At 42.8% G+C, this 115,343-nt stretch carries 103 protein-coding genes, 1 tRNA gene and 1 other RNA gene (2 of these 105 only partly in view); 65 read left to right on the forward strand and 40 right to left on the reverse strand.

Annotation, left to right across the window (positions count from 1 at the left end; all coding sequences use genetic code 11):
- The 11 genes from ACO6S0_RS09335 to ACO6S0_RS09385 all read right to left on the reverse strand — a co-directional run.
- Positions 1 to 872 carry the 5' portion of a DUF4249 domain-containing protein gene (locus tag ACO6S0_RS09335; protein ID WP_422351721.1) on the reverse strand. 313 nt of this gene lie to the left of the window's left edge, so only the first 872 of its 1,185 coding nucleotides appear in the window; the start codon lies at positions 870 to 872; the stop codon falls past the left edge of the window.
- Positions 869 to 2,050, reverse strand: a complete 1,182-nt coding sequence (locus ACO6S0_RS09340; RefSeq protein ID WP_422351722.1) for a DUF4249 domain-containing protein — start codon at positions 2,048 to 2,050, stop codon at positions 869 to 871. The genes ACO6S0_RS09335 and ACO6S0_RS09340 overlap by 4 nt, the downstream gene beginning before the upstream one ends.
- Before the next feature lie 36 nt (positions 2,051 to 2,086).
- Positions 2,087 to 3,304, reverse strand: coding sequence for a DUF4249 domain-containing protein (locus ACO6S0_RS09345; RefSeq protein WP_422351723.1), 1,218 nt, complete (start codon positions 3,302 to 3,304; stop codon positions 2,087 to 2,089).
- A gap of 5 nt (positions 3,305 to 3,309) precedes the next feature.
- Positions 3,310 to 4,506: a DUF4249 domain-containing protein gene (locus tag ACO6S0_RS09350; RefSeq protein WP_422351724.1), complete on the reverse strand. Its 1,197-nt coding sequence runs from the start codon at positions 4,504 to 4,506 to the stop codon at positions 3,310 to 3,312.
- Positions 4,507 to 4,509: 3 nt separating this feature from the next.
- Entirely contained in the window at positions 4,510 to 7,284 is a 2,775-nt protein-coding gene (locus ACO6S0_RS09355; RefSeq protein WP_422351725.1) for a TonB-dependent receptor, read from the reverse strand.
- Positions 7,284 to 8,033: a hypothetical protein gene (locus ACO6S0_RS09360; RefSeq protein ID WP_422351726.1), complete on the reverse strand. Its 750-nt coding sequence runs from the start codon at positions 8,031 to 8,033 to the stop codon at positions 7,284 to 7,286. Before ACO6S0_RS09360 ends, ACO6S0_RS09355 begins: the two co-directional genes overlap by 1 nt.
- Positions 8,034 to 8,219: 186 nt before the next feature.
- Positions 8,220 to 10,613 carry a penicillin acylase family protein gene (locus tag ACO6S0_RS09365; RefSeq protein ID WP_422351727.1) on the reverse strand — a complete coding sequence of 798 codons (2,394 nt, stop codon included), beginning with the start codon at positions 10,611 to 10,613 and terminating at the stop codon, positions 8,220 to 8,222.
- A 78-nt stretch (positions 10,614 to 10,691) separates the two neighbouring features.
- Positions 10,692 to 12,671: a protein-disulfide reductase DsbD family protein gene (locus ACO6S0_RS09370; protein WP_422351728.1), complete on the reverse strand. Its 1,980-nt coding sequence runs from the start codon at positions 12,669 to 12,671 to the stop codon at positions 10,692 to 10,694.
- Positions 12,668 to 13,975 carry a tRNA lysidine(34) synthetase TilS gene (gene tilS, locus ACO6S0_RS09375; RefSeq protein ID WP_422351729.1) on the reverse strand — a complete coding sequence of 436 codons (1,308 nt, stop codon included), beginning with the start codon at positions 13,973 to 13,975 and terminating at the stop codon, positions 12,668 to 12,670. The genes ACO6S0_RS09370 and tilS overlap by 4 nt, the downstream gene beginning before the upstream one ends.
- A 22-nt stretch (positions 13,976 to 13,997) precedes the next feature.
- Positions 13,998 to 15,296, reverse strand: a complete 1,299-nt coding sequence (locus ACO6S0_RS09380; protein ID WP_422351730.1) for an anthranilate synthase component I family protein — start codon at positions 15,294 to 15,296, stop codon at positions 13,998 to 14,000.
- A gap of 6 nt (positions 15,297 to 15,302) precedes the next feature.
- On the reverse strand, positions 15,303 to 15,836 hold the full coding sequence (locus tag ACO6S0_RS09385; RefSeq protein ID WP_422351731.1) for an NADPH-dependent FMN reductase: 534 nt from the start codon (positions 15,834 to 15,836) through the stop codon (positions 15,303 to 15,305).
- 127 nt (positions 15,837 to 15,963) lie between these two features.
- Between ACO6S0_RS09385 and ACO6S0_RS09390 the strand changes: the two genes are divergently transcribed.
- Positions 15,964 to 17,157 (forward strand): heparan-alpha-glucosaminide N-acetyltransferase domain-containing protein, encoded by a 1,194-nt coding sequence (locus ACO6S0_RS09390; RefSeq protein WP_422351732.1) that lies wholly within the window; start codon positions 15,964 to 15,966, stop codon positions 17,155 to 17,157.
- Between the two features lie 16 nt (positions 17,158 to 17,173).
- Here the strand turns inward: ACO6S0_RS09390 and lpdA are convergent, their stop codons facing one another.
- Positions 17,174 to 18,580: a dihydrolipoyl dehydrogenase gene (gene lpdA / locus ACO6S0_RS09395; RefSeq protein WP_422351733.1), complete on the reverse strand. Its 1,407-nt coding sequence runs from the start codon at positions 18,578 to 18,580 to the stop codon at positions 17,174 to 17,176.
- 149 nt (positions 18,581 to 18,729) lie between these two features.
- Here lpdA and ACO6S0_RS09400 point away from each other — a divergent pair, with 149 nt between their 5' ends.
- The 3 genes from ACO6S0_RS09400 to ACO6S0_RS09410 all read left to right on the forward strand — a co-directional run bounded on the left by ACO6S0_RS09400 (position 18,730) and on the right by ACO6S0_RS09410 (position 22,121).
- Positions 18,730 to 19,806: a helix-turn-helix domain-containing protein gene (locus ACO6S0_RS09400; protein ID WP_422351734.1), complete on the forward strand. Its 1,077-nt coding sequence runs from the start codon at positions 18,730 to 18,732 to the stop codon at positions 19,804 to 19,806.
- A gap of 88 nt (positions 19,807 to 19,894) precedes the next feature.
- A complete protein-coding gene (locus ACO6S0_RS09405) occupies positions 19,895 to 21,208 on the forward strand; it encodes an NTP/NDP exchange transporter (RefSeq protein WP_422351735.1) in 1,314 nt (437 codons plus the stop codon).
- Positions 21,192 to 22,121: an aldo/keto reductase gene (locus ACO6S0_RS09410; RefSeq protein ID WP_422351736.1), complete on the forward strand. Its 930-nt coding sequence runs from the start codon at positions 21,192 to 21,194 to the stop codon at positions 22,119 to 22,121. The genes ACO6S0_RS09405 and ACO6S0_RS09410 overlap by 17 nt, the downstream gene beginning before the upstream one ends.
- Positions 22,122 to 22,128: 7 nt before the next feature.
- Here the strand turns inward: ACO6S0_RS09410 and ACO6S0_RS09415 are convergent, their stop codons facing one another.
- Both ACO6S0_RS09415 and ACO6S0_RS09420 read right to left on the reverse strand, forming a co-directional pair.
- Complete coding sequence (locus ACO6S0_RS09415; protein ID WP_422351737.1) at positions 22,129 to 22,518, reverse strand: hypothetical protein; 390 nt, start codon at positions 22,516 to 22,518, stop codon at positions 22,129 to 22,131.
- Between the two features lie 109 nt (positions 22,519 to 22,627).
- The gene (locus tag ACO6S0_RS09420) at positions 22,628 to 23,086 is read right to left on the reverse strand and encodes an Lrp/AsnC family transcriptional regulator (RefSeq protein ID WP_422351738.1); all 459 of its coding nucleotides are present in this window, start codon (positions 23,084 to 23,086) and stop codon (positions 22,628 to 22,630) included.
- A gap of 150 nt (positions 23,087 to 23,236) precedes the next feature.
- Here ACO6S0_RS09420 and ACO6S0_RS09425 point away from each other — a divergent pair, with 150 nt between their 5' ends.
- Positions 23,237 to 24,457: an aminotransferase class I/II-fold pyridoxal phosphate-dependent enzyme gene (locus ACO6S0_RS09425; RefSeq protein ID WP_422351739.1), complete on the forward strand. Its 1,221-nt coding sequence runs from the start codon at positions 23,237 to 23,239 to the stop codon at positions 24,455 to 24,457.
- Positions 24,458 to 24,519: 62 nt separating this feature from the next.
- Positions 24,520 to 26,001 carry a Na+/H+ antiporter NhaC gene (gene nhaC, locus ACO6S0_RS09430; protein WP_422351740.1) on the forward strand — a complete coding sequence of 494 codons (1,482 nt, stop codon included), beginning with the start codon at positions 24,520 to 24,522 and terminating at the stop codon, positions 25,999 to 26,001.
- A gap of 48 nt (positions 26,002 to 26,049) precedes the next feature.
- On the opposite strand, the gene ACO6S0_RS09435 is transcribed toward nhaC, so the two are convergent.
- Positions 26,050 to 28,707, reverse strand: coding sequence for a hypothetical protein (locus tag ACO6S0_RS09435; protein ID WP_422351741.1), 2,658 nt, complete (start codon positions 28,705 to 28,707; stop codon positions 26,050 to 26,052).
- Between the two features lie 416 nt (positions 28,708 to 29,123).
- Between ACO6S0_RS09435 and ACO6S0_RS09440 the strand changes: the two genes are divergently transcribed.
- From ACO6S0_RS09440 to ribB, 7 genes are all read left to right on the forward strand, one after another.
- Positions 29,124 to 29,768, forward strand: a complete 645-nt coding sequence (locus tag ACO6S0_RS09440; RefSeq protein WP_422351742.1) for a peroxiredoxin — start codon at positions 29,124 to 29,126, stop codon at positions 29,766 to 29,768.
- 166 nt (positions 29,769 to 29,934) lie between these two features.
- Positions 29,935 to 30,441, forward strand: coding sequence for a thiol peroxidase (gene tpx, locus ACO6S0_RS09445; RefSeq protein WP_422351743.1), 507 nt, complete (start codon positions 29,935 to 29,937; stop codon positions 30,439 to 30,441).
- A complete protein-coding gene (locus ACO6S0_RS09450) occupies positions 30,434 to 30,799 on the forward strand; it encodes a diacylglycerol kinase (RefSeq protein ID WP_422351744.1) in 366 nt (121 codons plus the stop codon). Before tpx ends, ACO6S0_RS09450 begins: the two co-directional genes overlap by 8 nt.
- 63 nt (positions 30,800 to 30,862) lie before the next feature.
- Entirely contained in the window at positions 30,863 to 33,229 is a 2,367-nt protein-coding gene (locus ACO6S0_RS09455; RefSeq protein ID WP_422351745.1) for a DNA translocase FtsK, read from the forward strand.
- Between the two features lie 4 nt (positions 33,230 to 33,233).
- Positions 33,234 to 33,881, forward strand: coding sequence for a LolA family protein (locus tag ACO6S0_RS09460; protein ID WP_422351746.1), 648 nt, complete (start codon positions 33,234 to 33,236; stop codon positions 33,879 to 33,881).
- A gap of 3 nt (positions 33,882 to 33,884) precedes the next feature.
- Complete coding sequence (locus ACO6S0_RS09465) at positions 33,885 to 35,393, forward strand: LptF/LptG family permease (RefSeq protein WP_422351747.1); 1,509 nt, start codon at positions 33,885 to 33,887, stop codon at positions 35,391 to 35,393.
- Entirely contained in the window at positions 35,390 to 36,526 is a 1,137-nt protein-coding gene (gene ribB, locus ACO6S0_RS09470; protein ID WP_422351748.1) for a 3,4-dihydroxy-2-butanone-4-phosphate synthase, read from the forward strand. Before ACO6S0_RS09465 ends, ribB begins: the two co-directional genes overlap by 4 nt.
- Positions 36,527 to 36,648: 122 nt before the next feature.
- Here the strand turns inward: ribB and ACO6S0_RS09475 are convergent, their stop codons facing one another.
- Together ACO6S0_RS09475 and ACO6S0_RS09480 are read right to left on the reverse strand one after the other, a co-directional pair.
- Positions 36,649 to 37,842 carry a DegT/DnrJ/EryC1/StrS family aminotransferase gene (locus ACO6S0_RS09475; protein ID WP_422351749.1) on the reverse strand — a complete coding sequence of 398 codons (1,194 nt, stop codon included), beginning with the start codon at positions 37,840 to 37,842 and terminating at the stop codon, positions 36,649 to 36,651.
- 182 nt (positions 37,843 to 38,024) lie between these two features.
- Positions 38,025 to 38,780: a sulfite exporter TauE/SafE family protein gene (locus ACO6S0_RS09480; RefSeq protein ID WP_422351750.1), complete on the reverse strand. Its 756-nt coding sequence runs from the start codon at positions 38,778 to 38,780 to the stop codon at positions 38,025 to 38,027.
- Between the two features lie 148 nt (positions 38,781 to 38,928).
- Here ACO6S0_RS09480 and ACO6S0_RS09485 point away from each other — a divergent pair.
- The 3 genes from ACO6S0_RS09485 (at position 38,929) to ACO6S0_RS09495 (ending at position 42,186) form a co-directional block, all read left to right on the forward strand.
- A tRNA-Ser gene (locus tag ACO6S0_RS09485) sits at positions 38,929 to 39,013 on the forward strand.
- A 422-nt stretch (positions 39,014 to 39,435) separates the two neighbouring features.
- The gene (locus tag ACO6S0_RS09490) at positions 39,436 to 39,894 is read left to right on the forward strand and encodes a (2Fe-2S)-binding protein (RefSeq protein WP_422351751.1); all 459 of its coding nucleotides are present in this window, start codon (positions 39,436 to 39,438) and stop codon (positions 39,892 to 39,894) included.
- A 21-nt stretch (positions 39,895 to 39,915) separates the two neighbouring features.
- On the forward strand, positions 39,916 to 42,186 hold the full coding sequence (locus ACO6S0_RS09495; protein WP_422351752.1) for a molybdopterin cofactor-binding domain-containing protein: 2,271 nt from the start codon (positions 39,916 to 39,918) through the stop codon (positions 42,184 to 42,186).
- Positions 42,187 to 42,249: 63 nt separating this feature from the next.
- Here ACO6S0_RS09495 and ggt read toward each other — a convergent pair whose 3' ends face one another.
- Complete coding sequence (gene ggt / locus ACO6S0_RS09500) at positions 42,250 to 43,947, reverse strand: gamma-glutamyltransferase (protein ID WP_422351753.1); 1,698 nt, start codon at positions 43,945 to 43,947, stop codon at positions 42,250 to 42,252.
- 200 nt (positions 43,948 to 44,147) lie between these two features.
- Between ggt and ACO6S0_RS09505 the strand changes: the two genes are divergently transcribed.
- From ACO6S0_RS09505 to ACO6S0_RS09545, 9 genes are all read left to right on the forward strand, one after another.
- Positions 44,148 to 45,866, forward strand: a complete 1,719-nt coding sequence (locus ACO6S0_RS09505) for a cellulase family glycosylhydrolase (protein ID WP_422351754.1) — start codon at positions 44,148 to 44,150, stop codon at positions 45,864 to 45,866.
- Positions 45,867 to 45,872: 6 nt separating this feature from the next.
- The gene (locus ACO6S0_RS09510) at positions 45,873 to 46,451 is read left to right on the forward strand and encodes a DUF1287 domain-containing protein (RefSeq protein ID WP_422351755.1); all 579 of its coding nucleotides are present in this window, start codon (positions 45,873 to 45,875) and stop codon (positions 46,449 to 46,451) included.
- Between the two features lie 71 nt (positions 46,452 to 46,522).
- On the forward strand, positions 46,523 to 47,290 hold the full coding sequence (modA, locus tag ACO6S0_RS09515) for a molybdate ABC transporter substrate-binding protein (protein ID WP_422351756.1): 768 nt from the start codon (positions 46,523 to 46,525) through the stop codon (positions 47,288 to 47,290).
- The gene (locus tag ACO6S0_RS09520; protein ID WP_422351757.1) at positions 47,283 to 47,687 is read left to right on the forward strand and encodes a TOBE domain-containing protein; all 405 of its coding nucleotides are present in this window, start codon (positions 47,283 to 47,285) and stop codon (positions 47,685 to 47,687) included. Before modA ends, ACO6S0_RS09520 begins: the two co-directional genes overlap by 8 nt.
- Complete coding sequence (gene modB, locus ACO6S0_RS09525; protein ID WP_422351758.1) at positions 47,684 to 48,355, forward strand: molybdate ABC transporter permease subunit; 672 nt, start codon at positions 47,684 to 47,686, stop codon at positions 48,353 to 48,355. Before ACO6S0_RS09520 ends, modB begins: the two co-directional genes overlap by 4 nt.
- Positions 48,352 to 49,227, forward strand: coding sequence for an ATP-binding cassette domain-containing protein (locus ACO6S0_RS09530; protein ID WP_422351759.1), 876 nt, complete (start codon positions 48,352 to 48,354; stop codon positions 49,225 to 49,227). The genes modB and ACO6S0_RS09530 overlap by 4 nt, the downstream gene beginning before the upstream one ends.
- 17 nt (positions 49,228 to 49,244) lie before the next feature.
- A complete protein-coding gene (rluF, locus tag ACO6S0_RS09535; protein ID WP_422351760.1) occupies positions 49,245 to 49,967 on the forward strand; it encodes a 23S rRNA pseudouridine(2604) synthase RluF in 723 nt (240 codons plus the stop codon).
- A 201-nt stretch (positions 49,968 to 50,168) separates the two neighbouring features.
- Entirely contained in the window at positions 50,169 to 51,035 is an 867-nt protein-coding gene (locus ACO6S0_RS09540) for a hypothetical protein (protein ID WP_422351761.1), read from the forward strand.
- Between the two features lie 622 nt (positions 51,036 to 51,657).
- Positions 51,658 to 52,302, forward strand: coding sequence for a response regulator (locus ACO6S0_RS09545; protein ID WP_422351762.1), 645 nt, complete (start codon positions 51,658 to 51,660; stop codon positions 52,300 to 52,302).
- A 68-nt stretch (positions 52,303 to 52,370) separates the two neighbouring features.
- On the opposite strand, the gene dnaK is transcribed toward ACO6S0_RS09545, so the two are convergent.
- A complete protein-coding gene (gene dnaK / locus ACO6S0_RS09550; protein WP_422351763.1) occupies positions 52,371 to 54,284 on the reverse strand; it encodes a molecular chaperone DnaK in 1,914 nt (637 codons plus the stop codon).
- Between the two features lie 281 nt (positions 54,285 to 54,565).
- On the opposite strand from dnaK, the gene ACO6S0_RS09555 reads away from it, so the two are divergent.
- The 7 genes from ACO6S0_RS09555 to ACO6S0_RS09585 all read left to right on the forward strand — a co-directional run bounded on the left by ACO6S0_RS09555 (position 54,566) and on the right by ACO6S0_RS09585 (position 61,484).
- Positions 54,566 to 55,990, forward strand: a complete 1,425-nt coding sequence (locus ACO6S0_RS09555) for an L-serine ammonia-lyase (RefSeq protein WP_422351764.1) — start codon at positions 54,566 to 54,568, stop codon at positions 55,988 to 55,990.
- A gap of 35 nt (positions 55,991 to 56,025) precedes the next feature.
- Complete coding sequence (locus tag ACO6S0_RS09560) at positions 56,026 to 56,439, forward strand: hypothetical protein (RefSeq protein WP_422351765.1); 414 nt, start codon at positions 56,026 to 56,028, stop codon at positions 56,437 to 56,439.
- Between the two features lie 2 nt (positions 56,440 to 56,441).
- Complete coding sequence (locus ACO6S0_RS09565) at positions 56,442 to 57,374, forward strand: FAD:protein FMN transferase (protein WP_422351766.1); 933 nt, start codon at positions 56,442 to 56,444, stop codon at positions 57,372 to 57,374.
- Entirely contained in the window at positions 57,355 to 57,579 is a 225-nt protein-coding gene (locus tag ACO6S0_RS09570; protein ID WP_422351767.1) for a DUF4266 domain-containing protein, read from the forward strand. The genes ACO6S0_RS09565 and ACO6S0_RS09570 overlap by 20 nt, the downstream gene beginning before the upstream one ends.
- Before the next feature lie 57 nt (positions 57,580 to 57,636).
- Positions 57,637 to 58,812 carry a DUF3570 domain-containing protein gene (locus ACO6S0_RS09575; RefSeq protein ID WP_422351768.1) on the forward strand — a complete coding sequence of 392 codons (1,176 nt, stop codon included), beginning with the start codon at positions 57,637 to 57,639 and terminating at the stop codon, positions 58,810 to 58,812.
- A gap of 262 nt (positions 58,813 to 59,074) precedes the next feature.
- Positions 59,075 to 60,805 (forward strand): hypothetical protein, encoded by a 1,731-nt coding sequence (locus ACO6S0_RS09580; protein ID WP_422351769.1) that lies wholly within the window; start codon positions 59,075 to 59,077, stop codon positions 60,803 to 60,805.
- 10 nt (positions 60,806 to 60,815) lie between these two features.
- Positions 60,816 to 61,484: an SCO family protein gene (locus ACO6S0_RS09585; RefSeq protein ID WP_422351770.1), complete on the forward strand. Its 669-nt coding sequence runs from the start codon at positions 60,816 to 60,818 to the stop codon at positions 61,482 to 61,484.
- A gap of 24 nt (positions 61,485 to 61,508) precedes the next feature.
- Here the strand turns inward: ACO6S0_RS09585 and ACO6S0_RS09590 are convergent, their stop codons facing one another.
- The gene (locus ACO6S0_RS09590) at positions 61,509 to 61,991 is read right to left on the reverse strand and encodes a nuclear transport factor 2 family protein (RefSeq protein ID WP_422351771.1); all 483 of its coding nucleotides are present in this window, start codon (positions 61,989 to 61,991) and stop codon (positions 61,509 to 61,511) included.
- 71 nt (positions 61,992 to 62,062) lie between these two features.
- Between ACO6S0_RS09590 and panB the strand changes: the two genes are divergently transcribed.
- Both panB and ACO6S0_RS09600 read left to right on the forward strand, forming a co-directional pair.
- Entirely contained in the window at positions 62,063 to 62,881 is an 819-nt protein-coding gene (gene panB / locus ACO6S0_RS09595) for a 3-methyl-2-oxobutanoate hydroxymethyltransferase (RefSeq protein ID WP_422351772.1), read from the forward strand.
- 90 nt (positions 62,882 to 62,971) lie between these two features.
- On the forward strand, positions 62,972 to 63,613 hold the full coding sequence (locus ACO6S0_RS09600; RefSeq protein WP_422351814.1) for an RluA family pseudouridine synthase: 642 nt from the start codon (positions 62,972 to 62,974) through the stop codon (positions 63,611 to 63,613).
- Here ACO6S0_RS09600 and ACO6S0_RS09605 read toward each other — a convergent pair.
- On the reverse strand, positions 63,603 to 65,147 hold the full coding sequence (locus tag ACO6S0_RS09605; protein ID WP_422351773.1) for a hypothetical protein: 1,545 nt from the start codon (positions 65,145 to 65,147) through the stop codon (positions 63,603 to 63,605). The two genes, ACO6S0_RS09600 and ACO6S0_RS09605, sit on opposite strands and share 11 nt — an antisense overlap.
- 146 nt (positions 65,148 to 65,293) lie before the next feature.
- On the opposite strand from ACO6S0_RS09605, the gene ACO6S0_RS09610 reads away from it, so the two are divergent.
- Together ACO6S0_RS09610 and leuB are read left to right on the forward strand one after the other, a co-directional pair.
- Positions 65,294 to 66,466, forward strand: a complete 1,173-nt coding sequence (locus ACO6S0_RS09610; protein WP_422351774.1) for a 2-isopropylmalate synthase — start codon at positions 65,294 to 65,296, stop codon at positions 66,464 to 66,466.
- 26 nt (positions 66,467 to 66,492) lie between these two features.
- The gene (leuB, locus tag ACO6S0_RS09615; RefSeq protein WP_422351775.1) at positions 66,493 to 67,611 is read left to right on the forward strand and encodes a 3-isopropylmalate dehydrogenase; all 1,119 of its coding nucleotides are present in this window, start codon (positions 66,493 to 66,495) and stop codon (positions 67,609 to 67,611) included.
- Here the strand turns inward: leuB and ACO6S0_RS09620 are convergent.
- Positions 67,604 to 68,845 (reverse strand): peroxiredoxin family protein, encoded by a 1,242-nt coding sequence (locus ACO6S0_RS09620; protein ID WP_422351776.1) that lies wholly within the window; start codon positions 68,843 to 68,845, stop codon positions 67,604 to 67,606. The genes leuB and ACO6S0_RS09620 overlap by 8 nt on opposite strands.
- Positions 68,846 to 68,974: 129 nt before the next feature.
- Here ACO6S0_RS09620 and pheT point away from each other — a divergent pair, with 129 nt between their 5' ends.
- Complete coding sequence (pheT, locus tag ACO6S0_RS09625) at positions 68,975 to 71,395, forward strand: phenylalanine--tRNA ligase subunit beta (protein WP_422351777.1); 2,421 nt, start codon at positions 68,975 to 68,977, stop codon at positions 71,393 to 71,395.
- Here the strand turns inward: pheT and ACO6S0_RS09630 are convergent.
- Positions 71,387 to 71,938: a fasciclin domain-containing protein gene (locus ACO6S0_RS09630; RefSeq protein WP_422351778.1), complete on the reverse strand. Its 552-nt coding sequence runs from the start codon at positions 71,936 to 71,938 to the stop codon at positions 71,387 to 71,389. The genes pheT and ACO6S0_RS09630 overlap by 9 nt on opposite strands.
- Positions 71,939 to 72,162: 224 nt before the next feature.
- On the opposite strand from ACO6S0_RS09630, the gene ACO6S0_RS09635 reads away from it, so the two are divergent.
- Positions 72,163 to 72,882: a hypothetical protein gene (locus tag ACO6S0_RS09635; RefSeq protein WP_422351779.1), complete on the forward strand. Its 720-nt coding sequence runs from the start codon at positions 72,163 to 72,165 to the stop codon at positions 72,880 to 72,882.
- Here ACO6S0_RS09635 and ACO6S0_RS09640 read toward each other — a convergent pair whose 3' ends face one another.
- Positions 72,883 to 74,514, reverse strand: a complete 1,632-nt coding sequence (locus ACO6S0_RS09640) for an ABC-F family ATP-binding cassette domain-containing protein (RefSeq protein ID WP_422351780.1) — start codon at positions 74,512 to 74,514, stop codon at positions 72,883 to 72,885.
- 171 nt (positions 74,515 to 74,685) lie between these two features.
- Here ACO6S0_RS09640 and ACO6S0_RS09645 point away from each other — a divergent pair, with 171 nt between their 5' ends.
- Entirely contained in the window at positions 74,686 to 76,071 is a 1,386-nt protein-coding gene (locus ACO6S0_RS09645; RefSeq protein ID WP_422351781.1) for a TlpA family protein disulfide reductase, read from the forward strand.
- 202 nt (positions 76,072 to 76,273) lie between these two features.
- Here the strand turns inward: ACO6S0_RS09645 and fsa are convergent, their stop codons facing one another.
- From fsa to ffs, 4 genes are all read right to left on the reverse strand, one after another.
- Entirely contained in the window at positions 76,274 to 76,930 is a 657-nt protein-coding gene (gene fsa, locus ACO6S0_RS09650; protein ID WP_420399939.1) for a fructose-6-phosphate aldolase, read from the reverse strand.
- Between the two features lie 102 nt (positions 76,931 to 77,032).
- On the reverse strand, positions 77,033 to 77,449 hold the full coding sequence (locus ACO6S0_RS09655; protein WP_422351782.1) for a hypothetical protein: 417 nt from the start codon (positions 77,447 to 77,449) through the stop codon (positions 77,033 to 77,035).
- Between the two features lie 36 nt (positions 77,450 to 77,485).
- Entirely contained in the window at positions 77,486 to 78,295 is an 810-nt protein-coding gene (locus tag ACO6S0_RS09660; RefSeq protein WP_422351783.1) for an SDR family oxidoreductase, read from the reverse strand.
- A 58-nt stretch (positions 78,296 to 78,353) separates the two neighbouring features.
- An RNA gene (ffs, locus tag ACO6S0_RS09665) (signal recognition particle sRNA small type) lies at positions 78,354 to 78,452 on the reverse strand.
- 75 nt (positions 78,453 to 78,527) lie between these two features.
- Here ffs and ACO6S0_RS09670 point away from each other — a divergent pair.
- From ACO6S0_RS09670 to ACO6S0_RS09710, 9 genes are all read left to right on the forward strand, one after another.
- Positions 78,528 to 79,595 (forward strand): glutaminyl-peptide cyclotransferase, encoded by a 1,068-nt coding sequence (locus ACO6S0_RS09670; protein WP_422351784.1) that lies wholly within the window; start codon positions 78,528 to 78,530, stop codon positions 79,593 to 79,595.
- Positions 79,595 to 79,990, forward strand: coding sequence for an acyl-CoA thioesterase (locus ACO6S0_RS09675; RefSeq protein ID WP_422351785.1), 396 nt, complete (start codon positions 79,595 to 79,597; stop codon positions 79,988 to 79,990). The genes ACO6S0_RS09670 and ACO6S0_RS09675 overlap by 1 nt, the downstream gene beginning before the upstream one ends.
- Complete coding sequence (locus ACO6S0_RS09680; protein ID WP_422351786.1) at positions 79,987 to 81,528, forward strand: choice-of-anchor Q domain-containing protein; 1,542 nt, start codon at positions 79,987 to 79,989, stop codon at positions 81,526 to 81,528. Before ACO6S0_RS09675 ends, ACO6S0_RS09680 begins: the two co-directional genes overlap by 4 nt.
- A gap of 93 nt (positions 81,529 to 81,621) precedes the next feature.
- Positions 81,622 to 82,392, forward strand: a complete 771-nt coding sequence (locus ACO6S0_RS09685) for a LytR/AlgR family response regulator transcription factor (RefSeq protein WP_422348186.1) — start codon at positions 81,622 to 81,624, stop codon at positions 82,390 to 82,392.
- 138 nt (positions 82,393 to 82,530) lie between these two features.
- Complete coding sequence (locus ACO6S0_RS09690; protein ID WP_422348187.1) at positions 82,531 to 82,692, forward strand: hypothetical protein; 162 nt, start codon at positions 82,531 to 82,533, stop codon at positions 82,690 to 82,692.
- Between the two features lie 108 nt (positions 82,693 to 82,800).
- Entirely contained in the window at positions 82,801 to 82,929 is a 129-nt protein-coding gene (locus ACO6S0_RS09695) for a hypothetical protein (protein WP_422348188.1), read from the forward strand.
- Positions 82,930 to 83,035: 106 nt separating this feature from the next.
- Positions 83,036 to 85,126, forward strand: coding sequence for an ATP-binding protein (locus tag ACO6S0_RS09700; RefSeq protein WP_422348189.1), 2,091 nt, complete (start codon positions 83,036 to 83,038; stop codon positions 85,124 to 85,126).
- A gap of 18 nt (positions 85,127 to 85,144) precedes the next feature.
- Positions 85,145 to 85,813, forward strand: a complete 669-nt coding sequence (locus tag ACO6S0_RS09705) for a histidine kinase (protein ID WP_422348190.1) — start codon at positions 85,145 to 85,147, stop codon at positions 85,811 to 85,813.
- Positions 85,814 to 85,987: 174 nt separating this feature from the next.
- A complete protein-coding gene (locus ACO6S0_RS09710) occupies positions 85,988 to 86,635 on the forward strand; it encodes a hypothetical protein (RefSeq protein ID WP_422348191.1) in 648 nt (215 codons plus the stop codon).
- A 46-nt stretch (positions 86,636 to 86,681) separates the two neighbouring features.
- Here ACO6S0_RS09710 and glyA read toward each other — a convergent pair whose 3' ends face one another.
- Positions 86,682 to 87,956 (reverse strand): serine hydroxymethyltransferase, encoded by a 1,275-nt coding sequence (gene glyA / locus ACO6S0_RS09715; RefSeq protein ID WP_422348192.1) that lies wholly within the window; start codon positions 87,954 to 87,956, stop codon positions 86,682 to 86,684.
- Positions 87,957 to 88,207: 251 nt separating this feature from the next.
- Here glyA and ACO6S0_RS09720 point away from each other — a divergent pair, with 251 nt between their 5' ends.
- Positions 88,208 to 89,413, forward strand: coding sequence for a hypothetical protein (locus tag ACO6S0_RS09720; RefSeq protein WP_422348193.1), 1,206 nt, complete (start codon positions 88,208 to 88,210; stop codon positions 89,411 to 89,413).
- 243 nt (positions 89,414 to 89,656) lie between these two features.
- On the opposite strand, the gene ytxJ is transcribed toward ACO6S0_RS09720, so the two are convergent.
- Positions 89,657 to 90,046, reverse strand: a complete 390-nt coding sequence (ytxJ, locus tag ACO6S0_RS09725; RefSeq protein ID WP_422348194.1) for a bacillithiol system redox-active protein YtxJ — start codon at positions 90,044 to 90,046, stop codon at positions 89,657 to 89,659.
- 144 nt (positions 90,047 to 90,190) lie between these two features.
- On the opposite strand from ytxJ, the gene clpB reads away from it, so the two are divergent.
- From clpB to ACO6S0_RS09750, 5 genes are all read left to right on the forward strand, one after another.
- Entirely contained in the window at positions 90,191 to 92,791 is a 2,601-nt protein-coding gene (gene clpB / locus ACO6S0_RS09730; protein WP_422348195.1) for an ATP-dependent chaperone ClpB, read from the forward strand.
- Positions 92,792 to 92,944: 153 nt separating this feature from the next.
- The gene (locus ACO6S0_RS09735; protein ID WP_422348196.1) at positions 92,945 to 94,258 is read left to right on the forward strand and encodes a gluconate:H+ symporter; all 1,314 of its coding nucleotides are present in this window, start codon (positions 92,945 to 92,947) and stop codon (positions 94,256 to 94,258) included.
- A 5-nt stretch (positions 94,259 to 94,263) separates the two neighbouring features.
- Positions 94,264 to 94,731 (forward strand): RidA family protein, encoded by a 468-nt coding sequence (locus ACO6S0_RS09740; protein ID WP_422348197.1) that lies wholly within the window; start codon positions 94,264 to 94,266, stop codon positions 94,729 to 94,731.
- Between the two features lie 51 nt (positions 94,732 to 94,782).
- On the forward strand, positions 94,783 to 95,847 hold the full coding sequence (locus tag ACO6S0_RS09745) for a dipeptidase (protein ID WP_422348198.1): 1,065 nt from the start codon (positions 94,783 to 94,785) through the stop codon (positions 95,845 to 95,847).
- Positions 95,848 to 95,919: 72 nt separating this feature from the next.
- On the forward strand, positions 95,920 to 96,516 hold the full coding sequence (locus ACO6S0_RS09750; protein WP_422348199.1) for a TetR/AcrR family transcriptional regulator: 597 nt from the start codon (positions 95,920 to 95,922) through the stop codon (positions 96,514 to 96,516).
- A gap of 12 nt (positions 96,517 to 96,528) precedes the next feature.
- Here the strand turns inward: ACO6S0_RS09750 and ACO6S0_RS09755 are convergent, their stop codons facing one another.
- Positions 96,529 to 98,073, reverse strand: a complete 1,545-nt coding sequence (locus ACO6S0_RS09755) for a PorP/SprF family type IX secretion system membrane protein (RefSeq protein WP_422348200.1) — start codon at positions 98,071 to 98,073, stop codon at positions 96,529 to 96,531.
- A 152-nt stretch (positions 98,074 to 98,225) separates the two neighbouring features.
- On the opposite strand from ACO6S0_RS09755, the gene ACO6S0_RS09760 reads away from it, so the two are divergent.
- Complete coding sequence (locus ACO6S0_RS09760) at positions 98,226 to 98,681, forward strand: SixA phosphatase family protein (protein ID WP_422348201.1); 456 nt, start codon at positions 98,226 to 98,228, stop codon at positions 98,679 to 98,681.
- Here the strand turns inward: ACO6S0_RS09760 and ACO6S0_RS09765 are convergent, their stop codons facing one another.
- Complete coding sequence (locus ACO6S0_RS09765) at positions 98,682 to 99,422, reverse strand: DUF6503 family protein (protein WP_422348202.1); 741 nt, start codon at positions 99,420 to 99,422, stop codon at positions 98,682 to 98,684. It lies immediately after the preceding gene.
- Positions 99,423 to 99,490: 68 nt separating this feature from the next.
- Between ACO6S0_RS09765 and smpB the strand changes: the two genes are divergently transcribed.
- Entirely contained in the window at positions 99,491 to 99,952 is a 462-nt protein-coding gene (smpB, locus tag ACO6S0_RS09770) for an SsrA-binding protein SmpB (protein ID WP_422348203.1), read from the forward strand.
- 6 nt (positions 99,953 to 99,958) lie between these two features.
- On the opposite strand, the gene ACO6S0_RS09775 is transcribed toward smpB, so the two are convergent.
- Positions 99,959 to 100,600 (reverse strand): protein-L-isoaspartate(D-aspartate) O-methyltransferase, encoded by a 642-nt coding sequence (locus tag ACO6S0_RS09775; RefSeq protein WP_422348204.1) that lies wholly within the window; start codon positions 100,598 to 100,600, stop codon positions 99,959 to 99,961.
- Positions 100,601 to 100,715: 115 nt separating this feature from the next.
- On the opposite strand from ACO6S0_RS09775, the gene ACO6S0_RS09780 reads away from it, so the two are divergent.
- The 9 genes from ACO6S0_RS09780 to ACO6S0_RS09820 all read left to right on the forward strand — a co-directional run bounded on the left by ACO6S0_RS09780 (position 100,716) and on the right by ACO6S0_RS09820 (position 108,697).
- The gene (locus ACO6S0_RS09780; protein WP_422348205.1) at positions 100,716 to 101,681 is read left to right on the forward strand and encodes a Gfo/Idh/MocA family protein; all 966 of its coding nucleotides are present in this window, start codon (positions 100,716 to 100,718) and stop codon (positions 101,679 to 101,681) included.
- Between the two features lie 27 nt (positions 101,682 to 101,708).
- Complete coding sequence (locus ACO6S0_RS09785) at positions 101,709 to 102,596, forward strand: 3-hydroxyacyl-CoA dehydrogenase family protein (protein ID WP_422348206.1); 888 nt, start codon at positions 101,709 to 101,711, stop codon at positions 102,594 to 102,596.
- Positions 102,597 to 102,598: 2 nt separating this feature from the next.
- On the forward strand, positions 102,599 to 103,834 hold the full coding sequence (locus tag ACO6S0_RS09790; protein WP_422348207.1) for a DUF1015 domain-containing protein: 1,236 nt from the start codon (positions 102,599 to 102,601) through the stop codon (positions 103,832 to 103,834).
- 109 nt (positions 103,835 to 103,943) lie between these two features.
- The gene (locus tag ACO6S0_RS09795; protein ID WP_422348208.1) at positions 103,944 to 104,309 is read left to right on the forward strand and encodes a hypothetical protein; all 366 of its coding nucleotides are present in this window, start codon (positions 103,944 to 103,946) and stop codon (positions 104,307 to 104,309) included.
- Between the two features lie 104 nt (positions 104,310 to 104,413).
- Positions 104,414 to 105,073: a YggS family pyridoxal phosphate-dependent enzyme gene (locus tag ACO6S0_RS09800; RefSeq protein WP_422348209.1), complete on the forward strand. Its 660-nt coding sequence runs from the start codon at positions 104,414 to 104,416 to the stop codon at positions 105,071 to 105,073.
- Between the two features lie 22 nt (positions 105,074 to 105,095).
- Positions 105,096 to 106,457: an exonuclease domain-containing protein gene (locus ACO6S0_RS09805; protein WP_422348210.1), complete on the forward strand. Its 1,362-nt coding sequence runs from the start codon at positions 105,096 to 105,098 to the stop codon at positions 106,455 to 106,457.
- A complete protein-coding gene (locus ACO6S0_RS09810) occupies positions 106,454 to 107,293 on the forward strand; it encodes an ion transporter (protein ID WP_422348211.1) in 840 nt (279 codons plus the stop codon). Before ACO6S0_RS09805 ends, ACO6S0_RS09810 begins: the two co-directional genes overlap by 4 nt.
- Positions 107,290 to 108,213: a tRNA (adenosine(37)-N6)-dimethylallyltransferase MiaA gene (miaA, locus tag ACO6S0_RS09815; protein ID WP_422348212.1), complete on the forward strand. Its 924-nt coding sequence runs from the start codon at positions 107,290 to 107,292 to the stop codon at positions 108,211 to 108,213. The genes ACO6S0_RS09810 and miaA overlap by 4 nt, the downstream gene beginning before the upstream one ends.
- Positions 108,206 to 108,697, forward strand: coding sequence for a gluconokinase (locus tag ACO6S0_RS09820; protein ID WP_422348213.1), 492 nt, complete (start codon positions 108,206 to 108,208; stop codon positions 108,695 to 108,697). Before miaA ends, ACO6S0_RS09820 begins: the two co-directional genes overlap by 8 nt.
- A 262-nt stretch (positions 108,698 to 108,959) precedes the next feature.
- On the opposite strand, the gene ACO6S0_RS09825 is transcribed toward ACO6S0_RS09820, so the two are convergent.
- The 7 genes from ACO6S0_RS09825 to recN all read right to left on the reverse strand — a co-directional run.
- On the reverse strand, positions 108,960 to 109,673 hold the full coding sequence (locus tag ACO6S0_RS09825) for a response regulator transcription factor (protein ID WP_420399972.1): 714 nt from the start codon (positions 109,671 to 109,673) through the stop codon (positions 108,960 to 108,962).
- Positions 109,674 to 109,678: 5 nt separating this feature from the next.
- Entirely contained in the window at positions 109,679 to 111,265 is a 1,587-nt protein-coding gene (locus ACO6S0_RS09830; protein WP_422348214.1) for a sensor histidine kinase, read from the reverse strand.
- Between the two features lie 77 nt (positions 111,266 to 111,342).
- A complete protein-coding gene (gene coaE / locus ACO6S0_RS09835) occupies positions 111,343 to 111,930 on the reverse strand; it encodes a dephospho-CoA kinase (protein ID WP_422348215.1) in 588 nt (195 codons plus the stop codon).
- The gene (locus ACO6S0_RS09840) at positions 111,927 to 112,883 is read right to left on the reverse strand and encodes a YbbR-like domain-containing protein (RefSeq protein WP_422348216.1); all 957 of its coding nucleotides are present in this window, start codon (positions 112,881 to 112,883) and stop codon (positions 111,927 to 111,929) included. Before ACO6S0_RS09840 ends, coaE begins: the two co-directional genes overlap by 4 nt.
- A complete protein-coding gene (locus ACO6S0_RS09845; protein WP_422348217.1) occupies positions 112,883 to 113,893 on the reverse strand; it encodes a glycosyltransferase in 1,011 nt (336 codons plus the stop codon). Before ACO6S0_RS09845 ends, ACO6S0_RS09840 begins: the two co-directional genes overlap by 1 nt.
- A 56-nt stretch (positions 113,894 to 113,949) precedes the next feature.
- Positions 113,950 to 114,762, reverse strand: a complete 813-nt coding sequence (locus tag ACO6S0_RS09850) for an enoyl-ACP reductase FabI (RefSeq protein ID WP_138833641.1) — start codon at positions 114,760 to 114,762, stop codon at positions 113,950 to 113,952.
- A gap of 91 nt (positions 114,763 to 114,853) precedes the next feature.
- A protein-coding gene (gene recN, locus ACO6S0_RS09855) for a DNA repair protein RecN (RefSeq protein ID WP_422348218.1) crosses the window boundary here: on the reverse strand, positions 114,854 to 115,343 show its 3' portion. The gene runs 1,163 nt beyond the window's last position; 490 of the gene's 1,653 nt are visible here — the last part of the coding sequence; its start codon lies off the right edge, out of view; the stop codon is at positions 114,854 to 114,856.

A 115,343-nucleotide genomic window follows, 5' to 3' on the forward strand; every position in this document is an offset into this window, starting at 1 on the left:
TTGCCTTGCAAAAATCCGGGCTGCGTTTCAGAAAATAGACTCTCGCTAGAGGAAAATTCGTTTAAGGTCTCAAAGAACGCATGCGCTTGTGCAGATAAGGAGTATTGCCTAACCAAAATACTGTATCTGTGGCTAATGATATAGTCATTACTTGGAATAAACCGAACCAATATGTTTTCGGCATTGTCCCCATCAAGATCTTCCGTGTCCGCAAGAATTATTCTGTTGGAATCAAAGGAGGCATAACATACCCTTTCATCCAGCGACCTAGGCACTTTGACAATATGTGGAGAAGGAGTTTCCACGACCTCCAACTCCACAGGGTCCCAGAAGGGCGCTACTATCTTGTAGGTTTCCTCATATTCATATCTATAAAAACCAGATGTGGTACCAGAAGGAACCAAGGCATCAACAAAAATTCCCATTCCGTTTTCCCCAAGGTCGTTGGTGAAACGCTTGGCATAAACACTGTCCAACCTCGCCACTTGGGGTAAACCCATGGCTGTGGAACTATATGATTCCCCATCCTGGGTTTCAACTGCCAATTGATAGGTAAGCTGAGGTAAGGCCGCAAAGGACACATTTGAAACGTACTTTCCATTGTCCTGCTCTTGAAAAGAGAACTCTTGTCCATCACTGGAAATAACGGAAACAATCGCACCAGCTTCCATTTGGATGTCCTCATCCTGAATCCTGTAGGCCCTGGACAAAAGTACCTCTTGGGGCTTGAACTCATCCGTAATGGTAGCCTCTATGACCAAGGTGCTCTCAAAATCCGCAAACTCTGCCTTAAACTCTTCAATACACCCATAATTTGGGAGCATCAATAAGATGAGAGAAGGGGTTATATATACGGGTTTGCCAATCATCATTCTATCCAAAAATCAGGTATTTCCGAGGTTCCCAATTCCCTACAATCACCACAGACCCTGGGAGCAATTTTAAAAGGCCCTTCACCCAAAGCTGGTGGACTGTTGTCCGCTACATAGACCCCTAAACCACTTTCAATGATGGGTCGTAAAACGCAGGTGCCTCCTTGCGAGACCAGCGGCGGAGCACTTGGTCTACAATTTTCTACATAAGGAGGCAGTGGTTCTCCTGGGTAAAAATCATTGTAATTGAAAAACAATCTTTTTTCATCTACCGAGACCACGTCAAAAAACCCAATGACGGTTTCCTCCTCCGTTTCTTTTGAAAACACGTTGCCCTCCAAAAAGCCGGGTTGTGTTTGGCTAAACAAACTTTCAGATCCGGAAAGTTCATTCAGTGTCTCAAAAAAGGTATAAGCGGCATTGGATTGTACATATTGTCTTACCAAGATACTGTACCTATGCGAAATAATATAATTGTCCCTACTGATGAACCGAACCATAAAATTACTTACCCTATCCTCTTCCAAATCCTCAGTGGAAGTAAGAATTATTTCGTTGGAAAAATCCGTAGGATAGCAGATTTCCTCATCTGTGTTATTGGGAACCTTGATAACATTACATCCTCCTGCAGGGTCTCCAATCAGTGAAATGGGCGTCCATGTGGGAGCAATAACCCTATAGGTCTCTATAAACTCATAGCGGTAATTTTTGGAACTTCCTGTAGGATCAAAACTGTCAACAAAAATACCCATCCCATCTTCCCCCAAGTCACTGGTTATTCGTTCTGCCCTTACCTCATCCAACGATGTGGTTGCAGTCAGCTGCGTCATTGCTGAACCATAGGTTCTACCATCCTGGGTGGTGATATCCAGTTGGTACTCTACCCCGGATTGTGCGGCAAACGGTTCTTCGGAAATATAGACCCCATCTCCAGAGTCCTGAAATGCGATGGCGTTTCCATTGGCCATCAGCCTTACCGTAGCGTTGGACTCCGCTATTGGCCCATCAGCCTCAAATTCATAGGTTCTTGAGAGTATTACCTGCTGGTTCTTTAACTCATTGGTAATGGTAGCCTCTATGACCAAAGCACTTTGAAAATCCACAAATTCTCCATCAAAAGGTTCTATACAACCATTTAGGATCAGTGCCAAACAGCTTATGGCAAAATAATATTTCATATGAGACAAAACGTTTTTCATTTCTTGCTTGTCTTGTTAATCTTCAATCCAAAATTCCGGTACGGCAACCTTTCCTATTTCCGTACAATCCCCACATACTGTTGGCACAATGGTAAAAGGCCCTTCTGTTTGTTCGGGGCTATCGTTATTACCAACATACCGCACCAGATTTTCTTCCACCTGCGTGCTTAAAACACATCTTGGGGGTACACCTACAGCCAATGGAGGTGATGACCGTGCACATGGGTCAATGTAAGGGGGCAAGTCTTCACCGGGGAATAAATCAGCATAATTGAAAAATAATCGCTGTTCCTGTACCGTAGCCACATCAAAATAACCCAATACTTTTTCTTCCGTATTCGTGGTAGAGCTAATATTTCCTTCCAGGAAACCTGGTTGCGTCTGGGAAAAGAAGCTATCGCTTCCTGAAAACTCATTAAGTGTCTCGTAAAATTTAAAGGCTGAATTAGACTGCACAAATTGCCTAACCAAGATGCTATACCTGTGTGAAATGATGTAGTTGTTCCTATTAATGAACCTTACCATATAATTGCTAACCCTATCTTCGTCCAAATCACTGGTATTGGTCTGAATAATGGCATTGGAAAAATCGGTGGTAAAACAGGTCTCTTTGGAAACGGTATCGGGTATCAATCGAACCTCGCAAAAAACCTCTGCTTCATTTGCCGGAACTTTCTCCAAGTCGTTTGGTGTCCAAAAAGGGGCTATTATTTTATAGGTTTCCTCATATTGATACCGATAGTTTACCGAATTCCCTGTGGGGTCAAAACTATCCACAAAAATCCCTACACCTTCCTCCCCAAAATCGTTGGTAATCCGTTCCGCCCTTACTTCATCAATCTGGGTGGCCTGGGTCAGGGTCATCTCAGTAGAATTATATGACCTTCCGTCTTGGGTCTGGATGGATAATTGGTACGGCGTATTGGGTTGGGCGGCAAAGGCCTGCTGGGATAAATAAACCCCGGGAGAACTCTCTACAAACAGAAATGTATTGCCACCGCCGCTGATACTCACTGTTGCGTTAGGTTCTATAGATGGTCCGTCATCCTCAAACTCAAAGGTCCGTGTAAGAAAGACCCGTTGAACCTCCATTTTATCCGTTATTGTAGCCTCCACAACGATGGCACTTTCAAAATTCTCAAAGGTCACATCAATGGGCTCAATACAGCTGGATATGGGTATGAAAGTCATTGCCAGTACATACAAGCCTATCTTGTTAATTGCCTTTTTCATATCAATCATTCCGTCCAAAATTTGGGGGTTTGGTTGCTTCCTAAAACGGTACAGTCCCCACATTCCCGCGGAACTACCAGATAGGGGCCTTCTTCAAACGGAGGGTCATCATTTACATTTAGGTAACTGACCTGATTGGCCTCTACCATGGCACTCAAAACACAACGTGCTCCCCCCTGACTTATTAATTTAGGTGCAATGTCCATACATGGATTGACATAATCCGGAAGATCTTCCCCAGGATAAAAATCCTCATAGTTGAAGAAAATCCTCTTTTTGGAAACTGCACTAACCTCAAAATACCCCAATACTTTTTCATCTTGATTCTCCTCCGAAAAAACATTTCCAACCAAAAATCCAGGTTGACTTTCCGAAAAAATGCTTTCGGTACTGGAGAATTGGTCCAATGAACTAAAATAGGAAGCGGCATCATTGGATTGGGTGTATTGGGTGACCTCTATGCTATAACGATGGGATATGATATAGTTGTTTCGCTCCATAAAACGCACCATGAATCTTTGTACCCTATTTTCGTTCAAGTTTGCCGTACTCGTCGTAATAATGTCCGTAGAACTATCGCTGGCAAAGCATATCCGATTTTGCACTGTCTTGGGAATCACATCAACCCCACATTCAATACCCGTACTTAAAAGGTCAAAATCGTTCCATTCCGGGGCGATGATTTTATAAGTCTCTTGGTATTCGTAACGGAAATTTTGGGAATTGCCCGTGGCATCAAAACTGTCCACAAAAATGGCAATGCCGTCTTCTCCCAAGTCACTGGTGATCCGGTCAGCATAAACGCTATCCAATGCCACTGCCTGCGGCAAGGAAGCATTTTGTGAACTATAGGACGACCCGTCTCCGGTTGTGATTTTCAATGTATAGGTACTTCCCGGCTGCGCGGCAAATTCTTGCTGTGACCGATACTCACCAGGGTTTGTTTCAACAAAGAGAATTTCATTGGTTTCATTCTCAATGATTTTGACAGATGCCCCTGATACCATTTCTGGTTCTTCCTCAAAACCATAGGTTTTGGAAAGGTAGATAGCCTGGCGTCCCATTTCATCCGTTATAGTGGCATCTATTACCAAAGCGCTCAAAAACTCACCGGAATCCACTTCAAAAGGCTCAACGCACGATGAAGCCAATGCCGTCGTGAAGACCAAAACCAATACTATGTCTTTTTGAGCCAGTTGCACCTTTTAAAACTTGAAATTGTATGTAATTGTCGGTACAGGAATTGCAAATATCGAGCTTTGGTATGCCTTGATATCTCCGTCCTCCGTTACAAAAAATACCGAATAGGGATTATTTCTTCCCAGCACGTTATAAATGGAGAAACTCCAGAAGCTATGCGCAAACTTCTTGATCTTATGGTTGCCCTCCATATTGAAGCTCAAGTCCAGTCTGTAATAGTCCGGAATCCTAAATTTGTTTCTATCGCTGTAAAAGACAAACTCGGAATTATTGAAGGAAAAGCTCCCAATAGGGAAAGTAACCGGTCTACCAGTCTGATATACGAAATTGGCCGAAGCACTAAATCTACGCGTAAACTTATAGTTGGCCACCAAGCTAATGTCATGGGGCTTGTCAAAATTGGAAGGGAAAAACTCACCATTGTTTACCCTTTCCTCTGCGAATGGGCTATCCAGTTTCACAAAGGATCGAGAATAGGTATACCCAAGCCATCCGTTGAGTTTCCCTTCATTTTTCTTAATCAAAAACTCCACTCCATAGGCCTTCCCATCACCCTGTATTACCTCGGTTTCTATGGCTTCGTTCAATAACAACTGTGCCCCAACCTTATAATCCAATAGATTGGTCTGTTTCTTATAATAACCTTCCAAGCTCAACTCAAAGGTGTTGCCCCCAAAATTCTTGTACAATCCGAGAGAGCCTTGGTAGGCCTCCTGGGGTTTGATGTTCAAATCGGAAAGCTTCCAAGTATCCGTAGGGGAAACCGTGGTGTTGCTGGAAAGGGTGTGAATGTATTGGTAAGCATTGTTGATGCTGGCCTTTATCGAAAAATCCGGGGTTAGAAAATACCTTGCGGAAACCCTGGCCTCAGGACCTCCATAAGTTTCAATGACCTCATTCTTATCAAAATCCTGGGTTTCTACCAGCGTACCACTATTCTTTGGTCCGTTTTCCTGATAAATGCGTTGCGATGAAGCACCCAAAGCGGCATAAAAGGAATAGCGAAGCCCAATATCTATCAGCAACTTATCATTCACCTCATAACTATCCGAGGCAAATACGGCCGACTCCAATCCTTTTTCCTGGGGGATGGTCAGGGAAGTAACCTCGGAATCCCCACCCAAGGGCACAATATCCCCTGGGTCCACCACATAAAGTTTGCTCGACAAACCAAAATCAAATTTGTGCTTGTCACTATGCACGTATTTCATCTTCAATTTTATCTCCGTTTCATTGTTCTTGTATCCCAGGTCAAAATCGTCGTTGGATTCCCCGTCAAACTCAATTCCAAACTTGTATTCACTATTGGAGGCAATAAGACTTCCTGTAGTCTTCTCACTAAACTTATGGTCCCATTTCAAAGACACCAGTCGGTTGCTATAATCAAAGATGGAGTCTGAGGTAATACTAAACTCATCCCGACTAAAGTATCCTGTTGCCTTGACCTCGTTTTTATCGTCTATGGTATGGTTGTACTTGGCCACCACATCAAAAAACGAAGCGGTGCTGTTGTTCAATTGCTCATCATCCAAGGCCCTCAAAATCCAATCCGAATAGGTAGCTCTACCACCAACCAACAAGGCCGATTTATCTTTTACTATAGGTGTTTCCAAAACAATGTTGCTGGTGACCGGTCCAATGGAAGCCTCCCCGGAGAATTTCTCCGTGTTTCCATCCTTGGTAGTGATATCGAATACGGAGGAGAGTCTACCCCCAAATTCAGCTGGGATATTTCCCTTGTAAATCTCCGCTGACCCTGTGGAAAAAGGGTTTATGGCAGAAAAAATCCCAAAGAAGTGTGAAGGATTGTAAATAACCCCATTATCCAAAAGTATAAGGTTTTGGTCTGTTCTACCGCCTCTAACATTATAGCCAGCAGCCCCCTCTCCTGCAGTTGTTATTCCAGGAAGTGTAATGGCAGCCTTAAGGATGTCTCGTTCACCCAAGACTAAGGGGATATTTTTGATTTTTTCTACCTCAATAAGTGTAACGCCGGTAATTGCAGTTTCCACATTTCTATCCAAATTACCTTGAACCACTACCTCATCCAAAGCTTCCACACTCTCATTGAGGTCAAAATTGTAAACCCCATTGTTGTACAGGATTACTTTGGTTCTGGAATCTTGGATTCCCAGGCCTTGCGTACGAATGATGTTTTCCCCTACAGGAAGTTCCAAACTATAGTTACCATTTGCATTGGTTGATGTTCCCAAATCCTTGCCCTCCACAATGATGGCCAAATCAGGGATGGGCTGTCCTGTTCTCGCATTGGTCACTTTCCCATTTAAGGTAAACGTCCTTTTTCTGTTGTTTCGATTCTCCTTTCCTATTTTGACCACCTGCATCCCCCTGGATACCCCAGAGTCCTCCGCGTTGACAAACAAAGGGCCCAAATCTTGGATGTCGTCATAACTGGGGCCATCATCTGCAACCGCATCCTTTTTACCAAAAAAATCTTCAGGAAGCGATTCATAAATCTGATTGTTCTGAAGAAGGAAAATTTTGTTGTCTTCGGCGATGTAAAAATTAAGCACCGTGTTTTTGAACAGGTCATCCAAAATCAAACTCACCTGGGTATCTTGATAACTACCGCTTACCTTAATATTCTCCAACCAGGCGTCCAGATAATAGAATCTGTAATCCGTTTTGCTCTCAATGGATTGCAATGCATCCAAAACATCCACATTGGTAAAGGAAATTGAAATCTTTGGTATTTCTTCTTGGGCCAATGCATGCTGCATGCCTACAAGAAGCATGAACGAAATCAAAATTTTCTTCATTACTTGGAAGTGTTTTTAGGTTGGGACATTAGGATTTCCAAACGTTTTAAAAGACTTACCTGAAAACCGTTGGGGTCCGATTTCCTGAGTCCCCTAGCTAGATTATAAAATCTATCTATATCCTTTTTCAATTGTGGGAACACCAAAAGATTATCCTTTTTGGTATTTACGATATGGTATTTGCCTTGATAGAGAAGGACTTGTTCACTTTGTCCGTCCAAGAACTCATAGTAAATAGCGCTGCGGTCCTTTCGGTCAAAACTTTTCTTGGTGTATTTGGTATAAAGCGTATATAAAGGTCCTTCATAGGCCACGGCATAAAACCCGTACAGGTTAAGCCCAGGGGCTTGGTTCCTTTCGAGCTTGACAAAATCCACCCCAGCAATGGTAAAACTTTCCACCTTATCCTTGAAAAGTCGTAAGGTTCCCCCACCAGCCTTGCTAATCAATTTAAGCAAAACCTGGTCTTCAAAAACATCATATTTAAGATCTAAACCATAGTAACATTGCCCTTCATAACACACATCCCCTTTCAAAAAATCCCTGTTTTTAAAGTATTGGGTATTCTCATTTATGGTCCTGTATTTTACAGCATAGATTTCACCTTGGTACAGCCCTGTATTCTCTATACCAACCTCTTTGTCAAATTGATTATAATATGAAACTTCCTGAGACTCTTGGCCATGTGCAGACGCAACTAAACCAAGGACAAGCATTGCCCTAAAAGGCTTCCGAAAAAAAATAAGCATCCTACTGTTTGATTGATGTATGAGGTTCGTTTGTTTAATTGAATTAGCTTGACCTAAAGTACCACATAATGTGATAATTTTTAAATTTTTGTTAAAAATTCATGGAATTTTACCAATCTGGTTAAATCACAAAAAATTTGCTTGTGATTTAACAATTTTTAACATGAAATTTTTAATGGTCCGAAGCTAGTTTGGATGAAAAACCAATAGAGAAGGAGAATTGTTTTGGATTTCTTCTTTGTTCATCATCATTTTTCTGAACTTCCCGTCCACAAACATTTCCGCCTGATCTTCATAGTGCCTACTGAAAGGGTTGCCTGATTGTCCTGTAGGAAGTATGCTCATACTATTGTCAATATCTGAAAAATCGACTATACGACGTGTAGACGGCCCCACATTAACCTTATGGAATCCTGTACCGTCATAGGTGAAGTTCATATTGTTGATTACTTCCCTGGTACCGTTAACTGGGAATGGTCCTACGTTGAAAAAACTCCGTAATGATTCCACTTGACCTATAGGGTGAGGATGTTCTACGGTATGTACTTTATCCCAAGTCCATTGGGATGCATCCGGCCCAAAATCATCTACCAAGGATTGCCATGCTTCGGCAAAGGACTGGAGTACAATTTCATCCCGGCTTTCCACTTTATCCTTGGTATGGACATTGTCCCACCAAATTCCTGTTTGCATCTGCGCCCCATACGCAATCTGCCTTTTGAAGATATGGGTGCCCAAAAACTGTTTGAACTTTTCCTCTCCCAACTCGTCCAAAAAGGTATTCTTTACCATATAATATTCGCACCTATGGTACAAGGTTGGGTTTGTTCCGTCCAAAGTATAGGTTCCGTCCCAGTTCCGAAGTGCATCTACCTGAACCAGTTGCTCATCGCTCAAATGGGAGACATCAAGTAGTTTGATCAATTCTGAAACCAATGCAGGATTCACCAACGAAGTGGCATCCAAAATCATCCGGGAAGTGGATTCGCGGTCCCAATCGCTTTTGCTTTCCAACAATTGAACAATGCGCATGGCCCTATTCTCCGGAAGGTAGTATCCAGGATAAAGCATGCCTGCAATAGAATCCGGTTGATTGTTGGCCGAATACACATAATCCCATGGCGGGTTTATGGCCGATGGGTTCTCGGAAAAATCCAAATAACGGATGGGTTCGTCTTTGCCCGAAGCACCGTCCATGACCATCTTGGTAGAGACACTATCCGGCATTTGATAGAGTTGTGCGGTGGCCCACCAGGCCACGTTTCCTTCCGCATCACCATACATCACGTTCAATCCAGGTGCATGGATTTTGGGCAATGCACCTTCAAATTCCTCTAGATTGCTGGCATGGCTCATTTCATATACCGCCTCCAGTACCCTGTTTTCTTTCTGGGTATAAATCCAAGACATGGCAATTGGAGTATCTCCTTTAATTTGTTTGGCCACATTATTTACCAATGGTCCATGTCTGGTTTTTCTAATGGTAAAATTAATTGGTTCGGCATCCTTTACCTTGATTTCCTTGGTGATATATTCGTAGTTCTCCCAGCCATTTTCAGTTTTGTATTGCGTAGTGTCCGCAGGATTGGTTTGCTCCAAATAAAAATCGATGTCATCATTTTCAAACATGGTAAGGCCGTATGCCACATTTCTATCATGGGCAAGCATGGGAAACGGCCCTCCAGCCATGTGGTACCCATACTTCTCATAGGTTGGAGTACTTATATGGGCTTCATACCAGACCGAAGGTTGGGCGTAGGAAATATGTGGATCGTTGGCCAAAATCACCTTTCCTGACTTGGTTTTATTGGGGGCAATCACCCAACTGTTACTTCCCTCAAATTGAGGAACGGGTAGTTTGTTCAAGGCTTGGAACACTCCAGCGGTAATGTCCAAATCCAAGCTGTCCACTTTAGTATTTCTGTAATTTTTTATCCATGTTGTAGTGGTATCCGAATACACCGCCAAATCTTGGATGTACTTCTCGCCCAGCTCATTTTTGATATCAGTAAGTAGCGGGTCTGTCTTATGCGCCATGGCAAAACTGAAGGCCATATACCCCATGGCATCCATAATATCATTGAGTTGAAAGGGTTCTTTTTTTAGCCCGGTAAGGTAAAATTCAATGGGGGTTGGCCCTTCTTCAATAAACTGATTTACCCCTTCAAGATAGGCCTGTGCCAAAATTACGGCCTCACTGTCCATGTCCATTTCCGAAACTGCCTGTACGGAATTGTCGTCAATCCCCAAGGAAAGAAAGAACTTGTCCGTTTCTACCAAATCGGCTCCAAACACTTCGGAAAGTTTACCTTTAGCAACACGACGCAACAGCTCCATTTGCCAAAGTCTGTCCTGGGCATGGACATAACCCAATGCCTTGGTGGCATCCTTTTCATTAGTGGCATAAATATGGGGAATTCCGTAGTCGTCAAAATAGACATTCACCTCATTGGAAATACCGGCTAGTGAAATTTTTCCATCATAGTCCGGTTTTAGACTTTGTACAAACACGAAGACGCCTATGGCAACAATAAGCACAAGGCCAGCAAGTACTAAAAGTACCTTTTTAAGTTTCTTCACTGGGGCTTTGGTTAATTGAAATAGTTACTCTAAGGTACACTATTTTCCAAAAAGCCTAAAAAATGGAAGGAAGAATAACTATTTATTCATGGACAATTGGTATGTGGCAAGACCGGATTTGAGCCATTGCCCATATTCCTCCACATCCACGTATTGAACCGCATCGTTTAGGATTTCCAAATTAGGGGACAGCAGTACATAATAGGGTTGGGAAGCAGCATTAAAATTGATAGTCTGGAAAGTCCCCCATTTTTGACCCACAGTAGTAATCTCTTTAATACGCCCTGATTCATATTGGAAATCGAACTTCTGGTTTTCCGGCAGTTCCTTGCGATCATCCACATAAAGTGAGATCAAGACATATTCATCCTTAAGCAGGGGATAAATGCTTGGATCACTCCAAACATTTTCTTCCATCTTTCTACAATTTACGCAGGCCCACCCAGTAAAATCCAACAAAATAGGTTTGTTCACTGCTTGCGCATGGGCCACACCTTCATCAAAATCCTTATAGCAATCCAAGCCCAGTGGGCAATCGCTTTCCGATGTGCTCAAGGTATAAAAGTCAGGTGGTGGGAAACCACTCAACAACTTTAGACTGGTCATATTTAGCAATCCCAATATCAGATAGGTAGCAAAGGCGGTACTAAGAACACCCACCAATTTTCTTCCCATGGACAGTTTTTGTTTGGGTCCGTCATGCGGGAACCGGAAAATACCAAACAGATAGAGCGCCATCAGAACGAAAATCAAGATCCATATACCAAGGAATATCTCGCGTTTGAAGATACCCCAGTTCCCCACTAAATCAGCATTGGATAAAAATTTAAATGCCAAGGCCAATTCCAAAAAGCCCAACACCACTTTTACGGTGGTCATCCAACCCCCGGATTTTGGCAACGAATTCAACCAAGCGGGAAACAAGGCGAACAAGCCAAAAGGTAAGGCCAAGGCCAAGCCAAAACCTACCATTCCCGCGGACAAGTTTACGGCCACATCACCTTCTGCCAAAGTGGTACTGCCCAATAATCCACCCAAAATGGGTCCCGTACAGGAGAAGGAAACAATGGCCAAGGTTAGCGCCATAAAGAAAATTCCCAGTCCACCACCCACTTTGGATGAGGCAGCATCCATTTTGTTGGCCCAAGAACTCGGTAAGGTCAATTCGTAATAGCCGAAAAATGAGAAGGCGAAAAAGACGAATATGGCAAAAAAGAACACATTCAGCCAGATGTTGGTGGCTATAGTGTTCAGAATTTGGGAGTCAATGGAATCAAACAAATGAAATGGGAGACTCAACAGAAAGTAAATCAACACAATGAAAAAACCATAGAGCATGGCATTGGTTATGCCTTTGGCCTTTTGTTGCGATTGTTTGGTAAAAAACGAAACTGTCAATGGAATCATTGGGAAAACGCAAGGCGTCAGCAAGGCAATCAGACCTCCAAGGAATCCTAGTCCGAAAACCATCCACAGTCCTGACTTTTTCTTGGCCTGGGTCAACCCGCCCTGATTCAATAGCTCCTTGTTCTTTAAATCCAATTTCAAGTTGGCACTCATAGCCAAACTTTCCTGATCAATTTGTTGTTCCGAAGCCACAAAACCCTGTCCATCCAAGGAAACTTGGAACAGTTCGTCCATAGGTATGCATACCTCTTTACAAATTTGATAGAACAGATTCACCGAAATTTGGCGAACCTCTGGGTTCAACAGTTTAATACGTTGGGTAAAAATGGCCTCTTTTTTAAAGAAGGTCTCCTCTACTTCGAAGATGTCACTGTATTCTTTTATCGTTTCACTTTCTTGGGTCTTGCCTACCAACTCATAGTCTACTCCTGCCTTCTCAAAAGTGAATTCACTGGGTAGGGAACCTCCTTCGGCCGTGTACTGGGAATACACATGCCAACCTTCCATGATTATCCCCTCAAAAACAAGCTCGTACTCGGAGTCGGATATTTTGTTAACCGTGTGCGACCAAAGTGCTGGTTCTTTATCTGTCTGCCCGTAAAGCCAAGAGCTCAATGCAAAAAAGCCTAAGAGTAGTACTAACTTTCTCATACAAGAAGCGAAATTTTAAGTATCTGTTGGGTCGTGGCTTCCACCTTAAACCTTTCATCAAGCCTTCTGCCCACAACCCACACAATGGTATCACCTGAACAGAGCAACCACTGTCTTTCCTTGGAAAAAACGTCCATTTTCTCATCCTTGAAGAATTTGGACAGCTTTTTTTTGCCCTGCATTCCAAAAGGATAAAAATAGTCGCCTTTTTCCCATTTCCTTAATAATAACGGATAGTTTAACTTTTCCTTATCAACAAAAACCACCTGGGAAGAAGAATTTTCAATGGAATCTGCATATTCAAATTTCAAGGGAACAGGAAATTTGACCAAACTTTCCTCTTCTGCAATCCAATATTTTTGCTTGACGGTGATCTCATTTTGGGAAAGAATCAAGTGTGAACGATCCTTTAATAATCGATGGGTTTTGGAATGCAATTCCTTACCGCTTGCAGCCTTTGACAACGCCTTTACATCTTCCCATACAACAAACCCATATTCCTTGAAAAGTTCATACAAATGACTCTCCAAGGGATGAAGCTGCAACATGTTTTCAATATTGATTCGAATCTCGCCCTCACGTTCCTCTAACAGATTCAACCTGACCGAATCCATATAATTTGAAATCAGGCTTCTCGAATGGCGCAAATGCTCTTGGGTTGCACCAAAATTTTGAAGAAAAGTAGGATGCAGTTCCTTCAATGTAGGCACCAGTTGATGTCGGATTTTATTCCGAAGGTGTTTGGTGTCTTCATTGCTGCTATCTTCCCGCCATTCCAAATGCTCTTTTTGGGCAAAATCCAGGATTTGCTGTCTGGAAAATGGGAGCAATGGTCTTACAACATTCCCATTTTGGGCAGGAATCCCCGAAAGTCCGTCTATTCCGGTTCCTCTGGAAAGGTTGATTAGAAAAGTCTCCAAGGCATCATCGGCATGATGCGCCGTCAATACATATTGAAATCCTTGGGTTTCCATTAGCTCCTCAAACCAGTCATAGCGAAGTTGCCTAGCAGCCATTTGGATGGAACCTCGATTTTTTTCAGCATAATTAACCGTATCAAAAGACTTTTTATGGACTTCCACCCCTAGGGTTTGCCCCAATTCCCCAACAAATTCCTCGTCCCCATCACTCTCGTCCCCACGAAGTTTAAAATTGCAATGCGCCAGTGCAATGTCCATACCAGCCTGTTTGCACAAATGCGCCAGCACAACACTATCCAAACCCCCGCTGCAAGCCACAAGCGCTTTACCCTCCTTTAAAAAGGGAAATTGATCCTGAATATGGGCCTCGAATTGTGCTTGCATTTGGCAAAAGTAGCAATAAACCTCAGCTTCCTTCCAGTACACTGCGCATAGCCTTGGCCTTTAACAGACATTCTTGGTATTCCTTTTCCACATCCGACTTGGAGGTGATGGCACTCCCTACTGAAAAAGAAACATATTTAGAGGTTTGGTTATAGAGAATACTGCGGATAACCACATTGAAGTCAAAATCCCCGTTGGGATCAAAATAGCCCACAGCCCCACTATACAATCCCCGTTTGGTTTCTTCCTGTTCCTCAATGATTTTCATGGCAGAAACTTTTGGGGCACCCGTCATACTTCCCATAGGAAATGTATCCTTGATCAATTTCATGGAATTCAACCCTTTGGGCACTTGGGCAGTTATGGTCGAAATCATTTGATGCACCTGCTTAAAAGCATAAACCCCACACAACTCCTCCACCTTTACACTACCTTTTAATGCGTTTTTTGACAAATCATTCCGTACCAAGTCGGTTATCATAATGTTCTCTGCCCGCTCCTTAGGGTCTTGCTGTAGTTGCTTTTTCAGTTCACTGTCTTCCTTTGGATTCTCACCTCTTGGAGCAGTACCCTTTATGGGTTGGGATATCACCTTTTCCCCTTCCCTACGCAAGTAACGTTCTGGGGAAGCACATAACAAATATTTATCGTCCAACCTCAAAAAGGCCGCGAAGGGAGGTAATGAAATTTGATTCAAATTTCTATAGGTTTCCCATGGATCTATTTCCGTTTGCTCCGCATAAAATTCTTGGCAAAAATTGGCCTCATAGATATCTCCTCGATGTATATGTTCCAAAAATCTGTTGGCCTTTTCAAAATAGGCATCCTTATGGATGCGCAGTTTTATTCGAACAGCTTGTTGGAGCTCAGTAGTGGTTCTATTTTGGGACAATTGCTGTATTTCAGCATAGTCTGTTTCCATCTCCGAGGAGAGACAATCCAGATACAATAACTGAATTTGATCGTCTTTTAAGGTCAGAATTTTTTCGGGTCGAAAGAAATCGAGCACAGGAAATCCCAGCCCATCATGATTGTTGGAATCCAGGTCTTCCCATTGGTTTTTTAAGTCGTATGAGAAATAACCAAACAACCAATCTTTCTCTTTATCGATGAAATCCGATATTTCATCGGTGTTTTGAAGTGTTTTTTTGGACTCATCGGTCTGTCTAGTTATTGCCAGAATGGCATCGAATTTCCCGTATGTATCCACATGGTTATTGCTGTCCAGCCAAACAGCCTTGTGAAAGGATTTAGACCATTCCAGTAGCGCGGTCTTGAAATTTTCAGGAGAGGAAACAGAAAAAGAGCGTTGCTTTCGCAAAAGATTTTACTTAAGTGAATCCAGAAATTGGGTCAGTGCTTTTTGATGCGCCTCCTTCAATTCGGCATCCATTATTCCACCTTCCCCAAAATTCTGATGAAATGAAGGCAACGAGAAGGTACTTACAATCTCAGCACCAAATCTGGGCAGTAGGGCTTCGGTAACCCCCAAAGCACCAATGCCTCCGCGTCCGCCGGGAGAAGCCGACATCAAAAAAACTTTGGTGCCGTCCAAGAATTTGCGCTCCAATCGGGACAACCAATCCAACACATTTTTAAAGTAGGCAGAGGGATTGCCGTTGTGTTCGTTTACGGACAAGATCAATCCATTGGCCCGGTGTATATCATCCTTTAGCTCCACCAAAGAGTTGGAATATCCCTTTTGTTTTTCCTCATCCTCACTGAACATAGGAAAGGGATACCGAGTCATGTCCAACAATTGAATCTGATGCCCTTCAATCAATGATGTGGTATGTTGCACCAACTTAAAATTGACCGAGGTGGAAGAGTTACTTCCGGCAAACGCCAAAATTGAAGCCATATCGAAAAAAATGTTTGTTTGGCTAAAATACCTTAAAAGGCTATTCCATGCGAGTATTTTGTCTAATTTTGACCCGATGAACATCCAAACATGCTGTTAAGCAAGTATATAGGATAATTATTTGCCAATGAATTCCAAGTCGGCCAGATTGTTTTTTATTGATGCCATGAGGGCCTGGGCCATTTTGATGATGCTCCAAGGACATTTTATTGATGGTCTCTTGGATCCCATTTTTAGGGACAGGGAAAACTTGGTGTTCAAAACCTGGCTTTATTTCCGCGGCATTACCGCTCCTGTGTTCTTTACCGTATCTGGTTTTATTTTCACCTATCTTCTCATACGGGTTCCCCAAAAAGGGTTTGATAATCCCAGGGTAAAAAAAGGAATCCGCCGTGGTTTACAATTGTTGCTCATCGGCTATTTGCTCCGCACCAATTTTGTTGGATTATTAAGTGGACATATTTATGGTTCCTTTTATCTGGTGGATGTACTGCACTGTATTGGTCTTTCCATTTTGGCAGTAATAGGGGTCTATCTCTTTGCTGTAAGAAGAAAAGCTTTTGTTTTCCCAGCATTGTTGTTGGGAATAACTTTGGTTCTATTTTTGTTTGAGCCCATTTACAAACAGTGGTCTTTTGGCTTTTTGCCGGAAATGTTGGCCAATTATTTTACCAAGACCAATGGTTCCGTATTTACCATAATCCCATGGTTGGGCTATGCCACCGTAGGTGGTTTTTTGGCGGTGCTGTTTACACGGTTCAAGGATTTTAAGTACCTATATCCTGTTGCCATTTCCATAGCGGCGATAGTGGGTTCAGCCTTGATTTTTTATTCTTCCTCTGGATTTGTATCGCTATTCCGTCTTACTGGAATTGAATTGTTCCATATGATTCAATCCAACAATTACCTCTTTATTCGATTGGGAGATGTCTTTCTGGTCTTCGCTGTTTTCATGATCATACGTAAATTCCTGACCAACGCTACCATTTTAAAAATTGGGGCCAGTACCCTTTCCATTTATGTCATTCACTTCATCATCCTTTACGGAAGTTTTACAGGAATGGGGCTTTATCGTTTTTTCAAGTACAGCTTGAGTCCGGCAATCGTAATTTCCGGGGCCATGGTGTTCATGGTTGTATGTACCTATCTCGCTCTGGTGTACAACAAACAAGAAGCGGAAATCAAGTCCCAGTTGTCCAATGGGGTTTCCATCTTAAAAGCCAAGGGCCTTGAGCTTTACCAAAATGGAAAACCCGTGCTCAAAGACGCCTCAATGAAATTGAAACTTTTTTTGAACCGGGTTCTTAAAACCGCCAAGTAAGCGATTTTTTCTTTTTTTAAATATGAATCGGTCTGTTTTCCGTGGCCGCCAAGGCAGCTTCCTTGACTGCTTCGGCATAGGTAGGATGTGCATGGCTCATTCGCGCCATATCCTCTGCAGATGCTCTAAATTCCATGGCAGTAACTCCTTCCGTGATTAAATCGGCACAGCGAGCTCCGATCATATGCACCCCAAGAACTTCATCCGTAGTTTTATCCGCTAGAATCTTCACAAATCCGTCAATGTCCATACTCGCTCTGGCTCTTCCCAAAGCCCGCATCGGAAATTGCCCAACTTTATAGTCAACCCCAGCTTCCTGGAGTTGCTCCTCCGTCTGACCCACAGCGGCTACTTCTGGCCAAGTATAAACCACGCCAGGAATCAAGTTGTAATTGATATGTGGCTTTTGACCTGCCAAATATTCGGCTACCAAAGTTCCTTCCTCTTCCGCCTTATGGGCCAACATGGCACCACGTACCACATCGCCAATAGCATAAATGTTGGACACATTGGTTTGTAGATGTTCATTGACCTCTACCCTACCACGGTCATCCAATTTCACCCCGGCAGCTTCAGCATTAAGTCCATCCGTGTAAGGTCTTCGGCCCACGGAAACCAGACAGTAGTCCCCAGTAAAAGTGACCTCCTGTCCTTTTTTGTCATCTGCTTTGATAATTACTTCATCCCCTTTGCGCTCCACAGATTTCACTTTATGGGACAAATGGAATTTCATCTTTTGCTTTTTCAAGGATTTCATCAGTTCTTTGGAAAGTCCGCCATCCATGCCCGGAATGATTCGGTCCATGAATTCCACCACACTTACCTCAGCACCCAAACGCTTATAGACTTGTCCCAATTCCAATCCAATAACACCTCCACCAATCACGATCATGTGTTTTGGAACTTCTTTTAACTCCAGAGCTTCCGTGGAGGTAATGATTCGCTCCTTGTCCAACTTTATAAAGGGTAAGGTAGATGGTTTGGAGCCTGTTGCTATAATGGTGTTCTTAGCCTCAATGGTCTCTGTTTTGCCTCCTTCTGAATCAATGTTGATCTGGGTAGCGTCCTTAAAACTCCCTACACCCTGATATACATCAATTTTGTTTTTATCCATCAAAAATTGGATGCCTTTGGTGGTTTGGTCAACCACACCTTGCTTACGGGCAATCATTTGTTCCAGGTTTACCTTTACTTCACCCGGGATATCAATACCGTGCTCCTTAAAATGTTTGACAGCATCTTCGTAATGATGGGACGAATCCAATAGGGCCTTGGAAGGAATACAACCCACATTGAGACAGGTTCCGCCCAAGGTGGCGTATTTCTCAACAATTGCGGTTTTCATTCCTAATTGCGCGCAGCGAATTGCCGCCACATAGCCTCCAGGTCCAGAGCCAATAACGGCCACATCGTATTGATTCATATCTATTTATTAGGGATTTTATTTCGTTTTGATAATGAGTACAAAAATAACAATGTTTCTTTGAAAAGCCCTTTCTTTTTCCGATTTGATTTAGCCCAAATGGGGATTCTGACAATGTTGTGTTAAAGGAAGCAACAACGCCACTGAAATTGTTTAAATTCAAGGGTTTTAGTTTTATGCGTACGCTTAGAATACAAAATGAAGTTGAGCTGTTTGTGGCGGGGGTAGGTGCCGCACAAAGCCTGTTTCTTTCCATTTATAGTTTGTTGGAACGCAAATGGGATTTTAGGAACTTACTACTCTCCCTTTTCTTTTTCGCCATCACTATTAGATTGACCAAATCCATACTCTGGGTTTATCTGGATACCTGTCCTATGTGGTTCATTAATTTAGGGTTTTCGGCCCATGCCCTTACGGGCCCGGCACTCCTGTTATATGTCTGGCACTTTCTTTTCCAAAAAAAATGGTCCCACTGGAATTGGTTCCATTTTGTTCCAGGCATTTTGCTGTTGCTTTTTATCAACCTTTTAACCAGAGACGGGTTTTGGTATATTGGTGGTTACACGGCCTTGTTGTTTCATCAAATGATCTATGCGCTGGGCGGTTTGGTTCTTCTGGGCATATTTCTTAGAAAAAAATCGTTACGCGTCCAATCTACCAAAGCAGCCAAAATTTGGCTTACCATCTTGATATTGGGCACTGCCACCCTGCAGTTTCTTTATTTTTCCAATTATATTCTGGGGATTACCCCTTACCTCTTAGGCCCCTTGCTGTATTTACCTTTCATTTATTTTCTGGCATTTGTATTGTTCAAAAACCCAAAAATCCTTCAGCATGTAACTGCACAAAAAAATGGTGCCGCTAAATTGTCGGCAGAGGAACTTAGCGCATTGGCCGAGAGACTTCAAAAAACCATGGAATCCAAAAAATTATACCTTAATCCGGATTGTACCATGGCCAAGGTGGCCAAAGCCGCCAATATGCAGCCTTATTTGGTTTCCCATGTGGTCAACAAGGTGATAGGAATGGGATTTCCGGATTTCCTCAACTCCTATAGAGTGGAGGCTGTTAAAAATAGACTTGTCCACCCTGATTACAGGCATACCAAAATAGCAAGCATCGCATATGACTGTGGATTTAACACCCTTTCTGCTTTCAATACCGCATTTAAAAAAGTTACGGGTTCCACCCCAACAAAATTTCAGAAAGAACAGGTTTCTGCTTAAGGATTTATAAATCCGTCATACACATTTATCAATCACATAGCTTAATCCCGATAGCGTTCACATCTTGGTATTTCAATTGGAATACCGAATGAACCACTTATTTAAACCTTACAAATCGTACAGAAGTAATTCGCCAAAGGTTCAGGAAAAGCAACTTGTGGCATTATCCGCCTTTTACTTTTTCTGTTTACTATGTGGTTATTTTATCCTCCGTCCCATTCGGGATGAAATGGGCATCCTAAATGGGGTAGTAAACATGCAATGGTTATTTACGGGAACCTTTGTGGCCATGTTAATGGTCGTTCCAGTTTTTGGATGGGTAGTGAGCAGATTTTCCATCGGTAAGGTGTTGATGTATTCCTATGGGTTCTGCATGGTCAACATTTTAGTATTCTATGTCCTTTTTACTTTGTTTGGCCCCTCAAGAGGAATGGCTGCGGCCTTTTTTATTTGGCTCAGTGTTTTCAATTTGTTTGTCGTTTCCCTCTTCTGGAGCTTTATGGCCGATGTATTTGATAGCGTGTCCTCCAAACGTTTTTTTGGCGTTATTGCTTCCGGAGGAAGTTTGGGGGCACTGGTAGGGCCGGTAATCGCCAATGTAGTTGGGAGTAACTTTTCTATTGGAACCCTCTTATTGGTTTCAGCATTTTTTTTGTTGATGGCGGTTTGCTGTATTCATCTCATCCTAAAACTTCAGCCAGTCAAAACTAAAGAAACCGTTGGGAACCATGTATCCAAACTAAAGTTTTCCCAACTTTTTGAAGGCGTACGGCACATAGCAAAATCACCTTATCTACTGGGCATAGTGGGCTTTGTTCTGCTCTACACTTCCATATCCACCGTATTGTATTTTGAGCAAGCCCATATTGTGGAAAAGGAGCTGTTATCAAGTGCCGACCGTCTGGACTATTTTTCGAGCTTGGATTTCACCATCAATGCCATAGCCATCTTTGGGCAGTTCTTCCTAACCGCCAAAATCATTCGCAGGATTGGCTTATCCATAGTTTTGGCTTCTGTACCCTTATTGGTGGGACTCGGGTTGATTTTCTTGGGTCAATCCCAGACATTAACCATTATTGCATTGCTCATGGTCCTTCATCGTGCAGGTAATTTTATGCTGCTAAGACCAGGGCGCGAAATCTTGTTTACGGTAACCGAATTTGAGGAAAAATATAAATCCAAAAACTTTATCGATACCGCTATCTATCGCGGTGGAGATGCCCTAGTGGGGTGGATTTTTGCCGGAGTGGCTGCCCTTGGATGGGGTCTTGGCTTCATAGCCCTAGCAACCATTCCCCTTTCATTTATCTGGAGTCTAGTCGGTTTCCGATTGGGTAAAATGCAGCTTAATAGGGAGAATAACTTAACTTTAAAAAAGAAGATGTATGAAGAACATGTATAGCAGAAGAGACAGCTTGAAATTGTCAGTGTTGGCTGGATTGGGACTTTCGCTCCAACCCTCCTATGGCTTTTTTAACTCCAAGGACAAAGTCCTTACGCGACACATTCCCAAATCGGGTGAGGCGCTACCTGTAGTTGGCTTGGGTACCTGGCAGACTTTTGACGTGGGCAACTCTGTTGAGAAACGCAAATTATTAACCGAAGTATTGACCCAACTTCATGGTTTTGGGGGCTCGGTAATTGATTCTTCCCCGATGTACGGAAGCTCGGAAAAAGTGGTGGGTGATCTAGCTGGGCAACTAAATTTCCAAAAGCAGTTGTTCTATGCCACCAAGGTTTGGACTTCCGGAAAACAGGCTGGCATACGGCAAATGGATTCCTCGTTTAAAAAGATGGGGGTCAACACTATGGATTTGATGCAGATACACAATCTTGTGGATTGGAAAACCCATGTAAGAACACTGAAAGATTGGAAAGCCCAGGGAAAGATTCGCTATTGGGGTATTACCCATTATGTTGACTCTTCCCACGAATCCCTTGAACGTATCATTGCAGCAGAGCGTCCAGATTTTGTCCAATTAAACTACTCCATTAGATCTAGACATGCGGAAAAATCCCTTTTCCAAACGGCCCATAAGTATGAGGTGGCCACGCTAATCAACCAACCTTATGGTGGCGGTTCCCTGTTTGGAGCCGTGAGAGGGAAAAATCTCCCTGAGTGGGCAAAAGAGTGGGATATTCACAGTTGGGGGCAGTACTTTTTAAAGTTCATTCTGTCCAATCCCCATGTAGGCTGTGTTATTCCAGGGACCTCCAAACCTCATCATATGATAGACAATATGGGAGCTGGTCTGGGCAGAATCCCAAATAGGGAAACCCGGGAAAAAATGGCTTCCTACTTAAAGTCACTTTAGAAAAATGCTACATTGGGGCCAAAGGGAATTTAACGGCACCATAGCACCCAATCCAAAGACCACCAATATGGGAAAGATATAGTCCGGTTTCAAACCAAACCGGACCATGCCAGTGCCCGCTGGATGTAAGAACCAGGAACTCCCCAATAATGAAAAGTGAAATTAAAAATAAGGGTAAAAAATTATCCTTGACGACAATTAAAGTCGAAATAAATCCAGCGATTACCGCAGACAGAAAAAAAGCCGTGCTTCCAAAAAATAATTCTTGAATGGAAGACGTACAAAAACTTAAGCCTTTAAACAAAATGTTATGTGAGATGGTCGTATAAAGTATTAGGGAGAACCCTCCTACGACCGTGGAAAGCACCGTGAGAAAAACCCGTGTACGCGAATTCATGAGTAAAAAGACGTTTTTTGATTGTGGTTCGTTTCTTGATTTGACCAAAAAATTAGGAATATCCCACGAATCCGGAATCCCATTTAACATCGATTTACGTTAAACTTTCCTAAATAGGAATTGCTGTGCTATGCTTCACTTCACTGATTACAAAAGAGCTTTGGGTACTTCCAATGTTACTGATAGCGGTAAGCTTGGTCACCATAAATTCACGGTACTTTTCCATATTTTCCACATGAATCTTTAAGATATAATCATAATCCCCGCTAACGTGAAAACACTCCGAAACTTCCTGCAGTTTTAGAACCTCCCGTTCAAATCGAAGTACATTCTCCTTGATATGTTGGGCCAATCTAATATGGCAAAGTACAGTGAAGTTCCGCTGGATCTTGGATTTGTCCACAAGGGCCACGTAGCCCGTAACCACACCTTGTCGCTCCAGCCTTCGGATACGTTCATAAACCGCGGTTTTGGACAAGTTAAGGGAGTCTGCGTATTGTTTGGTGGTTTTTTTGCTATCCTCTTGCAGGAGCTGTACCAGTTTTTTATCAATTTCATCCAATTCCATACCGACCTTTTTTCAGTGAATTTTAAATTATAACGAAAATTAAAGATTATTATTCGTATAAAAATATATTTTTAGAATAATGTTCTGAAATAACTAATATCAATTGATTTTTTGTCCATATAAAGGTAATTTTACTGCAAAACTTACCAAATGGATTACAAAGCTTCAGACAAAATTCAGGATCTTCAATATTTTGGGGAATTTGGTGGGGTAAATCCCTCCATTTCCGATTCATCCACCTATACCTTTTTATCGGCCAAGACGATGTTCGACACTTTTGAGGGCAACACCGAGGGCTGTTATCTTTACAGTAGGCACTCCTCTCCATCCAATCTGTATTTGGGGGAAGCCATGGCCCAATTGGAGGGCACCGAGTCAGCCAACGTCTATGCCAGTGGCATGGGAGCCATCAGCGCCGTAATCTTACAATTGTGCAATGCGGGAGATCACATTGTTTGCAGTAGAACCATTTATGGGGGCACCTATGCCCTATTGAAGAACTTCTTGAAGAAGTTCAACATAACCACCTCTTTTGTAGACATCACCAAATTGGACTCGGTTGAAGAGGCCATAACCGCAAAGACCAAAATGATCTATTGCGAAGCGGTCAGCAATCCGTTGCTTGAGGTTGCGGATTTGCCATCCCTGTCCGTTTTGTCCAAAAAACATGGGATGCCCTTGGTGGTGGACAATACTTTTTCGCCCCTTTCCATAAGTGCGGCTAAACTGGGTGCCGATATTGTGGTACACAGCCTCACAAAATTCATTAATGGAAGCAGCGACTGTGTAGCGGGTGCCGTATGTGCTTCCAAAGATTTTTGTTTGAGTTTGAAGGACGTCAATGATGGGGCCGGCATGCTCTTGGGAAGTACCATGGACAGTCTGAGGGCCGCTTCAGTTCTTAAAAACATGCGAACGCTCCATATCAGAATCAAAAAGCACAGTGAAAATGCGATGTATCTAGCGCAACAATTTGAGAAAGATGGCCTAACTGTGGTGTATCCAGGCTTAAAATCACATTCCGGACATCAAACCATGACCTCCCAGTTCAATCCTGAATTTGGGTATGGTGGATTACTCACCTTGGATGTTGGTTCTTTGGACATGGCCAATGCTCTGATGGAATTGATGCAACGTGAAAAATTGGGATACCTGGCCGTTAGTCTTGGGTTTTACAAAACACTGTTCAGTGCCCCCGGCACTTCTACTTCTTCAGAAATTCCTTTGGAAGAACAGGAAGCATTAGGATTATCCCAAGGATTGATTCGCTTCTCCATTGGTTTGGATAACGATATTCACAAAACCTATTTGACCATGCGCGCATGCATGGAGCGGTTGGGAATTTTGCAAATAGGCAAGGTGTTGGTATAACTTGATGGTTTGCACAACAGGACGCAATGTTGTAATATTACTCGTTAACAAAACCAGACTACATGGCGGAAAAAGCCCAAAAACCCAAGTTTAGAGAAGCAGAAAACATTGTAGAAAATAAAGAACTTAATATTTGGGAGGCCCTGGTTCCGGTTTTCGCCTTGGTGGCCATGTTGGCCTACAACGTATACGTGTTTGGAGACGATGCCTTAAGTGGTTCCAATCAGTTTATTCTACTTTTGGGAGGAGCGGTTGCTGCCATTGTTGGTTTCTTCAATAAAGTTTCTTATAAACAAATGCTGGCCGAGGTTGCAGAGAACGTGCGATCTACTACAGGGGCCCTGCTCATATTGCTTATGGTGGGAGCTCTATCAGGAACTTGGCTGATTAGCGGTATCATTCCCGCCATGATTTATTACGGTCTTCAAATTCTTAATCCGACCATTTTTTTGGCCGCTTGCGTAATCATCTGCGCCATCATCTCCATTGCCACAGGGAGTAGCTGGACCACTGCTGCCACCGTTGGCATTGCCCTAATTGGGATTGGAGACGCACTGGGTATTTCCTTGGGCATGACAGCTGGGGCTGTCCTTTCCGGCGCCTATTTTGGAGATAAAATGTCGCCCTTGAGCGATACCACCAACCTTGCTCCTGCTATGGCGGGAGGGGATTTGTTCTCGCATATACGGTATATGGGATGGACCACCATCCCGACCATATCGGTAACACTTGTGGTATTTATCATCCTAGGGTTTACGATAGACTCCTCGGGCGTTGCGGATACCGATGCCATTCTTAAAAATGTCGCCTCCACTTTCAACATCAATGGCTGGTTGTTCTTGGTTCCACTGGTGGTCATTTTTATGATTGTAAAAAAAGCACCGCCACTTTTGGCACTTTTGATAGGAACACTTTTGGGAGGCGTTTTTGCCCTAATTTTTCAGCCAGATTTGGTGACTTCCGTAGGCGGGGGAACAAGCTTGACTTTTGAATCTGCTTACAAGGGAATATTGAATGCCATCACGGTTGACACCAACATTGAGACCTCAGACCCTGCTCTGAACGATCTCTTTTCGTCTGGGGGAATGGCAGGAATGCTCGGCACTATTTGGTTGATCGTCTGCGCCATGGTTTTTGGTGGCATTATGGACGGGATTGGAGCGCTTCAACGGATTACCAAATCTCTCTTGAGCATGGCCAAGACCACGTTTGGTTTATTTGCCAGTACCGTGGGAAGCTGTCTTGCGCTCAACGTTACTGCTTCAGATCAGTACCTTGCTTTGGTTGTTCCTGGAAAAATGTTCGCAAAAGCCTATGAGGAACGCGGGTTGGCTCCTGAAAACCTAAGTCGGACCTTGGAAGATTCAGGGACGGTAACTTCGGTTCTTGTACCATGGAATACCTGTGGGGCCTATCACAGTGGTGTACTTGGGGTTCCGGTAATAGACTATTTTGCTTTTGCCATTTTCAATTGGTTAAGCCCATTTATGACCTTACTGTTTGCTGCCTTTAAAATCAAGATCAAGCAACTTACTACAAAGTAGGATGCTTTATTAAACAAATGTCTTAATTACGCCATGTGATTAGGAGAGCTAATCGTAAATTTTATTGTTCTCGTCACCCCCTGCGACCAGAAACGCCATTAGATCACTTAATTCCTTCTCGTTTAAACTGTTTATTAAACCTGCTGGCATTGCAGATTGCGAAGACTCCTCAACCTTAGCTATATCAGCTCTTTTTATGCCACTTGTCATATCAGGAGAGAAGGCATTTATGCTTACGATTATTTCGTCGTCTCTTTCTTCCACTGCCCTTCCTCTAATGGTGTTGCCATTGTTTAAGTGATAAATGGTGTTTCTATATCTATCCGATACCGTTTTTGAAGGATTGACAATCGCCTCTGCAATGTCTTTAATTGAAAAACGTGTCCCTATTTGTGTCAACTCTGGACCTGAATTGCCTCCAACTCCTTTTATACTATGGCATAAAACGCACATTGATGCTCTATAAAAGTTTGCTCCGTTGGCAAAGTTGGCATCCTTTTTATTTTCATTAAATGCTTTCTCAACCTGAGCAACCGTATAGTTTTTTCCTGGGCCATCCGGCATTCTCACATCCTTCATCAAATCTGCTTGTTGATTCATGGATTCACTGGACAAGGACTCGAAATACGCTCTTTCTTCATCCGGAACATTTTCCAAGGCTTTGCGTTGAATGGCTTTGATAAAATTAGCATACTGTTTTCCACCTGACTTTTTTAATGCTCTATTATACCATCTAAAATAACGCTCCCTCAAGGCTTTTGTCCAACCAGATTTTACTTCGCTTAAGCTTTTGGCATAACTGATGTTTTGCTGATTGGGCATGTTTTTGAGCATGTTTTCCACGTCTTTACCATACTGATCACTTCGTTTGGTAATATCGCCCGACAAGTAATTAGATTTTAAATTGGAGGTAATGGTGTCGTTCTCCATTTTATAAATGGTAGCCTCCAAAATTTCGGAAGCATCCAAGTAACTCAACAACTTGGTTATTTCCTTATTAAGATGTTCTGATTCTTTTAAGTGCTGCGGTAATAATTTAGTGGCAATGGCCCTTTGCAACGATGCGTCAACTCTTTGATTGCTTCTGATGATCAACAGCTCTATGGCTCTTAAAAAATCCATTTTTTCTATTGCCGTTAAATCTGTCCAATCCAACTTCATCAAAGCTTGTAATGCCTCTACTCTATCCTTGTCCTCGCCTTGATGCGCCATGGCAATCGCTAAGGTGATTTTTCTCAAAACACTTTCATCTTGCGCTACTTTATGTTTCCAAATAGCAACATCTTGATTTTCCAATGCTACTCTGGATGAAAATCGAATATATCTATCCTCATGATCTAAATTTTCAACCAGAAAATCAATCTGATCTGAGCTTTTCATGCTTTGATAGCTCTCAATTTTTTTTCTAAGATTTCTTTCGTTTTTACCTAATTCATTTGGAGTTGGCGTCTTAACTTCATTATTCAACGCTCCGGTATAAGTTAGTTTATACAAAGCGGACTCCAAGCGCCTTCCTCCTGTCAAGAAGTACATGGCTCCATCATTTCCAACAATTCCATTGGTCAACGGCAAGGGCACCCCTGAAATAAACTCAGTAACTTCAGCCGTATAGCTACTTCCTTTGGGGGTCAGACTGGCAAAATACATGGTACCATAACTCCAATCAAAAAGATAAAATCCATTCTGATAATACTCGGGAAACTTCAAGCCTTCACCTTCCAAGAGTCCTGTTGGAGACCCTTGTCCCAAATTTGCAATACTCGGTAAGTTATCCGGGAATTCAGGATCAAATTTACCTGTTCCTGTACGCCAACCAAAATCGCCCCCGCTTGTTAAATGGCACAGTCTAATAGGCCTGTACCACGGCATTCCCATATCGTATTCCATATCAGAATCGAACCCGAATAGTTCTCCATCAGGATTAAAAGCTATATCGTAGGTATTTCTAAGCCCTACATTTAGAAGTGTCCAATCCTTACCTTCAAAATCAGTTTTAACCACCCAACCACCTGGGGCTTTTACATCATTGGCATGACCACTGGGGTCTTTAATAACTGGCAGTAAATTATCTTCTCCCCAATTCTTGGGTATAACACTTCCAATATCTTCCGGAATATCGGTGTGGTTTCCTAAAACCATGAACAAGGATTGTCCATCTGGTGCCAAAGTTATGTTGTGCGGACCATGTTCTCCCCATCCATTAAAGACCCGAAGCATTTTAACCGTATCAAACTCATCATCATGATCTGCATCGGTAATTTTGTAAAAACCACTTTGTATATCCAAGTCGTTTTCTTTGCTTGCGTTAACCAAGGCGTACAATGTATTTTCATGCCAAAGTAAACCTTGCGCCATACCTAACTTGATGTCAATCTTTTTGACAACGACACTATCCAATTTGTTTGCTGAATTAGGTAAGGTCACTCTATAAATAGTTCCAAATTGGTCCGAAGCATACAAGCGTCCTTTGTCATCTTTGGTTATGCTCACCCAAGATCCTTGCTCATGGGCACCGGGACTATATAATTTCTCTACGCTAAAACCTTTAGGAATGGTTATGTTGTTCATGGTGATTTGCTCTGTAATAGGTCCGGAAAACTCCTTTTTACAGGAAACAATACAAGCCAAAACCATAATTAGGACGAAAACCTTAAACAGTTTTAAAATCAGACTTTGCCCATTAGTCCTTTTTTGATGATTATGCATATGAAGTTTGTTTTTTAGCGGTTAAACCATTGTGCATTTGATAAAGTTGTTCATACCACTCCATCGCCGTAAATTGAAACATGCCAACCCCGAATCAAATTACAAGAAAATAATGGGGTATGGACAAACTGGACATAAAATCGAGTTTTTATAACGGATAAGATTGTCCAAATGCACAATGGGTTTAGTCTCTACTTTCTTCAACGTTATCCCGTTTAAAAAATAATCAGAATATCGGTCTTGACATTGTCAGTTCATTTTTTTATTCACTTTATTTTTTCAGTTCTCTCAATAATTTTTCTCCTTTTTTACGCAAATGGAAATACGTGTTTTTGTCAGCAAATTAGGATTCAAAAATGAACAAGTTTTAATGAGCAAGAGCTAAATTTGTTGACGCACAAAAAAGCACATAAATTATGACATTAGTTGGCAAAAAATTTCCAAATCTAGAAGTCAATGCCATTGACAAATCCGGCATTACTACCAAGCTGAACATTCTTAAAAAGGCTCAAGAATCAAACAAAAAAGTGGTGCTTTTCTGGTACCCCAAGGATTTCACTTTCGTTTGTCCAACCGAATTGCACGCCTTCCAAAATGCCATGGAGGAGTTTGAAAAAAGAAATACCCTCGTAATTGGTGCTTCTTGCGATACAGCGGAGGTTCACTTTGCCTGGTTGAACACCGAAAAGAAAAATGGAGGTATTGAGGGTGTTACCTATCCCCTATTGGCCGACAGCAATCGAAACTTGGCCTCTACCTTGGGTATTTTGGACATTACTGATGAAAAATATGATGAGGAAACCAAGGTTTTCACTGTGGAAGGAGATAATGTAACCTATAGGGCCACTTATTTGATTGATGAAGAAGGAACCATCTTTCACGAAAGTGTAAACCATATGCCGCTTGGTAGAAATATAGATGAGTTCGTCAGGCTGATTGATGCCTATACCCATGTACAGGAAAAAGGTGAGGTTTGCCCTGCCAATTGGAACAGCGGTAAGGAAGCTATGAATGCCGACAGAAGTGGTGTGGCCGAATACCTATCCAAGCACGCCAATTAATTCCGTAAAGGAAACTAAACTCTGGAATTGACCTGTTCTTTTCCATAAAAAGGAAGGAACATACCAAAATAAGACAGGCCCATTGGAAAAACTTTTTCAATGGGCTTCCTTTTTTGCCACGGACTTTGGATTATTTAGTAATTTCACCCTTCTTAAAACTTTTCATATGGCATCAATAACACTAGGTGGAAATCCCGCCAATACAGTTGGAAACCTTCCTGAGGTAAACTCGCAAGCACCCGCTTTTACGCTCACCAAATCGGATATGTCCACAAAAACGCTTTCGGACTATCAAGGAAGCAAAGTGGTTTTAAATATTTTTCCAAGCGTAGATACCGGTACCTGCGCCCAATCCGTAAGACAGTTCAATGAAGAGGCTGCCGAACTCAGTGGTGTAAAAGTGCTCTGCATTTCCAAGGATTTGCCATTTGCCCAAAACAGATTTTGTGGAGCCGAGGGCATTGAAAATGTGGAGATGCTTTCCGATTATAAAACAGGTTCCTTTGGTCGGGATTATGGCTTGGCATTTGCAGACTCTTCCTTTGAAAGCCTACTTTCCAGATGTGTGGTAGTACTGAATGAGGAAGGTAAGGTCATTTATACCGAACAGGTACAGGAAACTGCGGATGAACCTAATTACAAAGCGGCGCTAGAAGCATTAATGGATGCCTAGGGAATCCTTCTTTATCAACAGGATCAAGAGTGTAGGTTACGCCTTTAAAGGGCTGTTCTTGCTATTGCGGACAGAGGCTAGTATCAAAATCCAATTTGTGATAGCCCTGCTCATGACTGCAGCAGGTTTTTATTTTGAAATCTCGTCCGGGGAATGGATGGCCCAATTAATTTCCATTGGAATGGTCATGGGAATTGAAGGCTTGAATACGGCTGTGGAGAAAATCTCGGACTATATCCAACCCGAAGATGACCCAAAAATTGGCTTTATAAAAGATATCTCTGCAGGAGCCGTTATGATAGTATCCATCATAGCATGTATCGTGGGACTTGTTATTTATGGGCCAAAATTGGTTTAGCAACATCTGTTTCCATGGTAAGCATCGTAAATTTGTAAATTAGCCCCGTTATTAATCATTTGCATGGCCAAGAAGAGGACAAAATCCAAACCTAAATCCGCCAAAAGAAAATTATCCTTAAAACCGTCCAAACAGAATAAGATCATTTTGGGCAGTTTGCTAATTGTACTCAGCATTGCCCTGTTCTTCTCCTTTATGTCCTATTACTTTACTTGGCAGGAGGATCAAAGTTTACTTACCGAGTTTAGGGACCGCAACGCGGAAGCCAATAATTTGCTGAACAAATTTGGAGCTGCGGTAAGTCATTTTTTTATGTACAAAGGCTTTGGTTTGGCCTCCTTTGTATTTCCGCTATTGCTGGCGGTGACCGGACTTTATCTCTTTTTGGGACTGAACAACAAAGGACTGGTAGGCAAATGGATTTGGGGATTGATCGGTATCATCTGGGTATCCATTGCCCTTGGATTTTTCGCTATGGAGCAACCCCTTTTAGGTGGACTCATTGGCTATGAAATGAATGATTTCCTTCAGGATTATGTGGGCAAAATTGGAGTGTTCCTGATTTTGATTTTTGTCTTGATGGTCATCTTGGTTCGCTTGTTCAATTTTAGTCCAGAAGGAATCGGCAACTTCTTTAGAAACCAGCGGCAAAACCTTAAAACCGATTTTAAAAAGAAAAATTCTGCACCAAAAGTTTTGGATACCGATGATAACAGCATCGAGTTAAGCACAGAGGAAGAGCCTGTTTTGGTAGATACCTATACCCACAAAAAAGATATTCCACCCCTAAACCCAGAAGCCGGTCTGGATGTAAATCTTCCAAAAGAAGAAGAAACCGACATCGACCTAAAGGTAGAAACGGTAAAAGAGGAGAAAGAAGAAAAGGATATCAAAGCGGAAAAATTGGTGAAGGACTTTGGAGAGTTCGACCCAAAACTGGAGCTGGGCAATTACAAATTCCCCATACTTGATCTTTTGGAACCCCATGGAGCTTCTTCAGGAATCACTATTAACCAAGAAGAACTTGAGGAGAATAAGAACCGAATCGTTAGCACGCTTAAAAACTATAAGATTGGGATTGCCCAGATCAAGGCCACTATAGGCCCCACAGTGACGCTTTATGAAATTGTGCCCGAGGCGGGAATCCGAATTTCCAAAATCAAAAACCTGGAGGACGATATCGCACTTTCATTGGCCGCTTTGGGGATTCGAATCATTGCCCCTATTCCCGGAAAAGGAACCATAGGTATTGAGGTGCCCAATAAAAATGCTTCCGTGGTATCCATGCGTTCCGTAATTGCCTCCAACAAATTCCAAAAGGCCGAAATGGAATTGCCCATTGCCTTTGGAAAAACCATCAGCAATGAAACTTTTGTGGTGGATTTGGCAAAAATGCCCCATATGCTCATGGCAGGTGCCACCGGACAAGGTAAATCCGTGGGGTTGAATGCGGTGATCACCTCCCTTTTGTACAAAAAACATCCTGCGGAAATTAAGTTTGTATTGGTGGATCCCAAGAAAGTGGAACTGACCCTGTACAACAAAATTGAAAGACATTTCCTGGCGAAACTTCCAGATTCAGAGGACGCCATTATTACGGATAACACCAAGGTTATCAATACCCTAAATTCCCTTTGTATTGAAATGGACAACCGCTACGAGCTGTTGAAAACGGCCATGGTGCGGAACATCAAAGAGTATAATGTCAAATTCAAGGCCCGCAAGCTAAATCCCAACGACGGTCATAAGTTCTTACCTTATATTGTTTTGATCATCGATGAGTTTGCAGACCTGATTATGACAGCAGGCAAGGAAGTGGAGACGCCCATTGCGCGTTTGGCCCAGTTGGCCAGGGCTATTGGAATTCATTTGATCATAGCCACCCAAAGACCTTCTGTAAATGTGATTACCGGAATCATCAAAGCCAACTTCCCCGCGCGGATTGCCTTTAGGGTGACTTCCAAAATAGACTCCAGAACCATTTTGGACACCCAAGGAGCCGATCAGTTAATTGGACGTGGGGATATGCTCTTTACCCAAGGAAACGATGTGACCAGACTCCAGTGTGCTTTTGTGGACACTCCTGAGGTAGCCAAAATCACAGAATATATTGGGTCGCAACGCGCCTATCCAGATGCCCATTTACTGCCAGAATATGTAGGCGAGGATTCTGGCACGGGGATTGATTATGACATAACGGACAGGGATGCCATGTTCCGGGAAGCGGCAGAGGTTATCGTAAATGCCCAGCAAGGTTCCGCATCATTGATCCAACGAAAATTAAAATTAGGATATAACAGGGCAGGACGAATCATAGATCAATTGGAAGCGGCAGGAATTGTAGGTCCGTTTGAAGGAAGTAAAGCAAGACAAGTATTGGTTCCAGATATTTTGGCCCTAGATCAACTTTTAGAAAATGAAACAAAATAGCACAATGTTCAAAAAACTATTTCTTTTTATCGGGCTTTTTGCCGTGGGTTTCTTTGCCCATGCCCAGAATGCAACCAAGGCCAAAGCGCTTTTGGAAGAGGTTTATAGCAAAGCTAAAAGCTACGATAACATCTATATAGATTTTAAGTACGGTCTTGAAAATTCCGAGGCCAACCTAAAACAGGAATCCAGTGGAAATGTGACCTTAAGCGGTGATAAATATCTTTTGGATTACTTAGGGGCCCAGGTGATGAGTGATGGTTCCAAGGTATACACCATTGTTCCTGAAAATGAGGAAGTGACCATAGAGGCCATTTCCGAAGACGACAACAACATTACCCCATCAAAAATGTTGACCTTCTACCGCTCTGGACATAACTATGCCTGGGATATCCTTCAAAATGTGGGCGGAAGAAAAATCCAGTATGTAAAGTTGACCCCCATCGATTCCAACACCGAAATAGCGTCCATTCTTTTGGGTGTGGACATGGGAACCAAGCATATCTACAAGCTTATCCAAACTGGAAAGAACAGCACAAAAACAACGATTACCGTTAATTCTTTCAAAACCAATCAGCCATTGTCAAGTACACTGTTTACCTTTAACGCGAAAAAATTCGAGGACGACGGGTACTATATCATAAGAAATTAGGCATTGAAGATACTTGACCGGTATATATTATATAGGTTTCTCTATAACTTCTTTAGCTCCTTTTGCATCCTGATTGTCATATTCATCTTCCAAGGAATATGGCTTTTTATAGATGATTTGGCGGGAAAAGGACTTGGCGTGGTAATCATAGCCAAGTTCATTTTTTATTTTATCCCCACCCTGGTGGACAAGGTACTCCCACTAACGGTATTGCTGTCGTCCATTCTCACTTTTGGAACCTTTGCGGAAAACTATGAGTTTGCCGCCATGAAGGCCTCGGGTATTTCCCTTCAACGGGGGATGCGCAGTTTGATAGTTTTTGTGCTCTTTTTGGGGGTGGTCACCTTTTTCTTTGCCAATAATATTATTCCCAAATCCGAACAGAAGATGTTCAACTTAAGACGAAACATCGCAAAGGTTAAGCCAGCTGCGGCCATTACCGAAGGGGTGTTCAGTGATTTTGAAGGTACTGGGGAAGGCATGAACATTAAGGTGGATAGAAAATATGGAGAGCAAGATCGCTTTCTGGATAACGTAATCATCCACATCAAGGACAAACAGGCCGTAAATACCACGGTCATCAAGGCCAAAGAAGGGGAACTGATCAGTAGTGAGGATTCTGATATCATCGAGTTGGTTCTTAAAGATGGAAACTACTACAAGGAACTAAAGCCCAAAAGAAGCGAGGAAAAAAGGAAACATCCTTTTGCTAAAGCAAAGTTTGAGACCTATACGATCAACATCGATATTTCTGAACTCAACAACCAGGATTTGGAGGAAGAAGGAAACATCACCACGGATAAAATGAAAAACGTTGTCCGCTTGGTCAAGGACATTGATTCCTTGGAGAAGAACAATTTGGAAAAAGTGGAGGCCTTTTCCAAGAACATCATTACGCGGATGGGCGCCTTTCCAGTTCCCACCAAGCAAGACAGCATCCAAAAGGCGCAAAGGGCCAAACTGGACAAAACTGAGCTGACCGAAAAGAAAAAAGCCCAGTACGATAGCATTTCTACCGTTAAGGAGTTTATCAAAACCCTGCCGGAGTGGCAGCAGTTGCAAATTGTTACTTCTGCCCGCACCTCTACCAAGAGTATATTGACCACGGTTATTGGTAAAAAAGAAGAGTTGCAAAAACGGTTTAAGTTTTACAACAGCCATATTCTGTCCCTGCATAAAAAATATGCCCTGGCATTCTCCTGTATTATCCTGTTTTTTGTAGGAGCTCCCTTGGGTGCTATTATTCGCAAGGGTGGTTTGGGATTGCCCATGGTGATTGCCATTATCCTGTTTTTGGCCTATTATTTTATTGGTGTGTTTGCAGGAAACTACTCCAAGGAGAACAATATTCACCCTATTTTGGGCGCCTGGTTGTCTACCCTGATCATGCTCCCCATGGGAATTTCCTTGACCCGACGGGCCACCGCAGATAGAGGATTGATTGGGTTTGGGCATATTATGGATGGAATTAAGAACCTGTTCAAGAAGAAAGAAAAAGAGGACACTGAATGAGTGATAAGGAAAATATCCGATTGAATGCCATAGAAGAAGCCATTGAGGACATCCGACAAGGCAAGGTTATCATTGTGGTAGATGATGAAAATCGCGAGAATGAAGGTGATTTCTTGGCCGCTGCCGAACTCATTACACCAGAAACGGTGAATTTTATGGCCACCCATGGCCGGGGGCTTATCTGTGTGCCATTGACAGAAGGACGTTGCGAAGATCTAGGCTTGCATAAAATGGTTACCCATAATTCCGATCCTTTGGAAACGGCTTTTACCGTATCCGTGGATTTGCGTGGAAATGGGGTGACTACGGGTATTTCCGCGGGGGATAGAGCCAAAACCATCATAGCGCTTACGGAGCAAGGTACCAAACCGCATGATTTGGCAAGACCTGGGCACATATTCCCTTTAATTGCCAAAGAAGGTGGGGTTCTCCGAAGAACGGGACATACCGAAGCTGCCATAGATTTTGCCCGTTTGGCCGACCTGAAACCCGCTGGGGTTATTGTGGAAATCATGAACGAGGATGGCAGCATGGCAAGATTGCCAGAACTGCGGAAGGTGGCCAAAAAGTTTGATCTTAAAATTGTTTCCATTGAGGACTTGATTGCCTACCGCATGGAACATGATAGCTTGATTGAGCGCAAAGAAGCCTTCGATATCAAAACCCGATTTGGGGACTTCCGCTTGCGTGCCTATAAACAGACCACCAATGATCAAGTGCATATTGCACTGACCAAAGGACATTGGAAAACTGGGGAGTCTGTGTTGACAAGAATCAATTCCACTTTGGTGAACAATGATATGTTGGGCACCCTTACCAACAACCCAGATGAGCGGTTGCAACGCATGTTTGACGCCTTAAATGCTGAAGGAAAAGGAGCCATGATCTTTATCAACCAAGGTAACCAATACATGAATCTGCTGGGGCGTTTGGCAGAACTAAAAAAGCTGCAGGCAGAGGGCATTTATAAGGCTCCAAAAATAGACATGGACACCAAGGACTTCGGTATTGGGGCACAAATTTTACATGACTTGAATATTTCCAAACTTCGATTGTTGACCAACTCTGCCCAGACCAGACGTGTTGGAATGGTAGGTTACGGACTGGAAATTGTGGAGTATGTAGGCTACTAGTTGTTAGACTTTAGACTTTAGACTTTAGACTTTAGACTTTAGACTTTAGACTTTAGAAAATATTACCAAAAAATTGCAATCCGAGGGAGAATTACACTTTTAAAGTGAAAGAACGGTATTTCTTAAAGAATTTTCCGCAGTACATCGGCCATGGTTTCAGCTCTTTGCTTGACATCGTCCTCGGTCCAACCTAATTTGATCAAACAGGAAATGTTGCGGCCCACCCAATGGTCAGATGCGGAGAAATCTGTCTTTTCATAATCGGGAAGTGCTTCCAGAACATCTTTAGGCAATTTTCCCAATGATTTCTTTTGGGTCAAATGTTCCCATTTGCGGTAGTAATGCCAATTGTTGTTGTACCAATAAAAACAACCATCCACGCCTGCCTCTCCCAAAGCTTTTTGGGCTTGCTGCGCCAATGCTTCCGAAGGAAGAAAAAAACTAAGGAAGGAATAGTTCTCCTCACCCCCCTCGGGTACTGTCCGGAATTGAACCCCATCAATATGGCTTAAAGCTTCCCGTACTATGCCGTAGTTTTTCTTTTGAATGGTGATAAATTCATCCAAACGGGATAGTTGGGCCAATCCCACTGCGGCATTCATTTCAGAAATGCGATAATTATAGCCCAAAAATGGATGCGACTCTGCTCCCCTATCGTTTCCTATATGGTCATGTCCGTGATCCGAGTATTTATGGGCATTCTGATAATATGTTTCATGGTTGGTAAGAATAGCTCCTCCCTCACCGCAGGTGATGGTCTTTACATAATCAAAAGAAAAGCAGCCCAAATCCCCAATGCTTCCCAATGGCTTTCCATGGTAGGTAGCCCCTATGGCCTGGCAGGCGTCTTCCAACAACAATAGCCCATGCTGATGGCAGATAGTTTGCAAGGCTTCCAGATTGGCCATAGAACCACACATATGCACCGGCATAACCACCTTGGTTCTTGGGGTAATGGCTTTCTCAACAGCTTTCGGGTTCAGGGTCAAGGTATCATCCACATCAACCAAAATAGGGATTGCTCCCAATGCCAGAATCGATTCAAAACTGGCCACAAAAGTGAAGGTGGGCATGATGACCTCATCTCCCGCCCCAATACCCGCGCTTGCCAAAGCCACAGTCAGGGCAGCCGTGCCACTACTCACCAAATGCACATGATTTGATTGCATTTTTTGCGCCAAGGCAGCTTCCAACTCGTTGGCTTTCCAATGATTATTACGCATGCCGTCAAAGCCATAGCGCATCAGAACCCCGGAATCCAGGACCTCCTGTACTTGTGCTCGTTCCTTATCTCCAAAAAGTTCAAATCCAGGCATATTGTTTTTTGTTAATGGTTAATGTGTTATTGGTTATTGGTTATTGGTTATTGGTTATTGGTTATTGAAACTACAAAATCTCAATTTCGACTCTCTCTAAAATCCGTAAGTATGCGCTGATACTCATTACTCATTACTAACTGCTGATTGTTAATTGCTAATTGTTCATTGCTAATTCTCGACTATCCAAAAAACCACAGTTTTATGGCCATAATAATGACCATTACCACCAAAAAAGTCTTGATAAACCCATCTCCTTTTTTGACAGAAAAACGGCTAGAAATCCACCCACCTGTTCCATTCCCGATAGCCAAGATAAGTCCAACTTTCCAGTCCACTTTATCATTGAATGCAAAAACTGCCAAGGCGGACAGCATATAAACAAAGACCACTACAACTTTAGTGGCATTGACTCTAACCAGGTTCATACGGTTGACAAAATGCATGAACAAAATCATGAGGAAACCCAGGCCAGCGTTTATAAAACCACCATAAATTCCAAAAAAGAAGAAGACCACAATGCTCAGCCAGAGGTATTTTCCGGTGAGCCGTTCCTGCATTTCCTCCAATTTCAATTTAGGCTTGAAAATGATAATCAATACCACGGCCAGCATCACCATGGCCAAAATCTTATTGAACGTCTCCCCATCCACATCCACAGCAATCCTCGCCCCGAGAATGGCACCTAAAAAAGCAGAAATTCCAAGATAAATATTGAAGGGATAGGTCGAGACGCCTTTACTTTTGAATCCAGCGGTGGCTATGGCCGTTTGTATCACTATGGCCACTCTATTGGTTCCATTGGCCACAGCGGGGGGAAGTCCCAAAAAAATTAAGGTAGGGAGTGACAGTAAAGAGCCACCTCCCGCAATGGTATTGATAAAGCCCACGGCAAAACCAACCACAACCAAAAGCAAATAATGGTACCACTGATCCATGAGGGCAAATGTAAGTGGTATAAATGAAATGGAAATCTGAAATAAAATAAAGTGTTCAGGTTTTTACTGAAATAAAAAAGCTTACTATATTTGCACCCGCCTTTACGATGGTAGAGGCTCACAAAGAGCGGGCAAGCCCGCAAATATTGGAGGAATGGCAGAGTGGTCGAATGCGGCAGTCTTGAAAACTGTTGAGGGTCACACCTCCGGGGGTTCGAATCCCTCTTCCTCCGCAAAAAAAAAAGCTTCACCATGGTGAAGCTTTTTTTATTTTTTAGAGCAAACGAAATTGGTTTCAATTAGCGATAGGAAATAAAAATGGCTCTGTTAGGAGCTTTTCTTTGTATTGGATTCCATTTTGGGATGTTTGTCTTGGAAAGAATCCCTCTCCCTCCGCTGATATCATATATGTCATACCAATAAAACCTTTAAATTATTGATCTACAGGTTTTATTATTACCTGCCGTCAATTCAAGCCAAAAAAATTAGCGCATACCAAATGTGAATGTTCCTATGGCGACATCAATCACAAACTGCCATGCACACTGCTATATCCTGAACCATTGAAGGTTATTACCAATCCCTTTTCAATTCAGAATGTTTCTAAATATTTACTGGGCAAATATTTCGTAACTTCAAGACAATCAAAGACATCATGGCAACATATACCCTAAAAATCAATGGAATGACCCAAGAAGTGGAGGCTGACCCATCAACTCCCATGCTTTGGGTTCTAAGAGACAACTTAAAACTGGTTGGAACAAAATTCGGCTGCGGTATCGCACAATGTGGTGCCTGTACAGTTCATTTGAACGACAATGCCGTGCGTTCATGCCAGTTGCCTGTTTCCGCAGTAGGCGAACAGGAAATTACGACTATCGAAGGCCTTTCGGAGCATGGCAACCATCCAGTTCAACAAGCATGGTTGGAAATAGATGTGCCCCAATGCGGATACTGCCAGGCTGGTCAAATCATGAGTGCTTCGGCCTTGTTGAAAAAGAATCCAAACCCTTCGGATGCTGAAATCGAAGAAGCAATGCACGGTAACATCTGCCGTTGTGGCACCTATACCCGAATCAAAAAAGCAGTAAAACTAGCTGCCAACGAATCTTGATCCAACCCTAAAACAACGAAAATGACACTTGTAAAAACACAGATAGGAAGAAGGGCGTTTATCAAAAACACCAGTTTGGCAGGGGGCGGACTTGTGCTTGGTTTCAACCTGTTGAATTCCTGCAAACCAAAAGTCGCAGAGGCAGTGGCAATAGAAATGGAGATGCCCAAGGAATGGTATGAGATCAATGGCTATTTGAAAATCGGAGACAACGGTGTGGTAACCATTATGTCGCCCAATCCCGAGATCGGCCAAAATGTTAGAACATCCATGCCCATGATCTTGGCAGATGAATTGGAAGTAGATTGGAAGGATGTAGTAGTGGAACAAGCTCCCCTTAACACAAATCTGTATAGCTGGCAAGTTGCCGGAGGAAGCCGATCCATCATGAATTCTTGGGAAAGCTTACGGATGGCTGGAGCAACCGCACGTCAAATGTTGAAGGAAGCGGCGGCGACTGCTTGGCAGGTTCCTGTTGGCGAAATTACCGCCATCGCCGGGGTGCTCAGTCATGAAGCCAGCGGAAATTCAGCTGGTTACGGCGAAATGGCTTCGACAGCATCTCAACTGGAGATACCCGAAGAAGTGCAACTAAAAGAGCAAGCTGATTTTTCTATCATTGGTACTTCCAGGAAAAATGTAGACGGAAAGAAAATTGTTACAGGAAAACCCTTGTTCGGTATCGACGTCCAACGAGAAGGTATGCTGATAGCTACTTTGGCGCATCCACCTGCTTTTGGATTGAAACTAAGGTCCTTTGATGCCCAGGAAGCCAAGCAAATGTCCGGTATCCGAGATGTATTTTCCATAAAACTATATGATGGCGATTTCAAGAAATCGGCTTTTCACCATACAGCTTTTAACGAATTGGTAGCAGTTGTGGGTGAAACCACCTGGCAGGTAATGCAAGCCAAAAAAGCTCTAAAAATAGAATGGGAACCAGCTCCGGATTCTACTGAGGATATGACTGTAATAGGAAGAAAAATTACGGTGCGTCATCCTGCAGGTATCGAAAATTCAGATACCCATAATAGCAAGTTAAGGGAATTTAGCACACGCAAGGGAAGGGTGGCTCGCAGGGATGGCAATCCAGAAGCTGCCTTTACTAATGCTGCCAGGGTTATTGAACGTAGCTATAGTTGTCCATTTTTGGCACACAACACAATGGAACCCATGAACTTCTTTGCCCATGTTACCGAAGATCATGCAGAATTGTTGGGGCCAACCCAAACCCCTGAGTGGATGGAACCAGCCATTGCCGAACGTCTAGGACTGTCCTTGGAACAGGTGGACATTCAAATGACCCGACAAGGTGGAGGCTTTGGTCGTAGGCTGTACGGACATTTTATGGTAGAAGCTGCCATTATCTCCCAGCAGATTAAAGCTCCCGTCAAACTTGTTTATAGCCGGGAGGACGATATGTCCCAAGGCGTGTACCGACCTTCATACTATGCCACCTATCGTGCGGCATTGGACGAGGACAATAATTTGGTCGCCTTTCATGTAAAGGCGGGAGGAGTACCTGAAAGTCCATTATTTGCCAATCGCTTTCCCGCGGGTGCTATAGACAATTATTTAGCCGAAGATTACACCATTGACTCCAATATTACAACCGGAGCTTTCCGCGCACCCCGCTCCAATTTTATTGCCGGGGCGGAACAATCGTTTTTGGATGAAGTAGCGGAAGAAATGGGCAAAGACCCTATCGATTTTAGATTGGAACTGCTGAAAAAAGCAGAGGAAAATCCCGTAGGAGATCCAGAAACCAATGATTATGATGCCTCCAGATATGCCGGAGTTCTTGAACTGGTGCGTGAAAAAACAAATTGGGGGCAAGACGAACCTGGAATCCATCGAGGAGTGTCTGCCTATTTCTGTCATAACAGTTATGTGGCCCAAGTGTTGGATATGGTAATGGAAAATGGGGAACCAACCATTCAAAAGGTTACCTCTGCCATAGATTGTGGAATTGTAATTAACCCCGATGCGGCATCGAACATGGCGGAAGGTGGAGTTGTGGATGGAATTGGCCATGCTATGTACAGCGGCCTAACGTTTAAGGATGGATCACCTGAACAGACCAATTTTGACAAATACCGATTGATTCGTCATAAAGAGGCTCCCAAAGCAATTGAAACACATTTTGTGGATAATGGCTTGGATCCAACAGGCATGGGCGAACCTCCCTTCCCTCCTATAATGGGAGCTTTGGCAAATGCGCTGTACAAAGCAACGGGAAGACGACATTACCATCAGCCTTTTATCTTGGATAAACCTCCGCTTGTTGGCTGATTTTATGTAAAATGATCGAAGAGAAGGAAGATTTACAACCTGCTCACATGGAATAATTAAAGCTTAATACCCAGCTGCCTGCCCATCTTTACGGCTTTCAGAAGCTCCATGATAAACTTTGTTTTCGTCATCCCATAAAATGGCCTGGTAGCCTCCATAGATGCCTCGAGCAGTACCAACACGGTGGCCTTTATCCATTAAACCTCGAATGGTGGAATAGGGTATCCCGGATTCTGTTCGTATCATCCCTGTGTTCTCGGTGGTCGCTCCCATAGGGCTTGCTCCACCTGTATGGTCCCATCTTGGGGCATCACCAGCCTCTTGGATGTTCATTCCAAAATCAATCAGGTTCATAACAATTTGTGTATGGCCCATGGGTTGAAAATCTCCTCCCATTACACCAAAACTAAGATAGGGTTTACCATCTCTGGTCACAAAGGCCGGGATTATGGTATGAAAGGGTCTTTTTCCTGGCTCATACGTATTTGCCTGACCCCGTTTTAAGCTGAACAACTCGCCCCGATCTTGGAGCATAAAGCCCAATTTGGGCGGTGCCATTCCAGAACCCATCCCACGGTAATTGCTTTGAATCAATGAAATCATGGTGCCTTCATCGTCCGCAACAGTCATATAAATGGTCTCACCTGCGGAGATTTCTCCAGCGGAATACGTTCCAGCTCTATTCCCAATCTGATTTCTTCTGTCTTCAGCGTAATCATCCGAGAGCAGTTCCTCAACAGGAACATCAAAAAAATCCATGTCGGCATAATACTTCGCACGGTCCTCAAAGGCCAGTTTTTTGGCTTCTGTAAAGAGATGGAGGTGTTCCGTACTTCCAAATTCGATATTGGAAAAGTCATAACCCTTTAATATTTGTAGCATTTGAAGTGCTGCAATTCCCTGGCCATTCGGTGGAAGTTCCCAGACATCGTACCCCCTGTAATTAATGGATACCGGTTCTACCCATTCTGACTTGTGCGCTGCCAAATCTTTGGCTGAAAGAAAGCCTCCTTGGTCTTTAATGAACTTTCCTATGGTTTTGGCAATATCCCTTTTGTAATAGGCATCCCTACCTCCCTCAGCAATTTTTCGATAGGTATCGGCCAAATAAGGATTTTTATAGATTTCCCCTTCGTTCGGTAATTTTCCACCGTTTTGGGATTTATAGGTATCCTCAATATTCGGAAACCCTTTCGATTCAAAAAAGGGAATGGTGCGATGCATATACCACGCAATGAGCTCTGTTAATGGAAAACCTTTTTCTGCATAATCAATAGCTGGTGCGAGAATTTCAGTCATGGGTTTTGACCCAAATTTCTGGTGCAATTCAAACCAACCGTCCACTGCTCCAGGTACACTAACAGGAAGCGGTCCGTGCGATGGGATTTTATCCATACCCTGTTTTTCAAAATATTCCAAGGTGAGTTTTTGCGGTGAACGACCACTTGCATTCAAACCATAAAGCTTTTTGGTTTTTCCGTCCCAAACAATGGCAAACAAATCCCCTCCTATACCACATCCAGTGGGTTCCATCAATCCAAGGGCAGCATTTGCAGCGATGGCAGCATCAATGGCGTTACCACCACCCTTAAGGATGTCAAGTCCTATTTGGGTAGCCAAGGGATGACTTGTGGCCACCATTCCGTTTTGACCCAACACCACGGAACGGGTGGCAAAGGGTTCCCCAGTAATTCGGTCTTGGGCAATTGAATATTGGATAAGGAGGAAAAAGCAAAGGAGGAAGCACAGTGAATTTTTCATTAGGTCAAGGGTTTTTGATTATCCCATAAAAATAAAGGGATTTTAAAACAATTGGCTAAAATGGGCTGAAATGAATTAGAGCTTTGACGACATAAATCCGCTTGAGACTCCCTTGTTAAGCTCCAAAACCCCAATAAAATGCTACCTTTAAAGCAATACTTAATAACCCAATCCCAAACTGGGCTTCCAATACAATCATTGTGAACCAATATCTTTCACCCATTTTTTTAGCGATTGCTATTCTAGGTTTGTGCAATTCTTGTCTGAATAAAGAAAAACGTCCCGACACTCCAAACCATATCAGTATCGAGCGATGGAGCGAAGAACGAATCAATGAGTGGTACAAGGAACAAAGCTGGTTGATCGGTGCAAACTTTGTCCCGTCTTCTGCCATCAATCAATTGGAAATGTGGCAGGATGATACTTTTGACACTTTGAAAATTGATCAAGAACTTTCCTGGGCCCAGGATTTGGGATTCAATACCATGCGCGTGTTTTTGCACGACTTGTTATGGGAACAGGATGAAGCAGGTTTTATAAAGCGCGTAGAAAAGTACTTGGAGATTGCAGACAAGCATAAAATTAAAACCATGTTTGTTTTGTTGGATGATGTTTGGGACCCGAATCCAAAATTGGGCAAACAGCACGAACCCAACCCCCATGTGCATAATTCTGGATGGGTGCAAAGCCCCGGACATGAGGTTTTGGTAGATTCAACTCAGTATAAAAAATTGGAACACTATGTAAAGGGTGTGCTTAGTCATTTTAAGGATGACCCGCGTGTGCTGATATGGGATTTATACAACGAACCAGGCAACCCCAATAGCAATAGTTATGGGGAATTGGAACCCAAGAACAAAGAAATCCATTCGCTAAGACTATTGAAAAAAGTCTATAAATGGGCCCGGGAAGTAAATCCCTCCCAACCCCTTAGCATTGATGTTTGGACCTCGGTCAATAAAGAATTGGATGAGATGAGTGATATTGACAAATTTGCCTTTGAAAACTCCGATGTCATCAATTTTCATTGTTATGCCAACGCTGAAGCCACGGCCCAAATGGTGGAACGCCTGTCCATCGCCAATCGGCCCCTTTTTTGTACCGAGTATATGGCCCGCTCTGTTCAGTCTACGTTTCAAGACATACTCCCCATATTCAAAAAACATAAGGTAGCCTCCTACAGCTGGGGTTTTGTTTCAGGAAAATCCCAAACCATTTATCCTTGGGATTCCTGGCAAAAGGAATATACTGCGGAACCAGAACTTTGGTTTCATGATGTTTTACGGGAAGATGGTTCGCCCTACAAAGAGGAAGAAGTGTCTTTTATTCAGTCAATCTCAGGTGACGCTGAGATTTTGGTGGATGCGGAATTGGGCGATTGGGATAAACACCATTACCTGTTTGGGCTGACAGATCCATGGAAGCTTAAGGCCAAAGATCGAACCCATTTTGATTATATGGTCACTCCTGAGCACTTCTATTTTTACTTCAAGACCATGGATGCCACCCCTACCAAAACCACTTATGTAAATGAGCGTTCTTTACTTTGGGCCGATAGGGTGGAATTGTTTTTCTCTTCGGATAAAGAGTTGACAGAATACTATGGAGCCGAAATGACCCCAAAGGGTGAAGTACTTGATTTTAAGGCAAGTTTTCCAAGAAATATTGATCATGATTGGGACTTTAAAACCCTTACCCTGGCCACTAAAAATATTGAAGGGGGCTATATTGTGGAAGGTAGTATTTCAAGAAAAGAGCTCGAATCCTTTGGCATCCAAAATGAATGCTATTTGGGTGTTTTCCGAGCGGATTTTCATGGAGGCAGAAAAGTGAATTGGTATACCAAAACCATCCCCAACTCCCCTAAGGCTGATTTTCATATCCCTTCTGCCTTTAGTAAGGTTTCTTTGAACGAATAGCACTCAATGAAGGTTTTAAAGTTTCTCATTCTACTTTTTGTTTGTCAATTTTCTTTTTCCCAAGCAGATACGCAGACCTCAGAATTGGCTGATGCAGCTTTGGAACTCACCAAACAGCAGGTTACCTATGACCCCAGTTATTTTTCCATAGCTTATCCAAATGGCGATGTGCCGAGTGATAAGGGGGTTTGCACAGATGTTATTGTTAGGGCCTATCGCAAAATTGGCATCGACCTACAAGAAAGGGTGCATCGGGATATGAAAGGGCATTTTCAGGAGTATCCCAAAATTTGGGGATTGCAATCCACAGACACCAACATTGATCATCGGAGGGTTCCAAATCTGATGACCTATTTTAAACGTCAAGGAGCCTCCCTACCTATTTCCAATCAAGCTGTTGACTATTTACCGGGCGATGTGGTATGCTGGAATCTGGGCGGGGGAACTACCCATATCGGAATTGTATCCCATAAAAAATCGCGTGACGGACGTCGGTATCTTATCGTTCATAATATTGGGCGCGGACAGGTTTTGGAAGATTGCCTGTTCGATTTCAAGATTATAGGACACTTTCGCTACCCTTAGACACTTGACTTTTCATTTTTGTAGCCGATTAAGAGATTCATTGTTCAGGCTATAGTACCTTTAGATGGAATATGAACAAAGTTTATCTTTTAATAGTTCTGGCTTTTCTCTTTGTCCTGGGATTAGGGTGCAATTCTAGCAACCAGCCTAAAAAACTGACTATCGCGGTTTCATCCAACATGCAGTATTCCATTCAGGAAATCGCCGCAAGATATACGGAGCAAACAGGAACAGACTGTGATTTGGTGGTAGGTTCTTCAGGAAAGCTAACCGCCCAAATCATGGAAGGAGCACCTTTTGATGTTTTTCTATCCGCGGATATGAAATATCCCCAAATGCTTTATCAAAATGGACATGCCAAGGGGGTGCCAAAAATCTATGCGCTCGGGAAGCTGGTTTTGTTTACTACCAACAAAGAACTTATCCCTAAGTTGGAATTTCTCAAAAGCGACAGTATTGTTCATATAGCTTTGGCAAATCCCAAAACAGCTCCGTATGGTAGGGCAGCCATAGAAATATTGGAGCAACATGGGTTGATGGATTCAGTCAAGGACAAGCTAGTATATGGTGAGAACATTTCACAGACCAATCAGTTTATGACCACTGGGGCTGCCCAAATGGGATTTACGGCCAAATCTACTTTAATTGGCACGCCTTTATCACAGCAGGGCCATTGGATAGAATTGGACACGGATGGCTACGCGCCTATTCAACAGGGTATTGTGATGCTGGAGAATCAAACAGGTCAAGACCAGGCTTCCCTCTCGTTTTTGGAATTTATTTTTACCAAGAAAGCCCAAGAAATTTTGAAGAAATACGGATATTCGATATATGAATAGTTCACCAGGGACCATTGTGGATATTGAGGTTAGCGGACATCTGTCTCTTGTAACGGTTGAGGTACATTCGAAGACCCTTATCAAAGCCATTGTCGTGGAAACACCAGAATCCGCGGATTACCTTAAAAAAGGCGAAGCAATCAATGTTTTGTTCAAGGAAACTGAGGTTGTCATTGGGGTGGGTGAATCATTTCATATCAGTTTGCAGAACCGAATACCTGGAACCATCAAAAGCATAGATAAGGGAGCTTTGCTGGGCAAGGTGGTTTTGGAAACCCCTATGGGCGAAGTCACCTCCATTATCAGTTCCAACGCAATGGATCAGCTGAAACTGACGAACAACGCTCCAGCCACGGCATTGATCAAACTAAATGAAATAATGTTGGCCAAACTATGAGTTGGGAACCACTGATATTGACTTTTAAACTGGCCCTTGTCACCACGCTGGCCTTGTTGTTGGTTTCCATACCCCTCTCCTATTGGCTGGCGTATTCCAAAGCCCGAATCAAACCCATTGTTCAAACCTTGGTGAGCATGCCATTGGTTCTTCCACCCACAGTTTTGGGATTTTACTTCTTGATTGCGTTTAGCCCCAATACCATTTTTGGAGGCTGGCTCAATGAAGCCTTGGGAATTCAATTGGTGTTTTCATTTCCCGGGCTGGTAGTAGCATCTTTACTGTATAGTTTGCCTTTTATGGTGCATCCCATTCAATCCGGGTTTTCTGGAATTCCAGACTCCCTTCGGGAGGCGTCCTACCTCATGGGCAAATCCAAGTTTCGAACCTTGCTGAAGGTGCTTTTGCCCAATATCAAACCTTCACTCCTAACCGGTATAGTTCTTTCTTTTGCACATACCGTTGGCGAATTTGGGGTGGTCTTGATGATTGGGGGCAACATTCCCGGAAAGACCAAGGTAGCATCCATTGCCATTTATGATGAGGTTGAGGCCTTGAACTACGCCAGTGCCAATTTTTATTCCTTGATCTTGTTTGTCATCACCTTTGGTATACTGCTAACGGTGTATTTGATCAATGGTGGACATCTTAAAAAGTTTTGGAAATGATAAACATCCAAATACAAAAACAATTGGATGGACCTGAAGGCCCTATGCTCCTAGACCTGGATTTACAGGTCCCACTGGGTCAATTGATTACCCTTTATGGCCCTTCTGGAGCAGGCAAAACGACCACCTTGAAAATCCTTTCTGGTTTAATGCAGCCAGAAACTGGTAAAATTGAGGTGGACAACAGTGTTTGGTTGGATACATCAAAGAAAATTCGTCTAAAACCGCAACAGCGAGAAATCGGGTATGTGTTTCAGGACTATGCCCTGTTTCCAAATATGAGTGTGCTGCAGAACCTGGAATTCGCTCAACCCAAGGATAAGGATTCTGGAATTGTCCAAGAACTAATCCAAATCATGGAACTTGGAAACATTCAAGATAGAAAGCCAGATACCTTATCAGGAGGGCAGCAACAGCGAGTAGCTTTGGCCAGAGCCTTGGTTCAACAACCCAAATTACTTTTGTTGGATGAGCCGCTTTCGGCCCTCGATCTTAAAATTCGGCTCAAATTGCAGGATTATCTGCTCCAAGTGCACCGTAAATACAAACTAACCACCTTGCTGATCAGTCACGACATTGGGGAAATCCATCGATTATCGGATTGGGTTGTGGTCTTGGAGGAAGGAAAGGTGATTCGCCAAGGGAGTCCATCTGAAATCTTTATAAACCAAAACCTAAGTGGTAAATTCAAATTCAAAGGGGAAGTACTCCGCATCGAGAAAAATGAAGTGGTTTATATTGTTACCGTTTTAATCCAAAATGAAGTGGTCAAAATCATAGCCCAGGAATCCGAAGTAAAAAATCTTGACATTGGAGATGCCGTCATAGTGGCCTCCAAGGCATTTAATCCGATAATCTACAAAGTTTCTTGAAGGGAAATTGAAAATGTATGAAAGAGACAAGAATCAATAAATACTTGAGTGAGGTTGGGTACTGTTCCCGTCGGGCAGCGGATAAGTTAATTGACCAAGGTAGGGTGACCATCAATGGAAAAATCCCGGAAATGGGCACAAAAATCAAACCTGCGGATGAAGTTCGGGTGGATGGAGAGTTGATCTCCGAGCCCAGGGATAAACCTGTGTACCTTGCCTTTCACAAACCCGTGGGCATTGTCTGTACTACGGATACAAGGGTTGAAAAAGACAATATCATTGACTTTATCAACTATCCCAAACGCATTTTCCCTATTGGCCGTTTGGACAAACCCAGTGAAGGGCTCATATTCATGACCAATGACGGGGACATCGTAAATAAAGTTTTAAGGGCTAGAAACAATCATGAAAAGGAATATATTGTCACCGTCAATAAACCCATTACTTCAGACTTTATTCGCCGCATGCGCAATGGTATTCCCATATTGGGAACCATGACCCGAAAATGTGAAGTGGAAAAATTGGGGTCACACCAGTTTAAAATAATTCTTACCCAAGGTCTTAACCGACAGATACGCAGAATGTGCGAGTATTTGGATTACAGGGTCAAAAAATTGAAACGGGTTAGAATCATGAATGTGAACTTGGATGTTCCGGTAGGAAAATGGCGCCATTTAACAGAAGAAGAACTTCGCGAAATCAATAAATTGGTGTCAAGTTCCTCCAAGACACACGATTAGGCTCGCGCAATCAATCGGTTAAAATGCACAAAACATCGCCAACTGACCTTTTCAAGGATGCTCCTATGTTAATGAATTAAAAAATATTCGATGAAATACAGTTTTTAATCGATATAATTCAAAAACTATGAAAAATTAATAGGTGATTCTTAAAAATCTTTCTCCAAATTTGTGATGTATTAACCCCCAAATCTGTACACCATGACACGTTCATTAACCCATCAATCCATTCTTGTTACCGCCATCTTCTGCTTAATGCAGGTAACTGCGCAAAATTCCATGAAATTTGAAAATAGCATGGGGATTATCGAAGCCTCCAAAGGCAATAGCAATGGCCACGTATCCACATTGGAAGGTTATATTCCTTCCATGTCGGTAACCCAAGATGGTACAACCGCATACTTCAGTAAAACCAGTGAACAAAAGCCATTGTACGGAATGTTTTCCAAAAAGGAACTTATCCATGAGATTTATCGCGCTGAAAAAATCAATGGTAAATGGAGCAACATTACCAAAATAGCTGTATGCCCTAAATATGCCTCTGCCAAACATCCCACAGTTTCTGACGACGGTAAACGTCTATTCTTTGCATCCAATATGAGGGGAAGCTATGGGAAATATGACATTTATGTGGCCGATATCAACTCTGATGGAAGCCTAGGGGTATCCAAAAACCTTGGTCCCAAGGTAAATACCAAAGATGACGAATTATATCCAAATATTTATAACGGTACACTTTTGTTCTTTGCTTCTGAAGGACGTGATGGATTTGGAGGCTTGGACCTCTATGCCACTCAAGTGACCCATAACAAACTGACTCCTTCGGTAAACTTGGGAAGCCACATCAACAGCAGCAGGGATGATTATGCCATACAACTGGATGTTGAAAAAGGGGAAAGCTACGTAGTATCCAATAGGGGCCAAAACCACACTATTGAGCAGGTAACCATTGCCTATAGAAGACAAACTATGGACAATACCGTGGTGGCCTATAATGATAACAATCTTAACGCTGCATTAAATGCGGACTCGGCAAATACGTACACTGGAACTTCCTTTGAAGATTAACAGTGCGCCATAAAGTTGGTCCACTACCTGAAGATTATCTGATTTTGTCAATTATAGAACATTATTGAACTATGGTAAATTAAACAGGGGGAACCAAAAATTATCATAGAAGCGGGTTGTGTTATTTCATCCGGACCAATTTAGTAAGAATAGGATGCTCGAAAAGGGCATCCTATTTTGTTTTATGCAGTTCTGAATGTGCTTATACCTCATGAAATTCGAGTTAAACGAAAAGTGCATTTGAACGAAAAAAACTACAAAATGTTCTTTTGAAGGAATAAAAAACTTAATTTAATTTTTGAAATAACATATTAACCCAAATCTTATACTCATGAAAAAAGCTACTAATCTTAGTGCCAGAACAAATCCCCCAGACCAAGCAAAGGCACTTTTCTAGCATCCTTTATTTTTTCTAGACTACTATTGATTTAATCCCCTTGGGATTGTTATCAGCATGTCCATTCTTGGACATTGGTAAAGCCTATTAGGTTCTGTTTTACATCAGGAACACTCTGGTTTACCATGTTCTTTCTGGCTGGATGTGCGGACAGGACGTGTTTTACCTGAATTTAAGGTAAACGATGATGCATATGACAAAATCAGATAATCAAATCTAGTACCCATGAAAACTGAAACATTAAAAATTGTAATTATTGATAATGACGAAAAACTACACCCCCTCTACCAACAGTATTTTACCGATTCGCTATTGTATGAACTGGTAGCGATTTACACTTCCGTAAATCAATTTATTCCAAATGCTGTTAGAACAAGGCCGGACATTGTGGTCTCCGAAGTTAATTTGACCGGAATTTCCGGAATTGATGGTATTCCATATTTCAAGAAACAAAATACCTCCTCCAAGGTCTTGATGATAAGTGGGAAATGCGACTTCGAAATTATAAAAGAAGCATTTAGAAAGGGGTCGGATGGTTTTTTAACCAAGCCTCTGGCCAAAAATCGATTGCTCAATGCGATTGCGGAACTGCACCAACATGGAGTGGCCTTGGAACACGAGGTGGCGAAGAAAATCATCCATTCCTTCCAGGTCAAAACGTTCGAAAGCTTTTCAAAAAAGGAAAATCAAATTATTGAATTGCTCACCCATGGGTATACTTATAAAATGATTGCCGACAGGCTTTGTGTAACTCCCAGTGCCGTGAACTTTCACATTCAGAACATCTATGTAAAACTCAATGTGAACTCCAAATCTGAAGCTTTGAAGAAACTGCAAGAGATGGAAGTCCGACAACTGAATGCAGCTTAGCTTGATACCCTTGCAAACAAAAAAAAGCCCGCTTTTAGCGGGCTTTTATATTTTGGACATAATGTCTCTTATTTGACTTCTTCGAAGTCTACGTCTTCAACGTTATCTCCTTCTGCTGAATCACTTGCTCCAGCATCACCAGCTGCAGCATCTGCAGCACCATTGGCTTGGGCAGCTTCGGCCTGGGCTTTGTACATCTCTTCAGACGCCACTTTCCACGCTTCATTGATTTTCTCCAAAGCGGGTTCAATAACCACTACATCTTTGGTCTCATACGCTTTCTTCAGCTCTTCCAAAGCTTCCTCGATTGGCTTTTTCTTGTCATCCGAAAGCTTATCCCCAAACTCCTTCAATTGCTTTTCTGTTTGGAAAATCATTCCATCGGCCTCGTTCAACTTATCCGCTTTTTCTTTGGCCGCCTTATCCGCTTCCGCATTGGCTTCTGCCTCTGCTTTCATCTTTTCGATTTCCTCCTCGGTCAAACCTGAAGAAGCTTCAATTCGGATATCTTGTGTTTTGTTTGTGGCCTTATCCGTTGCGGAAACCTTGATGATTCCGTTCGCATCGATGTCAAAAGTCACTTCAATTTGAGGTGTACCTCTTGGTGCGGGTGGAATCCCATCCAAATGGAATCTACCAATGGTTTTATTATCCGCTGCCATGGGGCGCTCTCCTTGCAGTACATGAATCTCAACCGAAGGTTGATTGTCAGCTGCTGTAGAGAATACCTGCGATTTTTTGGTCGGGATTGTGGTGTTTGCCTCAATCAATTTGGTAAACACGCTTCCCATGGTTTCGATACCCAAAGAAAGTGGGGTAACATCCAAAAGAAGTACATCTTTCACATCTCCCGTCAACACACCTCCTTGGATTGCAGCACCTACGGCCACAACCTCATCCGGGTTAACCCCTTTGGAAGGTTTTTTTCCGAAGAACTTCTCCACAGCTTCCTGCACGGCAGGAATTCTTGTAGATCCCCCTACCAAGATAATTTCATCGATGTCGCTTTTGGAAAGTCCAGCACTCTTTAGTGCGGCCTCACATGGTTCTATGGTTCTCTTCACCAAATCTCCAATCAATTGCTCAAACTTGGCTCTACTCAACGTTCTTACCAAGTGCTTTGGGCCTGATGCTGTAGCTGTTACATAAGGCAAGTTGATTTCGGTTTGGGCAGAAGACGACAATTCAATCTTTGCCTTCTCCGCAGCCTCGCGCAAACGCTGTAGCGCCATGGCATCTTCCCGTAAATCAAGTCCTTCGTCATTTTTAAACTCTTCGGCCAACCAGTCAATGATTTTTTGGTCCACGTCATCACCTCCCAAGTGGGTATCTCCATCGGTAGCCAATACTTCAAAAACACCATCGCCCAATTCCAAGATGGAAACATCGTGCGTACCGCCACCAAAATCGAACACTACGATCTTTTGGTCAGTATCTTTTTTATCAAGCCCATATGCCAAGGAAGCTGCAGTTGGCTCATTGATGATTCGCTCCACAGTTAAACCGGCAATTTCTCCAGCTTCTTTGGTGGCCTGACGTTGGGAGTCATTAAAGTATGCTGGTACGGTGATCACCGCCCTGGTCACATCCTGTCCCAAATAATCCTCAGCCGTTTTCTTCATTTTCTGAAGGATCATTGCTGAAAGTTCTTGTGGCGTGTACAAACGACCGTCAATATCTACCCTTGGGGTATCATTGTCACCTTTTTGTACTTTATACGGTACTCTGTCAGCCTCTTTTTTGGATTCTGAGAATTTATTTCCCATAAATCGCTTGATAGAGTAAATTGTTTTATGAGGATTGGTAACCGCCTGACGCTTGGCCGGGTCTCCAACCTTGATCTCTCCGCCTTCCACGAATGCAATGACGGATGGGGTAGTTCTTTTCCCCTCTGCATTGGGGATTACCACGGGCTCATTACCCTCCATTACAGAGACGCAGGAGTTGGTCGTACCCAAGTCTATACCTATAATTTTGCTCATTTTATTTAAAGTTATATCTGTTGAAAATTCATTTTTGTCTCGCTCTTGAAGTGACAATGATTATGCCATGCGTTGGAATATGACAAGGTGTCAGACATAAGGGGACTAAATTCACGGTAAAGGGCATTGGGTGCTTGGTGTTTAGCGTTTGGTGCTTGGTGTTCGGAGTTTGGGGTTCGGAGTTTGGGGTTTCTCGCTTAATTCCAAATTCATCAATAAGTAATCATTTCCCTTATAAATTGTACTTGCGCTCTTCTTATATTTGGGAAAATAATTTGCCTGTGGAATGCATTAGCGTTTTTGACATGCTTAAAATCGGTGTGGGACCATCCAGCTCCCATACACTTGGGCCCTGGAGGGCTTCGGAACGCTGGATTCAAGAGCTTAGGGAACAACAGATTTTTGATGCCGTTTCCGGGATTAAAGTCTATCTCTATGGTTCATTATCCTTGACCGGCAAAGGACATGCCACTAACATTGCCGTAGTTATGGGTTTGTTGGGCAGCGACCCAGAAACTGTTCCAACCGCAAGCATTAATGGAACAATTGAAGAAGTAAAAAAAACGGGGCAACTGAATTTGGGAGGTCAGCACCAAATTCCTTTTTCTTTTTCGGACGACATTGTTTTTAAAAGGGAATTTCTTCCTTTTCATGCCAACGGGATGCGATTTGAAGCAAAGCTCCTCGATGGGCAAAGTCATTCAGAAACCTATTATTCCATAGGAGGCGGTTTTGTGGTCAAAGAGGATCTTGGACATTCTAAAGAAAATAAAGCAACTTTCAAAGCATTTCCCTGTCCTATTAAAACGGGAGATGAACTCTTGTCCTATTGCGCTTCAAAAAAAGCATCCATCTCCGAAGTTGTGCTAGAAAATGAGCTTTCGCTAAGGCCATCTGAGGAAATAGATACTGAATTGCAGCGTATTTGGGACACCATGCTGGAATGCATGTATTTGGGATGCCACACCCAAGGCACGCTCCCTGGAGGCCTCAATGTACGGCGAAGGGCTTTTGAAATGCATCAAAAATTGAAGGGGGAGCTCCCCTACTCCAGTCCTCAAGAATGGTTGGAGGTGATCCGTAACACGGAGGTTAAATTTAGGCAGATTTTGAAATGGGTAAGCTGCTTTGCCCTGAGCGTGAACGAAGTCAATGCATCGTTGGGCCGAGTGGTTACCGCACCCACCAATGGAAGCGCGGGGGTCATACCCTCGGTTTTGATGTACTACATGGTCATTGAAAACCATTCGGCGAATTTTGAGCACATTAAAAAGTTTTTGTTGGTGGCAGGTGAGATTGGCAGTATATTTAAAAAAGGTGCAACCATATCAGCGGCCATGGGAGGGTGCCAAGCTGAAATTGGGGTATCCTCGGCCATGGCGGCCGGTGCTCTGACCGAACTATTGGGGGGCACTCCCGAACAAGTTTTGGTTGCCGCTGAAATTGCCATGGAGCATCATTTAGGGCTTACGTGTGATCCTATAGGGGGGCTGGTACAGGTACCGTGCATAGAACGGAATTCCATGGGGGCAATCAAGGCTATCAATGCTGCGGAGTTGGCTTTGGAAACCGACCCCAAGGATGCCAAAGTGCCTTTGGACAAAGTGATCAGTACCATGTGGGAAACCGCAAAAGATATGAACACCAAGTATAAAGAGACTTCGGAAGGAGGACTGGCTGTTGGCGTCTTTTTAAGTGATTGTTAAACCAAAATATTCAATACATAATTCAATCGAAATCCATGGCAACCTCAAGATTTTTTTCGTTCGGACTTGTAACGCTTGTTTTTCTATTGCTTGCTTTCAGCCCAAACAAGGAGGTGGAAAGTGGGTATCGCCTTATCCTTTTTGAAGGATCTGATTGGTGCGTGAACTGTATTCGTCTCGAAAGAAATGTGTTGAGCAATACGGACTTCATCAACTATGCAGAAAAACATGGTATCCGTATTGAACGCATCGATTTTCCGCAACGAAAACAACTGGACGAGGCCACCCAGCAATACAATGCCGAAATGGCGGAGAAGTATAACTTTCAGGGCATTTTCCCCACCCTCATTTTAGAAAAAACCGATACCAAGGAAACCCAAACCTTGGAGTATCTGGACCAAAGTTGTTCCGATTTTATTGCCCAACTATCATCAAACCTCAACCCATAGGTATGCAACGCCACAAGAGACAACAAAAATTAATGGGCTGTTCTTTTGAGTTGGGCGTGGTACTGGATGATGAAGTCAAGGCCCATAGATTATTGGAAGAAGGCGTCAAGGAAATCCAACGCATTGAGGATTTGTTGTCCGAGTTTAAAAGGGATTCCATTATTACCGACATCAACACAAACGCATACGAAACACCTGTTCAAGTACATCCGGAGGTCATGGAGCTGTTGAAACGTTGCCAACAGATTTCCAGACTCTCCCAAGGATATTTCGATATCTCCGTAGGGCCATTAAAAAAGCTATATCAGTTTAAGAATGCAGAGTTCACCTTACCTAGTAAAAAGGACATTCAAAGGGTCAAAAATCGAGTGGGATATGACAAAATCCAACTGGATGCAGCCTCCGGTTCCGTCCGTTTGAAACAAGAAAACATGCACCTCAGTATGGCGGCCATTGGAAAAGGCTATGCCGCGGATAGGGTAAAACAAATTTGGAAAAATCACAAATTGTCAGGAGGCTATATTGATGCCAGCGGCGATTTAACAGCTTTTGGAACCGACGAAAACAGACAAGCCTGGAAGATTGGTATTGCCAATCCGGATAATCGAGGTCAAACCCTTTTCCATATTCCATTGAACAATGCTTCCGTGGCCACTTCAGGGGACTATGAACAACATTTTATGCACAAAGGGGTCCGCTATTCCCATAATATCAATCCTAAAACCGGTCTACCGGTAACCGGAATCAAAAGTGTTTCCATTTTTTCCCCTAGTGCAGAACTCTCAGATGCACTTGCTACGGCGGTATATGCCATGGGTGTTGACAAAGGGCTTTCCTTTTTGAATCAACTCCCCCAAACCCACGGTATTCTTGTGGATGATCAAAACAAGGTGTTTTTTACCAAGCAATTACAATATGAACCAATTCCTGCCTAAGATTTTAGCCTTTTGCCTGCTGTTGGCGAGCTTGGAATCCTGTTCCACAGCCTTAAAACCCTATGAAAGACAATATATAAACGACCCTGAAATGTCCATGACCGGATTCAGTGCCAATAAATTTCAACATTACGCTCATGCCATCAGGGAAGGTTCCATTACCGCTGAAGGCAAAAAAGGCAGTGGGGGCTGCGGTTGCAATTAGGGTTAAAGGATGAACAAACGCACTTTACTTGTTGGCAGCCTTGCATTTTCCCTATTAATGGCGAAAGCACAGCATAGGAGCAAATCTGAATTTAAGGTAAAGGAGACCGAAGTGGAGCTGCTGTACAACCACTATCTTCAAAATGGGGACAACTCTGCCGTTACCGGTGGAGAGGGAACGGAACGCTTGACGGTGTACGGGCCTTCTTTTAACCTTAAAAAGAAACTGGGTAAAAACGGAATTAATTTTCAGCTTGGTGCCGATATTATTTCTTCAGCTTCCACAGATAACATAGACCGAATCAAGTCTTCTGCTTCGCGATTGGATGCCCGTAGCTATACCAGTCTACACTATTCCCGCTATCTGGAAAAGAGCAAAATGACCTTAAGTGCTGGAGTTAGTGGCTCCATAGAGTCGGATTACTTTTCGATTGGAAAGCATTTGGGTATGACCAAAACTTCCCAAAATGATATGCAAACATATTCGGCGGAGCTCCAGATTTTTAATGACGATTTACGTTGGGGAAGACTCGATGACGGATTTTTGTCGGAGCCCCAATTTTTAATTTACCCCGTTGAGCTTAGGTTTCAGGAATGGTATGATGAGTACCGACGGGATTCCTACAACCTAAACCTCGGATTTACCCAAGTATTGGATAAAAGAAACACCATCGGTATATTTTCAGTGCTTAGTTTGCAAAAAGGACTATTGGCCACGCCCTTTCACAGGATTTTCTTTTCCGATAATTCAAGAGGGGTCGAACAGTTTCCAGATGAAAGGCGGAAGTTGGCGGTTTCTCTTCGATGGAATCGGTTTACCACCGGGGGAGTCATTTTAAAAAACAAAGTGGGGCTATATACCGATGATTTTGGAATACTGGGACTTACCTTGGACAATGAAACCGCCATTAAGCTAGGTCCTAAATGGACATTACTCCCTAGCCTTAGATACTACACGCAAAAAGAATCCAAGTTTTTTGCCCCAAAAGGTGAACATGACCCTGCAGAAGAATTTTACACCTCGGATTATGACCTGTCTGATATTAATTCCATTACCGTGGGCATGGGGTGGCGACATTGGCCCGCTTCGCGTAAAAATAAGGGTTTGCATAATTTTTCGTTTCGATATTTCTTTTATTCACGTTCCAATGGGTTACGGGCGCATACCGTTTCCACCTCCTTTAATTTTCTGAAAAAACGCAAGGGAAGAGCAAGAAAAAACAAGTTGAAATAGGTTAGGGCAAAGGAGAGTTTTCCAACAAAACTTACCCATTATACTTCAGGAAGTGCCATTTACACAGTTACTGGGCAACCATCTCTTTTTTTTAGTAACTTGTATTTTATTCCAAATCAGCCCTTTACAGTTGTTTTATTAGTATACCGAAATAACTGTCAGTTCTTCCCATGGGTTGCATTCAAAAACAATGGCCAACACCAATTTGAATTTGGAAATGTAGATTTTGAATAGATTCTATTTAACAGTAACAACTAACACTATGAAAACTAAATTAGGTCTCGCCCTTATTGCGCTGGGATTGCTTACAATGGTCCATTTTTGGACTAAAAATGGTTCTACAGGAACATCAAACAACTATCAAAAAGCTTCTTTTAGCTTTATTAAATGCACCCCTACTACGTACCTACTTGATGCGATTGACAGTACACAGCAGATTTCGCCTCTTTTTGAAAATCTTGGGGAACTGACTTACAAAATCACTACGCAAAATGAACGTGCACAAACCTTTTTTAACCAAGGGCTACGATTGACATACGCCTTCAATCATGCCGAAGCGCACCGATCCTTCATGGAGGCATCGCGATTGGATCCAACATCTGCCATGACCTACTGGGGCCAGGCCTATGCATTGGGACCGAACATCAATGACCCCTTGCCCCCAGAAGAACGAAAAATAAAAACCAACGAGGCTCTTGCCAAGGCTAAAAAATTTGCGGCCAACGCTACGGCAAAAGAAAAGGCTCTCATCAATGCCTTAACGGCCAGATACAGTGAGGATTTATCCAAGGATGTTGCCGAACTCAACATGGCATATATGCATGAAATGGCCAAAGTGCAGCAGCAATTTCCAGAAGATGCAGAGGTACAGGTACTATATGCCGCCTCAGTCATGAACACCGTACCTTGGAACTATTGGGACGATAATGGGAATCCCTCACCCAACATTCCAGAAGCCAAGGCCGCCTTGGAAAAAGCAATAGAAATAAATCCGGACAATCCTGGAGCCCATCATTATTATATCCATATGGTAGAGTTGCCAAAACCTGACTTGGCCGTGGCCAGCGCGGATAGGCTTGGAGGACTCATGCCAGCCGCAGGCCATATCGTACATATGCCATCGCATATATACATTCGTGTTGGGCGATATTTGGATGCAGTAAAGTCCAACCAAGCCGCTATTTTGGCCGATGAGGATTATATTTCCCAATGCTATTCCCAGGGATTATATCCGCTGGGGTATTATCCGCATAACATTCATTTTCTATGGTCTGCAGCCAGCTTATTGGGGGACAGTGAAATTGCCATTGACGCAGCCAAAAAAACCGCAGAGAAAGTTCCAACAGGAGAGTTGATCAATCTTCCTTTTTTGCAGGACTTTGCCTCTACCCCATTGCTCGCCTACACAAGATTTGGCAAATGGAACGAGATTTTGACCATACCAGCTCCCAATCCTGAAATCAAACACCTCAACCTTATCCGCCACTATGCCCGCGGAATGGCATTTGTCCGTAAAGGAAACAGTAAGGAAGCCCAAGAGGAATTGGAGGCCATTGCCGCTCTCAAAAATGATCCTGCCCTTGAAGATCTAGTGGCCACTGCCCATAATCCCTCCATCAATTCAGCAAACATTGCCTATGAAGTGGTGGCTGGCGAGTTGGCAGCTTTGAATGGGGATATCACCAAAGCCATTTCACATCTGGAAAACGCGGTGGAATTTGAAGATGGATTGACCTATACAGAGCCTGCCGCTTGGCATATTCCAACACGTCAAAACCTGGGAGCCACTCTTATGGCAGCCAAAAAGTATGCGGAAGCAGAGAAAGTCTATCGCGAGGATTTAAAAGTCTTAAGGCAAAACGGTTGGTCCTTAATGGGCTTGCACAATAGCTTAAAGGCACAAGGTAAAATGGAAGAAGCGGCCAAAATAAAACAAGAATTTGATCAGGCCTGGGCCCATTCAGATATACAAATTGAAAACTCCACCCTATAGCAAATAGCCTATGAAATTTTCCAAATGGCTCAACCAATCCAAGGTACCAATAGCAGTTATCGCTGTTGGTACCCTAATGGTTGTTTACCTGTTTCCGAATCAGAAAAAGGAGCTGCCCATTTTTGGTCCGCAGGATTTTAACCCTGAGTTGGTGGATGTAGAACTCCAAAACACCAAGGTACTGCATACGGTTACGGACTTTAGTCTGCTAAATCAGGATGGAGAAATTATCACCCAGAACAACTATAAGGACAAAATCTATGTCACCGATTTCTTTTTCACCCGCTGTCCCAGCATATGTCCCATAATGTCCAACAATATGCAAAAACTACAGCAGGAATTTTTGAATGAGGATGATGTAATGCTGCTATCCATGTCGGTAACCCCCGAAATGGACAGTGTTCCCGTTTTAAAAGAGTATGCCCGTAGAAATGGCGTGTTTAAGTCCAAGTGGAACATTGCCACCGGAGACAAAAAACATATTTATGAATTGGCGCGCAAAAGCTATTTTGCCACGGTCGATTATGGAGATGGCGGACTCCAAGACTTTATCCACACCCCAAACTTTGTGCTGGTAGATCAAAAAAAACAGATACGAGGTGTCTACAATGGAACTGATACCGATGATGTAAATCGGCTCATTGGTGACATTAAGTCATTGGTCTACCAAATAAACTGACGGGCAAGCTGACCTAAGCACTCCTTATTCTTCCATGCACCCTGCCCTACCGCGGGTATCAATGAGGTAAATAATTTTCCATTCGCCATCAAAGTTGACCAACTGAAAAGAGTTGATTCCGCAATGGCTGAATTCATTGTTTATCCAAAATTCATACCCCACCCAGGCATTGGCCATGGTCCGATCCACCTGAATGGAAAAAGAGGTTAATTTTTCCTGAAAGGAAATGCTGTCTGGAATACTCGTAATGGACGTGATGAATTTAGAAAACTCCTCAGTCCTGAATCTTGTTTTTCCCTCTTGATCGCGACCTGTGGTCTGCAAAACTATTTGATCGGCAACAGTTCCTTTGATTATTGTTGAGTCCTGCTTATGGAATCCATCAAAAAAAGTTTCTATAACCTTTTTAACGTCTTCCTTGTCATCATAACCAGAAGCATTTGGGCCTTGGGCAGAAAGATTGATAACTACAGATAAGGATAGTACAAGCGTAAATAGTGTTTTCATGGTTTTACGTTTTTTGATTGCTGTCCAATTTAAACAAATCTGCTTACATTTAGCTCCTAAAATCGAACGGAATGTCAGTCGCAAAAAAAGAATACAAGAGGGTCACGGTGAAATCCTTGATAGAAATGAAACAGGACGGGGAGAAGATTTCCATGCTCACCTCCTATGATTATTCGATGGCCAAAATTGTTGATGCCGCCCAGGTCGATGTCATTTTGGTGGGCGATTCCGCCAGCAACGTAATTGCTGGACATGAAACCACCTTACCCATCACCCTGGACCAGATGATTTATCATGCCAGCTCTGTGGTGCGCGCTGCCAAGCGTGCATTGGTGGTGGTAGATATTCCCTTTGGAAGTTATCAAAGTGACTCCAAGGAAGCCTTGCGTTCTGCTATCAGAATCATGAAAGAAAGCGGCGCGCATGCCGTAAAAGTAGAAGGAGGAGCAGAGATACGACAGTCCGTAATCCGTATTCTTGAGGCTGGAATCCCCGTAATGGGGCATTTGGGACTCACTCCACAATCCATTTATAAATTTGGAACCTATACGGTTCGTGCCAAGGAAGAGGAGGAAGCTAAAAAACTAAAAGAAGACGCTAAGATGCTGGAAGAATTGGGATGCTTTGGCATTGTTTTGGAAAAGATTCCAGCCAAATTGGCCCAAGAAGTAGCAGAAAGTGTTAGCATTCCAATTATCGGTATTGGTGCTGGCGGAGGCGTCGACGGCCAGGTGCTTGTTGTCCACGATTTACTCGGAATGACCCATGAGTTCAACCCGCGATTTTTAAGGCGTTATATGAATCTTTATGAAGACATGGGCAATGCCATTTCCCAATATGTGGATGACGTAAAAAGTAAGGATTTCCCCAACGAGAGTGAACAATATTGATTTAATCTTCAGTTTTCAATTATCAATTTTCAATCGTCTGATAAATCCACTCCATCCAATCTAAATGTCCTCTACGAGGACAACCACCTCATTGTGGTCAATAAAAGGGCCGGGGATATTGTCCAAGGAGATAAAACGGGAGATGTTCCCTTAAGTGAAGTGGTCAAAATGTATCTTAAGGACAAATACAATAAACCCGGGAATGTGTTTTTGGGTGTCGTTCACCGTTTGGACAGGCCCACCACGGGCATCGTGCTATTTGCCAAAACCTCCAAAGCCCTACCCCGACTCAACAAGTTATTTTCCGAAGGAAAAACCAAAAAGACCTATTGGGCCGTTGTTAAGGAAGCTCCAAAACAAGCATCAGCAGAATTGGTACATTGGCTGGTACGAAATCCCAAACAGAACAAATCCTATGCGTATCCCAAAGAAGTTCCCCAAAGCAAAAAGGCCATTTTGGAATACCAATTGCTCAAGCAGCTCAATTCCTATTCCCTGCTTGAGATCGATCTAAAAACCGGAAGGCACCATCAAATTCGAGCGCAATTGGCGGCTATGGGCTGCCATATTAAAGGGGATTTAAAATATGGTGCAGCCCGTAGCAATAAAAATGGCGGGATTCACCTGCATGCCAGAAGTTTGGAATTGGAGCATCCGGTAAAAAAAGAAAACATCAAATTACTGGCTCCGCCACCGGACGATCCCATTTGGAATGCGTGCATTAACGGGTAATGGCCAACGCCTTCTCTCGAATGACCTGGCCAACAGGTTTGTTCTGTAAATGACTTTCCAGCCACGACAAAATATCCAAGTATAGAAAGGCCCGTTTCTCATAGGGGTGGTTTTCATACCGTTTGAGCTCGTTATATAATTTTTGGAACTCATTTTTTAAATCACTGGGGTAGATTTCCCCAAGATTTCGCAGAAACTTGATCATTTCTTTTTGTACCGCATGTAGGTCGTTCATTTTAAGCAAGAACTTGTAGGTGCTCTTCAATTGCACCTCCAAATGATAGTCCATACCTGCCTCATAATGTGCTACCAAGCTTAATACCCTGGCGAAGCACATCAAATCCTCCCGCATTTTTAGATTCTTATTGGAAATGATTTTTTTGAGGTAAACAATGCAGTTCTTATGATCCCCAGTGCCAAAATACAGACAGGCAATTTTATAGTAGAGCAACATTATATGGTGCTCATCTATTCGTGGTCGGTGTTTTTTGATGCCGTACTCAATAATATTTACCAAATACAGTCCTTTTTCAAAGGTTCCTTCCAGAAAATGAAGGTTTAATTTATTGGAGTTGATATATAGAAAAGCGAGCGAGGCAATATTATCATTGCTTGGAAACCCTGAATGGTTTACCTGAGCCTCCAATCTTTCCAAGGTTCCCCTGAACTGGGATGCGTATTTGACAAAGAAGAGAGACTCCAAAAGGTAATGGTTTCCTTTAAGGAAAAACACAGGGTTTAAAGAAATCATTTCCTTGTTTTCATAAAAGAGATCCACCCATTTGCTGGCATATTTATAGGAGGATAAAAAGTCTTGCGTCAATAAACTATACCACAGATGTGCTTTGTACAGCCAAAGCTTTTCACGAAATCCTAACTGTTCTATATTATAGGAAGGCAATTGCGCCTCAAAATAGCTACGGACCTTCTGTAAATCCTCATCATTTCTTACGTAGCCCACCTTCAGCATCATTCCATAAAGTTGCAGGGAAAGGTTAGAGAGTTTACTGGTCATCACATTGTGTTCAGACAACTCTTTGGCCTGTTCGGCAAGCTCATTGGCCCTATCCGGGATACTACGAGTAATGTATTGGGTTTCAATTATTTTTTCCAGCTCCACAATTTCATAGGCCACATTTTTCTCTTCGTGCTCCATGGCCAAATTCTTGGCCTTGTCCAAAATTTTCAAACTCTGTTTGTACAAGCCTTTTTGATACAGAATGGTGGCAAAATCCAATTGCTCCCTAATTTGTACCCTAATATTCTGGTTTACAGGATTCAATCGTAGGCTCACCAAGATTTGTTTGTACAGGTGGGCTTTCAAATTGGAAAGCTGTGCTTTTTTTACGATTCCACTGTCCAAAATCTGTTTCTCATCATAGCTTTTCATTTTGTCCAACAAATTGAACAGTGCCAAAAACTTTGCATCCGTATTCACCCCAAGTCGACCCACATACAACTTAAACTGTCGCTTTTCAGATTTGGAAAGTGACTCGATCAACACAAACAAGGCATCCTTATGGGTATTTGTCATCGTAAAAATTATGCTTTAAACATTTGTAATTCAGACAATTAAACTTACTGAAATACAATTTAACGTTGTAATGGATTTTAGCAATTTATGGTTCTTGCCAAGCACTGAATTATCTTCGTGTATATTAGCAAAAACTGGCTTAGATAATGGGTAAAGATAAGGTACAAATTTTTGACACAACCCTTAGGGATGGAGAACAAGTTCCGGGTTGCAAATTGGATACAAAACAAAAGTTGGTCATTGCCGAGCGATTGGATGAATTGGGGGTGGACATTATTGAGGCAGGCTTTCCTATTTCAAGTCCGGGTGACTTTAATTCGGTTCATGAAATTGCCAAATTGGTGAAAAATGCAACCGTCTGTGGACTAACGCGAGCGGTTAAAAAAGATATTGAAGTGGCCGCAGAAGCCATAAAAATAGCCAAGCGCCCCAGAATACATACTGGGATTGGAACCTCGGATTCCCACATTCAGTTTAAATTCAATTCCACTCGTGAAAAAATCATAGAACGAGCTGTGGAAGCCGTTGCCTATGCCAAGTCCTTTGTGGAGGACGTGGAATTCTATGCGGAGGACGCTGGTAGAACCGATAACGAATATTTGGCCCAGGTCTGTGAGGCGGTCATAAAGGCCGGAGCTACGGTGTTGAACATTCCGGACACCACTGGTTACTGCTTGCCGGAAGAGTACGGGGCCAAAATGAAATACCTCAAGGAAAATGTCAAGGGTATTGATAAGGCCATTTTATCTTGTCATTGCCACAACGATTTAGGATTGGCCACCGCCAATTCCATTGCAGGTGTGATCAATGGAGCGCGGCAGATTGAATGTACCATCAACGGTATTGGAGAACGTGCCGGTAATACCTCTTTGGAAGAAGTGGTGATGATTTTAAGACAGCACCCGTATCTCAACTTGGATACCGATATCAATAGCCAGCTACTTTTGGATACGAGCCAAATGGTTTCCCAAAAAATGGGCATGCCGGTACAACCCAACAAAGCCATTGTGGGCTCCAACGCTTTTGCCCATAGCTCTGGAATTCACCAAGACGGGGTGATCAAACAAAGGGAAACCTATGAAATCATCGACCCAAAAGATGTGGGTGTGAGTGAATCTTCTATTGTTCTAACAGCTAGAAGTGGTCGTGCCGCATTGGCCTATAGAGCTAAAAATGTGGGTTACGAACTCACCAAATTGCAACTGGATGTTGTTTATGAGAATTTCCTAAAGTTTGCAGATCGCAAAAAGGAAATCTTGGATGAGGATATTCATGAGATCATAGACACTAGTGGAATTTCCATACAAAGCATGGCCTAGTTCCCATTGACACAAAATACCATTGCATGAACTTGAATATTGCTTTGCTGCCCGGAGATGGTATTGGCCCGGAAGTTTTGGCCCAAGCGGTGAAATGCCTGCAAGCCGTTGAGGAAACTTTCAATCACCAATTTATCTATAGGGAAGCCGCAGTAGGGGCCATTGCCATCGACAGAAAAGGAAGTCCCCTCCCAGATACCACCCTGAATCTTTGTAAAGAGGCTGATGCCGTTTTGTTCGGTGCCATTGGTGACCCCAAATATGACAATGATCCCAATGCCAAGGTACGTCCAGAACAGGGACTGTTGAAGTTAAGAAAAGAGCTCGGGCTTTTTGCCAACATTAGACCCGTTAAGGTTTTTCCATCCCTGATTCAAAATTCCCCTTTGAAGCAAGAAGTCATTGAAGGAACTGATTTTACCATTTACAGGGAATTGACCGGTGGCATCTATTTTGGGCAAAAACACTTGAATGAAGAGGGAACCGTTGCTTCGGATTTATGTGAATATTCCGAAAAGGAAATCAGTAGAATAGCCCATTTGGCATTTAAGGCCGCCAAAAACAGGCGCAATAAGCTCACCCTTGTGGATAAAGCAAACGTATTGGAATCTTCACGTCTATGGCGAAAGGTGGTGACCAGAATTGGTGAAAGTTATCCCGATGTGCAATTGGAATACATGTTCGTGGACAATGCTGCCATGCAGATAATTCTTAATCCTAGTCAGTTTGATGTGATTCTAACGGAAAATATGTTTGGGGATATTATTTCTGATGAAGGTAGTGTAATTGGTGGTTCCATTGGATTGTTGGCCTCAGCCTCTATTGGTGAGGACAACGCCATGTTTGAGCCTATTCATGGTTCGTATCCGCAAGCCAAGGGGCAGGATATTGCAAATCCAATTGCTTCTATCTTATCTGCTGCTATGTTGTTGGAGCACTTTGGACTTTTTGAAGAAGCCATGGCGGTACGGGAAGCTGTGGATAAATCCCTAAAAAAGGGTGTGGTTACACCAGACTTGGACTCCAAGAGTCAATATGGAACCAATCAGGTAGGAGATTTTGTGGCCGAAAACATCGTGGATAGTGGTGACGATTTCAACATGAACGATGAAAACATCGATTTAGGGAAATCTACCATCATTTAGCTGCGATTCCCTCTGCTTCCGTCAACTCCTTAACGGTTTCAAAAAATTCCTTTTTGAACAGCTCATATTTTTTTCCTGTGGCAGGGCCATTAAACCCCGTGTGTATCTTTTTCACGTTACCTTGTTTATTAATATAAATGGTAGTTGGATAGGATATCACATGATTGAGCATCGGTAATTTTTCATTTGCCTTTTGCTTACTCGATGTTCCATATTGGGCCAATAGTATTGGATAGTCCACTCCTGCCCTTTCCCGTAATCTGGTAATGCCTTCAAAGGCTTTTTCCTTGGTCTTTGCATACTCAAAAGCCAATGCCACAAATTCTATATCCATGTTGGGATTGTTCTTCAAAAAATCGACATAAAAACGGGTTTCATCCAAGCAATTGGGACACCAAGTCCCCATAATTTGTACCAATACAGGTTTGTTCTTGAAGCGTTCATCGGTTAAGCTCACCATGTTACCTTCCACATCTTCAAAGGAAAAATCAAACCGGTCATAGCCTTCCTTTAAAAAAGTCAGTTCGTCAGCATGCGTTAGCTCAAACGTATCGTTGCGTTTACCTTGGAACGGAGAGATAAAATGGTTGCCTGAATAAAAGGTTCCCTGCATGGTACTATCCACTACTTCGGCAGTAAATAGAAATACATGGGCACCGTCAAAAGCTGAAAGTTTTACGGTGGTGCCATTGATGGCCCCTTCCAAATATCTGTAATCCCCGGAATGCGTTCTAAAAGTTCCTGTGACCCTGTTTCCGGTCTGTTTAAATATTCCTTTACCAGGATATTGGTTGTCCTGCCCTAAATTAAAATAGGTTTCCCACACCCCCGAAACATCTATGGCGGGATTCTCAGTAACCTCAAAACGGTCGCGTTTTCCATACGCAGCATGGAAGGGAACTACCCGATTTAGACTTTCCTTGATAAAACTTCCCTGAATGCTGTTTTCGCTGTAGGTTCCTTTAATGTATCCTTCAAAAATGGGCATTTGAATTCGGATTACGCCATCTTTCATCTCAAATTCATCTACAACCACCACCTCTTCGGCGTTGTAGATTTCCATGATGTAAGAACCATCTTCATCTTTGGAAATGGAAAAATTAAAAGGTAGGGTCTCAGTTTCCGAAACATCCATAGCCCCCCACCAATCACCAAGTTTAAGGGGTATTTCCCTGCCCTTGCAAGACAACAACAATAAAAATATACTTAGGGTGACCAACCTAACTTTTCCCATACCTATTATAATTTGTATTAAATATCGGAATTCCCTTTCAAATCTTACACCCTATAGACTAAATCCTATCTTCATTTGTATTGAATGTCTTTCCCTATTTTTTATCTTTGTCCACTTTAAAATTGGGGTATGAAGATTTCTTACAACTGGTTGAAGCAGTTTTTGCAGATTGATTGGGAAGCGGCAAAAACCGGTGAATTGCTTACGGATTTGGGTCTTGAGGTGGAAGGTATCTCAAGTTTTGAATCTGTTAAGGGAGGTTTGAACGGAGTGGTTGTTGGCCATGTCCTCACCTGTGAAAAACACCCCAATGCCGATCGGCTAAAGGTGACTACTGTGGATGTAGGAGCAGAAACTCCCCTGAAAATTGTTTGCGGAGCGCCCAACGTAGCGGCTGGACAAAAAGTCCCAGTGGCCACCATAGGCACCACCCTATACACCAAAGAAGGTGAATCTTGGCAGATCAAGAAAGGGAAGATTCGCGGAGAGGAAAGCCATGGGATGATCTGTGCGGAAGATGAACTGGGATTAGGTGAGAGTCACTATGGCATCATGGTTCTTAGCGAAACTTTGCAACCTGGAACCCCTTGCGCGGAGGTATTCGATATTGAAAACGATGAAGTCTTTGAAATTGGTTTGACGCCCAACAGAGCTGATGCCATGAGCCATTTTGGGGTGGCCCGTGACCTTAAAGCAGGACTTGAACAACAGGAAATACAAAAAGGGCTTTTGACCCCTTCCACCAGTAATTTTTTAATTGACAACCGCTCGCTCAAAATTGATGTCGAGGTCATGGATAGCGACTTGGCACCCCGATATTGCGGTGTTACTATCAGCAATCTTATTGTCCAAGAATCCCCAGATTGGTTAAAAAACAGATTAAAGTCCATTGGTCTATCGCCCATAAACAATGTAGTGGATGTAACCAATTACGTGCTACATGAATTGGGTCAACCCCTACATGCTTTTGATGCAGCCAAAATCAAAGGCAGTAAAATTGAAGTAAAAACTTTACCTGCGGGTACCAAGTTCATCACCCTGGATGATGTGGAACGGGAACTTCACCAGGACGACCTTATGATCTGTGATAGCGACAATCCCATGTGTATTGCAGGTGTTTTTGGGGGAATCAATTCGGGGGTTACCGAGCATACTTCAGCAATCTTTTTGGAAAGTGCCTATTTTAATCCGGTTTCCATTAGAAAGTCGGCCAAGCGCCATGGTCTAAATACCGATGCTTCCTTCCGATTTGAACGGGGAATCGATATCAACATGACTGAATACGCCCTTAAAAGAGCTGCCCTTCTGATCAAGGAAATTGCTGGCGGGGACATTAGTTCCGAAGTGGTTGACCTCTATCCCAAAAAAGTTCAGGAAAGACATGTGTTTCTCACCTTTGATAAAATCAATTCATTGATTGGTCAGGAAATTCCAAGAGATACCATCAAGTCCATATTATCTTCCTTGGAAATCAAGGTAAATAATGTTACCGAGTCAGGACTGGGACTTACCATTCCCAACTATAGGGTGGATGTGGAGCGTGAAGTTGATGTGATTGAAGAAATACTAAGAGTATACGGCTACAATAATATCGATTACAAGGAGAAGTTAACGGCTTCCATAGCCCAAACCTCCAAATTTGAAAATCACAGAATTCAAGATGTCGTAGCTGATATGTTGGCTGCCCAGGGTTTCTACGAAACCATGACCAACAGTTTGGTGGCTGCTGAAACCGAACAACGTTTGGAATCAGATACCAACTCAGTTGGCATGCTGAATCCATTGAGTGCGGATTTATCTGTGTTAAGAACCCAAATGTTGTCTTCTGGTCTACAAACCATCTCCTACAATATTAACCGACAGAAAAACCATTTACAGCTTTTTGAGTTTGGAAAGACCTATCATAAGGTTACCAATCAAAATCAAGAAAATCAACATCTATCTCTTTTTGTTACTGGTGAAAGAAATAGAAACAGTTGGGCTGTTGATTCCAGGACCACCGATTTTTTCTTTTTGAAGGGAACCCTGACTTCCATTTTTGAGCGTTTGGGCTTAAAGGATATCAAATCCGGCCCCACTAACGAAAAAGTACTCTCCGAAGGTTTGAGCTATAGTTGCGGCGGCATGCAGATTGCCTCTTTTGGGTTGGTTTCCAAAGGTATCTTGAAGGAATTTGACATCAAGCAGGAGGTATTCTACGCCGATTTGGATTGGGATGCCATTCTTGGTTTGATCAGCAACCAAAATGTAGTTTTCCAAGAAATTCCAAAATATCCTGAAGTCTCAAGGGATTTAGCCTTGTTGTTGGACGAAAAGATTTCATTCCAACAGGTCTACGACCTGGCATGGAATACGGAAAAGAAACTCCTTAAAACTGTCAATTTGTTTGATGTTTATTTAGGTAAAAAACTTCCCGAAGGGAAAAAGTCCTACGCGGTGAGCTTCACTCTTTTGGATGAAAAGAAGACCTTAACGGATAAGCAGATTGATAAAATCATGTCCAAGTTGATGACGCGTTACCAAAAGGAACTGGGCGCGGAACTAAGGTAGGGATCCCCAAGCGTGGGTTGGAACAATAACACTGTCTATTTCGTGGATTACCCGGTTACCTTGGCTCACATCAGCAGTGGTTATCCTGGCCGTGTTGCCCACAGAATCGGTTAACACAATATCATATCCATCCAAATGGGCTACCAGCTTTTTTCCCTGAATAGTGGTAAAACTGGCTTTGCCACTCCCCTTGCACATGGCTCTTAGAATTCGGGAAGCAGTTAGATGCCCCGCAACAATATGATAGCCCAAAAGGGATTTCAGTGCACTCTTGTCCTTCGAGTTCATCAATTCTTCTATTCTACCTTTTGAAAAACGCTCAAATGCAGCATCGGATGGTGCAAAAACAGTAAAAGGTCCTGCATTGTCCAATATGGCGTCCATTTTCGTGGCCTTTACGGCAGCAAAAAGAATCTTATGTTGTTCAGATTGGTGATTTTCCCCTATGGTTTCCTTATTAGCCAAAGTAGTTTCCTGAGCGGATACCCATGTGGAAGAGACAAGACACAGGCCAAGTAGGATTTTGGAAAAGGGGGTTTTCATAAACTTATAGTAATCTTTGGGGCTTTTTACTTGAAGGTGAAAAATCGTATGCTTTTACGTTCAAATACCAAAAACTTCAATAAGATACATTATTTTGACCAATTCTTGCTTTAAATAAGGGGTTGACGGGATATTTAACAAAATGTTAACATTGACGATTTTATTCCTTTTTTCCCATCCTTTTTTCAAATCATTAACTTTGAAGGAATTGCAGTGAAAAAAAGATGATTTTGCCTTCCACCAACATCCAGCAAAAACTAAGCAAGCTTCGGAATAAAGAAAGTTCCGGGGATGCCCTGCTGCAAGAAATTCAAAATTACTTGTCCAAGGAACAAATATTGGATGACAAGATTCAATATCAATTAAAACATAACCGGGAAAATGGTCCTAACCAATTCAATTTTGACCTGTTGGACACGGACCGAATATACCATCTGGAGCACATCAAAAAAATCTGTATTGATTATCGACTTCGGTTTTTGGACAGTCAATATTTCAAGGGCGAGTTACCGCAGGAAGCCCTAAACCAAATCAAAAAATTGGAGGCACAGCATCAAATCCAGTTGGGTGGATATAAAATAATGGCTCCTTCCAAATTATTCAAACTTAAGGATAAGGACGACCCCCTATTGTTTGTTCCCATGGGCAACAATTACTTTTATTTGGTGCACCAATGGGGCAACGACCTGCACCCGTTTAGGAAATGGTTGGTCTGGCCCTTTAAGGGCATGGTCAATCTGGTGCTGTTTACCTTGTTGTTGAGCTATTTCGTAACCCTCTTGGTTCCCAATGGGCTGTTCTCCAAAAACAATTCCACCGCGGAGTTCTGGATTATCTTCTTTTTTATGTTCAAATGGATAGCAGCCGTCGTCATTTTTTACGGCTTCGCTTTGGGGAAAAACTTCAACCCCGCTATTTGGAACAGCAAATACTTTAACGCTTGATTAAACAGTCTCCAAGGCATACATTTTATCCCGTTGTTCCTTGATGGACTTATCAGACATATAATCGTCAAAGCTCAAGTAGCGGTCAATGGTTCCCTTGGGGGTGATTTCTATGATCCTAGTGGCTACCGTATGTACAAATTCGTGGTCATGCGTGGTCAAAAGTACCGTACCCTTAAAATTCTTCAGGGAATTGTTAAAGGCTGTTATACTTTCCAAATCCAAGTGATTGGTAGGTTCGTCCAACAACAAAACGTTGGCTCTAAGCATCATCATACGGCTCAGCATACAACGTACCTTTTCCCCTCCAGATAGCACAGTACACTTCTTTAAGGCCTCTTCCCCACTGAACAACATTTTACCCAAAAATCCGCGGATGTAAACCTCCTCGCGCTCTTCTTCGGTCTTTGCCCATTGGCGCAGCCAATCCACCAAATTAATGTCTTCGTTAAAGAAGGAAGCGTTGTCCGCTGGCAAATAGGACTGGGTGGTAGTAACTCCCCACTGGTAGGATCCACCGTCTGCCTTACGCACGCCACTGATAATGTCATAGAAGGCCGTTGTTGCCCTTGAATCCCTGGAGATAATGGCCACCTTGTCCCCTTTGGCCAGATTAATGTTGACATCCTGGAACAGCAAATCCCCATCCTCTGAAGTAGCGGAAAGCTTTTCCACATTCAGAATCTGGTCTCCGGCTTCACGTTCCCTATCAAAAATGATGGCAGGATATCTCCTACTGGAAGGCTTGATATCTTCAATCTTCAGCTTGTCCAACATCTTTTTACGGGAGGTTGCCTGCTTGCTCTTGGCCACGTTGGCACTGAATCGTTGGATAAATTCTTGGAGTTCCTTGGCCTTCTCTTCCGCTTTTTTGTTCTGTTGGGCGCGTTGTCTTGCAGCTAACTGGCTACTTTGGTACCAAAATGTGTAGTTTCCGGAGAAAAGGTTGATCTTCCCAAAATCGATATCGGCAATACTGGTACAGACCGCATCCAAAAAGTGCCGGTCGTGAGACACCACAATGACTGTGTTGTCGTAGTTGGCCAAAAAGTTCTCCAACCAGTTAATGGTCTCATAATCCAAATCGTTGGTAGGCTCATCCATGATCAACACATCCGGGTTGCCAAAGAGCGCCTGTGCCAAGAGCACCCGAACCTTGAGCTTGGAATCCATATCGGCCATATTGGTATAATGCAGTTCTTCCGTAATACCCAGATTCGATAAAAGCGCCGCAGCATCACTATCGGCATTCCATCCGTTCATTTCTTCAAACTGTACCTGAAGCTCCCCAATCTTTTCAGCATTCTCATCGGAATAATCCGCATAAAGGGCATCTATCTCCTTCTTGATTTTGAAAAGGGGTTTATTGCCCATCACCACCGATTCCAAAACGGGAAATTCATCATAGGCATTGTGATCCTGCTCCAAGATGGACATTCGCTTTCCAGGCTCCAGGCTCACACTCCCAGATGTGGGCTCGTTCTGCCCGGACAAAATCCTTAGAAAAGTGGATTTCCCTGCCCCATTGGCGCCAATAATACCATAACAATTTCCATGGGTAAAGGTCACATTGACCTCATCAAACAACACCCTTTTTCCAAACTGTACCGATAGATTTGATACTGATAACATGCAACGATAAATTTTGCTGCAAAAGTAGCTAAAACCTATTCGTATTTCCAATTTAAAACGAGATTATTAAACTACACAAAAACAAGCTTTTACAACATTTAACTAGCCATTAACAAGCAATGGGTTCTGCTATACTTAATTTTGTTGGTCAAATGTGATTGTTTCCATTGTATGATTAGATTTTTACTCGGCCTCTCCCTTTTCTCGATTTTGGCGTGTACTGACAAATCAGGAGAATGTCCTACGGTCTTTTTTGGAGGGGAAATAGTGAATCCTACCAGCGAGTACGTTGTTCTCTACAGAAACGACACCTATATCGATTCTGCTAAATTGGACACCGGAAACCGCTTCTCCTTTAAACTTCAGGGTATAGAGGAAGGGCTCTACCATTTTGACCACAATCCGGAACTTCAATACTTGTATTTGCAAGAAGGCGATAGCATCCTCATTCGATTGAATACCATGGAGTTTGATGAATCCTTGGTATTTTCAGGTGAAGGGAGTGAAATCAACAATTTTTTGATCGAGATGTTCTTGGCCCATGAAAAGGAGGAACATGAAGTATATGGACTTTATCACCTACCCCCGGAGGATTTCCGCTCTAAGATGGATTCGCTACAGGCTGCCAAACTGGAACATTTGAACGAACTTGTTGCAGAAAACCAATTGTCCGAAAAGGCCATCAACTTGGCCAAGGCCTCAGTTAATTTCCAAAGTTACACCCATAGGGAAGCTTATCCGTTTTACCACAAGAAGAAAACAGGAAAAGAGGAATTCCCCGATCTACCGGATGGCTTTTATGCGTACCGTAAAACCGTAAATCTAAATGACAGGGAACTGGCATATTTCAGACCTTATTTTGATTATATCAAATACCATTTTGGAAATCTTACCTATATGGCCTGCATGGAGGATTGTGGTATCATGGAAAAACCTGAAATTGGCCGGTTGCACTATAACAAGCACAAGCTGAGCTTGGTGGATAGTTTGGTGGATGACAATGAACTCAGAAATTTATTGTTCAGGAATATTGCCATGGATTATCTGCTTCGGGAGCATACAGCCAGTCAAGAGTGCCAAATATTTATTGATAAGTTCCGCAAACTCTCTTCCAGTGACGAGCACAAACAGGAAATTGATGACCTTTACGATGGCATCCAAAAACTACAGCCAAACAAGGAGCTTCCCGATATCTCCATTGTTGATGCAAATAACGAACCTGTATCCATTAAGGAAATAGCAAAAGATGGGAAAACCATTTTTTACTTCTGGACGGGATCGCAAAAAAAGCACCTGAAAAATGTCATTAAGTACGTGGCCAAGTACCAAGAGAAGCATCCGGAGTACCGATTTGTGGGCATCAATGTAAAAACGGGCTACACCCAATGGCAAAACTTATTGGAAGAGTACAATCTGGACAAAGCCAATCAATATCATGGTGCCAACTTTGAAGAAATCCAGACGACCATGATCTTGGATGATCTGTATAAATGTGTGATCACCGAGGACAATGTAATTGTGAATGCCTTCGCCAATTTAAAAAAGCCCCAAATATAAATTCAGGGCTTTTCCAAAATCAATTTTCTTTTTGCTTATCCTACCAAGTTCCACTTAGGACTCTTTGTACTATATGTCAAAATCAATATCGTAAATTAATGTCTCCTCGAGCGCCGTGTCTGCCGACAGACATGGCACTCGACCTGACGCTTTTGCAACTCGATAAAATCGATTCTTATTTCTTATGGAGAACTTAGGTTGTTTAGGAATTTCCTTTGCGGTAGTCCGCCAAGAATTTCTCCAAACCTATATCTGTCAAAGGGTGTTTCAACAATCCCGTAATGGATGAAAGTGGGCCGGTCATTACATCCGCTCCAATCTTGGCACAATCGATCACGTGCATGGTATGTCTAATGGAAGCCGCCAGAATTTGTGTTTCAAATCCGTAGTTGTCGTAGATCTGGCGAATTTCCGCTATCAGGTTAAGGCCATCCGTGGAAATATCGTCCAACCTTCCCAAGAAAGGAGACACATAAGTAGCTCCAGCCTTGGCTGCCAATAAAGCTTGTCCCGGCGAAAATACCAAGGTGCAGTTGGTTCGGATTCCGTTATCTGAGAAATATTTCAAAGCTTTTACCCCATCCTTGATCATAGGTACCTTTACCACAATTTGATCATGGAGTTTGGCGAGCTCCTCCCCTTCCTTGACCATGTTGTCAAAGTCCGTGGAAACCACTTCTGCGGAAACATCTCCATCCACAATGTTGCAGATGTCCACATAGTGTTTTAGAATATTCTCAGTTCCGGTAATACCTTCCTTGGCCATAAGCGAAGGGTTGGTGGTAACCCCATCCAAAACACCCAATTGCTCTGCTTCGGCTATTTGGTCCAAGTTGGCCGTGTCTATAAAAAATTTCATCCTTCTTAAGCTGTTTTTATGTTGTAATAGAATTCCCTGCGAATTTACAACATTAAGAAGGCACGGCTTCACAAATGGGATAAAATAAATGTTAGGAGACCACTATTCCACTACCTGAATTGTGAACCGTCTTGTAGTTGAATCCGAGCAGGTTGGACTACCATCGTAGCCATAGTAATCGTAGGATTCCACAAAGAGTTCCACGGTAAATCTATAAGTGCCCCGTTCCTCTGGTCGCCCAAAAAGCTCCACGGACCTACGTCTAAAGTCATAGGAAATACCTGGCGGAAGATCGCCATAGACCACAAAATCGTAAATATAATCGTTGTCGTTGACCTCGTTACTGATCTCCGCAGTTACCTCGTCATAGTACCGTTCCCCAACAAAACCAATTTCCAAAGGTCTATCATGAAGTTCTGGATTGATGTTGAAAACGCACTCGTAAATCTCGTCGCAGCCTTGAAAAAGAAAAGTGGATGCTGCCAATAAAATGATGGTTGTAATGTTCTTTGGTTTCATGTTTACAATGAAATCAAAAAACATGCCATCGTGTTTTTACAACTTGTAATGGTTGAGCAAAAGCTTCTCGTAAACTCGGCTCGGTAGGATTCTTTTCAGCACTAGCGAAAGCCTTTGCGTAAATTCTCCAACTGGATAGTGCACCTTGTTTTTTTTCTTTAGAATGATCTGATGGACCTTCTTCGCCACCTGCAGGGGATCCCCACCCGCATCCACATGTTCGTTCATCAAATCCAAACTGCGCTGGTAATCCTCTTCATAAGCCGACCCCTTTATCACAGGAGCGTGATAACGTCCCGCAGCAATGTTGGTGGCAAAATCACCTGGAGCTAAATTGGTGATGGATATCCCAAATTTCTTGGTTTCCATCCGAAGCGCTTCGGTAACCAAGTTTAAAGCACCCTTGGTGGCCGAATAGTACCCTCTAAAGGGCAAGCCCATATATCCGGCAATGGAAGTAGTATTGATGATCAGTCCCCCACCCTGTTTCCGCATTTGGGGCAAAACCGCCTTCATCATATGTATGGGGCCATGAAAATTGGTATCAAACACATTCAAAATCTCCTCATGGGGAGTTTCTTCAATAGGCCCTGTAATACCAACCCCGGCGTTGTTGATCAGCACATCCAACCTTCCTGCCTTGGAAATGACCTCACTTACTGCTTCTTGGACACTCTCGGGAAGCTTCACATCCAAACGGATAAGCTCAAAAGCTGAAAAATCAGGGTGTTTATCTGGATTCCTGGTGGTGCCATAGACCTTATATCCCTTCTCGATAAGATACGTGCCCACAGATTTTCCTATTCCCGAGGAACCGCCGGTGATCAGTACAACTTTTTTATCCATGTTTGCAGTTTGAAATTGGGTTGGAAAGATACATGATCAGGAGAATTTAGGGCACAAAAAAAGGCAAGCTACCTACATCGCACCGCTACAACCACATACCCTTGCTGCGTTCCCGCCCTGGGGGATTCTGCAGGAGCTGGTCGTGTAGGACTTGCCAAATGCAAATATACGACCATTTTAAATTTGCTGCAATCCCATTTATCCTTAATTTCGATAACCAAGTCTGAACACAATGAAAAAAGCGATTAGCACCATGGTCAAACTACTTTCCATATTTGGTTTCCTGCTCTTTTTCCTCGGATGTGGGGAGACCGACCCTTCCAAATTTTTTGCCATACAATTGGAAGGCAATGGCAACAAATTCCAACAAGGACAAGAGGTAGGTGTTTCCATCAAAAACAAAAAGGAAATTGAGATTTCCAAGCTCGAATATTCCTTGGATGGGAAAACCTTGCCCGTAACCGATGGCAAAATAAAACTGGATGCCGGTACTTTGGGCAACAAAACCTTGGTGGCAAACATCAGCTTTGGAGATCAGTCCATCGCCATTGAAAAAAATATCAGGCTTTTGGCCGAATCCTCTCCAGAAATCTACACCTATGAAATCCTTAATACCTACCCGCATGATCAAACGGCATATACCCAAGGACTGGAGTTTCACAACGGGATTTTATACGAGAGTACAGGAAAAAAAGGATTCTCCACCGTTCGCAAGGTGAATTTTGAAACTGGGGAGGTACTGGAAAAAATTGATATGGATTCCGATGTCTTCGGGGAAGGTATCACCTTGCTTAATGATCAGCTGTACCACCTCACCTGGCAAAAGCGAATGGGCTATGTATATGACCCCAATACCCTGGAGAAAAAAAAGGATTTCAGTTATGGAAAAAGCCGTGAAGGCTGGGGCCTTTGCAATGATGGCACCAAAATCTACAAGAGCGATGGCACTGAAAAAATATGGTTCCTGGATCCAGAGACGCTTGAGGAAATGGGCTATATAGAAACCGTGACCAATAAATCCATCTTTAACAAGGCCAATGAGCTGGAATTCGTGAACGGGAAGATCTATGCCAATGTGTACCAAAAGGAAAGCATGATGATCATTGATGCCACTTCAGGGGCCATTGAAGGGGTCATCAACTTTGGGGGGCTCAAGAACAAAATAAGAAAGGGCGCCAATTGGGACGAAGGCAATTCCGTGCTCAACGGAGTGGCCTATCACAAAGAACGGGGCACCTTCTTCGTCACCGGAAAAAACTGGGACAAACTCTTTGAGGTCCAAATCCGAAAAAAGGACTGATGCAATCCTATTCCGAAGTCCTGACCGTACAGGAACAGGACCTGGACGACAACCAGCACGTAAACAACGTGCGTTATGTGGAATGGGTACAAAACATTTCCAAAAAGCATTGGGAAGCCGCCACTGATCCAGCTATCCGTAAAGACTTGGTCTGGGTGGTTAAAAACCACAATATCTCCTACCAACGTTCTGCCCTATTGGGGGACGAGCTCCAGCTGAAAACCTATATTCAGAAAACACAAGGTCCCCTCTCTATAAGGGTAGTGGAAATCCATCACAATAAAACAGGGCAACTTATAGTTAAGGCTATTACGGAATGGTGCCTTTTGGACGCAATTAGCTTACGACCCAAACGCGTCCCGGAAACCATCCAAAAACTATTCAAGGGAACGTGAACCGCTGGTATCTCAAATCTTTGGCAATCTGCACGGGCTTGATGCTCATCATCTTGGCTGCCTCTTGCCGTAAGGATTTTGACTACGAACCCAGCTCTGGCAATTTGTCCTTTTCCAAGGATACCGTTTTTCTGGACACCATTTTCACCAATATTGGGAGCGCCACCTATACCTTAAAGGTATATAACAAAGGCGTTCGGGATATTTTGATTCCCTTTATTGGCCTGGAGACGGGACAAAACAGCAGCTACCGACTCAACGTGGATGGCTTGGCCGGAAAGGAATTCACGGACATTCCCCTTTTGGCCAAGGACAGTCTTTTTGTCTTTATTGAGACTACCTATGATGTGGCACCCACTAACCAAACCGAATTTTTGCACACGGAAAACCTTTTGTTTGGTACCGGCCCCAACACCCAAAACGTACCCTTGGTCACCTTGGTCAAGGATGCCGTCTTCCTCTATCCCCCTACCCAGTCCGATGGCACTAAGGAAACCCTGGTGGTAGGCCAGGATGCCGATGGTAACGACATACGGGTGGAAGGTTTTTACCTGGAACCTGACCAATTGCTCTTCACCAACAAAAAACCCTATGTGATCTACGGTTATGCAGCCATCCCAGACGGAAATACCTTAAATATACAGGCAGGTGCACGGGTGCATTTCCATAACAATTCCGGCCTGATTGTGGAAAGTGGAGCCTCCTTGCATGTAAATGGCAGCCTGAGCGAGGACCAAGAACTATTGGAGAACGAGGTCATTTTTGAGGGCGACCGTTTGGAACCCGCCTATGCCCAAGAACCGGGCCAATGGGGCACCATCTGGTTTAGGTCGGGGAGTACCAACAACCATTTGGAACACCTAACCTTAAAAAATGCCACCTTGGGCTTAAGGGTGGAAGGCGAAGCACCTTGGGACACCCCTACCCTGACCCTGCGCAACAGCCAGATCTATAACAGCCTTAACCATAATCTTTGGGCCACCTCGGCTCGTATTTTGGCAGAGAATACCGTTTTGGGCGGAGCAGGCGGCTACAGTTTTCTAGGGCATTTGGGTGGCAGATACCAATTTACCCACTGCACCCTGGCCAACTATTGGAGCAACGGATTTAGAACAGGCACTGCCCTGGCCCTGGATAATTTTGAGGGATCTACAACTGTGGACTTGGAGCAAGCGGATTTCATCAACTGTATTGTTGGTGGAAGTATGCCCGTGGAGTTTAGTTTACAGGCAGAAGCCGCCGCAGCCTTTAATTTCAGTTTTAGAAACTGCTTGCTGCAGTTTAACAGTACAGACAGTAGTTTTGAAAACGACCCACTATATAACTTTGGGGGCGCAGATCGTTATATTGATGTAATTTTTGATAGCGACCCGGATTTTTTCTTACCTTTTGGTAACCAATTTCATATAGGTGTCAATTCGTTTGCCATAGATGCGGCGGATCCGGATACAGCCCCCCCAATTCCCATGGACATCCGAGGTACGGGTAGGCTGCCCAATCCGGATATTGGAGCTTACGAATTTGTTCCGGAAAATTGAGTTTTTTGGAATTTTTATGATAAAAACCCTCGAAAAACGCTGTTTTTGCAGGAATCCCCCAGTTTTTTTAAGGGAAAAATGCAACGAGTTTTTTTGAGACGTTATTACCTTGCAGCCAGGGTTTTACATATGGATTACACCTATACCATTATCGATTCCAATGCTGCCTCCAAGCTCCAATTACAAGTGTACTTGAGAGAATATGGAGATTTTAGTTGTGTAGGCACAGCCACCAATCCCGAAAACGGTTTAAATACCATCCTAAAATTTGCCCCTGATATAGTTCTGATCAATCTTCAGGACAAGGGCTTGGGCTATTTTCATATGGTATCGGAACTGAACCAGTTCTTGAGTAGCCTACCCATTATCATAGGGTATTCCTCCTCCAAAAAATTTGCATACAACGCTATAAAAAGTGGTTTCTTTGATTATTGGGTCTTGCCGCACAACGAGTTTGATGTGCGCAAGACCATTTTAAGGTTGCGGAAAGCTTACCCCCAACAAAATGTTCCCGCCACGCTCTGCCTTAAGACCTATAATGACTATAGGTATTTGGACACCACCGATATTCTATACCTAAAATCCGATAACAATTCCACGGACTTTTTTATGCGCAACGGCCATGTGATAAGTGCCTTTAAAACCCTCAAATCTTTTGAGGAGCAGCTGCCAGAGAGCTTTGTCCGTATCCACCAAAGCTATATTATCAATAGCCGCTATGTACGCCGTATCAATTACGGGAAGTCTATATGCACCCTCCGAACAGAAAACCAGGACGAGCTCCCCTTCTCCAAGACCTACAGGGAAAAAGTGGACACTTTAAAGGAAATGCTCTCCAAAACGGCAATTAACACTTATAATTAGTGTAATTCTTACACACTTCTGCAAAATTCTAACACAATAGGCCCATTTACTAAAACATTTGGGACACCCGCTTGCTTTCTGGATCACTAAGATAACTTGGCTGCATAAACCAAATTTTCTAACCAAAAATTAAGAAAGATGATGAGAAAGGTTGTAAGTATTTTTGCCGTAGTAGTATTGACCATGGGATTGTTTTCTTGCGAAGCAGACAGTGTAAGTGAAACCGAAAATCTAATGGAAAGCTTGGAAGATCAGGATTCTAGCACAGGAAAAGACACATCTAACGATGATAGACAATAAAATTTAATCACAACCAATATGAAACCACTTGTTCAAGTTGCTTTTCATGTGATTCTAGTGTTAATCCTATTTTCTTGTACAGGAACCAATTCAAATGAGTCACGTTCAATGGACACAGAAAAGGAAGTTACCTTCTCTATTAACGATGCTGAGCAAGTAAAAGAGGAGATTGATGAACAATTGGTAAAGGTTATTTCCGATTTTCGATTCGTTGTTGACGACGACAGAAAGTTGTAAGATTTTAAAATTTTGTTGATAGCCCCATAACCCTTCCGGTCTGGGGCTTTTTTTATACCTTGTAGTAAAAGAAAACAAAACTTTACCCCCATTTTAGCACAATACCTTGAAAAACAAGTATATAATACTGGTTCTACTTTTGTTATGCGCTTGCGGAAAGCAGGTAACAGATGCACCTATATCCAAAGAGTCCGAACAAATCAACGCTTGGATTGATGCTTCTAGGGATAGCACTCACCTACCCTTGGCTACCCGTAGAGGGTTTTTAACCCAGTCTACAGATTTAGCCTATGGTATTGCCAATGATACTATCCAGCTCGATCATTTATCCCGGATTTCCCTTGCCTATAAACGCTTGGAAGATTCTTTAGGTTTTCGCAAAATGAACCAAAGAGTTATAGAATTGGCAAGGAAAGCCATTCTTCATAAAGCTGAAGGAGAATCTTATTGGGATTTGGCCTCCTTCTATAAGTCCTATGGTATAATGGACAGCGCGTATTACCACTATCGCAATGCGTACAAAAGTTTCAATTTACTGCCAGTGGATTCCACATCTATGTCACTTCGCGGAAGGATTTTATATAGTATGGGAGACATTCAGGATCACTTTAAAGATTACTTGGGTGCCGAAATTAGTGCCACGGAAGCATTAAGAATTTTTGAAGAATTAGGTGACTATAGGAGAATTTATAATTGCAATAATTTATTGGGTATAGTTGCTAGCGGAATGAACAATCAGAAAAAGTCTTTAGAGTATTATCAACGTGCTGGTAGTTATATAAAGAAGCTAAACTCGGCAAATGAGGTTGGCTTAATTTGGCAAAACAAAAACAACATAGCATATGCATATCTTGAAAATGGTGATTATCTAAAATCCGAAAAGGCATATTTAGAGTTATCCCAAGACAGCAGTTTGAAGCATGAAAATCCAGTTTTGTATTCTAAGGTTTTGACAAGCAAAGCGTATTCAATATTGAAGACTGGAAAAAATATTAGCAATGCACAAAAGGCCATTTTAAATGCCATTTCGATTAATGACAGCATTGGATTTTCAGAAGATCAAGCTAGAGCGAATCAATATTATGCAGAGATATTGGCTGCAGGAGGAGATTCACTTTCCGCAATAAAAGTAGCTAAGAATGGGCTTGTACTAGCTATAGAGAATTCAAACAGCCTTCATCATTTGGAGCTGTTGCGCTTACTTACCACACTAGATGTTAAAAATGCCGTGACCTACTCAAATGAATATTATGCCCTAAACGAAAATATTCAAGAAGAAGAACGGGCAACACGTGACAAATTCGCTCGTATCCGTTTGGAAACAGACGAGGTGATCCAAAGAAACGAGGCCCTTACCCGGGGCAAACTCATCTGGACATTGGTGGCCATTGGCTTGCTGTTGGCCGCCATTGCGCTCTACATCATCTTTACCCAACGGGCCAGCAACAACAAACTCAAATTTGAGCAGAAGCAACAAGAGGCCAACAAAGAGATCTATAATCTAATGCTCTCGCAACGCGGGAAGTTTGAGGAAGGCAAAAAACTGGAGAAGAAACGCGTGTCCGAAGAGCTGCACGATAGCGTGCTGGGCGATCTGCTGAGCATACGTATGTTCATGGGCGCGCTCAACGAACAAAGCGACGAATCTGCCGTGGAACAAAGAGCTCTAATGATTGAAAAATTGCGCGAAGTGGAGGAAGAAATCCGCACCATCTCCCACGAAATGAACAAAGCTTCGTACGAAAAATTTTATAACTTTATCGTTTCCTTGGAAGAGCTGGTGGAGACCATTGAGGCTTCCTCTGGGATTGAATGTTCCTTTACGTATGACGACGATGTGGAATGGGATGCCTTGGATGGCGACATCAAGATAAACAGTTATAGAATTGTGCAGGAGTCCCTTAAAAACAGTGTCAAACACGCCCAATGTAAGCAGGCCCTCGTAGACTTTAAGTTGTCAGAAGGTATCCTTACCCTGACCGTACAGGACGATGGTGTTGGTTTTGATGTGAACAAGGGCAGGAACGGTATTGGTCTTCGAAACCTGACCTCCAGGGCAGATAAAATGAACGGAACCCTGCATGTGGACAGTGGAAAAGGAAACGGGACCACCATAACGGTCCAAATGCCCGCCAAGTATGTTGGACCACAAAACCCTTCTGGTATGGAGGGACAAATGCAAATGCAAAATGCCTAAATCTTAAATACGGAACTTATGAAAACACTACGAATCTTAACCATTGATGATCATGAGATGACGATGCTGGGGTACAAGTATATCCTGGAGCGCATTGTTTTTGAAGGATATTCCATCATTGTGGACACGGCCAACTCTTATGAACTGGGCAAACGCTTGATCGAGGAATCCGTGGACTCCTTTAAATATGATATCCTGTTTCTGGATGTACAACTGTATCCGCCCAATGAAGATCAACCCCATACAGGAGAAGACCTGGGCAAATTGGCCCGGCGGCTGGTTCCAGAGACCAAGATCATATTCATGTCTTCTTTCAGCGATAACTTTAGGATCAACAGCATACTAAAATCCGAGGACCCTGATGGTTACTTGATCAAAAACGATATAGATCCCCAAACCTTGGAAGATGCGGTAAAGACCGTAACCCTGAATCCACCTTACTATTCTTCCAAAGCCTTGGCGGCCATCCGTAAAAAGTTGAAGAACGATATTGATCTGGATGAAAAGGACAAGAAGATTCTTTACCATTTGTCCATTGGAACCAAGAACAAGGATTTGGAACAACACATCCGTTTGTCACCTTCTTCCATCGAGAATAGAAAAAGGCATATGAAAACCCTTTTTGGTACCGAAAACGAGAACGATCTTGCGTTGATTTTGGCTGCCAAAAACCGTGGGTTCATATAAGTGGTTTGTAATCGCCCTAGGGTAATTTCCGGAAGGTCGTTTCTTCTTTTTTCCCAAAAAACCCTTAAAAAAGGGGGTAAATTGCGTGAAATCCCCAGAATTTTTAAGGATTTCCTTCAATTGAATAATAAAGTTTCGTTTTAACTTTGATAGGGAACACGATGAAGAAACGAAATGCCATACCAAAAAAGATCCAATCTCATTTTCCCCCTAGCTGGTATCAGGACATTTGTTGCTGCAGAAGGACTGGACGAATTCATTAGGGTTCTTGAAAAAGATTTTTTCGCGGAATTGACGGTAAAATGTCAATATGAAAGAGCAAATGAAAGAACCGAATTAATTTTAGATGTTTCTTGCAACTTTGGTCTTACCGAAGGTTTGCACTATTTCAGCACTGGCAATTGGGGTGGATTTTCCTGCACCGAAAATGGAAAATCCTCTTTTGACACTGCCTTTGAGCAGTTGAGCAATTTAAATGACGGAAACATAGACATCGCAGAGCTGTCTATCCACTTTAAGGACACTTCCGTTATTATAACCAGAATCCAAGATTACAGTATCCCGGACCAATTGGGGGCCATTATCGACAAGGCCAGCGAACATTTTGTGTATTTCACAAAAGGCCTGACGGAAATGCCCTATGAAATCTTTGTCTCCATTTTTGAGGACGCTCCCCAAAAGGGAAGTTCGTTGGAAAACTGGGAACAAAGTTATTTTGACCACTGGGGCCTGTACTTTGAAGATGACCCGCAACACGATGTGATGGTCTACTGCTTGGAAAGTAAAACCATGAAGAAAGAAGATTTTTTCCTCTTGGACTAAAACTACTTTCTACCAGTGAAAGCTGTAAAGGAACGCCTTGTCCAGTTTAAGCGCTGAACAACGGTCTTGAATGCATTAGGTCATGCACCTTTTGCTTAATGCCTTCTATGCTTTTCTCGTTGGTAGCATCCATCAGCACCTCATCTATGTAACCCACAATGGTTTCCATATCGGATTCCTTGAGTCCACGGGTGGTTACCGCAGAAGTTCCAAAACGTATTCCGGAAGTGATAAAGGGCGACTGATCATCAAAAGGTACCATGTTCTTGTTGGCAGTGATGGCAGCCAGTTCCAGTGCCTTTTCGGCATCTTTCCCTGTTATGTTCTTGTTCCTTAGGTCTATGAGCATCATGTGATTGTCCGTGCCCCCTGAGATTACTTTGTAATCCCTGGCCACAAATGCCTTGGCCATGGCCTCCGCATTTTTCTTTACTTGGATGATGTAATGTAAGAAGTCATCTGTAAGAGCTTCGCCAAAAGCTACAGCTTTGGCTGCAATGGTATGTTCCAAAGGCCCACCTTGGTTCCCTGGGAAAACGGCCAAGTCCAAAAGTCCGGACATCTTTCTCAAGTTTCCGTTCTTCAATCGGATGCCGAACGGGTTTTCAAAGTTCTCTCCCATCAAGATTAGTCCACCTCTTGGTCCACGAAGGGTTTTGTGGGTGGTGGTGGTCACAATATGGCAATGCGGAATGGGATCGTTCATAATACCCTTGGCAATCAAGCCAGCTGGGTGGGAGATATCTGCTACCAAAAGGGCATCAACACTGTCCGCTATTTCCCTAAACCGCTTAAAATCCATATCCCGTGAGTAGGCAGACGCCCCTGCAATGATCAGCTTGGGTTTTTCCCTATCGGCAACCTCTTGGATTTTATCATAGTTGAGCATCCCGGTTTCTTCTTCTACCCCATAGAAAACAGGATTGTAAAGTTTCCCGGAGAAATTCACCGGGGAACCGTGGGTCAAATGCCCGCCGTGGGAAAGATCAAACCCTAAAATGGTATCACCGGGTTGAAGACAAGCGTGATACACCGAAGCGTTGGCCTGGGAACCCGAGTGTGGTTGTACATTCGCATAGGACGCACCAAACAATTCCTTGGCCCGATCAATGGCCAATTGCTCAATTTGGTCCACAACCTCACAGCCTCCATAATAGCGCTTTCCGGGGTAACCCTCCGCATACTTATTGGTCAACACGGAACCTGCGGCCTCCATGACCTGTGGACTAACAAAATTCTCGGAAGCAATCAGCTCCAAGCCTTCCAACTGTCTTTCTTTTTCGTCTTCAATGAGTTCAAAAATCCGGTGATCTCTTTCCATTTTTGCCTTTGAATTTAGAAGTGCTAAAAGTACGAATAGAAAAGCTAACGGAACTGAAAAAAAATGTGCCAAAAATCAATTTTATCAAACAACAATTAACAATGATCCACGGCTGGCTTAAAAGCCAAAATCAGGTTCATTTTGTGCATTTCATCGATTTTATACTACCGTTAAACCTTTTTCGTTAATAATTTGAAGGTTTTTGGCACGGCTGTTGAAAAACCAACCATAACCAATAAAATCAAAAAGCCATGAAGAAAATACTACTCTTTGGTACACTGGTACTACTTGTTGCCTGCGGAGGCGTAAAAAAGACCCAGGAAGCTTTGAATAGCGGAAACTATATTTCAGCCATGAACAAAGCCATTAAGAATCTAGCGGAAAACAAGACCAAAAAAGGGCATCAACCCTATGTGGTACTGTTGGAAGATGCTTTTGCCAAGCATACACAGCGAGAGCTTGAGCAGATTGCCTTTTTGCAACAGGATGGGAATCCGGCCAACTTGGAAAACATTTATAACAAATACCTTCATTTGAAGGAAATCCAACAACGGATTAGACCCTTAATGCCACTTTCCATTTACGAAGAAGGTAGGGACGCCAGGTTTAATTTCCAGAATTACGATTCTAGAATCCTGGCCACCAAGACCGATCTTTCGGAATATTTGTACAGCAATGCCAACAACATGTTGGCCAATGCAAAAGAGAAGTTTGAGTACCGATCTGTTTATAGTGAATTGAAGTATTTGCAGGACATCAATCCGGGTTATAAGGAAACCATTGCCAAAATGGACGAAGCTTATAACAAGGGATTGGAGTATGTTCGGGTTGATATCGGGAACGAGACCGAACAGATCATCCCAGAGCGATTGGAAACCGAACTTCTGGATTTCAATGCCTATGGTATCAATAATTTTTGGACGGAGTTCCATACCAACCCCTTAGAAGATGTGAACTATGATTATGCGCTGAATCTGAATTTCAGGGAAATCAATATTTCTCCAGAGCAGATCAATGAAAAGCAGATCATTAAGGAAAAACAAATCAAAGATGGGTTTGAATACCTGTTGGATGATGAAGGTAATGCCGTAAAGGATAGTTTGGGCAACCGAATCAAGGTGGACAAGTTTAGAACGGTGCGATGTAATTTCTACCAGTTTACCCAATTTAAAGCTGCCCAAATTGGAGCCAAGGTGAGTTTCACCAATTTGGCCAACGGACAGGAAATCAACTCCTATCCCCTAGCCAGTGAGTTTGTGTTTGAGCATATATACGCCAACTATAGAGGTGATAAAAGAGCCTTGGACACGGACTTGATAAACCTACTGGACGTAAGGGCGGTACCCTTCCCAACCAATGAGCAAATGGTCTACGATGCCGGAGAAGATTTAAAAGCCAGATTGAAGTCCATCATCGCCCAAAACCAATTTGTGGCGGACAATCAGTTCAGTGACTAGATATTGTAGGTTAGATACTAGATAAAGTAAGTTCGAGCGCCCAGAAAATGGGCGCTCGTATTTTTATCAATGTATCCTACAAGGTAACCTATTGTTCGGTCAGGTCGAGCGCAGTCGAGACCTTTTTGAAAACACGGCTTATTGCCTTCTCGACTGCGCTAGAAGTGACAGATTCCCATAAATAAGGAGATTATATATAAACCAATTACTTCTTACAACGAAGTCACAATATTTAGTTCCCTCCTAAACCACTTCCTTTAAATCCGTATCTGCGATTGCCCCATGCGAGGTATGGAAACTAGCTTCCCCATTTTTTATGACGAGTAGTTGCGGGGATTGATGCCTTACCTGAAATTTGCTTTCTACCGCATTGGACACTCCCCTGTGCGCGTGCAAATCCAAAAAGTAGATATCATTTTCATCGCCCAGATCATAGCTTCCGGTAAACATATTCAAAACCATTCGGCTAATCCCACAAGTGGTGGAATGCTTAAAAATAATTTGTGTCCTGACTTTGGATTTTTCCGTAAGCTCATCCAATTGCTTCATAGACTCCAAGGGAATCCATGGCACTTTTGTGGTTGCCTTTTCCTTTTCTTCCTTTTTCCCGAATACGTTACCGAATAATCCCATGCTGCAAATTTATAAGTTATGTCGAGCTTGGGCAAAAAGCTTACAAGCTGACGAAATGTCCTGTGTTTTTGGGCTTTTAGCGACATTTTGACCGTCTGGGGTAAATGGTAGGGTTGTTGACAATCCCTATACAAAACGATTGAGATGAACTTTAACAACTTTACGATAAAATCACAGGAAGCCCTACAACAAGCCCAGCAGTTGGCACAGGAAATGGGGCATCAACAAATAGAAAACGAACACCTTTTCAAGGCCATTGGTCTAGTGGATGAAAACGTGTTGCCGTTCATTTTAAAAAAATTGAACGTGAACACTGCCTTACTCACCCAAATCCTGGACAAGGAATTGGAGAGCTTCTCCAAAGTTTCAGGAGGTGACATTATGCTCTCCCAAAACGCTGGCAAATCTTTGAATGAAGCCAATATTGTTGCTAAAAAGATGGGGGATGAATTTGTATCCATTGAGCATCTGCTCCTGGCCATTTTTAAGTCCAAAAGCAAGATTGCCCAAATACTCAAAGATCAAGGAGTTAGGGAAAAAGACTTAAATGCTGCCATCCAAGAATTGCGAAAAGGAGGAAAAGTTACCTCCCAAAGTGCCGAGGACACCTATAATTCCTTGGACAAATATGCTAAAAACCTCAACCAACTGGCAGATAACGGCAAACTGGACCCCGTAATCGGGCGAGATGAGGAAATTCGACGCGTGTTGCAAATTCTTTCCCGTAGAACCAAGAACAACCCCATGCTTGTGGGGGAACCCGGTGTTGGTAAAACAGCCATCGCCGAAGGGTTGGCACATAGAATTGTTCAGGGTGACATTCCGGAAAACTTGAAAGACAAGATTATCTATTCCTTGGATATGGGTGCCTTGATCGCTGGGGCCAAGTTTAAAGGAGAGTTTGAGGAGCGCTTAAAAGCCGTGATTAAGGAAGTTACTTCGTCGGATGGCGATATAGTGTTGTTTATTGATGAAATTCACACCTTGGTTGGGGCTGGAGGTGGACAAGGCGCCATGGACGCGGCCAACATTCTAAAACCAGCCTTGGCGCGTGGAGAATTGAGAGCTATTGGGGCAACCACCTTGGACGAATACCAAAAGTATTTTGAAAAGGACAAGGCCCTGGAGCGCAGGTTCCAAAAAGTGGTCATTGATGAGCCCGATACCGAAAGTGCCATTTCCATTTTAAGAGGAATCAAGGAAAAGTACGAGACCCATCACAAGGTGCGCATCAAGGATGAGGCAGTCATCTCCGCGGTGGAACTATCACAGCGTTACATTACTAACCGTTTTTTACCGGACAAGGCCATTGACCTGATGGACGAAGCGGCTTCCAAACTTCGGATGGAAATCAATTCCAAACCCGAAGAACTGGATGTGCTAGACCGAAAAATAATGCAGCTCGAAATTGAGATTGAAGCCATTAAACGTGAAAACGATAAGGCCAAGCTGCAAACCTTAAATCTGGAATTGGCCAATTTGAAGGAAGAACGCAATGAAATCTTTGCGCAATGGGAAAGTGAGAAAAGTGTGGTGGACAATATCCAAAAAACAAAACAGGACATTGAAAACTATAAGCTGGAAGCCGAACGTGCCGAGCGTAACGGGGATTACGGCAAAGTGGCCGAGCTACGCTATGGCAAAATCAAGGAATCCCAGGAAAATCTCCAAAAGCTACAGGATGAACTGGCTGCCCAACAAACCGCTGGCACCTTGATCAAGGAAGAAGTGACCAACGAGGATATTGCTGAGGTGGTTGCCAAATGGACAGGGATTCCCGTGACCAAAATGCTGCAAAGTGAGCGGGAAAAACTGCTGCAGTTGGAGGACGTACTCCACAAACGTGTGGTTGGCCAAGAAGAGGCCATAACAGCAGTATCCGATGCCATCCGGAGAAGTCGGGCTGGCTTGCAGGATGCTAAAAAGCCCATTGGTTCCTTCCTCTTTTTGGGAAGTACGGGAGTAGGTAAAACGGAGTTGGCCAAAACCTTAGCGGCCTATCTTTTTGATGACGAAAATGCCATCACCCGTATTGATATGAGTGAATACCAGGAGCGGCATGCCGTAAGCCGGTTGGTAGGAGCTCCTCCTGGATACGTAGGCTATGACGAAGGAGGTCAGTTGACCGAGGCCGTTCGGAGAAAACCTTATTCCGTTGTGCTTTTGGATGAAATTGAAAAGGCACACCCAGACACCTTCAACATTCTGTTGCAGGTATTGGATGAAGGCAGACTTACAGACAACAAGGGTCGTGTGGCGGATTTTAAAAATGCCATTATTATCATGACCAGTAATATGGGCAGTCCCATCATCCAGGAAAAATTTGAGGATGCAACGGATTTGGACAATGCGGCTGAAGCAGCCCGGGCGGAAGTAATGGGATTGCTTCGCAAGACCATACGCCCAGAGTTTTTAAATAGGATTGATGACATTATTATGTTCACTCCTTTGGACAAAGCCAATATCAAGGAAATTGTTCGTCTTCAACTGGAACAGCTCAAAAAAATGGTATCCAAACAACATATTACTCTGGATGCCACAGAGGAGGCCATTGATTATTTGGCCATCAAAGGGTATGATCCGCAATTTGGGGCAAGACCAGTTAAACGATTGATTCAAAAAGAGGTCTTGAATAATTTGTCCAAAGAACTGCTGGCTCGAAAAATCAAGGCAGAGAGTATTGTTTTATTGGATTCGTTTGATGATAAATTGGTTTTCAGAAACCAGAGTGAGCTGGTAAACTAAGCTCGATTCACTATAAATCAAGCCCCAACTTTTAATGAAGTTGGGGCTTTTTGGTTTTCTTCAATTTACGCCATATAATCACAAAATAGCATGCATCCGAATGCAATATCTCATTGCAAATCTTTATTTTAGGGGCTTTTATAAAATTCAACCATGCCAATTGTAATAGCCGTTCTAGGCATTTTAATCCTGTTTATCCTAATAGCCCGATTTAAATTGAATGCCTTTTTGGCGTTCATCATTGTTTGTCTGTTTGTTGGAATTTTCCAAGGGATGCAACTTCCAGATATTGTTCAATCCATACAGCATGGAATAGGTAATACCTTGGGCTTTCTTGTGCTGATTTTGGGTCTTGGGGCCATGCTGGGCAAGTTGGTCGCCGATAGTGGTGCGGCCCAACGGATTACAACCAAGCTAGTGGATGTCTTTGGGATTAAAAATGTGCAATGGGCCATGGTGGTTACCGGCTTTATAGTGGGAATTCCCATGTTCTACTCTGTAGGCTTTGTGATTTTGATCCCTTTGGTTTTTACCATTGCCATCTCAACGGGTTTACCACTTCTTTACGTGGGCCTTCCTATGCTGACCTCCCTTTCGGTGACCCATGGGTATCTTCCGCCCCACCCTGCACCAACAGCTATAGCGGCCATGTTCAATGCTGATATTGGAAAAACCTTGATGTATGGTATTATCATAGCGATTCCTGCCATTGTGGTGGCCGGCCCCTTATTCGCCAGAACCATTAAAAAAGTAGAAGCCAAGCCCCTTAAAGAATTTTATAATCCTGTGTTGATCCCTGAGGAGAAATTGCCCTCCACAGCCATCAGTATTTTAACTGCACTTTTGCCCATCATTTTAATAGGTCTTGCCATTGCAGCGGAAAATCTGCTGCCCGAAGGAATCCTGAGGGATATCATGATGTTTCTTGGTAATCCGGTGATTGCCCTGCTCATTTCGGTTCTCATGGCCATATACACCCTTGGAATTGCAAGAGGTAAGGATATGAAAACGGTGATGCAGTCCATTTCAACGTCGGTATCCACCATTACCATGATTCTATTGATCATTGCAGGAGCAGGTGCGCTCAAAGAGGTTTTAATAGATAGTAAGGTAAGCGAATACATCGCTTCCAGTCTGGAAGGTTCAGCCGTTTCTCCCTTGGTTTTGGCCTGGTTGATTGCAACTGCCATTCGGGTTAGCGTGGGTTCTGCCACTGTCGCTGGACTAACTGCTGCGGGTATCGTACTACCTTTGGCTTCCAGTGCCAATGTAAGCGCCGAACTCATGGTTTTGGCCATTGGTTCCGGTAGTTTAATGTTATCCCACGTCAACGATACAGGATTTTGGATGTTTAAAGAATACTTCAACCTTTCTGTAAAAGAAACCCTGTCCACCTGGACCGTAATGGAAACCCTAGTGGGCATCATGGGATTGTTGGGTGTCCTGGTAATGAATACGATAATCTAAATACAATGAGCACATCACCTTCGGAACGTTTAAAAGAACTAGGCTTTGTACTGCCGCCTGCACCTCCCCCAGCTGGGGTCTACAGACCTATTTTGGTTGTTGATAATTTTCTATATGTGTCTGGCCAAGGTCCTGTAAATCTGGATGGCTCCCTAATGAAAGGCCGAGCCGGCGATGACCTGGACAAGGATGCGGCCAAGTTGGCAGCAAGACAGGTTGGCCTAACCATGTTATCCACCATCACCACTCATTTTGGAAGCTTAGATCGCATTGAGCGTGTGATCAAAGTATTGGGTATGGTCAATTGCACTCCGGATTTTGGAAAACAGCCCTATGTAATCAATGGGTTTAGTGAGCTTATGGCCGATGTTTTCGGAACTGAAAATGGGATAGGCGTTCGAAGCGCTGTGGGCATGATGCTTCCTGAGAATATTCCTGTGGAAATAGAGGCCATGTTTCAGCTAAAGAGTTGATGTCTTGTTTTTTGAAAAGACGTATTTCAATATTTAATACAATACATTTTCATGCTGATTTTTGATGCACACCTGGATCTAGCCATGAACGCCCTAGAATGGAATAGAGATCTTAGGCTTCCTGTTTCCCAAATTCGTGAACTGGAAAAAGGGTTGACGGACAAACCAGACCGTGAGAAGAACACTGTCTCTCTGGATGCGATGCGCAAAGGAAATATTGGACTCTGTGTGGCTACCCAGATAGCCCGCTTTTCAGACCGGAACAATCCACTTCCTAGCTGGAATTCCCAACATCAGGCCTGGGCTCAAACCCAAGGACAGTTGGCTTGGTACCGAGCCATGGAAAAAGAAGGGGAAATGGTTCAAATTTCCAATCTTCAACATTTGAATACCCATTTGGAGGAATGGCAGAAGACCGATGGCCATAAACCTATTGGCTATATACTTAGTTTGGAAGGTGCGGATTCCATAGTTGATATGGATTATCTGGAGCAAGCCCATGCATCAGGGCTTAGAGCTATTGGACCTGCCCATTACGGTCCTGGGGTGTATGCCCATGGAACGGATTCTGTGGGGGGTATTGGTTCTAAAGGAAGAACCTTATTAAAAAAGATAGAGGAACTTAACCTTATTTTGGACGCTACGCATTTATGTGATGAAAGTTTTTGGGAAACCATGCACTATTACAATGGACCGGTATGGGCCAGTCACAGCAATTGTAGAGCATTGGTAGATCACAATCGGCAATTTTCCGATGATCAAATAAAGGAATTGATACAACGCAAAGCGGTTATTGGGATGCCGCTGGACGCCTGGATGATGGTCCCAAATTGGGTTCGTGGCAAGTCGGACCCCAAAAGTATGGGGGTAAGTCTGAAACAGATGATTGACAATATAGATCATATTTGCCAACTTGCCGGTAATGCAAATCATGTAGGTTTAGGGACGGATTTGGATGGGGCTTTTGGTAAGGAACAATCTCCCATGGACTTGGACACTATAGCAGATTTACAGCAGGTTCCAGAGCTATTGTCGCAAAGAGGATACCACGCCGAGGACATTGAAAATGTTATGAGTCAGAATTTTATTCGCTTTTTACAGCGGGTCTGGGCATGATGTTAAAAATTTCAGCATATTGATACCCAACAGTATATTTTTATATATTAGCCATGACCAACTAAACCCAAAATGTCTACCAAAGCCGAACGAACCACAGCTTACATTATAGAGACAGTTGCGCCCATATTTAACAAGTTTGGTTATGTAGGGACCAGCATGAGCGATCTTACCGAAGCAACTGGACTTACCAAAGGTGCCATTTACGGAAATTTTGAAAACAAGGAATCCCTTGCCATGTCGGCCTTTGAATATAACCGCAACCATTTGTTGGCCATTATTGACGATAAACTGGCGGTGGAAGGAAGAGCCATGGATAAGATTCATTCACTGTTGCGATTTTATAGGCAATACGATGTGTATACCCTGCCCATGGGCGGATGTCCCATAGTGAATGTTGGAGTGGATGCACAACATAACAACCATCTGTTGGCTGCTGCTGTCAAAGAAACCATCAAAGAAATCGAAGGGAAAATCGCTTTGGTCTTGGAAAACGGCTCCAAAAATGGTGAAATCCATATACCCGTCCCTCCGCTTCAGTTTGCCAAGCAATTGTTCACCATGCTTCAAGGCGCCATTACCATGTCCACAATGACCAGAGATCGTAAATACTTGGTCAATACCATTGCGTATTTGGAGCAATTGGTGCAGCGGGAGATCAAAAAATAGAGAATTGGTTCCTTATTTTGCCCGTACCCTAAAAATCCAGGTTTTATCCGGATACTTTCCATCCAACTTACTGTCTCGTGCCCTACGGGCCTCGTTCATAGTGTTGTAACGACCTAAATACACGTACCTGTATTTATTCAAAGCCCTGTAAAAGGATTTAGGGTTCAATCCGTCCTTCGTAAGTTTGGCCATGAAAGCATCATGGTATTTCTTGGTTCCGAAAACATTGGCGATCAGATAAAATCCAGGCTCAAGACCATCAGCACTGGCCACCTCCTCATACTTTTCATTGCCTTGCAGTTCTACCTTTTCATTTTGAACTTTGGCTATGCTGTCCTTCCTTCTCTGCTCTGCCAATGATCTGGCCCTAGCCAATGCAGCGGCAGCAATGGAATCCTCTTTTTTCCGTTCTTCAAGAGCCAAACGTTCCTGTTCCTGTCGTTCTTGTTCAGCTGCCAAACGATTCTCTTCTTCCTGCTGTTTTCTTTCTTCCTCCCTGAGTTTCTTGTTTTCTTCCTCTTGTTTCTTGTTTTCCTCTTCCTGTTTTTGATCCTCCAATTCTTGCTTTCTGGCTTCTTCCTCCTGTATGCGTAAGCGGGCCAACTCATCATCTTTTTCCCAATCAAAGTCAACCACTTTTTTCCGGTTGTCCGAAGCAGTGCCATGATATGAGATGATTAATTCAAATGTTGATTTCTCGTCCTTTAGGGTATTATCTGTTCCTTTTTCTATAAGACCGCCAATAGAAAATTGATTTGCAAAAGTTACTCCTACCCCTCCTGAAATGCCATAAAAACTATTGTACCCCCCCTGAACCCAAAATCTTGAAGTGGAGAGCAACCCATTGATTCCAAATTGGGTGTCCTCATCCGGGATAGTTTTTAAATAGATCATCGGCCGTACAAAACTATGGCCCTGTCCGTTCAGCAATGAAACAGGAAAATCGTTGCTGATGGTTCCAACCACAGCTGTTCCCCCATCCCCTTTACCCGTGCCACTCTCAGAAAAGTTTACGTCAATGGCATTTTCTATGGACAAACCCAAATTGAACTGGTTTACTTGTAAGCGAACTGCCGGCGAAAACGTCAGGATAAAGTCGTTTGTAGCTTCCAATTCCGGTAAATCGATATCAGGATTGGGAATAAAACGGTCATCCGCAAGTTTTTCCCTAAAACCAAACACATTGGCTCCAACAAATATCTTAATGTCATTTTCCAAAGGGAATGCATGCACATAGTTTAGATTCAAACCTGTATTCAAAAATGTACCTGTATTATGTTGTAAAAATCCAACTCCGGCAGCTGCATTGGAGTTGATGAGTTGGGTGTAATTTGCAAAAATAGTGGTAGGGTCACCGTCAATCGTCTGCCATTGCCATCGTGTCCAAATGGACATGGCATTGGGTCTATTCCAATCCAATGCAAAGGTCGGGTTCAATAGGTTGGCGTTAAACTGATTCAGGTTGTGTTGCCGAAAATCTGCAGGCAAGGTGTGTTCCTGTGATCTAAGAATCGACACAGGAAGCAGCAATAAAAGCCATGCCAAATGTTTGAGCATACGATAAACTAAAATTTAAACGTTACTTTTAAACACAACAAGTGTAAAATTTAGGGAAACTTAGATCAGTATTTATGCGAATGACCAAGCTTATTATCGCCATTGCATTTTGTTCTATTGCAGTTGTGGGATGCAACGAGACAACTAAAGATATGGAAATTACAGAAGATCCCGTGATTTCTACATTTTATTTTATCAGGCATGCCGAAAAAGACAGGACCGACCCTGAAAATAAAGATCCTGAATTGAATCAGGATGGTTTAAACCGAGCTATTAGATGGGCCGAGGTGTTTGATCCCATTGATTTGGATGCTGTGTATTCCACCAATTATGAGCGCACTTCCATGACTGCTGCTCCTACTTCCGTGAAAAAGAACATTCCCATAAAATATTATGATCCGGCCTCCCTGGATATTGAGGCTTTTAAGAGTTCCAACGAGCGATTGAGCGTGCTGGTGGTGGGACACAGCAATACCACTCCGGACTTTGTCAATAAAATGTTGGGAGTTGATAAATATCAACCCATGGATGATACGGATAACAGTAGCCTTTTTATTGTCCGAATCATTGACGGGGAAGCCACGGATCTTCGTTTACAAATAGATTGATCAGGGAGTCACTTCAATATCCGTAAGTTCGATTTTGGACAGTAGCTCCAAGCCACCTTCTTCAAACATTTTGCCAATTTCCAGTAGGGGTGTTCCCTTTGTTTTGGGCTTGAAGTTATTGTAATCCACAAAGCGAATTCCTTCTACAAATCTTTCATTGTACGCTTCCCTAAAACGCTGTCCTCCTCCATCAGTATGATAGTCATAGGCCAAATAATCCACCTTAAAGGTTTCGGTGTTAAACCAATAGATGTAAGTGTCATCAAAATCCTTCCCGCCCCCTTCTTGCTCAAAGGTAACCTTTAGCTTGAAATAGGGCACTCCTTTGATGGCTTCGATTCCCAAAAGCTCTTTGTTTACCGCCCTGTCGTTCAAACCGTAAGGCAATCGCGAAAAATAGTGTACCGAGTTTACAGAATTTGCATATTTGAATGCCAGGGTATCGGGTAAGGACACCAAGGAATCATTGAAATAGCGTTTCAAATTGGAATTGGTCTTAACATCCTTGACGATTACTGAATCCAAATAGGTGATGCGTTCCAAAACCTTCTTCCCATTTTCCATCCGCGAACTGTATTTTCTACCTCTAAATTTGAATGAGCTTCCATGGGTCTTGTACAAAAGTCCACCACTGACCTCAATGGATTTGTCCACAATTTCTTGGGCCGTCATTTGGGTTTTGGATTGTTGTTTACAGGACAGGGTGAGCACCAAAATCAATCCAAAAAAAACAGGTTTCATAAAAATCGGTTTCATAGATAATCGTAAAATTCAATACAACATTACAAAGAGTTTCTATTTTTGTCCCAATGCAGAAAAACATTAACATAAAAAACAAGCGAGCCAGATTCGATTACGAAATTTTGGACACCTATACGGCCGGAATAGTTTTGGGCGGGACCGAAATCAAATCCATCCGATTGGGCAAGGCATCGCTGTCCCAGAGCTTTTGCGAATTCAATGAGCGTGGGGAGCTTTTTGTGATCAACATGCAAGTGGATGAGTACAGCCATGGAGGTTACTACAACCACAAACCCAAAGCAGAGCGCAAACTTTTACTCAATAAAAGAGAACTAAAAAAACTGCGTAGGGAGGTAACCACTTCTGGACTTACCATAATCCCAATCAACCTTTTTATCAATGAAAAGGGGCTTGCCAAAGTAAATATTGGTCTGGCCAAGGGTAAAAAATTGTACGACAAAAGGGAAACAATAAAGGACAGGGACAACAAACGCGATTTATCCCGTATCAAAAAAAGCTTTAACCGATAATGGAAGTTAATTTTTGTTTTCCAGCAAGGGTACAAACCTAAAGGCTCCCAACTCCTGTTTTTCAAATTCCTTTTCAGATTTTCGGGTGAACAAAGTCATGGTCTGACTGTCCACACCCACAGGAATCACCAGTTTTCCTCCTACTTTCAATTGTGACATTAGAGCCTTGGGTACTTTTGGCGCTCCAGCTGTTACAATGATGCCATCAAAGGGAGCTTCCTCGGGCATACCTTTGTAGCCATCGCCAAAAACGACTTTTTTTGGCCTATAGTTCATTTTGGTGAAAAACAACTTGGTCTTTTTAAACAGTTCTTGCTGTCGCTCAATCGTATAGACTTTGGCCTTTAAGTGTAACAAAACAGCTGTCTGATACCCGCTTCCCGTACCAATTTCCAAAATCTTGTCATTGGGTTTAATCTGCAAAAGCTCTGTTTGGAACGCAACCGTGTAAGGTTGGGAAATGGTCTGTTCCGCCCCAATGGGAAAAGCTTTGTCCTGATAGGCATGATCCTCAAACCCACTATCCAAAAAAAGATGTCTTGGAATCGTCCTGATAGCATCCAAAACGTTTTTGTCGGCTATTCCCTTGACCACCAATACATCGGCCAATTGGTTACGCATACCCTTATGTTTGTGTGTATCTTTCATGGTGTTGGTCTGGCCCACGAATTTAAAAAGTTCCCTTGAAAATTAATAGCGGGTTGCCCGCTTATTTTCATGGAAGAGTGGAGCCATATCCTTATTTTTGACAAAAACAATGGGTATGCTAAAAGTAGGCGTCCTTGGTGCCGGACATTTGGGTAAAATCCACCTAAGGCTCTTAAACGAATCGGAGAAATACGAACTTGTTGGTTTTTATGATCCCGATGAAATCAATGCTAAAAAAGTAGCGGCCGAGTTTGGTTATTCCTACATAGAAAACATCAATAAATTAATTGATTTGGTGGATGTTGTGGACATTGTTACCCCTACCCTTTCCCATTTTGATTGCGCCAAAAAAGCCATAGAAAGGGGACGGCACATCTTTATTGAAAAGCCGATTACCAACACCCTGGATGAAGCCGAACAGTTGCTCGGACTAGTGAATCACCACAAAGTCAAGGGACAGGTGGGGCATGTAGAGCGATTCAATCCTGCTTTTTTGGCGGTCAAGGATAAGATTAACACTCCCATGTTCATCGAAACGCATCGCTTGGCGGAATTCAACCCAAGGGGAACGGATGTTCCTGTGGTCTTGGATCTCATGATCCACGACATCGATGCCATTTTAAGTGTGGTCAACTCCAATGTGAAACAAATCAATGCCAGTGGGGTTTCGGTAATTAGCAAATCTCCTGATATTGCCAATGCACGCATCGAATTTGAAAACGGGTGCGTTGCCAACCTTACCTCCAGTAGAATTTCCCTGAAGAATATGAGGAAATCAAGGTTTTTCCAAAGGGATGCCTACATCTCAGTGGATTTCTTGGAGAAGAAGGTGGAAGTGGTGAAGATGAAAGATGCCCCGAAACAACCTGGGGATTTTGACATGATTTTGCAAAATGCGGAGGGAGAAAAGAAGCAAATCTATTTTGAAAACCCTGACATTCAAGCCAACAATGCCATTTTGGACGAGTTGGAAACCTTTGCAGATGCCATCAATATGGACACAGAACCCATTGTGACCTTGGAACAAGGAACCCAAGCCCTTCGTGTGGCCTTACAAATTATTGAATCCTTCGAAAAGTAATTCGAACAAGCTTAAAGAAACTACCTTATGAAAACTATAGCTGTGATTGGAGCTGGAACCATGGGAAATGGAATAGCCCATGTTTTTGCCCAAAATGGATTTCAAGTCAACCTTATTGATATCGCCCAAACGTCCTTGGACAAGGGTTTGGCAAACATTGCCAAAAACTTGGATCGCATGATTGCCAAGGAGAAAATCTCCACAGAGGACAAGAAAAACACCTTGGAAAACATTACACCCTTTACCGTATTGAAGGAAGGCGTGGCCCAAGTGGATTTGGTAGTTGAAGCAGCCACCGAAAATCTGGACATTAAATTGGGCATTTTTAAGGAACTGGATGAAATCTGCGACGCTAAAACCCTGCTGGCCACCAATACCTCCTCCATTTCCATAACTCAAATTGCCGCAGCTACCCATAGACCCGAGAAGGTCATTGGGATGCATTTTATGAATCCAGTGCCTATTATGAAATTGGTGGAGATCATCCGCGGATATAGCACTTCAGATGAAGTTACCCGCACCATTATGGACCTCTCTTCAAAATTGGGCAAAACACCAACCGAGGTCAACGATTATCCTGGTTTTGTGGCCAATCGTATTTTGATGCCCATGATCAACGAAGCTATTGAAACGCTTTACAATGGAGTGGCAGGCGTACAGGAAATAGACACCGTAATGAAGTTGGGCATGGCCCATCCCATGGGACCGTTGCAATTGGCAGACTTTATAGGACTTGACGTGTGTTTGTCCATATTAAAGGTCATGTACGATGGGTTCAAAAACCCAAAATATGCCCCATGTCCCCTACTGGTGAACATGGTTATGGCGGGTAAACTTGGTGTAAAATCCGGGGAAGGATTCTATGACTACTCGGAGTCCAGAAAGGCGGAAAAAGTTGCGAAACAATTTAGCTAGGCATGGCCGTCATTAAACCTTTTAAAGCCATTCGCCCTGCCGAGGATAAAGCTTCATTTGTGGCTACTCGCTCCTATGAGGAATATTCAAAGGACGAGCTTAGGTCGGTTTTAAAGTACAATCCCTTTTCTTTTTTACATATTCTCAATCCAGGGTTTAAGTTCCATAAAAATATTTCAGGAAAAGAACGGTTCAGGTTGGTTCACAATCGGTATTTGGAATTTTTGGAGGACAATATTTTCCTTAAGGATGAAGAAGCTTGTTTTTACCTGTATCAGATATCCAAGGGTAGTTTCAAGACCCTGGGGTTTTTCTGTGCTTGCAGCGTCTTGGACTATCAGAACGACGTTATCCGAAAACACGAGGATACCATTCAGCGCAGGGAAAAACTGTTTGCTGATTATTTGGATACCGTAGGATTCAATGCAGAACCGGTATTGATGACCTATGCCGATGATTCCACTATCAGTGCACTTTTGGGCGCAGAGGCTTCCAAAACTCCTGTTTACAATTTTACCACTACGGACAAGTATAATCATCAGCTATGGAAAATTGAGGATTCCTCAGCCATAAAGCAGCTTCAAAATGCCTTTGAAGATATGGATGCACTTTACATTGCGGATGGTCATCATAGAAGTGCATCTTCCCACCTATTGGCTGAGAAGAAAAAAGCTAAAAACGACGGACATTCGGGAAATGAGGCCTACAACTATTTTATGGCTTATCTCATTCCAGAAACAGCCATCAAAATCTACGAGTTCAACCGTATGGTAAAGGACTTGAATGGTCATTCCAAGGAGGAATTTTTGATTCAATTGGACGAACTTTTCAGGATTGAAAAGAAAGACGATGGGCTTTATAAGCCCAGCCAAAAACATCACTTTAGCATGTGTTTGGATGGGGAGTTCTATTCCCTCTATTTGCGCAAAAAAGTCTATGAGTTTACCGATGCCCTTAGCGAACTGGATACTCAAATCTTATATAAGACCATTTTGGAACCTATCCTGGGAATTCATGATTTAAGGAACGATAAACGTATTTCTTATGGTTATGGCAAACACAACGTCATTCAAATGAAAAATGCCATAGACAGTGGAAATTTTGCCGTAGGCTTTAGTTTGGTGCCCACTAGCATTGAAGAAATCAAGGCCATTGCGGATGCCGGTCTGGTAATGCCCCCCAAAAGTACTTATATTGAACCCAAACTCCGTAGTGGGTTGGCTATCTATGAATTTTGAATCTATAGATAAAATTGCTTTCTTTACAATGTAAACCAATTGCACCTACCTCAGCAATTGTTAGATCGACCTCATTATTTAATATTCATTTTTAACCAAATCATTTATTATGAGGAAGATTAATCTATTAGTGATGTTAACCATGTTTTTAGCTGTAAGTAATTCTTATAGTCAAGTTTCCAAAGAAGAAATGGAGCATTTTTTTGGTAAATATGACCCTTCCGATTTTGAACTTGTCTTTATTGAACGTGGTTCATTGGGAGTGAAAAACCCAAGTAACAACAATGTTAAGTTTCACAAAAACCAGGTAGATTTGAATCCAAAGACCGCAAAATTTATCTTAGGGGAAACTTCCGTTGAAGTTACTGATGGCATAGTACATATACTTATCCCTTATAGTAGCATTTCTTGTGCTAAAGTTCAAGAAGGAACTGAAAAATACTATTCGAGCGTCAGCATAGAACTGATGGATTAGTTCCATAAAAGTCATATTTTTAGTACCTAAGCGGATTATGAATAAAGAGCTTAACTTAGAAATAAGGGTATCCAATTTGGATATCCTTTGTTAATTTTGCCCACATGTCAATAGCAGAAAACCTCAGTCAAATACAAAGTGGGCTGCAAGAGCACATTACCTTGGTAGCCGTTTCCAAAACCAAACCTGTTGAGACCATACTGGAGGCCTACGAGGCTGGCCAGCGGGTTTTTGGGGAAAACAAAATCCAGGAAATGGCCCAAAAGTGGGAGCAACTCCCCAAGGATATTGAATGGCACATGATCGGTCATGTTCAACGGAATAAGGTAAAATATATGGTCGAGTTTGTTTCATTGATTCATGGGGTGGATAGTTTACGGCTTCTTATTGAAATTAATAAACAGGCTAAAAAGCACAATAGGGTTATCCCTTGTCTTTTACAGACCCATATTGCCGAAGAATCCACCAAATTTGGTTTGGATGAACAGGAGCTACATGAAATTATATCCTCAGAAACCTTTACCCAACTAGAGCATATTCAAATCAAGGGGTTAATGGGGATGGCCACCTTTACTGATGATCAGAACCAGATACGAAAGGAATTTGCCCATTTGAAATCCATTTATGATAAAGTGCAGGGGCAATTACCTCAAATTTCAATCCTCTCCATGGGTATGAGCGGGGATTATTCCATTGCCATAGAGGAAGGTAGTACTATGGTGCGCATAGGAAGTAGTATCTTTGGAGCACGGAATTATAACTAATCCCTTTTTTCCAACCAAATTCATGTACGCCGTACTCGATATAGAAAGCACCGGAGGTAAATACAACGAAGAGGGAATCATGGAAATTGCAATCCACAAATATGATGGACATCAGGTGGTGGATAAATTCATGAGCCTCATCAATCCAGAAAGGGAAATACAGCCTTTTGTCACCAAACTAACTGGTATCAACAATAAAATGCTGCGTACCGCTCCAAAATTCCATGAAGTGGCCAAACGCATTGTGGAAATAACGGAAGGAGCCATTCTGGTGGCACATAATGCCCAATTTGATTATAGAATTCTAAGAACCGAATTCAGAAGATTGGGATATGACTTTCAACGAAAGACTCTTTGCACGGTAGATCTCTCCAAAAAACTGTTGCCCGATGCAGAATCCCATAGTTTGGGCAAATTGGTAAGATCGCTCGGGATTCCCATGAGCGATAGGCACAGAGCCAATGGCGATGCCATAGCTACCCTTAAATTGTTTAAAATGCTGTTGGATAAGGATTTAAGCAAGTCCATTGTCAAAGAGGTAATTCGTAAAGAAACCGAAGGAGAACTCTCGCCCACCCAACTGGATATTGTGTCCGACCTACCCTCTGAAACCGGAGTGTATTACATGCACGATAAAGAGGGAGAAATTATTTTTCTGGGAAAGACCAAGAATGCCAAGAAAAGGGTCAACCAGCACTTTACCAATGTGGGACAACTGGCCCGTAAACTCCAGAAGGAAACCAGAAAGGTCTCCTTTGAACGAACTGGCAGCGAACTGGTGGCCATTCTCAAAGAGTATCAGGAATTGCGAAACAACAATCCCAGGCATAATAGCATTGCCAAAAAGAAGTTGTTTTCCCATGTCATTAATTTCCATCAAAACGGCACCCCACATATTGAAATTGAAATTGTAAAAAACAAATTTCGAAAGAAGCAGAACTTAGGGTTTAGCGGAGTGGTTTCGGCCAAGAATTTTCTGGCAAAAATTAGTGAAGAGTTTGCGATTTGTCCCTCTTCACTTGGGCTGGATGTTGAATGCAAACACAGTCAAAATGGATGCGCCCAAATGTGCACCAATATTGAAAATGCCCCAGTTTACAACCAAAAAGCCAGTTCGGCATTCCAAAAATACAGCCTATTGGACAAGAATATTGCTATTTTGGACAAAGGCCGCGAAGTGGGTGAACGTAGTTTCATCTTGATCAAAGGGGGCATCCTAAAAGGTTTTGGATATGTGGAACTCAACCATCAAATAAATAATATTCATATCTTAGAATCCATTATAACCCCTATGACCAGTGATGAGAATACTACATTTATTGTAGAATCGCACCTAAGAAAAAACAGTAGGCTCAAGGTTTTGGAGTTAACCCCTACCGCTTGAAAGCATATAAAGTACATTCCGGTTGGAAAAACACACTTCATGAGATTATTTATGAGGCCGATACCCCACTGGGCAAACTGTTTGACTTAGTTCTGGTTATTTTAATTGTACTCAGCGTGATTTTGGTAATGCTGGAGAGCGTCAAGGAAATAGACCTGCATTACCATACAATTCTGCTGACACTGGAATGGGTGGTTACCATCTTTTTTACCCTGGAGTACATCGCAAGACTTATTAGCATAAAGAAGCCTTGGAAGTATGTTTTCAGTTTTTATGGTATTATCGATTTTATCTCCACCATTCCACTATATCTCTCCTACATCTTGGCTGGATCACAGGTGTTATTGGCTGTAAGGGCCTTTAGGTTGCTTCGGATTTTCAGGATTCTAAAGTTGGTCAAATTTATGGGCGAAGCCTCCCAGTTAAAGGCTGCATTAAAGGCAAGCAGGGCCAAAATTGCCGTTTTTATCTATGTGGTCCTCATCCTTTCCGTAATCATGGGAACCGTAATGTACCTGATAGAAAGTGACGAAGCCGGATTTACCAGCATTCCCAGAAGTATCTATTGGACTATAGTAACCCTGACCACCGTAGGTTATGGCGACATTGCCCCACAAACCAACTTGGGACAGTTTTTGGCCACCGTAATTATGATTTTGGGTTACGGAATCATTGCCGTTCCAACGGGAATCGTCACCGTTGAATTTTCTAGGCATAAAATGGGACAAACAGCTGCCAGTGTGGTGCATGCCAATACCCAAGCTTGTCCCAGCTGTTCCGCAGAAGGACATAGGGACGATGCCACCAACTGTTATAACTGCGGCGATTTATTATGAATTCCAAGACCTTGATTGCCGTGGTAGGGCCTACCGCAATTGGAAAGACCGCCCTGGGTATACATCTTGCCCAACATTTTAACACCGAAATCCTTTCTGCGGATTCACGTCAGTTTTTCAAGGAGATGCGAATAGGTACCGCGGTGCCTTCCAAAGCCGAACTCAATACCGTTCCTCACCATTTTATTCAGCATAAGAGCATTAAAGAACCCTATTCTGTAGGCGATTTTGAACGGAATGCATTAACCAAACTCGAAGAACTTTTTCAATCCAAGGATGTTGCGGTTATGGTGGGTGGAAGTGGTCTTTATGTGGATGCAGTTGTTCAAGGTTTGGACGAATTCCCAAAAGTAAATCCGTCAATTCGCGACTTCTTAAACAAAAAATTGGAAACGGAAGGATTGGAAGCCTTGCAATCCGAACTGAAGTCTAAGGACGTGAAATACTATCAAATGGTGGATTTGGGCAATCCTCATCGGCTCATCCGTGCTTTGGAAGTTTGTATCACTTCCGGTAAGCCCTACTCTTCCTTTCTAAAACAAAAAAAAGACATTAGACCCTTTCAAACCTTGTATGTGGGAATACAGGCAGATCGTGAGGTCATATACAATCGTATCAACGAGCGTGTTGACATTATGATGGAACATGGATTGTTGGAAGAAGCAAAAACCTTGTACCCCCATAAGCATCTAAATGCCCTGCAAACTGTTGGCTATAGGGAACTTTTTGAGTATTTTGATGGTGAGGTCGATTTGGATTTCGCCATCTCTGAAATCAAAAAAAATACCAGGAGATTTGCCAAAAGACAGCTTACCTGGTTACGGAAAAATGAGAACATTCTATGGGTGGATTTTGATACGGATATCAAGGAAATCTCTAAGAAAATCAATATTGAATTAAAAAGAATACAAAGTGGGTAAGATAACGGTATTGATTGTCATGGGAGTATCTGGAACGGGTAAGTCAACCATTGGGACCATGCTTTCCAAACAACTGGGAATCCCATTTTTTGATGGCGATGACTATCATCCAGAAGCCAATGTTAAAAAAATGTCCGCTGGTCAACCCTTAAATGATCATGACCGACAAGGTTGGCTGATCCGATTAAATGAATTGTCCAAAGAACACCAAAAGACGGGAGCCGTTATCGCATGCTCGGCATTAAAACAAAGTTATCGGGATTTGTTGAGGCAAGGAATGAACGAAAAACTGGCATTTGTATTTTTGGAAGGCTCCTTTGAATTAATAAAATCTAGGTTGGAGAACCGCAAGGGGCACTTTATGACCTCCACACTACTGCAGTCCCAGTTTGATACCTTGGAGCCCCCGGAGGATGCGATCACGGTATCCATTGCTTTAAAACCGGAAGAAATACTCCAACAGGTCATCCAACAGCTTGAATAACGCAAGTTCGTTGTAAGGAATCATCATTCTGGCATTCAATCTCTGTATTTATGATTTATCACTTGGAGCGCCGTGTCTTCTGAAAGGGAGGCAGTCGAGAAGTCATTGAACCTTAGTTTTTCAAATAGGTCTCGACTGCGCTCGACCTGACACAAATCACATTTCTCTGTTGGTCAACTCAATATGCCAGAACCCTCATTAAATAGATTTTTGGCATAAAAAAACCACCCAATTGGGTGGTTGATTATATATAGTGTGTTTTCTATTGATTTTCCGCTTTGACCACCAATCTAAATCCTTCTCCGTGAATATTCAGAATTTCGACTACATCATCACGCTTCAAATATTTCCTTAGTTTGGCAATGTATACGTCCATACTTCGGGAAGTAAAATAATTATCGTCCCTCCAGATTTTGGTCAATGCCAATTCCCTCGGCATTAAGTCATTTTCATGCAATGCAAGCAAACGCAACAATTCATTTTCCTTAGGAGACAATTTAATAGGCTCTTCTTCCAAATAAGTGAGGAACCTAAGTTTTGAATTTAGGTGGAAATTACCAATTTGAAATTCAAATTGCTTGCTGTCTGCCAATGTACTGGACGCTTTTCTTTGAAGTATTGCTTTAAGTTTCATCAACAACACCTCAGAATCAAATGGTTTGTTCAAATAATCATCGGCTCCAGCCTTATATCCTTTTAGTACATCTTCTTTCATGGTCTTGGCCGTGAGGAAAATGATTGGAACGTTTTCATTCTTTTCCCGTATTTCACGAGCCAGGGTGAATCCATCCTTATAAGGCATCATGACATCCAGGATGCACACGTCATAATTGTCCTTTTTGAACTTTTCAAACCCTTCCATGCCATTTTTGGCCAACACAACATCAAAGTCGTTCATGGACAAATAATCCTTGAGTACAATCCCAAAATTGGGGTCGTCCTCCACTAAAAGAATTTTCTTTTTCTCTGTCTCCATATTTTCTAAATTAAGGGTAGTTTTATGTAGAAAGTACTTCCTTTTCCTTTTTCACTTTCTGCATAAACCTCTCCCTGATGATCTTCTATTATTCGTTTAACATAGGCCAAACCCAAGCCATGACCTTTTACATTATGTATGTCGCCGGTATGTTCCCGGTAAAACTTCTCAAACACTTTTTTAAGGACCGCCTTGCTCATTCCCGCACCTTGGTCTTGAATTTTGATAATGATGTTGTTCTTTACCACCTCCGTAAATACATCAATTTTGGGAGATTCTGGTGAATATTTGACGGCATTGTCCAACATATTCACAATAACATTGGTAAAATGCGTGTCGTTTGCCAGAATTTCTGATCGTTCCGCATCCAAATGCGCGTTCACATATCCGCCTCTATCTGCAACAATCAGTTCAATATGGGTAATGGCGTCTTCTACAATCTCGTGAACATCCGCCCGATCTTTACTAATGTCCAGCTGATTTTTCTCCAGTTTGGATATCCGAAGCACATTTTCAACCTGGGCGTGCATCCGTTTATTTTCATCCTTGATCATTCCCAGATACCTTAACACTTTGTCCTTATCTTCAATGGATTTCGGATTTCGAATGGCCTCCACCGCCAAATTAATGGTCGCTATGGGAGTTTTGAACTCATGGGTCATGTTGTTGATAAAGTCGGTCTTGATCTCTGAAATCTGCTTCTGCTTTATCAATTGATAAATTGCACTGGAATAGGCAACCATGATCACCAAGGTGAAAATCAGTGATAAGAGTGCCATGCCCATAATGGACTGGAACAAAAACTTGTTCATGGATGGAAATGTAAGCAATAATGAAAAACTGGTCTGCCCTTCACTGTCCTTAAAAATCCTGGACTCATACATTTTCGATTCCGAGAACTTGAACTTTTTGGATCTAATCTTGGTAGGATACCCCTGGCTATAAACTCCGTACTCATAGTCAACGTCAATGTTCCTGTCCGCCAATTCCTGGCTCAACAATAGTTCCAGCTCTTGGGTGCTTACCCGTTTATGAATAGGCTGACTTTTGGCGTATTCCATGAAAACATCCTCCATCGCCAATTTCTCAATACTGGAAAGTCCGCCAATTTTTTCAGCTCGTTGAATGGGCGTTAGGCTATAACTTTTCCCGTCCAAACCATATTCCTCCTTAAACACGGCCTTTGTCCGTTTACTGGTGAAATTGGTAATGGTTGTGGAATCCACATCCCCCTGTAAATTATTATCAAAGAACGTTGATGATATATTGTAATCCTCTTCCAAAATTCCATGGGAGTAGAAGAGAATCTCATCAGAATTCAAATCCCTATCAACAAACAAAAAATTTCTGAACTGTGTGGTTTTCGGTTGCCCAACACTATCTACCAAGGAAGCCAAACGATCTGAATAATCCTTCATCTCCCTTTTCTCCACCCTACTCGCTACTCTATCCAGTATATCGGTGACCGTTCTTGAGAATTGCTCCTCCTTGTCATTTATCGAAGTTCTTATCCAGTATACTTGAACAAAAATTATCCCGATAAGGGACAAGCTCATAAGAATGACGAGAAGAACAAATAACTTCTTGTTCATTGGGGTAAAATTAGAAATTTAACATTTAGGCCTTTTATCGTTTAACCTAACCTTAACAAAAATGTTAAAATGATATTTCAATTTGCTTGATTAGCAAGTGTTTCATGAAGTTTTATCACTTGTTGGCGCGTATTTTCCAAATCCAAATTGTCAATTATGAAGTGTGATAAATCTTTCTTTTTAGCATCTTCCAGTTGGTTGCGCATGCGATCCAAAACCTGTTCTTTTTTAGCTTGGTCCCTGCGCATTACCCGTTCCAATCTAATTTCTTGGGGAGCTGTTACCAAAATAATGTGATCGTAGTTGTCCTGCATCCCGTTTTCAAAAATCAAAGCAGTTTCCTGAATCACATATGGACCTTCCTGTTCCGCAACCCATTGGGTAAAATGCTTCCGTACGGCCGGATGTACTATCCCATTAAGGGCCTTCAACAGTTCTGGCTGGGTAAATACTTTGGAAGCCACAAAAGCCCTGTTCAAAACTCCGTCTTCATAGGATGTCTCTCCCAGCAATTCCACGATAGCTTCTTTCACTTGGACAGAATTAGACATCAGATTTCTGGCTTCCAGATCTGAATCATAGACCGAAATTCCCAGTGCCCTGAACATTTCAGCCACTGTGCTTTTGCCACTCCCAATACCCCCTGTTAGCCCTACAATCCTCATTGTTGTTCCAATACAAAATTAACCTTATTGACCAAGGGCCTTAGATCATATACTTTTTCAGGGGTTTCCAGAATTTCCAGGAACAATTCGTTGCTATCGGAATTTCTCAGTTGCCTATAATCTGCAATGATTTTGATATCATCAGCGGAAAGGGATTTTAACCGTTCCACGGTTGCCTTGCACAACACAGAAACGGAGTTGGGAAAGGTTTTGATTTGGTACCCTTCCGGAAGATTCACCACCTTTATAGGCACCTCAAAAACTTCTTCGGAAAATTTCACGACAGTACCGGACACTTCCACCCTATTGGTAGAAAAAATACTGTTGACCAAGTTTCTGGGGAATACCAAAAGTACTTCTTCGGAAAAATCAGAGGAGACTTGGGCCATTTCCAATTTGGAAGTGAAAATATGTCTTATGGTATCAATCTCTTTTTTAGGGCCTTTTACAGTTACCGTTGCAGGTTTGATGGTAGGTTCCCCATCCAAAATAAAGTTTTGTGCAAACTGCACATCCAGTTGGGCCACTATAGGCACCTCCTTGGAGTTTACCTGATATAGGTCTACCGTTAGCTGTCTTCTATCCAAATCCAAGAGTGAAATATTCTGGGACAATTGCTGTTCAATTTGTTTTTTAAGGGCATCTTCTGATAGCATGTATCTTCCGTTCCTATATTGAACCTCTCCCAAATTTACATTGACCCTTTTGTTCCAAAACTTATAGTACAGAAACTGAAATCCACTGGTTCGAAGTTTAGCCTCCATGGTATTAACGGCATTGTTCCCCAACAGTAAGGTGTCTGGTAAGTTCCTGTAATTCAAATCAAAATTGACCCTGGATTCATAGGACTCGGATAGGTTACTTAAAAACCAAGCAAGGAAGGAACACAGTAAAAAGATGAAAAACACTTTTACTTTTCTTCTATTTAGGCCTTGCAAGAATTTTTTGACCACTATGATTTTCGTTTGAAGAACAATTTTGGAAACAGCTCCTCTGGTTCCTTCTTACTAAAATTAAGCAAGATTGTGGATTTAAGGAAACCCAAACCATATCCCGTGAATTGGGTAAGTGCCGCAAAAATGGCGTAAATAGCAACCACAAGATTCTTGTTTTGGACTGCCGCACCTACAAACAAAAGGGCAAAATAGACACCATACAACAGTAAGGGCAGGTAAATTTTAGCAATCAGCAGCACAATAGAGATAATCAGTCCCAACATAAAAAAACTTGGGAACCAATAGGTCATTTTGGCGGTACCAGGATGCCATTGGTTTAAAATGGGCCGTACACTTCCAAATTTATTTACCTGAATATAGAATTTGTTCCAGTCAATCCGGCGTTTGTGGTAAACAAAGGCTTTTGGAAACAATCTGGAATCGAAACCGGCCTTCCAAATACGAAAGGTCAGGTCTGGGTCTTCCCCGGGATGTATCCTCCCAAACCCCCCTACTTTTTCAAATGCAGTTTTGGAAATGCCCATATTAAAACTTCGTGGCTGGAATTTGCCAACAGATTTCTTTCCTCCTCGGATTCCACCTGTGGTAAATACTGAGGTCATTACATAGTTGATGGCCTTCTGAACCGTTGTAAACGACTCGTGCGCCGCATCGGGACCTCCAAAGCAATGTACAAAATTGGCGTTGAGCTCTTTTTCAACCTCAACCAGATATTGGGGAGGCAAAATGCAATCGGAATCCAAAATGATAAAATAATTTCCTTTAGCCTTTTGCATTCCAAAATTTCGGGAATCCCCTGGGCCTGAATTTGGTTTGAAATAATAGGAAATATTCAGATTTTCATTGAATCCTTCTACAATATCATCAGACCTTTCCGAAGAACCGTCCTCCACGATAACCACCTCAAAGTCATTCGTGAATTCTTGCTGTTGCAAACTTTGCAGCAGTTCGCGTACCTCATCGGGTCTATTGTAAACCGGGACTATTATGGAGAAATACAGGTTCATCCTTAAACACAAAAGCCATCCCAAACAAGGATGGCCTCCGCTATCTTATTTTAATATCATTCGCTGAACTCATCAATGACTTCTTGGCTAACCCCAGTATTGGAGAAACCACCATCGTGGAACAGGTTCTGCATGGTCACTTTTCGGGTTAAATCGGAAAACAGACTGATGGTATAATCTGCACAATCCGCCGCTGATGCATTTCCCAATGGCGACATTTTCTCGGCATAGTTGATAAATCCACCAAAGCCCTTTACACCCTGCCCGGCAGTTGTTGGGGTTGGGGATTGGGATATGGTGTTGACCCTTACTTTCTTCTCTTTCCCGAAGAAATAACCAAAGCTTCTGGCCACAGATTCCAAATAGGCTTTGTTGTCGGCCATATCATTATAATCTGGGAACGTACGCTGGGCCGCCATATAAGTCAAGGCTACAATACTCCCCCATTCATTCATGGCATCCGCCTTAAACAGGGTTTGCATTACCTTATGGAACGAAAGTGCGGAAACGTCCCAACCCTTGGTAGTGAAATCGTATTTTTCATCCGTATAGGCACGTCCTTTACGTACGTTTACCGACATTCCTATGGAGTGCAGCACAAAATCCAATTTACCTCCCAAAATTTCCATGGATTGGCTTACCAAATTTTGCAAATCCTCCTCGCTTGTGGCATCTGCCGGAATAATTTCCGAATTGGTCTTTGCAGCAAGTTCTTTGATTTGCCCCATTCGCATGGCTATGGGTGCATTGGTTAGCACAAAAGTTCCACCTTCCTCATGAACACGCTCTGCAGTCTTCCAAGCTATGGAGTTTTCATCCAAGGCTCCAAAAATGATTCCTCGCTTACCTTTTAAAAGATTGTATGCCATTCTTATTGTATTGTTTGGTTTAGCGGCAAAGATATTTAATCTAATTGATTTTTATCCGCTCTAGTCGAAGTTCCACAACCGTGGACATTTCCTATTGCAATAATTGCTTGGCATGTGCCAAAGCCGAATCCGAAAGCGTTTTCCCTCCTAACATTTCTGCCAGCTCCTTTACCCGTTCTTCCTCGTTCAAATGCTTCATTCGGGTACTGGTGCCAGATGCACTTTCCTCTTTAAAAACCTTAAATTGATGACTTCCCTTGGAGGCAACCTGGGGCAAGTGGGTAATGGAAAAAACTTGCATGGTCTGGCTCATCTGTTTCATAATCTCTCCCATGCGGTTCGATATTTCTCCTGAAACACCGGTGTCTATCTCATCGAACATCATGGTGGGCAATTGTTCAAATTGCGCCAGCAGGGATTTTATAGTGAGCATGATCCTGGATAATTCACCGCCAGATGCTACTTTCTTTAACTCCCCATATTCTGAACCCTTGTTAGCGGAGAACAGGAATATTAGGTCATCTTTTCCGTTGGATTTGAGGGCATCCGAAGGATGTATCTCTATTTTGAAGGTAGCCGAG

The sequence above is a fragment of the Flagellimonas sp. genome (assembly GCF_965233845.1).
Classification (GTDB): Bacteria; Bacteroidota; Bacteroidia; order Flavobacteriales; family Flavobacteriaceae; genus Flagellimonas.

What these genes read in the sequence shown, in the direction of transcription:
- ACO6S0_RS09340 (WP_422351722.1), bottom strand. Translation starts at nt 2,050, where the DNA reads ATGAAATATTATTTTGCCATAAGCTGTTTGGCACTGATCCTAAATGGT.
- ACO6S0_RS09345 (WP_422351723.1), bottom strand. Translation starts at nt 3,304, where the DNA reads ATGAAAAAGGCAATTAACAAGATAGGCTTGTATGTACTGGCAATGACT.
- ACO6S0_RS09355 (WP_422351725.1), bottom strand. Translation starts at nt 7,284, where the DNA reads ATGAAGAAAATTTTGATTTCGTTCATGCTTCTTGTAGGCATGCAGCAT.
- ACO6S0_RS09360 (WP_422351726.1), bottom strand. Translation starts at nt 8,033, where the DNA reads ATGCTTATTTTTTTTCGGAAGCCTTTTAGGGCAATGCTTGTCCTTGGT.
- ACO6S0_RS09370 (WP_422351728.1), bottom strand. Translation starts at nt 12,671, where the DNA reads ATGAGAAAGTTAGTACTACTCTTAGGCTTTTTTGCATTGAGCTCTTGG.
- tilS (WP_422351729.1), bottom strand. Translation starts at nt 13,975, where the DNA reads ATGCAAGCACAATTCGAGGCCCATATTCAGGATCAATTTCCCTTTTTA.
- ACO6S0_RS09385 (WP_422351731.1), bottom strand. Translation starts at nt 15,836, where the DNA reads ATGGCTTCAATTTTGGCGTTTGCCGGAAGTAACTCTTCCACCTCGGTC.
- ACO6S0_RS09390 (WP_422351732.1), top strand. Translation starts at nt 15,964, where the DNA reads ATGAATTCCAAGTCGGCCAGATTGTTTTTTATTGATGCCATGAGGGCC.
- lpdA (WP_422351733.1), bottom strand. Translation starts at nt 18,580, where the DNA reads ATGAATCAATACGATGTGGCCGTTATTGGCTCTGGACCTGGAGGCTAT.
- ACO6S0_RS09405 (WP_422351735.1), top strand. Translation starts at nt 19,895, where the DNA reads ATGAACCACTTATTTAAACCTTACAAATCGTACAGAAGTAATTCGCCA.
- ACO6S0_RS09410 (WP_422351736.1), top strand. Translation starts at nt 21,192, where the DNA reads ATGAAGAACATGTATAGCAGAAGAGACAGCTTGAAATTGTCAGTGTTG.
- ACO6S0_RS09415 (WP_422351737.1), bottom strand. Translation starts at nt 22,518, where the DNA reads ATGAATTCGCGTACACGGGTTTTTCTCACGGTGCTTTCCACGGTCGTA.
- ACO6S0_RS09420 (WP_422351738.1), bottom strand. Translation starts at nt 23,086, where the DNA reads ATGGAATTGGATGAAATTGATAAAAAACTGGTACAGCTCCTGCAAGAG.
- ACO6S0_RS09425 (WP_422351739.1), top strand. Translation starts at nt 23,237, where the DNA reads ATGGATTACAAAGCTTCAGACAAAATTCAGGATCTTCAATATTTTGGG.
- nhaC (WP_422351740.1), top strand. Translation starts at nt 24,520, where the DNA reads ATGGCGGAAAAAGCCCAAAAACCCAAGTTTAGAGAAGCAGAAAACATT.
- ACO6S0_RS09435 (WP_422351741.1), bottom strand. Translation starts at nt 28,707, where the DNA reads ATGCATAATCATCAAAAAAGGACTAATGGGCAAAGTCTGATTTTAAAA.
- ACO6S0_RS09440 (WP_422351742.1), top strand. Translation starts at nt 29,124, where the DNA reads ATGACATTAGTTGGCAAAAAATTTCCAAATCTAGAAGTCAATGCCATT.
- tpx (WP_422351743.1), top strand. Translation starts at nt 29,935, where the DNA reads ATGGCATCAATAACACTAGGTGGAAATCCCGCCAATACAGTTGGAAAC.
- ACO6S0_RS09450 (WP_422351744.1), top strand. Translation starts at nt 30,434, where the DNA reads ATGCCTAGGGAATCCTTCTTTATCAACAGGATCAAGAGTGTAGGTTAC.
- ACO6S0_RS09455 (WP_422351745.1), top strand. Translation starts at nt 30,863, where the DNA reads ATGGCCAAGAAGAGGACAAAATCCAAACCTAAATCCGCCAAAAGAAAA.
- ACO6S0_RS09460 (WP_422351746.1), top strand. Translation starts at nt 33,234, where the DNA reads ATGTTCAAAAAACTATTTCTTTTTATCGGGCTTTTTGCCGTGGGTTTC.
- ribB (WP_422351748.1), top strand. Translation starts at nt 35,390, where the DNA reads ATGAGTGATAAGGAAAATATCCGATTGAATGCCATAGAAGAAGCCATT.
- ACO6S0_RS09475 (WP_422351749.1), bottom strand. Translation starts at nt 37,842, where the DNA reads ATGCCTGGATTTGAACTTTTTGGAGATAAGGAACGAGCACAAGTACAG.
- ACO6S0_RS09480 (WP_422351750.1), bottom strand. Translation starts at nt 38,780, where the DNA reads ATGGATCAGTGGTACCATTATTTGCTTTTGGTTGTGGTTGGTTTTGCC.
- ACO6S0_RS09490 (WP_422351751.1), top strand. Translation starts at nt 39,436, where the DNA reads ATGGCAACATATACCCTAAAAATCAATGGAATGACCCAAGAAGTGGAG.
- ACO6S0_RS09495 (WP_422351752.1), top strand. Translation starts at nt 39,916, where the DNA reads ATGACACTTGTAAAAACACAGATAGGAAGAAGGGCGTTTATCAAAAAC.
- ggt (WP_422351753.1), bottom strand. Translation starts at nt 43,947, where the DNA reads ATGAAAAATTCACTGTGCTTCCTCCTTTGCTTTTTCCTCCTTATCCAA.
- ACO6S0_RS09510 (WP_422351755.1), top strand. Translation starts at nt 45,873, where the DNA reads ATGAAGGTTTTAAAGTTTCTCATTCTACTTTTTGTTTGTCAATTTTCT.
- modA (WP_422351756.1), top strand. Translation starts at nt 46,523, where the DNA reads ATGAACAAAGTTTATCTTTTAATAGTTCTGGCTTTTCTCTTTGTCCTG.
- ACO6S0_RS09520 (WP_422351757.1), top strand. Translation starts at nt 47,283, where the DNA reads ATGAATAGTTCACCAGGGACCATTGTGGATATTGAGGTTAGCGGACAT.
- modB (WP_422351758.1), top strand. Translation starts at nt 47,684, where the DNA reads ATGAGTTGGGAACCACTGATATTGACTTTTAAACTGGCCCTTGTCACC.
- ACO6S0_RS09530 (WP_422351759.1), top strand. Translation starts at nt 48,352, where the DNA reads ATGATAAACATCCAAATACAAAAACAATTGGATGGACCTGAAGGCCCT.
- rluF (WP_422351760.1), top strand. Translation starts at nt 49,245, where the DNA reads ATGAAAGAGACAAGAATCAATAAATACTTGAGTGAGGTTGGGTACTGT.
- ACO6S0_RS09540 (WP_422351761.1), top strand. Translation starts at nt 50,169, where the DNA reads ATGACACGTTCATTAACCCATCAATCCATTCTTGTTACCGCCATCTTC.
- ACO6S0_RS09545 (WP_422351762.1), top strand. Translation starts at nt 51,658, where the DNA reads ATGAAAACTGAAACATTAAAAATTGTAATTATTGATAATGACGAAAAA.
- dnaK (WP_422351763.1), bottom strand. Translation starts at nt 54,284, where the DNA reads ATGAGCAAAATTATAGGTATAGACTTGGGTACGACCAACTCCTGCGTC.
- ACO6S0_RS09560 (WP_422351765.1), top strand. Translation starts at nt 56,026, where the DNA reads ATGGCAACCTCAAGATTTTTTTCGTTCGGACTTGTAACGCTTGTTTTT.
- ACO6S0_RS09565 (WP_422351766.1), top strand. Translation starts at nt 56,442, where the DNA reads ATGCAACGCCACAAGAGACAACAAAAATTAATGGGCTGTTCTTTTGAG.
- ACO6S0_RS09570 (WP_422351767.1), top strand. Translation starts at nt 57,355, where the DNA reads ATGAACCAATTCCTGCCTAAGATTTTAGCCTTTTGCCTGCTGTTGGCG.
- ACO6S0_RS09575 (WP_422351768.1), top strand. Translation starts at nt 57,637, where the DNA reads ATGGCGAAAGCACAGCATAGGAGCAAATCTGAATTTAAGGTAAAGGAG.
- ACO6S0_RS09580 (WP_422351769.1), top strand. Translation starts at nt 59,075, where the DNA reads ATGAAAACTAAATTAGGTCTCGCCCTTATTGCGCTGGGATTGCTTACA.
- ACO6S0_RS09585 (WP_422351770.1), top strand. Translation starts at nt 60,816, where the DNA reads ATGAAATTTTCCAAATGGCTCAACCAATCCAAGGTACCAATAGCAGTT.
- ACO6S0_RS09590 (WP_422351771.1), bottom strand. Translation starts at nt 61,991, where the DNA reads ATGAAAACACTATTTACGCTTGTACTATCCTTATCTGTAGTTATCAAT.
- panB (WP_422351772.1), top strand. Translation starts at nt 62,063, where the DNA reads ATGTCAGTCGCAAAAAAAGAATACAAGAGGGTCACGGTGAAATCCTTG.
- ACO6S0_RS09605 (WP_422351773.1), bottom strand. Translation starts at nt 65,147, where the DNA reads ATGACAAATACCCATAAGGATGCCTTGTTTGTGTTGATCGAGTCACTT.
- ACO6S0_RS09610 (WP_422351774.1), top strand. Translation starts at nt 65,294, where the DNA reads ATGGGTAAAGATAAGGTACAAATTTTTGACACAACCCTTAGGGATGGA.
- leuB (WP_422351775.1), top strand. Translation starts at nt 66,493, where the DNA reads ATGAACTTGAATATTGCTTTGCTGCCCGGAGATGGTATTGGCCCGGAA.
- ACO6S0_RS09620 (WP_422351776.1), bottom strand. Translation starts at nt 68,845, where the DNA reads ATGGGAAAAGTTAGGTTGGTCACCCTAAGTATATTTTTATTGTTGTTG.
- pheT (WP_422351777.1), top strand. Translation starts at nt 68,975, where the DNA reads ATGAAGATTTCTTACAACTGGTTGAAGCAGTTTTTGCAGATTGATTGG.
- ACO6S0_RS09630 (WP_422351778.1), bottom strand. Translation starts at nt 71,938, where the DNA reads ATGAAAACCCCCTTTTCCAAAATCCTACTTGGCCTGTGTCTTGTCTCT.
- ACO6S0_RS09635 (WP_422351779.1), top strand. Translation starts at nt 72,163, where the DNA reads ATGATTTTGCCTTCCACCAACATCCAGCAAAAACTAAGCAAGCTTCGG.
- ACO6S0_RS09640 (WP_422351780.1), bottom strand. Translation starts at nt 74,514, where the DNA reads ATGTTATCAGTATCAAATCTATCGGTACAGTTTGGAAAAAGGGTGTTG.
- ACO6S0_RS09645 (WP_422351781.1), top strand. Translation starts at nt 74,686, where the DNA reads ATGATTAGATTTTTACTCGGCCTCTCCCTTTTCTCGATTTTGGCGTGT.
- fsa (WP_420399939.1), bottom strand. Translation starts at nt 76,930, where the DNA reads ATGAAATTTTTTATAGACACGGCCAACTTGGACCAAATAGCCGAAGCA.
- ACO6S0_RS09655 (WP_422351782.1), bottom strand. Translation starts at nt 77,449, where the DNA reads ATGAAACCAAAGAACATTACAACCATCATTTTATTGGCAGCATCCACT.
- ACO6S0_RS09660 (WP_422351783.1), bottom strand. Translation starts at nt 78,295, where the DNA reads ATGGATAAAAAAGTTGTACTGATCACCGGCGGTTCCTCGGGAATAGGA.
- ACO6S0_RS09670 (WP_422351784.1), top strand. Translation starts at nt 78,528, where the DNA reads ATGAAAAAAGCGATTAGCACCATGGTCAAACTACTTTCCATATTTGGT.
- ACO6S0_RS09675 (WP_422351785.1), top strand. Translation starts at nt 79,595, where the DNA reads ATGCAATCCTATTCCGAAGTCCTGACCGTACAGGAACAGGACCTGGAC.
- ACO6S0_RS09690 (WP_422348187.1), top strand. Translation starts at nt 82,531, where the DNA reads ATGATGAGAAAGGTTGTAAGTATTTTTGCCGTAGTAGTATTGACCATG.
- ACO6S0_RS09695 (WP_422348188.1), top strand. Translation starts at nt 82,801, where the DNA reads ATGGACACAGAAAAGGAAGTTACCTTCTCTATTAACGATGCTGAGCAA.
- ACO6S0_RS09705 (WP_422348190.1), top strand. Translation starts at nt 85,145, where the DNA reads ATGAAAACACTACGAATCTTAACCATTGATGATCATGAGATGACGATG.
- ACO6S0_RS09710 (WP_422348191.1), top strand. Translation starts at nt 85,988, where the DNA reads ATGCCATACCAAAAAAGATCCAATCTCATTTTCCCCCTAGCTGGTATC.
- glyA (WP_422348192.1), bottom strand. Translation starts at nt 87,956, where the DNA reads ATGGAAAGAGATCACCGGATTTTTGAACTCATTGAAGACGAAAAAGAA.
- ACO6S0_RS09720 (WP_422348193.1), top strand. Translation starts at nt 88,208, where the DNA reads ATGAAGAAAATACTACTCTTTGGTACACTGGTACTACTTGTTGCCTGC.
- ytxJ (WP_422348194.1), bottom strand. Translation starts at nt 90,046, where the DNA reads ATGGGATTATTCGGTAACGTATTCGGGAAAAAGGAAGAAAAGGAAAAG.
- clpB (WP_422348195.1), top strand. Translation starts at nt 90,191, where the DNA reads ATGAACTTTAACAACTTTACGATAAAATCACAGGAAGCCCTACAACAA.
- ACO6S0_RS09735 (WP_422348196.1), top strand. Translation starts at nt 92,945, where the DNA reads ATGCCAATTGTAATAGCCGTTCTAGGCATTTTAATCCTGTTTATCCTA.
- ACO6S0_RS09740 (WP_422348197.1), top strand. Translation starts at nt 94,264, where the DNA reads ATGAGCACATCACCTTCGGAACGTTTAAAAGAACTAGGCTTTGTACTG.
- ACO6S0_RS09745 (WP_422348198.1), top strand. Translation starts at nt 94,783, where the DNA reads ATGCTGATTTTTGATGCACACCTGGATCTAGCCATGAACGCCCTAGAA.
- ACO6S0_RS09750 (WP_422348199.1), top strand. Translation starts at nt 95,920, where the DNA reads ATGTCTACCAAAGCCGAACGAACCACAGCTTACATTATAGAGACAGTT.
- ACO6S0_RS09755 (WP_422348200.1), bottom strand. Translation starts at nt 98,073, where the DNA reads ATGCTCAAACATTTGGCATGGCTTTTATTGCTGCTTCCTGTGTCGATT.
- ACO6S0_RS09760 (WP_422348201.1), top strand. Translation starts at nt 98,226, where the DNA reads ATGGAAATTACAGAAGATCCCGTGATTTCTACATTTTATTTTATCAGG.
- ACO6S0_RS09765 (WP_422348202.1), bottom strand. Translation starts at nt 99,422, where the DNA reads ATGAAACCTGTTTTTTTTGGATTGATTTTGGTGCTCACCCTGTCCTGT.
- smpB (WP_422348203.1), top strand. Translation starts at nt 99,491, where the DNA reads ATGCAGAAAAACATTAACATAAAAAACAAGCGAGCCAGATTCGATTAC.
- ACO6S0_RS09775 (WP_422348204.1), bottom strand. Translation starts at nt 100,600, where the DNA reads ATGAAAGATACACACAAACATAAGGGTATGCGTAACCAATTGGCCGAT.
- ACO6S0_RS09780 (WP_422348205.1), top strand. Translation starts at nt 100,716, where the DNA reads ATGCTAAAAGTAGGCGTCCTTGGTGCCGGACATTTGGGTAAAATCCAC.
- ACO6S0_RS09785 (WP_422348206.1), top strand. Translation starts at nt 101,709, where the DNA reads ATGAAAACTATAGCTGTGATTGGAGCTGGAACCATGGGAAATGGAATA.
- ACO6S0_RS09790 (WP_422348207.1), top strand. Translation starts at nt 102,599, where the DNA reads ATGGCCGTCATTAAACCTTTTAAAGCCATTCGCCCTGCCGAGGATAAA.
- ACO6S0_RS09795 (WP_422348208.1), top strand. Translation starts at nt 103,944, where the DNA reads ATGAGGAAGATTAATCTATTAGTGATGTTAACCATGTTTTTAGCTGTA.
- ACO6S0_RS09800 (WP_422348209.1), top strand. Translation starts at nt 104,414, where the DNA reads ATGTCAATAGCAGAAAACCTCAGTCAAATACAAAGTGGGCTGCAAGAG.
- ACO6S0_RS09805 (WP_422348210.1), top strand. Translation starts at nt 105,096, where the DNA reads ATGTACGCCGTACTCGATATAGAAAGCACCGGAGGTAAATACAACGAA.
- miaA (WP_422348212.1), top strand. Translation starts at nt 107,290, where the DNA reads ATGAATTCCAAGACCTTGATTGCCGTGGTAGGGCCTACCGCAATTGGA.
- ACO6S0_RS09825 (WP_420399972.1), bottom strand. Translation starts at nt 109,673, where the DNA reads ATGGAGACAGAGAAAAAGAAAATTCTTTTAGTGGAGGACGACCCCAAT.
- ACO6S0_RS09830 (WP_422348214.1), bottom strand. Translation starts at nt 111,265, where the DNA reads ATGAACAAGAAGTTATTTGTTCTTCTCGTCATTCTTATGAGCTTGTCC.
- coaE (WP_422348215.1), bottom strand. Translation starts at nt 111,930, where the DNA reads ATGAGGATTGTAGGGCTAACAGGGGGTATTGGGAGTGGCAAAAGCACA.
- ACO6S0_RS09845 (WP_422348217.1), bottom strand. Translation starts at nt 113,893, where the DNA reads ATGAACCTGTATTTCTCCATAATAGTCCCGGTTTACAATAGACCCGAT.
- ACO6S0_RS09850 (WP_138833641.1), bottom strand. Translation starts at nt 114,762, where the DNA reads ATGGCATACAATCTTTTAAAAGGTAAGCGAGGAATCATTTTTGGAGCC.